Genomic DNA, 115343 nt, shown 5'->3' on the forward strand with positions numbered 1-115343 from the left:
AGGCGAGGCTAGCGGGTGAGATGACCATACTTAATGGTATGGATGCACGATGGCGACTGTCAATACTCAATCGTATGGACGCGACGCCCCCCCGATTTTGAGTAGCACCTCAGTTTGGAGTCCAATTCCCTAACTCGAGGAGATTGGACGTGAAGAAGCGTTTTTCTGAAGAACAGATCATCGGCTTCCTGCGCGAAGCTGATGCCGGTGTGGCGATCAAGGACCTGTGCCGGCGGCATGGCTTCAGCGAGGCTTCCTATTATCTGTGGCGCAGCAAGTTCGGCGGGATGAGCGTGCCCGATGCCAAGCGGCTCAAGGACCTTGAGTCCGAGAACGCGCGGCTGAAGAAGTTGCTGGCCGAGCAGCTGTTCGAGAACGACCTGATCAAGGATGCACTGCGAAAAAAGTGGTGAGCGCACCGGCGCGTCGCATGCTGGTGCGCGAGTGGATCGGGCGTGGTGCCAGCGAGCGTCGTGCGTTGGCAGTGATCGGCATGAGCGCCAGTGCGCTGCGATATTGCCCGAGCGAAGATCGCAACGTCGAACTGCGCGAACGCATCTGTGCGTTGGCGCATCGCCATCGCCGTTATGGTGTGGGGATGATCTATCTCAAATTACGACAGGAAGGACGCATCGTGAACTACAAGCGTGTGGAGCGGTTGTACCGCGAGCAGCAGCTGCAGGTCCGGCGCCGCAAGCGCAAAAAGGTGCTGATAGGAGAGCGTCAGCCGCTGCTGCGGCCATCGCAGGCCAATCAGGTGTGGTCGATGGATTTCGTGTTCGACCGCAGCGCCGAAGGCCGAGTGATCAAGTGTCTGGTGATCGTGGACGATGCAACCCACGAAGCGATCGCCATCGAGGTGGAGCGCGCAATCTCGGGCCATGGCGTGACACGCGTGCTGGATCGGCTGGCGCACAGTCGCGGCTTGCCACAGGTGATCCGCACAGATAACGGCAAGGAGTTTTGCGGCAAAGCGATGGTGGCCTGGGCACATGCGCGTGGCGTGCAGTTACGGCTGATCCAGCCTGGCAAGCCAAACCAGAACGCCTACGTCGAATCGTTCAATGGCCGGCTGCGCGACGAATGCCTCAACGAGCACTGGTTCCCAACCCTGCTGCATGCGCGTACCGAGATCGAACGCTGGCGACGCGAATACAACGAGGAGCGACCCAAGAAGGCCATTGGCGGCATGACGCCATCTGCGTATGCCCAACAGCTGGCCAACACCGATATCATCAACTCCGGACTCTAAACCCGGCCGCTACTCAGAGCGGGGGGACGTCGAACGGTTAAGCCACTGAATCATGGCGCTGATATGTCAATTTCGTGATGCATACTGCAACTGACACAAGCGTATGGTTAAATCGCGGCATGAACGACACCATCGACTCCAGCCTCACCACGCCCCGCGCCAGCTCCGGTCGCGGCAATCGCCTCAGCGCGGACGATTGGGCACAGGCCGCGCTCGATCTGATCGCCGAACAAGGGGTGGGCGCGGTTGCAGTCGAGCCGCTGGCGCGCCGGCTCGGCGTCACCAAAGGCAGCTTCTACTGGCACTTCCCCTCGCGCGACGCTCTGCTGCAGGCGGCCCTTGAGCGCTGGGAAATCTTCGAGCAAAAAGAAGTGTTCGGCAGCCTGGAAGACGTGCCTGACCCCAGCGCTCGCCTGCGCGCGTTGTTTCAGCTGGTTGCCCACGAAGTCAAACCGCACGTCATCTATAGCGAACTGCTCAAGGCACTCGATCACCCGGCCGTGCGCCCGGTCATCGACCGCGTTTCGCAACGTCGCCTCGATTACCTGATCGCCTCGTTCCGCCAAGCCGGCCTGACCCGCACCGACGCCCAGCACCGCGCTCGCCTGGCCTACGCCGCCTATGTCGGCTTCCTGCAACTCTCGCTGCAATTGCAACAGCCCAAGCCGGCCCGGGAAGATTTCGAAGCCTACGTCGAGCATGTGATCCAGACGTTGATTCCGGGGTGAGCTAAAAGAGTCGGGTACTGAGCCCCATATCTCGGTAGCGCTCAGACATAAATAGCGTTGAAGCTCAGACACGATTACGGCCCCATTTGGGGCCGTAATCAATTGCACAACTGTTTAACGATCAGAAGCGCTGACGGTACTGCATGTACATGTAACGGCCAGGCAAATCGTACTGCGGATCGAAACGGTTGGCCGAGGTGCTGTATGCAACCGGCGGATCCTTGTCGAATGCATTGTTCAAGCCAACAGACACCGTCGCATTCCAGGGAGTGTTATAGCGAACCTGGATGTCGTGGTACGTCGTCGCGCCGATGTGATTGCGCGGCGATGCCCCGTCAGCCGTCACGCGGTTCGGGTCAGAGCAGTAAGCCTGCGCCAATGCGGCCGACAACGGGCAAGCTTCGGCCATGCCAGACTTGTAGCGCAGACCCCAGTTGATACCGAAATCGCCAAGCGACCAGTCGACATACAGGTTGGAGCGGATGCGCCAGTACGGGTCCTGGTTCAAGTAACGCCCCTGAAACTGCTCCGGTTCCGAATCGGCAGTTGCCTTGGTTTCCCAGCTGGAGAGGTATGTGGAATCCCAGCTGATGGTGAACTGGCCGAACGCCGTTTCCGGCAGACGGTAGTTGATAGCCAGGTCCCAACCCTCCACCTTGTACGACGCCAGGTTCAGCAGCGGCATATTGATGTTAGTGACGGTGTAAGCGCCATCGGAATAGTTCGGGTCGCGTGTAACCAGGGCGCAGTACTCAGCCTGCTCGCCCGCGCTTCCGCCGTAGCACTTGTCCAGGATGAACTGAGCTTCCGGGCGTGTGATCGCATTTTCGATCTCGATCTGCCACCAATCCAGGCTGACATTCAGGCCTTGCGCAAAACTTGGGCTAAACACCATGCCCAGTGTACGGCTGGTCGACGTTTCAGGCTGCAACTGAGCGTTCGATGTCCAGGTAAAAGGCTCAAGTGTCTGCTTGGCGCCGTTGCCTGCACCCGGCTGCACGAAGTTCGCGGGCACACCTGCGGCTGCACAGTTTCGCGCTACAACAGAGTTGCTCAGCTGGCCGGATTGGCTCGAGCAAGGATCCGCATACGTTTCGAACGAATCGGTATTGCCTGCGAACAGATTATTGATGCTCGGAGCGCGGAAGCCTTCGCTGTAGTTGCCGCGAATCATCAAATCCTGGATCGGCTTCCAACGGAAGCCGAACTTGTTGTTTACGGTATTGCCGAAATTGCTGTAGTCCGAGTAACGGGTTGCCAAGCTGAAGTCCAGCAATTGAGCGCCGGGCAGATCGGCCAAGACCGGTACTGACAGTTCCAGGAAGAACTCATTCAGGTTGTACGAGCCTGCGGTCGGGCGTGCGCCGTTGCCGGTGCTTAAACCTGCTGCAATGAATGCATCGGGATCGAACTGACCAGTTTCCTTACGGTATTCATAGCCGGCAGCAAAGGCCAGCGGGCCAGCTGGCAGGTCGACGATATCGCCACTGAGGTTCGCGGTGTAGCCCTTGGACTCAACCGAGGACGAATCATGTGCAGTGAAGCTGGTGTAATCCAGCGCCGCTTGGCTGATGGAGCCGCGCGGTCCTAGTGGATTGACCGGGACGCAACCTGGGATCACATCGCCACCAGGAGCAGAAACGCAAACCGGCACGCCGCCGCGCAGTTCCGAAGGGCCATAAGCGTTATTGAGGTTAGCGAGATTGAACAAGCCGTAGGTCAGAACGTTTTCATCGGACTTGTCGTAGCGGTAGCCAACATCCCAATCGAAGTTGCGTCCAGCAAATTCAAAGAAGCCTTCCAGGCCGCCATAGAAGTGCCAATTTTTTACGTTCTGATTGAACGAGCGGCCACCGGTCTCAATGAAGCGACGGTTGACGCTGGTCAGGTCCTGGCCAAACGGGTTGTAAAGGCTATCTGCGCTGAGCGTCAGGCCGGTGACCGGCATTGCGGCCAGCAACTGCTCGGACTTGCGCTCGTTGTACATTGCCTCGGTGCGGAACGTCACGTTGTCAGTGAAGTTGAAGCTACCTTGGGTAAAGAGCGAGGTACGTTCCTGCGGAGTCAGCAGGTAGTTGTCCGGTGCCGTGTTGTAGCCATGGACATTGGCGACGTACGGCGTTTCGACGCCGTTGATAAGGATGCGGCGCGAGCCATTGCGAATGTACGAACCCGGGAAACCCGTGCCGCTCTGGCCGCTGAAGAACGGAGGGCCGCCCGCAGAGATCTGGCGATCACCAGCCATTACGGAATCTTCTTTCACGTAAGAAGCGCCGACCATCAACGTTGCACGGTCAGTGGTGGTGCCGATTGTGAAATCGTAAGCCTGACGCTGGCCGTCGCCCTGACTGTATTGCCCAACATTAACACCGGCTTCGGCGCCGTCGAAGTTCTTGCGGGTAATGATATTGACTACACCGGCAATGGCATCCGAACCGTAAATCGTCGACGCGCCATCCTTCAGGATGTCGATGCGCTCGACCATTGCGGTCGGGATGGTGTTGAGGTCCACGCTGCCGTCCAGGCCGGTCGTCCAACGACGACCATTCACCAGCACCAGAGTGCGGGCACTGCCCAGGTTACGCAGTGCAATGCCGGAGCTGCCGTCGCCGCCGTTATTGAATGTGCGATTCAAAGCCGCGCCATTGGCCGCGACGCGTTGCAGCACATCTGCCACGGAGGTGACGCCCTGCTTATCGATGTCCTGGCGAGTCAGCGTCAGAACGGGCTGCGACGTTTCCACGTCCGCGCTCTTAATGCGCGAACCCGTCACTTCGATCTTGTCGAGGTTGGTGGTGCCGGCTTCCTGGGCGATGGCGGTGCCGGTACCGCCCACACCCACGACGAGCGCGAGGACAACTGCATCGCGCAGCTTGTTGGACTTGCAATTCATTAGCTCTCTCTCCAAGTGATCTTGGGTACTGCCAAGGGTTGTTTGCCTGCCGGGGGTTCCGAAAAAAGCGGATCCAAAACGTCAGGGTGAACCGATGGTATATGCGTTGCGAGAGAAATTAAAGTCCCGTTAACGAAAAAGAAGAAGGTTGTGAAAGTGGCAGCCGGGCGCGTGATCCGCAACGAAAAACGCCACCGGCTGCGGGCCGATGGCGTTATGAGAATTGCTATGGAATCAGTGGGTTACAGGTCCTGCTCGTATCTGACGTACGGAACCGTACCGTCGCTGTTGCTCTCGTTACTCGGTGCGAACGGGTTCTTGCCGCGGGAAATGACGTTCTCGGCGCCAACGGTGAGTTGGCCGCTCCAGGGGGTGCGCCACGTCAGGCCCAGGCCCAGGCCTTCCCACTTTTCGGGCTGGCCCGGGACATCGACGACGCGACCAATGACATTTGCGCTAAAGGCACCGTAGCCGCCGCCAACGCTCAGGGTCTTGCTGTCCCACTGGTCGGCAATGGCCGGGGACACGTCGGCCAGCGGGACCAGGCGTGCGCGAGCATACGTGCCGCCGATCGAAACAAAGCCTTCGCGGCCGATGTTCTTCTGCCCGAAGACGGTTAGGTCGTTTTGCTCGACACGCGTCAGCGGGGCCTTGCCTGCACCGATCAGCCAGGCGGGCAGGGTGTCGCGGCCAGTGCCGGCAGTGACGCCCACCCGGCCAGTGCCGCGATTGAAGCCCAGCGTGCCGGACACGCGGCGCGAGGCAGCCGCGCTGTCTTCTTCGTCATCGCCGATGCCTGCGAGCAGGCAATGGCTGGCAAGACCGCTGATGTTGGTGCCGCGGCTGCTGTTGCAGAGCAGGCCAAGCGAGTCGCCGGAGCTCAGGCCAAACGCCGCATCGAGCGAGTTGCGGCCGAAATGCCAGCGTGCACCGGCTTTCTGCTCGCCGGTCGGCTCCAGGTACAGAAAGGCTTCCACCTTGCCGCTGCCCTTGTTCCACACCGGCAGGATCGTGCTTTCGCGCAACTGTTGCGCCGACTGCGCATGCACGCCAGTGGCCGCCGCGAGGGCAACCATCAAAGCTAGCGGGAGGCGCAGGAGGTATCGCATACCAGAGGTCAGACCCAGGGGCAGTTGTTAAGTTCCCGAGAGCGGGCAAGTAGGATGCTAGGGTGTTTATGATTATTTAACAAGTGGTCGCGTGCCCCCGGAACGCAACCGTCATCCTATCTATTGCAGCCTTTCCGGCGCTTCCTGCGAGGGCTGCGCCTCGTTGAAAAGTACGTCCAGCGCGGTCAACGGAAAGTGATACTCACGACCGCAGAATTCGCAGCGCACCTCGACTTCGCCAGTGGCCTCGGCGGCCGCACGCGCCTCCTCTTCGCCCAGCGATTGCAGCATCGAGGCAACCCGCTCGCGCGAACAGGAGCAGCCGAAGCTGAGTGGCTTGCTGCCGAGCAACTGCGGCGCTTCTTCGTGGAACAGGCGATGCAGCAGGTCCTGGCCGGCGACCGAGAGCAGCTCCGGTGCGCCCAGGGTGTCGAACAGGGCCCCGATGCGGGTCCAGCCATCGTTATCGCCTTCATCGCCGGGGAGCTTCTGCAGCAGCAGGCCGGCGGCCTGATCCGGGCCAGCGGCCAGCAGCAAGCGCGTCGGCAACTGTTCGGACTGCTGGAAATAGGTTTCGAAGGCTTCGGCCAGATCCGGTGCCTGCATGCCGACCAGACTCTGGTAGCGCTGCGGCTCGCGCGGGTCCAGGCCGGGGTTCTCGATGGTGATCGCCAGCAGCGCGGCCTCGCCCAGTTCGCGCAGGTCGGTCGGCGCATCCGCACCCTCGGCCAGCTGCACGATGCCGCGCAAGGTGCCGGCGGCGGTGCATTCGGCAAACAGGGTGCGCAAGGTGTCGTTGCCACGCAGTTGCACCGACAGGCGCCCGTCGACCTTGGTGTGGCCGGTGAACAGTGCAGCGGCCACCGCAGCTTCGCCGAGCAGTTGGCGCGCGGCGGGCGGGTAGGCGGCGGCACCCTGGATGTCGTGCCAGGCCTTGGTCAGGCGCACATGGACGCCGCGCACGCCGGCGGCGGGCAGCAGGAAACGGGAAAGCTGATCGTGATCGGTCATGGAAACATCGGGCGTAAGGGACGCGGGTTGCCGGATAATGCGGCAGGCATCGGGATTGAAGGTCGTAGCGAACAATGGGGACGGATGCATGGGATGGCAAGCAGGCGGCGCCACCGCGGCGCGCGCGGCGCTGGTTGCGCTGGCTGATGGCGGCACCGCTGCTGTTTGCAGCGGCGAGCGTGCTGCAGGTGCTGATCTTGCGGGTGGTCGATCCGCCGATCAGCAGCATGATGGTGGGGCGTTACCTGGAAGCCTGGGGCGAGGGCGACTGGCGTTTTTCTCTGCATCAGCAGTGGCGTGATTACGACAAGATCGCCGCAAGCCTGCCGATTTCGGTGGTGGCTGCGGAGGATCAGCAGTTTCCGATGCACCACGGTTTTGACTTGCAGGCGATCGAGAAGGCGCGCGATCACAATGCCCGCGGTGGACGCGTGCGCGGCGCCAGCACCATCAGTCAGCAGGTCGCCAAGAATGTGTTCCTGTGGCAGGGCCGCAGCTGGGTGCGCAAGGGTCTGGAAGCCTGGTACACGGTGTTGATCGAGCTGTTCTGGCCGAAGCAACGCATCCTGGAGATGTATCTCAACGTGGCCGAGTTCGGCGACGGGGTGTATGGCGCGCAGGCGGCTGCACAGCAGTTCTGGAGCAAGGATGCGGCAGGCTTGTCGCCAAGCGAATCGGCACGCCTGGCAGCGGTGTTGCCATCGCCACGGCGCTATGACGCGCGTCGTCCTGGTGCATTCGTGCAGCGACGTGCGACGTGGATCCAGCGGCAGGCGCGCCAGTTGGGCGGCCCTGCCTATCTGCAGGGGCCATCACGGTGAGCACGATCGAGACTGCGCAACTGCCGCCGGCACCCGAACGCCTGACGGTGCTCATCGCGGCCTTCAATGAAGAAACCAGCATTCCGCTGCTGCATCCGCGCCTGTGCGCGGTGTTGGCGCAGCTGCCCGGACTTCAGACGCACGTGCTGTATGTCGACGACGGCAGCACCGATGGCACCTGGGAGGTGTTGCATGCGCTGACCGAAGCGGATGCGCAGGTGAGTGCGGTGCGGTTGTCGCGCAATTTCGGCAAGGAAGTGGCGATTTCTGCCGGACTGGACCACGTGCTCCCGGGTGCGGTGGTGTTGCTCGATGCCGATGGCCAGGATCCGCCGGAGCTGATCCCGGAATTCGTTGCGCTATGGCGTGGCGGCTACGACAACATCTTCGGTACGCGGGTCATTCGCGAGGGCGAGAGTTGGCTCAAGCGTAGCGCTGCGCACGCGTTTTATCGGGTGATCCGGCGCTTGTCGCGTACCCCGATTCCTGCCGATACCGGCGATTTCCGCTTGCTGTCGCCGCGTGTCGTGCAAGCCTTGCAGCAGCTGCGCGAGCGCCACCGTTTCATGAAGGGGCTCTTCGGCTGGGTCGGGTTTCGCCAGGTAGCGCTGCCGTATCGGCGTGAGCCGCGTCTGTCTGGGCACAGCAAGTTCACGGTATGGCGGCTGTGGAATTTCGCGCTCGATGGCATTACCAGTTTTTCCACGGTGCCGCTGCGCGCGGCAACATATCTGGGCCTGCTGACCGCGGTGCTGGCGTTCCTGTTCGGCGCGTGGGTCGTCATCAAGGCTGCGCTGATGGGCGACCCAGTGGCCGGGTGGCCGACGCTGATGTCGGTGATCCTGTTTCTGGGGGGCGTTCAGCTGATTGCCCTGGGCCTGATTGGCGAATACCTGGGCCGCCTGTACGACGAGGCCAAGCAGCGCCCGCTGTATCTGGTCGATACCCACCGCGGCGCGGTGGGAGTAGTCTGCGATCACCAGACCAAGCGCGGAGCGGGCCATGCAGACCGTACGACAGCTGTTGGGGACCAAGCAGGTTGAGGTATTTGCGGTTGCCGCCGATGCCGCGGTGATCGAGGCGATTCGCCTGATGGCCGAGAAGGCCATCGGCGCAGTCCTGGTGATGGAAGGGGCGCGCTTGGTCGGTATCGTTTCCGAGCGCGATTACGCACGCAAGGTGGTACTGCGCGATCGCGCGTCTTCCACGACCAGCGTCGCCGAGATCATGAGCGCCGAGGTGGTGACAGTGACGCCGTCGGACACGGTGGAGCGCTGCATGCAACTCATGACCGACGGACGCTTTCGCCATCTGCCGGTGGTCGAAAACGGCCGCGTGCAAGGCGTGATTTCGATCGGCGACCTGGTCAAGGCGGTGATCGAAGCGCAGCGGCAGGATATCGACCAGCTGCAGCGTTACATCGCCAGCTGACGCGGCGTTGCCTTACTGCGCGTACTTGCCGCCGCAATCGCTGTCCTTGCCAGGGCCTGGTTCGAAGGTCGCAAGCAGGGCCGCCGGCGGTGCGATGCTGCCGAGCGCGACCGCGATCGCGCCGCGCACGCCTAGCGCCTTGAAGTCGGGGCGGAAGCTTGGGTCCTTGAAGGTGCCGCCGATCCGCAGCGGCGAGCGCAGGCTGAGGATGCTGCGATCTTTCGGGCGCGGGCGCAGCAGCAGATCGAGCGTTTCGTTCTTGAGGCTGATGTTGCCTTCGCCGACGATGATGGTGTCGGTGCTATCGAAGGCCAGTGCCCGCGACTGCATCAGCCCGTCCTGCACGCCGAAGTCGCCGAAGATGCAGCGCACGGGGATCTGCCGGTCCTTGGTGAGCAGGTATTTCAGCGATTCTGCGATGTCCAGGCCAGCCAGCTCCATGATCAGGTTGCCGACATGGCCGCGGCCCATGCCGACGCCGATGCTGCCATCGGCGCTGCCGAGCATCGCGGCGATGGAGTTGCCGCGGCCACGCAGATCCAGCTCGCCGCCGATCGCACCCGAGGCCTGCTTGGCGAGCGCGGCATCGGGAAACAGCTGATCCAGACGAATGCCGCGAATGCTGGCCTTCAGTTGGGTGGTGATGACTGCATTGCGCGCATCCATGCCGATGGTGGAGCGGATGTCGCCGCCGGCAACGCCGAAGTTCAATGGGTCCAACCGCAGCAAGCCGTCTTTCAAAGTCAGCGCGGCATCCATGTCGTCCAGTGGCCAGGACGGCGCGTTGATGCGCTGCGCACGCCAACGGACCTGGGCATCCATCGCACGTAACTTGGACAAGTCGTAAGGCGTTGCCGGTAGAACGCGAGGGCTGGCGGCAAGCTGCGCGGCCTGCCTTTTCTGCTCGGCGTTTGCCGATTCGTTGGTTCCGGTCTTTGGGGGCGCGCCGACGAACCCGGCCAGATCGTCGAAATCCAGCCGCTTGGACGCCAGGTCTGCGCGCAGGAACGGGCGCTTGTTGCGCAGGTCGATCTCTGCAGTGCCGGAAAGATCGCTGTCACCGGCAGTGCCGGTGAACTTTTCATAGCGCCAGACATCGCCGTCGCGGCGCAGGCGGCCGTCCAGCTTGTAAGGCGGCGTGGAGGGCATCGCGACGCCGATCAGCGGGTACAGGTCTTCCATATCCTGCCCGCTGAGCGCCATCTGCAGGTCGAACACCCGGAACTGAAACGGATTGGTCAAGGTGCCGCGCACGTGCGTCCGCGTGGCGCCGGCGCTGCCGCGCAGATCGATGCGGAAGGGGTGTTCGGTCTGGCTCAATTCCAGTGGCGAGGCGGTATTGCCCTTGAGCGAGAACGGGTAGCCTTTCCAGCGACCCTTGCCATCGATGCCGATCGGCGCAGCGCGCTGGTCGCTGCTGGGCGGCGCCAGGCTGTTGATCGCCACATCCACGTCCGAGCGGCTGGCATCGTCGATATATTGCAGCCGCCCGTTGTTCACCAACAGGCGGCCCAGGCGCGGCATGCTGCCGTCGCCATCGCTCTGGTCGAAGACCCAGTTACCCGGATGGCTGTCGTTGCCGGCTTCCAGCAACAGGGTGGGGTGCTCCAGCCGGATCTCCGGCAGCCGCAGACTGCCGCGCAGCAATGGCCAGAATTCGACATCGATCTCGGCCGCGTTCATTTCTGCCATCGCGCCGCGCTTGGACCAAGGCGCATTGCCCAAGCTCAATCGCTCGCCGCGCACCGTGGTGATACGGCCCAGATCGACATCCAGATTGCCCAGATGAAATTCGCGCCCGGTCTTCGCGCTGACCGCGCGTTCGACCGGCCCGCGTAACCAGTTCCAGTCGAACAGCAGGACGAAGATCGCTATGAGGACAGCAACGATGCCGAGCCCGATCCACCAGCGGCGACGGCGCGAGACGCGGGCGGGCGAATGAGCGGGAGAGGAGGGCACGTTGTTCACGTGCGCAATGGTTGGCGATGGCTCGTGCACGGCGCGCGAACGCGCTGTCGGTCACAGATCACATCACCTGCGCGGTCACCGCAACGAAGTGGCAAGCGCTACCGGCGAGCACGAACAGATGCCAGATGGCATGGAAGTAACGCTGGGTGTCGCGCTGATAGAAATACGTGCCCAAGGTGTAGAAGAGCCCGCCAGCCAGCAGCCAGCACAGCGACCAGGTGTCGACAGAGCGCAGCAGCGGCTCGATGGCCACGATGATCAGCCAGCCCATCGCCAGATACAGCACCGTCGAGAGCAATCGAAAGCGACCGGTAAAAAACAGTTTGAAGATCACCCCGGCGGCGGCGATCGTCCAGATGGCGGCGAATAATCCCCAGCCCCAGGGGCCGCGCAGATTGATCAACGTAAACGGTGTGTAGGTGCCGGCGATCAGCAGATAGATCGCGCAATGATCGAGCACCTGCAGGCGCGCCTTGGCGCCCGGATGCGGAATGGCATGGAACAGCGTGGAGGCGACGTAGAGCAATACCAGCGTGGCACTGAACACGATGGCAGTGGCCAGTTGCCAGCCATCGCCATAGATGGCGGCCAGCGTGATCAGCACCGAACCACCAGCCAGTGCGGCAACCGCACCCAGGCCGTGCGTGACGGCACTGGCGATTTCGTCGCGCAGGTCGGTCGAGGGGGAGGCGTCTGCGTTCATGCCAAAAAGGTACCGCAATTGCGAGCAATTCGCATCGCCAGCGGTACCGCACGCTTGCCGCAGGTCATGTGCAGGTCAATCGATCGCCTTGACATGCGCATGTTCGCGGGTGGCCGAAAAGCGCACATCCGGCGCGCGTTCCTGTGCCAGCTGCAGATTCACGCGAGTCGGTGCCAGGTACACCAGCTGGCCGGCCGCGTCGATGCCCAGGTTGCCGGCATTTTTTTCGCGAAATTCTTCCAGCTTCTTGGGATTGTCGCAGTGCACCCAGCGTGCAGTGGTGACGCTCACCGGCTCGAAGATCGCATCCACGCCGTATTCGTCCTTGAGCCGGTACGCGACCACATCGAACTGCAGTACACCGACCGCGCCCAGGATCAGGTCGTTGCTCATCAACGGGCGGAAGAATTGCGTGGCGCCTTCTTCGGACAGCTGCGCCAGGCCCTTCTGCAATTGCTTGAGCTTGAGCGGATCGCGCAGGCGCGCGCGGCGGAACAGTTCCGGCGCGAAGTTGGGAATGCCGGTGAACGACAGCGATTCGCCTTCGGTAAAGGTGTCGCCGATGGAAATGGTGCCGTGGTTATGGATGCCGATGACATCGCCCGGCCACGCTTCTGCGGCGATCTCGCGATCGGACGCCATGAAGGTCAGTGCATTGGCCAATTTGACGTCCTTGCCGCTGCGCACATGCAGCGTCTTCATGCCGGCAGTGAACTTGCCAGAGCACACGCGCATGAAGGCCACGCGGTCGCGATGCTGCGGATCCATGTTGGCCTGAATCTTGAACACGAAGCCGCTCAATTTGGCTTCGGTCGGCTCCACGCGGCGGCCGGTGGTTTCGCGCGCCTGCGGCGGCGGTGCGTGTTCGACGAAGAAATCCAGCAACGGTTGCACGCCGAAATTGTTGACGCCCGAACCGAAGAACACCGGGGTCTGCTGGCCGGCGCGGTACGCGTCAAGATCGAACGGGTTGCTGGCACCTTGCACCAGTTCCAGCTCCTCGCGCAGCTCGGCCAGCATCTGCTCGCCGATCTTTTCGACCAGGCCGGGCGCCTCCAGCGAGGGGAAGATGGTGGAATCCTGACGGGTGAAATTGCGCCCCTGTTCGTACAGATGCACTTCGCCGGAGATCAGGTGCACCACGCCCTTGAGGCGCTGGCCCATGCCGATCGGCCAGGTGACCGGTGCGCACTGGATGCCGAGCACGGTTTCCACTTCATCCAGCAGATCGATCGGGTTCTTGCCCTCGCGATCGAGCTTGTTGATGAAGGTCATGATGGGCGTGTCGCGCAGCCGGCAGACTTCCATCAGTTTGATGGTGCGTTCTTCCACGCCCTTGGCCACGTCGATGACCATCAGCGCCGAGTCCACCGCGGTGAGCACGCGGTAGGTATCCTCGCCGAAGTCGGCGTGGCCGGGCGTGTCGAGTAGGTTGACGATCTTGCCCTCGTACGGGAACTGCATCACCGAGGAGGTCACCGAGATGCCGCGCTCTTTTTCCAGCGCCATCCAGTCCGAGGTGGCATGGCGTGCGGCCTTGCGGCCCTTCACCGAGCCGGCCATCTGGATCGCGCCGCCGAACAGCAACAGCTTTTCGGTCAGCGTGGTCTTGCCGGCATCTGGATGGGAAATGATGGCGAAGGTGCGCCGGCGCGCGGCTTCGTTGGAGACTTCGGACATGGGCGGGGCGCGCGCCCGGTCGGACGCCTGCGGAAACTGAGGAAGCCGACGATTATAGCGGCTTCGCTGCGACACGCTTTTGCGGCAGGGGTTGGGCTCGGCGATTTGGGCGGCGGACGTCGGTCAAGCCTGTGGCGGTCAGGGCGCCGGCGAGGGAAACCGCAGCTCGCCCTGCGGGCCGAGCATGCGGAACGGCAACGAGAGCAACTGCATGTCGGCATTGCGCTGGATTGCAAAATGCAGATGCGGCGCGGTGCTGAAGCCGGTATTGCCTGAGGCACCAAGCCGTTCGCCGGTGCGCACCGCCTGGCCAGGTCGCACCGCCACGCCGTCGGGCGCCAAGTGGGCGTACAGGGCCATGCTGCCGTCGGCATGCAGGACGCGCACCAGGTTGCCGCCGCCAGCGGCGGGGTCGCTTGGGGTGCTGTCGAGGACATCGCGCTGCACTTCCATGACCACGCCCTCGCGCGCTGCCAGCACCGGCGTGCCCTGCGGCATGGCGAAGTCCACCGCATACCAGTTGGGCGGATCGGCGTGGCTGAACTGCCCGCCAAAGCCCTGCGCCACCTGCACCGGCACGTTGTGGAATGGCAATTGATAGCGCACAGGCTGCGGGGCGGCCCTCGGATCGCCCGGCACCACCTCGAGCGTGAGGCCGAAACCGCCCAGGGTGCGCTGATTGCTGGCTGGATACAGCCGGGTCACGAGGCGGCGCTCGTGTGCGGCCAACTCGAGCGTCAGCGGTAATTGCGGCACGGCGCGGTAATCCTCGCTGGGCGGTGCGCTCAGGCGTAGTTGCGCAGGCCCGGCCAGTGGATTGGTGACCCAGGCCAGATACACCGGTGCCTGCCATTCCAGTTGCAGCGAGGCGCCAGTGCCTGTGGCTGCCGTCGCGGGTGGTGTGTCAGGTGCCTGGGGCGAGTGGTTTGCAGCGCCGGGCCAATGCCAAGGCTGTTGTGCGGGTGCCGCAGGTGCCCAGGCCGGCAGCAGGACGCATGCCGCGATCAGGGCGGGCAGGGCAGTACGAGACACGTGGTAGGGCACGCCATCGACTCGAGCAAGGGGGCGCAAGTATGCGGCCCAGCATCGACCCGAGTGGTAACGGATGAAAATATATCTTTCCATCCGTATGAAGAGATTGACATCGCAAAATTCCGGTGGCATCTTAGGCTCACCATCGAGACCGGCGGAGGGACAGGCCCTTTGATGCCGGGGCAGCCAGCGGAGCGCGCAAGCGTCCGCGTTTGGTGCCAAATCCTGCGGGGACCTCCGCGTCCGCCGAAAGATGGTTCGAATCGTGCCTTGCGCACGTCGAACGCGAGCTCCGCGAAGCTCGATGGCCGATCCACCTGGATACCGCCATGAGCCTCGTGAACACAGCATCGCCGTCTACCAACGATTTCGTTGACACCCCCGCCAGCAGCGACGACGGCATCACTGCCGTGCGCGGCGAACGCGTCATCGCCCTGCCGATGCGCCATGCCGGCATGCGCGAGCTGCGGCTGCGCTATGAACTGATCGGCGTGGCCAATGCGCCGGTGGTGTTCGTGGCCGGCGGCATTTCCGCGCACCGCCATCTGGCCGCCAGCGACCTGTTCCCCGAAAAGGGCTGGGTGGATGGGCTGGTCGGCGATGGCCGCGCACTGGATCCTGCCGCGCGTCGCCTGCTGGCATTCGACTTTCTCGGTGCCGATGGCAACCTGGACGCGCCGATCGATACCGCCGATCAGGCCGATGCGATTGCCGCCTTGCTGGACGCGCTGGGCATCGGACGCTTGCATGGCTTTGTCGGCTATTCCTACGGTGCGCTGGTGGGATTGCAATTTGCAATTCGCCATGCGGCCCGTGTCGGCACCCTGGTCGCGGTGAGCGGCGCGCACCGCGCGCATCCGTATGCGGCGGCCTGGCGTGCCCTGCAGCGCCGCGCGGTGGCGCTGGGCCAGCTGCAGTGCGCGGAGCAGCATGGCCTGGCGCTGGCGCGTCAGTTCGCCATGCTCAGCTACCGCACGCCGGAAGAATTCAGCGAGCGCTTCGATGCGCCGCCGGAGGTCATCAACGGCCGCGTGCGTGTGGCCGCCGAGGACTATCTGGACGCCGCCGGTGCGCAGTACGTAGCGCGCACGCCGGTGAACGCGTATCTGCGCCTGTCCGAATCGATCGACCTGCATCGCATCGACCCCGCGCAAGTGCGCGTGCCCACCGTGGTGGTGGCGGTGGAGGGCGACCGCCTGGTACCGCTGGCCGACATGGTCAGCCTGGTCGAAGGCCTCGGCCCGCGCGGCAGCCTGCGCGTGTTGCGCTCGCCGTATGGGCACGACGCCTTCCTGAAAGAAATCGATCGCATCGACGCAATCCTCACTACCGCCCTTCGCAGCACCGGAGAAACCGCATGAGCTTTCGTGACCCCACCGACGCCCCCTGTACTGCTGCCACCGCCGCCGTGCGTGCCGGTATCGATCGCGACACCGCCTACGGGGCAGTGACCCCGCCGATCGTGCTGTCGTCGAATTTCTCGTTCGATGGTTTTGGCAACAAGCGCCAGTACGACTACACCCGCAGCGGCAATCCGACCCGCGACCTGTTAGGCGAAGCGCTGGCCGAACTGGAAGGCGGCGCGGGCGGCGTGATCACCTCCACCGGCATGGGCGCGATCAATCTGGTGCTCAACGCGGTGCTGCAACCCGGCGATACGCTGGTGGTGCCGCATGATGCGTACGGCGGCAGCTGGCGCCTGTTCAATGCGTTGGCCAAGAAAGGCCACTTCGCGCTGATCACCGCGGATCTGACCGATCCGCGTTCGCTGGCCGACGCATTGGCGCAGTCGCCCAAGCTGGTGCTGATCGAAACCCCGTCCAACCCGCTGCTGCGCATCACCGATCTGCGCTTTGTCATCGAAGCTGCAAGGAAGGTCGGCGCATTGACGGTGGTGGACAACACCTTCCTGTCGCCGGCGCTGCAGAAGCCGCTGGATTTCGGTGCCGATCTGGTCCTGCACTCCACCACCAAATACATCAACGGCCATAGCGATGTGGTGGGCGGTGCGGTGGTGGCACGCGATGCCCAACTGCATCAGCAACTGGTGTGGTGGGCCAATGCGTTGGGCCTGACCGGCTCGCCGTTCGATGCTTTCCTTACCTTGCGCGGTCTGCGCACGCTGGATGCCCGGCTGCGCGTGCATCAGGAAAACGCCGATGCGATCGCTGCGTTGCTGGACGGGCATGCGGCGGTGAATCGGGTGTATTTCCCGGGGCTGGCCTCGCATCCGGGCCATGCAATGGCCGCGCGTCAGCAGAAGGGCTTCGGGGCGATGATGAGTTTCGAACTGGAAGGCGGCGAAGCGGCCGTGCGTGCGTTCGTCGATGGCTTGCGTTACTTCACCCTGGCCGAATCGTTGGGCGGAGTGGAAAGCCTGATCGCGCATCCTGCCTCGATGACGCACGCGGCAATGACCGCCGAAGCGCGTGCGGCAGCCGGTATTTCCGATGGCTTGCTGCGCCTGTCGATCGGGATCGAATCGGCCGACGATCTGCTGATCGATCTGCGCGCCGGCCTGGCCCGTGCCGAAGCGACCCTGACCACCGCCAGCCGCAAACAGGTCGACGCGTGAGCAATGTCCTGCCCGTTTCGCGCCGCGCTCCGGTCGCAGCAGTGACGCCCACACCGCGCCTGGCCTTGCTGGGGACCGGCACCGTGGGGCGCGCGTTCGTGACGCGCTACACCGCGCTGCAGCAGCGCCAACTGCGCTTGCCGCGCTTCGATTGGCTGGCCAATTCGCGTGTTGCGCAGGATTGTGGCGTCAGCGCCGAGCAGGCCCTGCAGCACGCCAATGCGGCGCCGCGCGGGCAAACGCTCTTGCAGCCCTGGGCAGAAACCACCGCACTGCGTGCCGGCGATGTACTGGTGGATGCGACTGCCAGCGATGTCGTGGCCGATTGGCATGTCGAGTGGTTGCAGCGCGGTGTGCATGTGGTCACCGCCAACAAACTGGGCCAGGGCACCGCGTTGTCGCGTGCGCAGGCGCTGCATGCGGCCCGCCATGCCAGCGGCGCGTATTACGGCGACAGCGCCACTGTGGGCGCCGGGCTACCGGTGTTGAGCAGCGTGCGCGCCTTGGTTGCCGGTGGGGATCGCATTCATTCGATCGAAGGCGTGTTGTCCGGATCGTTGGCGTGGCTGTTTCATCGCTACGACGGCAGTGGCGCGTTTTCCGCCTGCGTGCGCGAAGCGATGGCGGCTGGTTATACCGAGCCGGATCCACGCATCGATCTCTCTGGCGAGGATGTGCGGCGCAAGCTGCTGATCCTGGCGCGTGCCGCGGGGTGGCAACTGGAGGCCGAGCAGGTGCATGTGGAATCGCTGGTGCCTGCCGTCATTGCCAAGGCGCCGCTTGCTGAACTGGATGCGCAGTTGGGCGCGCTGGATGCGGTGGTGGGCGCGCGGTGGCAACAGGCGCGTGCGGCAGGGCGTTGCCTGCGCTTTGTCGGCCGTGTGGACGCGCATGGTGCAAGCGTGGGATTGCGTGAGCTGGCGCTGGACCACCCCCTGGCCGGCGGTGCCGGGACCGACAACCGCGTGGCGATCAGCAGTGACCGCTATCGCGCGCAGCCGCTGCTGATCCAGGGCCCGGGCGCGGGCGCCGAGGTGACTGCAGCGGCGTTGCTGGATGACGTGTTGCGGATCGTGGCCGGCTGATGGCGCGACCGAGCTGACGCCGGTGCGTTGCCGTGCGCCTTGCGGCGCTGCGGTGCGCGCGCGATCGATGCTGCGCGTGCCGACACCCCTGGAGCCTCGAATGTGCGGGTTACAGGCGACCGCTCGTTCGATCTGGGCGTGGTCGCAAGATGATCGGATGCCGGAGATGGATGCGTGATGGATGAAAGTTGGCGCGTGCGTGTTTACAACTGCCGGCACGCCAACTGCCGTGCCGGCGCGATCTGCCCATCGGTGCTGGCTGCAGCCGGTTTCGACCGGCTGCGGTGAAGATGCGAGGGCGACCGACCGTTGCCCTCGCATAGACCCACAGCATTACTGCGCGATCGCCTTCAACAGCGCAGCATTGAAGCGGGCCGGGTCCTGCACCTGTGGCGAATGGCCCAGATCGGCGAACTCGATCAGTTTCGCATTCGGAATCGCGGCTGCCGCGCGCTTGCCCAGCTTGGTGTAATCGCCCACACGTGCCTTGACCTCGGGCGGTGCGGTGTCCTTGCCGATGGCGGTGCGGTCCTTGAGGCCGATGAACAGCGTGGTCGGCACCGCAAGTCTGGGCAGCTCGTAGACCACCGGTTGGTTGAAGACCATGTCGTAGGTCAGCGCCTGATTCCACGCCACGGCCTGCTTGCCCTTGCCCAGCGACATACCGGCCTGCATGCGCGCCCAGCGTTCGAATGCCGGCTTCCATTGACCGGCGTAGTACACATCCATCTGGTACTTCTTGATCCGTTCGAAGCTGGTCTTCAGCTCGTTGTCGTACCACGCATCCACGCTGCGCCAGGGGACGCCTTCGGCCTTCCAGTCTTCCAGCCCGATGGGGTCCACCAGCGCCAGATGCTCGGTGGCTTGCGGGTACATCAGCGCATAGCGAATGGCCAGCATGCCGCCCATCGAATGGCCGACCACCACCGCACGTTCGATGCCGAGCGTCTTCAATAACGCATGCGTATTGTCTGCCAGTTGCGCGAACGAAAACTGATAGGCGGCCGGCTTGCTGGACTTGCAGAAACCGATCTGGTCTGGCGCGATGACGCGGTAGCCGGCCTTGCTTAGCGCGGCGATGCTGTCTTCCCAGGTGGCGGCGCAGAAGTTCTTGCCATGCAACAGCACCGCAGTGTGGCCATTGGGCGTGCCGGTTGGCGCAACATCCAGATAGGCCATTTCCAGCGGCTGCCGTTGCGAGGTGAATGTATAAGTCTTGACTGGATGTGGGTAGTCGAAGCCTTCCAGCCGCGGGCCATAACTGGCTTCCTGCGCCAGGAGCGGACTACTGGCCAGGGCGAGCATGAGGGGGCAAACACGCTTTCGCATCGTGATCTCCATCCAAATCCAGGCCCTGACGGTACAGCGGCGAATGTGGTGGGAACGTACAGCCGGGTGACGGTTGTCGGGCGCTGCAGGCGCGTTGCTGACGATGGCTGGCGACCCGGCTCCGATGCGTGCGCCGACCTCTATTGCCCTCATCCACGCTTCGCGCACCTTCTCCCCCGTGCGGGGAGAAGGGCAGCGCGTTCCCCGCGGCTGGTGCGTCCCCTCATCTGCATTTCGCGCATCTTCTTCCTGCGTGCACGAGAACGGCAATGCAAGGGCATGCATCCGTGGAGCGGGTTTTTTCGTCGCTGCGCGCGCTGGGTTGAGCAGCACTCCGCCTACGATTGGCTCAGCATTCGATGACGTTCACCGCCAGCCCGCCGCGGCTGGTTTCCTTGTACTTGTCCTGCATGTCGCGGCCGGTGTCGCGCATGGTCTTGATGACCTTGTCCAGCGAGACCTTGTGCTTGCCGTCGCCACGCATGGCCATGCGGCTGGCGTTGATGGCCTTCACCGCGCCCATGGCGTTGCGTTCGATGCACGGAATCTGCACCAGCCCGCCGATCGGGTCGCAGGTCAGGCCCAGGTTGTGTTCCATGCCGATTTCCGCGGCGTTTTCGATCTGCCCGGGGTTGCCGCCGAGTGCGGCAACCAGGCCGCCGGCGGCCATCGAGCAGGCCACGCCCACTTCGCCCTGGCAGCCGACTTCGGCACCGGAAATCGAGGCGTTTTCCTTGTAGAGAATGCCGATGGCCGCTGCGGTGAGCAGGAAATCGAAGATGCGTTGTTCAGATGCGCCTGCGCAGAAGCGGTCGAAATAATGCAGCACCGCCGGAATGATGCCGGCCGCGCCGTTGGTCGGCGCGGTGACCACGCGGCCGCCGGCGGCGTTTTCTTCGTTGACGGCCAGTGCGTACAGGTTGACCCAATCCAGCGTGGTCAACGGGTCGCGCATGGCCGCCTCCGGCTTGGAGGACAGTTCGCGGTACAGCGCTGGTGCGCGGCGGGAGACATTCAGGCCGCCCGGTAGCGTGCCTTCTTCGCGGATGCCGCGCGTCACGCAGGACTGCATTGCATTCCACAGTTCGCGCAGGCCCGTACGGATCTCCTCTTCGCTGCGCCAGCTCTTTTCGTTCTCGAACATCAGCGCGGCAATGCTCAGGCCGCTGCGCGCGCACTGCGCCAGCAGTTCGTCGCCGCTGAGGAACGGGTAGGGCAGCGGCGTTTCGTCGGCCACGATGCGGTCGTCTGCGGCGTCGTCCTGATTGACCACGAAGCCGCCGCCGACCGAATAGTAATCGCGTGTGGCGATGACGGCTTCATCGGCATCGTAGGCGGTAAAGCGCATGCCGTTGGTGTGGTACGGCAGCTTCTGCCGCTTGTTCATCGGAAGGTCGCGCTTTTCGTCGAAGACGATGGCGTGCTGGCCCATCAAGGTGATGCGCTTGCTGGTACGAATGCGCTCCAGCGTGGCGGGGATGATGTCCGGGTCGATCAGGTTGGGGCGGTGGCCCTCCAGCCCGAGCAGCACCGCCTTGTCGGTGCCATGGCCGCGGCCGGTCAGGGCGAGCGAGCCGAACACTTCGGCGCGGATGCGCACCACGTCCTGCAGGCGCCCGGCATCGAGCAGCCAGCGATGCACGAAGCGCTCGGCGGCGCGCATCGGCCCCACGGTGTGGGAGGAACTTGGGCCGATACCGATCTTGAACAGGTCGAACGTGCTGACAGCCATGCGTGCCGGAGAGGTGAGCGTAAAGGCAGCTATTCTAGTCGTTTGGCGCTTGCGGCACGGCTGCAGCGCAGCATGAGAGCCCGGCCGATGCCCCTGACCCTGTACCAGCGCGACAATTGCCACCTGTGCGACCAGGCCGTGGAAGTGCTGGCGCAGGCGCGTGCAGGCGATTTCGACAGCGTGTTCATCGACGACGACGCGGCGCTTGAGGTCGTTTACGGCGCGCGCGTGCCGGTGCTGCGCGATGCGCGTGGACGCGAGCTGGATTGGCCGTTCGATCGCGTGCGCTTGCGCGCATGGCTGGACGACGACGTCGCCAAGCGGTAGGAGCGGCACGACAACGCGCCGGCTCCGCAATCTATAGCAGCCGGTGAGCACCGGCTCGCTGTCCCACGCCATGTGGGCACAAAAAAGCGGCGGACCCGACGAGTAGTCCGCCGCTCAGTGGCTGCGTCCGGTTGCAGCCTGTGGCGTTACTTCGCCTTCAACACGACCTTGGTGCTGATCGCGGTTTCGTTGGGAATGGTCTTGGTGTCGGCCCAGTCGCCGCCGCCCACGCCAAAGTCCAGCCGCTTGACGACGGCCTTGCCGGACAGCACCGGCTGCGCGCCGGGCGTCCAGGTAAAGGTCAGCATCACCGGCTTGCTGACACCGCGCAGTTCCAAGGTGCCGTCGGCAGCGTACTGGTTGCCGCCCAGGGCGCGGAACTTGTCGGCGCGGTAGCGCGCAGTGGCGAACTTGGCGACATTGAAGAAATCCGGACCCTGCAGGGTGGAATCGCGATCGTTGTTGCCGCTGACCGCGCTGGCCAGCGGGATACGCACATCGAGCTTGGCCCCGGCAAGATTGGCCGGATCGAAACTCAGCGTGGTGTCGAAGCCGGGGAACTTGCCGGTGAACACTTCACCGTCGTACTTGCTGGCAAATACCAGGCTGGAGCCGGGCGCCTGCACGTAATCGGCGGCCAGCACCGGCGCGGCGGCGAACGTGGCCACCAGCGAGGCCGCGACCAGCATCGGAGAGACAAACAACTTGGACGACATGGGAAATCCTTATGGTTTGGGAGCCAGCCAGCCACGCGGCAACATCCGCGCCAGGGTGGCGTCGCGCTGGAACAGGTGGTGGTAAAACGCAGCGCCGGCATGCGCCAATACCACGGCAATCAGCAACCAGAAACCCCATTCGTGGACGAAGTGCGCAATGGCGCGCAATTGTTCGTCCGGGGGGCTGAGCTTGGGCACATTGAACAGGCCGAACCAGCGAAACGGCCGCAGGCCGCTGGTGGAGTCGTACAACCAGCCCGACAGCGGCATGGCGAAGATCATGGCGTACAGCAGCCAGTGGGTGAACCCGGCGATGCGCTCCTGCCAGCGCGGCGTACCGGCCACCGGCGGCGGTGCGCCGGCGTAGATGCGCCACCCAAGCCGCACGATCACCAAGGCCAGGACAGTCAGCCCCACCGATTTGTGCGCCGTGTACACCCAGAAGTATTTCGGGGTCTTGGGCAGCTCGCCCATGGTCAGGCCGACGATGCCCAGCACCAGGATCAGCAGTGCGATCAACCAGTGCAGGGTCTGGCTCACACCGCCCCAGCGCTCGAGGTTCTTCATGCTCATGTGCCCGATTCCTGGGTGGCGGCGGCGTCCGCAGGCGTGGGTGCGGCTTGCGGCTCGGGGGTCTCGTCGTCGGCGCGCCCTTCGCGCACGGCTTCGGCTTCGATGCGCAACTCCACGCTGTCGCCGATCATCGATTTCCAGGCATCAATCCCGAACTCGGAACGGCTCAGCGTGGCGGTGGCGGAGAAACCGGCCGTACGGCGGAACGGCGGGAGCGGATGGCGCTTGAGCGCGTTGAGGGTGACGTCCAGGGTGACCGGGCGGGTGACCCCGTGCAGGGTCAGGTTACCGCTGACCTTGGCGTGGTTTTCGCCGCTGGCCTCGACGTGCGTGGAGACGAAATGCGCGTCGGGAAAGCGCTCGGCGTCGAGTAGGTTGCGTGCCAGGGTGGCCTGGTTCCACTTGGCATCGCCCAGGTCTGCGCGGTGCAGCGGCACGGTGACATCCAGCCGGGCGGCGGCCCAGTCGTCCGGGTCGAAGACCAAGGTGCCGCTACTTCCGGAAACGGTGCCCAATGCCTTGGAAAAGCCGGCATGTTCCACCGCGAACAACACGCGGGTATGCACCGGATCCAGCGCATACCGCACAGGCGCAGCGGTGGCGGCGAGGCTGGTTGTAACCAGGGCAGAGGACACCAATAGGCGGGCGAGGATTGTCATGGGCGGATTCTAGACATATCCCGGCAACGCGCGCTCGGCTTGCGCTCGCAACGATCCGTTGCGAGCATGCCGGCTGGACGAGGAAAGGATTCCCCCATGCGTGTACTCATCGTGGTGCTGGCCGTGCTGTTGGCGATCTGGCCGTGCGCGGCAAAGATTCCGGAAGTGCCACGCTTTCGGATCGTGGGACCCAGCGAAGGATTGCCTTCGACGATGGTGGTTGCCATCAGCCAGGATCGCGCCGGCTATCTATGGCTTGGAACGCTCGACGGTCTGGTGCGGTACGACGGCGCGGGCTTCAGGACCTGGCGGCACGATCCGGCCGACCCTGAATCGTTGCCCTGCAACGCGGTGCAGGCATTGCATATCGATGCGCTGGACCGGGTCTGGGTGGGCTGCGGCAAGACGCTAAGCGTGCTGGATGCCGGCCGCAGGCGCTTTGTTCACTATCGCGCTGCAGACTATCCATTGCTGAAGGACGGCGAGATCTTCAGCATCGCCGCATTCGATGGCGGCATCTGGGCCGGCACCACCACCGGTGCGCTGGTGCGCATCGGTGCCGACGGAGGGATGTCGTCGGTGAACCTGGGCGGGATCGAAGGCGCGCTGGATCACGCCATGGTCATGAACCTGGCGGTGGACAACCAGCACCGCCTGTGGATCGGCACCAGCAATGGCCTGGCCTATTACGACGGCACGCAACTGCACCGCCAATACGTCGCGGACGAGCCAAACCGGGAAGCGGCCATCTTCGGTTTGCAGTGGGCCGGGGACCGTTTGTGGCTGGGAAGCGAGTCGGGATTGCACGTGCTGCGCGCCGACGGTCGCTGGCAGCCGCTTGCCTGGTCAACGATGTTCGGCAACGGTAATGAGTTCTGGGGCGCAGTCGCGACGCCGGATGGCGAATTCTGGCTGGGCAGCGGACGTGGTCTTTGGCGCACGCGCGGAGAGCGTCCACCGGTGCCCGCCCTGAGCGGGGAGGGGCCGCTGTCGCGTCGTAACGTGATCGGCTTGATGGGGGCGGCCGATGGCGGCCTGTGGGTGCCCATGCATGGCACCGGGCTCGGGTATCTGCCAGCCGACTGGAAACGCAGTGCCGTGCTCAAGCCCGCGGTGCCGATGGGCGATGCGATCTATTGCAACCTGGCGCCTGCCAAGCGCTCAGGGGGCTTATGGCAGGTCGATGCGCAGGGGCGTCTGTTGCGCGTGGATCCGAGCACCGGCGATTCGTTCCAGACAGGCCTGCAGTCGCCGCAGCTCAAAGGGATGGAGTTGGTGTCGGCATTGGAAGATCGCCTGCAACGGGTGTGGCTGGGGAATTTGACCTTTGGCCTTTCGCGGATGGACCTGCGTACCGGTGACTTCGTGCACTGGCCGTCCGATGGGCCCGAGCCGTCATCGGCGTTGTCGGCGCCGGAATGGATCATGGAGCATGGCGACACCGTCTGGATGGCCTTCATCGACATGGTGCAGCAGCGCGATCTACGCACCGGCAAGGTCTTGCAGCGGATGACCCAACAAGACCTGCATGGCCTACGCGCGATCGACATCCAACAACTGGACCAGGGCCCCGACGGACGCGTCTGGGTGGCCGGCGAGGGCGGCATGTTCGCATGGGACGACGCGACAGGCCGCTTCGTGCCGGTGGCAGGGCTTGAGGGGACGCCGATCCAGGCATTCGCCAGCCAGTCTGCGGACACACTTTGGGTATATCGCGCCTCCGGTGCAGAGCAGTGGCAAAAGCGCGCCGCCGGCTGGAAGCGCGTGCGTCAGGTAGGCGAAGCGGATGGACTGAGTGGGTTCGATGCCTCTGCCATGCAGATCGACCCGCGTGGGCGTGTCTGGATTTCCAGTCTGCGCGGGCTTTGGCGGATCGATCCCTCGGTGAATCCGGCACGGGTCCGCAATATCGGCACGCGCGATGGCCTCACCAGTCAGGAGTTCATCCAGCATTGCCTGTTGACTTCGGGCGACACCTTGATCGGGGCAACCAGCGATGGCTCTACCGTGCTGCTGGATACCGCAATGCCGGATGTTGCCCCGTTCGTGCCGGCACTGCAGCTGGAACACGTCAGCGTGCTGCGCAATGGCGCACGCATCGCCTTGCCGATGGACCGCCCGTTCCAGCTGGGCCCGGAGGACCGCCAGCTGCAGATCGTCAGCCGCTTGCTGTCGTACAGCGACCCGCTGTCCAATCGGTATCGCAGCTTCCTGAAAGGCTTCGATACTGACTGGCAGACCATAGGCAACACCGGCATCCGCGAATTCGCCAGCCTGCCTGCCGGCAACTACACGCTTGCGCTGCAGGGCATCGACCCGCTGGGCAATCGCTCGCAGGTACGTTCGCTGCAATTTTCGGTCAGGCCCCCCTGGTGGCGTAGCGAGATCGGGATTGCGGCGATTGGGTTTTCCGGATTGCTGTTGAGCGCCTTGCTGGCCGCCGCATATCGGCGACGTATTCGCATGCGCGCGCAATGGCAGCTGGCGCAACACAAGCGCGAGTTGGCCGAGCAGGCATCGCTGGCCAAAACGCGCTTTCTGGCAACGTTGGGTCACGAGGTGCGCACGCCGATGACCGGTGTGCTGGGCATGAGCGAGTTGCTGCTGCAGACCCCATTGGATGGCCGTCAGCAAGGCTATGCAAGCGCGATCCAGCTGGCCGGCAAGCACCTGCTGCGTCTGGTCAACGATGCACTGGATCTGGCCCGGATCGAAGCGGGCAAATTGCCGCTGGATTACCGCGATTTCGATCTGCGCCAGTTGGTCGGCCAGGTGGTGGAACTGGTGCGCCCGAGTGCCGAGCAGAAGCAGCTGGCCTTCCAGTGCGAGCTCGACGAGGCATTGCCACCGGCATTGCATGGCGATGCCAGTCGCGTGCAGCAGATCCTGCTGAATCTGCTGTTCAATGCGGTCAAGTTCACCGAGCGCGGTAGCGTGCACCTGCGCCTTACCACGTTGCCGCAGTACACCCGGCAGGGTCTGCGCGTGGAAGTGCGCGACACCGGGCCGGGCATGAGCGCCGAGCAGCGCGGACGGCTGTTCCAGCGGTTTGAACAGGCCGAAGGCGCGCTCACGCTGGCACGGCACGGCGGCAGTGGGCTGGGGCTGGCGATCTGCCGCGAACTTGCCGCGGCGATGGGCGGCGCGGTGACGGTCACCAGTGAATTGGGGCAGGGTGCGTGTTTTGTGGTCGAGCTGCCGTTGCACTGGGTGTCCACCTTGCCTGCGGTCACGCTGCCTGCAGTGCGCGCTCCGTCGCTGCGTGAGCAAGCGCCGTTGCAGCTGCTGCTGGTCGAGGACGATGCGACCGTGGCGCAGGTGATCGTGGGCCTGCTGCAGACGCGTGGGCATCACGTCACGCATGTGCTGCATGGTCTTGCCGCGCTGGCAGAGGTGAGCACGCGCAGTTTCGATGCGGGATTGTGCGATCTGGATCTTCCCGGCCTCGATGGTGCGGCGCTGGTGGCGCAGTTGCGCGCGCGCGGTGTGCGCTTCCCGATCGTGGCCGTGACCGCACGTGCCGACACGGATGCCGAACCGCAGGCGATGGCCGCCGGCTGCAATGGCTTTCTGCGCAAACCGGTCACGGGCGATTTGCTGGCGCAGGCCTTGGCGCGGGTGCTTGCCGATGTCGATGATGGCCAGCGCGATCGCGAGGCCGGCGACGCGTAGGTCCAGGTGCAAGCCAGGCGAGGACGCGACAGCAGCCTCGCGCCGGCGCTGTCTTGGTTCCATGGCAGACAGCAAACCGGCAGTGCGTTCGCCACGACCAGTGCCATGCGCAGCAGATACCTGCTGCACTGGCCGGCCAAGCATTTGGTCGCATGCCGGGTCAGTCGCAGCGGGCAGCAGAACGGCAACTCGGCCAGGGAGCCAGCCAGTTCCTGGGACCAAGAACTGCGGCGTAGCGGGTAAAGTGCAGTCCCAACAAGGAGCGCCGGGCGCACACGCGGCGATGGGGACACGGATGACGATGAAGAACGTGCTGTTGTCGGTGCTGGCCGTGCTCTTGCTGTTGAGCGGGCTGGATGCGGCGGCGGTGAATCAGATCGAGACCCCGCGCATGCGCCGCTTCGGTGGTGCCGAAGGCCTGCCTTCGCGCATGGTGCTGGCCTTGGCGCAGGATAGGCAAGGCTATGTCTGGGCGGCGACCAGCGATGGCCTGGCGCGCTATGACGGCATCGGTTTGCAGGTATGGCAGCACGATCCGCATGTCGCCAGTTCGATTCCGGGCAACGAAGTGGAAACGCTGTTCGTCGATGATCGCGACCGGATATGGGTTGGCATCAACGGCTCGCCACCGAGCATGCTGGATGCGGCGCGCTCGGCGTTTACGACATTTCCCGACGTTGGCAGCGCATGCGATGGGCAGGTCTGGGCACTGGCCCAGGCACAAGATGCGATCTGGGTAGGAACCAGCAGTGCCGGGCTGTGCCGGCGCGAAGAAAATGGTCGGGTGACGGCGTTCCGTGCCACACCGGATGCGGCGGATGGACTGCCCAGCAACACCATCATGAGCCTGCTGACCGATGCGCGCGGCCGGCTATGGATCGGCACCGACAGCGGGTTGGTGATGCGCGACGGCGAGCGCTTCGTGCGCATCGCGCCAGACCGACTGAGCACGACGGTTTTCAAGCTCAGCAAGGATGCCGACGGTACGGTGTGGGTCGGGACCAGCAATGGCGTGTACAGGGTGACGCCTGCTGGTGCGCTGGAACGCGCGCCCTGGAGCGGGGCCGATGCCCTGCGTGCCGCGACCGTGGTACACGATGTGCACGGTGGCTACTGGATTGGTGCAGCCGACGGATTTTTCCGGGTGGCGCCGGGAGAAACCGCGCTGCGCCTGATGGAAGGCGATCGCGGCAGCGGCTTCCTCACCGCACATAGCGGCGTGCTCGATGTGATGCAGGACCGGCAGGGCGGGCTATGGCTCGGACTGATTTCGCAGGGCGTGGCGTATTTGCCGCCGGACTGGCGGCGGTTCTCCACCATTTTCCAGACCCAGGGCAAGCCGCTGGAGAGCCTGTATCTGGTCAACGCTGCGGCCGATGGCGACAGCTTTCTGGTGACGACCGGCGAAGGCGTCTACCGGCTCGGCAATGACGGTGAGCTGGTGCCGGTCCTGCATAGCGACGCATTCGGCGGCGGCACCGTGCAGTCGGTGCTGCCGGCCGGCGGCGGCAGTTTGTGGATCGCGCTGCGCGATGGCGTGACGCGCTATACCCCGGAGACCGGCCAGCAGCAGAAGCTCGCAATGCAGATCGGTGTTTCCGCAACGCATCGGGTGGAACTGATGACACCCGGCATCGATGGCGAATTCTGGGTTTCGATCGTGGAAGGTGGCGTACAGCGACGTGCCGCGGATGGACGGCTGCTGGCCACGTTCCGCTTCGGCACCGATCTCAGTGAAGTCGGCGGCATGGTGCAGCAACTGACGGTGCGGCCGGATGGCACCGCCTGGGTCGCAGCCGGGGATGGTGTGTGGGTCTGGCAGGGCGAACGCTTTCGCGCAGTGATCGAGGACGCCAATCATGAAGTCTATGCGCTGGCCTTCGTGTCGCCGCGCGAGTTCTGGGTTGGGCGTTCCGGTGCGCTGGAACGTTACGGCTGGGACGGGCGGCAGGCGCGCCTGCTGGAGCGGGTCGGGCACGAACACGGCCTGCCTCCTACCGAGATACGCGGCCTGGCGCTGGGCGGCGACGACACGGTCTGGGCCACCACCTCGCGGGGCCTGTTCGCTTACAAGCGCGGCCAGCCGCAGGTCCGCCGGTTCGGTCCACGCGACGGCCTGCCAGATAGCGAGTTTTCGATGCGTCCGCCGGCGATTGGTCCTAACGGCCAGGTGCTGGCGCTGACGACCAGCGGCATCGTGTTGTTCGATCCGTCGCGGCCATTTGCGCCTGCGCCGCTGGCCCGCCTGGTGATCGAATCGGTGCAGGTGCGGCGCAACGATGCCGAGCGCCCGCAGACGGTTGCCCACAACGCGCCGGTGATCCTGCAGGCGCGCGATCGCGATCTGCGCATCAGCGCACGGCTGTTGTCGTTTGTCGATCCGGCCTCCGCGCATTACCGCTACCGTGTCAATGGCTACGACGAACGCTGGGTGGAGCAGGGTGCCAGCGGCGAGCGCGTGATCTCGCGATTGCCGCCTGGCGACTACCGCATCGAGGTCCAGGCGCGTGCCGGCGATGGCGATTGGGTCGCTGCGCCGGTGTTGCAACTGGAGGTGCGGCCGCCGTGGTGGTTGAGCACGGCCGCGCAATTGGCGGCGGCAGCGCTCTGCATGCTGCTGCTGTACTTAAGTGTTTGGGCCTGGCGAAAGCGCGTGCGGCGGCAGCAGGAGTGGGTGCTGACACAGCAGCGGCAACAGCTGGCCGAGCAGGCATCGATCGCCAAATCGCATTTCCTGGCGACGCTTGGCCACGAAGTGCGTACACCCATGACTGGCGTGCTGGGCATGAGCGAGTTGCTGCTGGCCACGCCGCTGAATGCCAAGCAGCGCGGGTATGTCGATGCGATCCGCAAGGCCGGCACGCATCTGCTGCGCTTGGTCAACGATGCACTGGATCTGGCACGCATCGAGGCCGGCAAACTGGAGCTGGTACAGCAGCCCTTCGATCCCGCGCAGCTCACCCAGGAACTGGCTGATTTCATGCATCCCATCGCTGACGCGCGCGGCCTGCGCTTGGAGTACCGCAATCAGCTTCCCACGGATGTGGTGGTCGTGGGCGATGCAACGCGGGTGCGTCAGATCCTGATCAACCTGCTGGGCAATGCGATCAAGTTTGCCGAACGCGGCGAGGTGTCGCTCACCGTCAGCCAGCACGGCGATGCCCTGCGCTTCAAGGTGCGCGATACGGGTCCTGGCATCGGGTCGGAACAGCAGAAGCGACTGTTCCAGCGCTTCGAACAAGGCGAGGGTGCGCGCACCAGTTCGCGCTACGGCGGCAGCGGGCTTGGGCTGGCGATCTGCCAGGAACTCACCGTGGCGATGAAGGGCCGAATCCGCGTGCGCAGCCGGCTTGGCGTCGGCACCCAGTTCACCGTGGATCTGCCCTTGCCGATCGACCGCTCCGGCACACGTATCGCCACCGGCCAGGTGCAGGCGCCTGCAGGCGAGCCGCTGCGCATCCTGCTGGTGGAAGACGACCCGACCGTGGCGGAGGTAATCAGCGGCTTGTTGACCAATCGAGGTCACCGCGTGGTGCATGCCGCGCATGGGCTGGCTGCATTGTCGGAAACGGTGGATGGCGGGTTCGACATCGCGCTGCTGGATCTGGATCTCCCCGGGCTGGACGGCTTTGCCCTGGCATCGCAGCTGCGCCAACTTGGCCATCGCTTCCCGCTGCTGGCAGTCACGGCACGCGCTGACAGCGCCGCGCAGACCCAGGCCAAGGCCGCAGGTTTCGACGGATTCCTGCGCAAACCGGTCACTGCCGATCTGCTGGTGGAAGCGATGACGGCTGCGCGCGCAGCCGCCGGCATGCAGGCCACGACCTAGCGTGGGTGCACGGCCCCGATGCGTTGACGATGCCGGTGCTCATCGGGCATCGCATCGCGTAAAGACGGCCGTACGATGCCTGCCTGCTGTAACGATCACCGTTGGCGCGCTTCTGTGTGTTGCCAGCATCAGGCAAGGTCCGCACTATGCGTGCAAAGGACACGCGAGCGCATGCTGCTACCACCACAACACCCCAGTCGTCGCATGCCGCTGAAAGCCTTGATGACGCGGGCTCTATTACTGCTTTGCCTGGCCGTCGTGTCAGGCTGGCCGAGTCTTACGCTGGCCGGCGTGCCGGTACTGCCGCAGCCGCGGCAGCTGACCGTGGCCGACGGGCTGCCATCCAACGTGGTGTACGGCTTCGATGAGGATGCCAATGGATATTTGTGGCTGGCCAGCAGCGATGGGTTAGCGCGTTACGACGGGCGAAACTTCCGTATCTGGCGCATCGAAGACGGTTTGCGCGACAACCAGATCTGGGCGGTTCACGTCGACAAGCGCAACCGGGTCTGGATCGGGACCGGCATGGCAGGCCTTGCGATGCTGGACCCCGCACGCCATCAATTCACTTTCTATGATGGTGCGCGCTATCCGGAACTTCGCGGCGCTGCGATCTGGAACATCAAGTCCACCGACGACGGCAGCATATGGTTCGGCACTGAAATGAGTGGGCTATACCGGCTGCGGCCGGATGGTTCGCTGGAGCATTTCGCACATCGTGCCGACGATCCGCGCAGCTTGCCCGACAACGCGATCTATCGGCTCGATGTCGATACCCGCGGCACACTATGGATCGGGACCGCCGATGGTGCTGCGCATTGGACGGGTAATCACTTCGAGCGGCAGGCATTTCCGGATGGCACCGCACAGATCATCACCCGGCTAACTGCCGATGCCGATGGCAGCATCTGGATCGGGACCAGCGACGACAAGCTGTTTCGGCGCGATCCAAGTGGTCATCTCAGTCCGCACCGTTGGCAGGCACCTGCAGAATATCCGGTATTGGGCGTGTTGTTGCGCGACCAGGACGGCAGCTATTGGCTGGACACCCTGGCCGGCCTAGGCCATACGACTGGTGCGGAGGTGCGCAATGTCCCCCTGTACAGTCTGTCTGCGCACGGGCGCATCCGTCCCAACTGGGAATCGGCATATCAGGATCGCGAGGGCGGTGTATGGTTTGCCAGCCCCAACGGCGGGCTCTGGCATCTCCCCTCGAATTGGCATCGTTTCGCGGTTGTTTTCAACTACATGGACGACGGTGGCCAAGGTGGCAACCTGGCGATCCAGGGCACTGCAAAATCGCGCGATGGTCGGATGTGGTTGGTGGGCACCTCGGGCGTGCTCGAACGCGTAGATCCTGCCACCGGCAAAATCGAGCGTGTATTGCCCACCCTGGGGTCTGCCAGCTGGTCCAATAGCGTGCTGGAGGATCGCAAGGGTAACGTCTGGGTCGGGCAGTTTGCCGAGCTGGTGCGCTTTGATCCCGCTACTGGCCAGGTGCAGCACTGGAAGGCTGCAGCAAGCGGCTCGGACGCGGCTGCACAGGACGCGACACTGGACGCTTCCTTGGAAGCGCTGCAGCAGACCGCCGATGGTCACATCTGGGTCCATGCCACGCTTGGGCTACAAGAGCGGGACGAACAAGGTCGCTTGCTGCGCACCATGTTGCGCGGGACCCACGGCCTTGCAGCAGATCTGGTGGTTTACGACCTGCAGGCTGGGCCGGACGGAGCGCTCTGGCTGGCCAGTAATCGTGGTCTGCAGCGCTGGAACGCGTCGGTTGCGCGCTTCGAGCGCATTGCCGGCGCGCCCGACGAACCTATCTTCACTTTTCGCTTCAGCGACAACCAGATCGCCTGGTTTGCCGGGCTAGGGAAGCTCCATCGCTATTTGTGGAAGAACGGCACCCTGCAACATCTAGATACAGTGGGGCCCGAGCAGAACTTCCCTGCGCTTGCGCCACAGGGACTGGTGGTCGACCACGACGGTGTTGCCTGGATGTCCAGTATGCGTGGCCTGATTCGCGTTGACCCGGCCACGCGGGGCGTGCGCGTGTTCGGGGTTCATGACGGCCTGCCCAATCCGCAATTCGTTGCGCGTTCTTTGGTGCAATCGTCAAAGGGCATGATCGTCGGCGCGACGCCGGATGGGCTGGTGATCTTCGATCCTGCCGAACTCAAGCCGAATGATCATCGGGTGCCGTTGGTGATCGAACGTGTGGGTCTACGTCGCGGCGAGAGCGGGCTGGATCTGAGTCATGTCACGCCTTTGGTCATGCAGGACGGCGACCGCGACTTGCATATCGTCGCCCGCCTGCTCAGCTTCGCCGACTCCGAATCCAACAGCTACCGCTTCCGCCTGAGCGGCTACGACCCGGACTGGATCGATGTCGGGCCCAGTGGCGAGCGCCTGTTTTCGCGTCTGCCTTCGGGCCGTTACACGCTGGAAGTGCAGGGGCGCACTGCAGACGGGATCTGGTCGGCGAGCCAGACCTTGCGTTTTCAGGTGTTGCCGCCATGGTGGCTGTCGCCGTGGGGCTTGAGCCTGCTGGCCCTGCTGACCGTATGCGTGATTGCTGCAGCCATCTTGTTGTACCGCCGTCGGTTGCGTCGCTTGAATGCCTGGCAGCTTGCGGTGCACAAACAGGAAGTGGCCGAGCAGGCGTCCCTGGCCAAGACGCGTTTTCTGGCGACCCTGGGCCACGAAGTACGTACGCCGATGACGGGCGTCTTGGGCATGAGTGAACTGCTGCTCAAGACTTCGCTGGATCTCAAACAGCGCAGTTACACCGAGTCGATCCGCCGCGCAGGCGCGCATCTGTTGCGGCTGGTCAACGATGCGCTGGATCTTGCGCGCATCGAATCCGGGCGGCTGGAGCTGGATGTGGAGCCGTTTTCGTTGCGTCAGCTGGTGGCCGAAGTGGAGGCGTTGATGGCGCCGCTGGCGCAGGAGCGTGGCCTGCGCTTCAGCCTAGAGATCGGGCTGCTCGGCGATATCACTGCCAGTGGCGATTGCACCCGCATCCGGCAGATCCTGCTCAACCTGCTCAATAACGCGATCAAATTCACCGAGCGCGGCGTGGTCGGTTTGAAGTTGACCACGCTCGGTTCCTATCAAGGCCTGCGCTTTGAAGTGGCCGACACGGGGCCGGGCATCAACGCCGAACAGAAGGCGCGGCTGTTCCAGCGCTTCGAGCAGGGCGATGGTGCCAGAACCACCTCGCGCTACGGCGGCAGTGGTCTCGGCTTGGCGATCTGCCAGGAGCTGGCAATCGCCATGGGCGGGCAGATCGAGGTGATCAGCCGGCTCGGTGCGGGGACGCGCTTTGTGGTGGATCTGCCGCTGCGCTGGGTGGCTTCCAACGCCGCGCTCGGTGGCGAGACCGCGCATGCCGAGACGGCTATCGAACCGCAGCGCATCCTGCTGGTGGAAGACGACCCGACCATCGCCGAGGTCATCGTCGGCCTGCTGCAAGCGCAGGGGCATTCGGTCGTGCATGCCCCGCATGGCCTGGCGGCGCTGACCGAAGCGGCCGACAACACGTTCGATCTGGCATTGCTGGATCTGGACCTGCCCGGGCTGGATGGTTTTGCGCTGGCGCGGCAGTTGCGCGTCTTCGGCTACGACATGCCGTTGATCGCCGTGACTGCACGCGCCGACGAGGTCGCCGAACCAAGCGCGCAGGAAGCCGGCTTCGACAGCTTCCTACGCAAGCCGCTCACTGGCGACATGCTGGCGGCCACCATTGCCGAAGCGTTACGCAGCAAGCGCTGACAAGCGCTGCGGATGCTCTGTCACCGGAGCAGGCATCCAAGTATCAGGCGGCGTGTTCGTCCGCTCCTGGGCCGCTCGAACAGCGATGCGGGTCGCGATGGTCTGGCCAGGCGGAAGGGCGCTGCAGGTGCCCTGCCACCCGGGGCGCGGCGAGCGGTTGCGTGGCAAGCAAGTGTCGGCGGAAAGAATTGTCGGGCCCGCTTTTCGCAAGCCCTGCAACGTGCAACGGACTGACCAATGACGCTGCCGCGCGGGCGCCTTGCAGCCTGAGCGCGTGCGCGCAACGGGCAGAGCGCGCTTGCCCGCACCGCGCGTGGCCCGCACTATGCGCCGACTTGTCGTGAAGTTGATCCGGTGCGCTTTCTATCCTGCTTGCCCCATCGGCTGCTCGCTGTGCTCTGGGTATGCCTGTGTCTGGCAGTGTTTCCGGTGCAGGCGCGGACGCCTGCAACACCGGTGCCTATCCAGCTGACGATCGCCGACGGGCTGCCGTCGGACACGATCAATCAGTTGGCCGAGGACAGACAGGGATATCTGTGGCTTGCCAGCGATGACGGCCTGGCCAGATTCGATGGCCGCAACTACCGGATCTGGCGGATGGAAGATGGCCTGACCAGCAACGTGGTCTGGACCATCTGTGTCGATGCCAACGATCGGGTGTGGATGGGCTTCGAGGACGGCGGCGTCGGCTATCTGGAAGCGAACACGCGCACGTTCAAACGACTGGAAGATCCGCGGTTCCCGGAATTGCGCGATGCCACCCTGTGGTCGTTGGCACAAACGCTGGACGGGGATATCTGGATCGGCACCGCCAAGCAGGGCCTCTATCGTTATCGCCCCGACGGGCGCATGCAGCACTTTTCTGCCAAGGCGGGCGATGCCGCTAGCTTGCCGTCCGACAATATCGTCGGTCTGGAAGTCGCGCCCGACGGCGGCCTGTGGATCGGCACCTGGGGCGGGCTTGCGCACTGGGATGGTCGGCGCCTGGAGCGCGTGCCGCTTCCGGGCCCGTCCCAGTCGGTCAACCGAATGTACAAGGAGCCCGACGGCAAGGTGCTCTGGGTTGCCGATTTCGACGGCAACCCCGTCCAGTTCAACACGGTCGGGCGGCCCGTGGCCCGCCGCTGGCAAAGCGGTAAGGACACCGCGCAGGTCCGGGGCGTCCTGCTCCGTGACCGGCTCGGGCGCTACTGGCTGGATACCGCCACCGGCCTGGGCATGAGTTCCAGCGACGGTGGCGTCGAACGCGTGCCGGTCTACAGTTTTTCAGCGCACGGTCTGGTCAACCGGAACTGGATCACCGCCTACCAGGACCGCGAAGGAGGTCTGTGGTTCGCCAGCCTGGAGGGCGGGTTGTGGCACCTGCCTCCGCGCTGGGACACCTTCGCGTTGTTTTCGCATCGCGCAGATGATCCGCACTCGCTCGCCAATCCCTCGGTCGTTGCCACAGCGCCTTCGGTCACCGGCGGCATCTGGCTGGTCGGCACGCGTGGAACGCTTGAGCATTTCGATCCCGTCACCGGCCGCGTGGAGCCACGCCTGGCTCCGGTCGATCCGGAACGCATTCCCGATACGGTCATCGAAAGCAGGCAGGGAATGGTCTGGATCGGCGTGCAGGAACGGCTGGTTCGGTACAACCCGAAGACGGGCGAGGCCAGGCGTTGGCCACTGCTCGGGCACCAGGATTCCGCAGCCGATCTCGAAGATGTCGGCAGGCCTGGCAGGATGGCCGAAGATGCACAGGGGCGCATCTGGGTGGCGCTGCTGACGCACGGGGTGCAGCTGTGGAGCAGCGAGGGCCAGCTGCTCAGGACGCTCGACTACGGAAGCCACGGGCTGAAGGCGCTGACGGTCCTGGACATGCGGATCGGGCCGGATGGGCAGATCTGGCTGAGCAACAATGCCGGGCTGTGGCGATGGGATCCGCTTGCCGACCAGTTCGTTCCGGTACGCGGCGCGCCGTCCCTGCCAACCTATGTGTTTCGCCAGGGAGATGGCGGCATCGTCTGGATCGGATTGGCCGGACAATTGCGGCGCTATCTCTGGGACGGCAAGCAGCTCACGCATCTGGATACGGTGGGAAAGGACCAGGAATTTCCGATGGTCTCGCCGACCGGCCTGGTGATCGACGCCGGTGGCGTGGCCTGGGTCTCCAGTCATCGTGGGCTGATCCGGGTCGACCCCGGCAGCAAGCTGGTGCGCGTGTACGACGTGCACGACGGACTTCCCAGTTCGCCCATGCAGGTGGCCACGCTGGTGCAGGCAAGCACGGGGCAGATCCTGGGCGGCACATCCGATGGCATCGTGGTGTTCGATCCGGCCACGATGCGTCCGAATCTGCGCCGACCGCAGCTGTTGATCGAACGTGTCAGCCTGCGACGCGGCGAGCGCGAACTGGATGTCACCGGCAAGGCGCCGCTGCAGGTGCAAGACGGCGATCGCGACCTGCATATCGTGGCGCGGATGCCCACGTTCACCAATCCCGAATCCACCAGTTACCGCTTCCGCCTCAGTGGCTACGATCCGGACTGGGTCGACGTGGGCTCCACCGGCGAACGCCTATTTTCGCGCCTGCCCTCCGGGCATTACACGCTGGAAGTGCAGGGGCGCACGGCAGATGGCATCTGGTCGGCCAGCCAGATCGTCCGTTTCCAGGTATTGCCGCCGTGGTGGCTGTCACCGTGGGGTCTGGGCCTGTTGGCGGTGCTGAGCGTGTGCGTGATCGCCGCGGCCATCTTGTTGTATCGCCGTCGGCTGCGGCGCCTGAATGCCTGGCAGCTGGCGGTGCACAAACAGGAGCTGGCCGAACAGGCGTCCTTGGCCAAGACGCGGTTTCTGGCGACGCTGGGTCATGAAGTGCGCACGCCGATGACGGGCGTGTTGGGCATGAGCGAATTGCTGCTCAAGACCACGCAGGACGCCACGCAGCGCAGCTACACCGAGTCGATCCGTCGTGCGGGTGCGCATCTGTTGCGGCTGGTCAACGATGCGCTGGATCTGGCGCGCATCGAATCGGGCCGGCTTGAACTGGATTTCCAGCCATTTTCGGTGCGTCAGCTCGTGGCCGAAGTCGAAGCGCTGATGGCGCCATTGGCGCAAGAGCGCGGGTTGCGCTTCAGCCTGGAGATCGGGCTGCTGGGCGACATCACCGCCAGCGGTGATTCCACCCGTATCCGGCAGATCCTGCTCAACCTGCTCAATAACGCGATCAAATTCACCGAGCGCGGCGTGGTCGCGCTGAAGCTGACCACGCTCGGTTCCTATCAAGGCCTGCGCTTCGAAGTGGCCGACACGGGCCCGGGCATCAATGCCGAACAGAAGGCGCGCTTGTTCCAGCGCTTCGAGCAGGGCGACGGTGCCAAGACCACCTCACGTTATGGCGGCAGTGGCCTGGGCCTGGCCATCTGTCAGGAGCTGGCGATGGCGATGGGTGGGCATATCGAGGTGATCAGCCGGCTCGGCGCCGGGACGCGCTTTGTGGTGGATCTGCCGCTGCGCTGGGTGGCGTCGGATGCAACGCTGGACGGCGAGGTGGCACATGCCGCCAGCCCCGTCGAGCCGCAGCGCATCCTGCTGGTGGAAGACGACCCGACCATCGCCGAGGTCATCATCGGCCTGCTGCGCGCGCAGGGGCACTCGGTGGTGCATGCGCCGCACGGGCTGGCGGCGTTGACCGAAGCGGCCGACAACACGTTCGATCTGGCATTGCTGGATCTGGACCTGCCCGGGCTGGATGGTTTTGCGTTGGCGCGGCAGTTGCGCGTCTTCGGCTACGAGATGCCGTTGATCGCAGTGACCGCACGCTCCGATGAAGCCGCCGAACCGAACGCGCAGGAAGCGGGCTTCGACCGTTTCCTGCGCAAGCCGCTCACCGGCGAGATGTTGGCCAATACCATCGCCGAAGCGTTGCGGCATGCCCGCGCGCGCGATGGGGCGTAGCCGCGGCGGAAGTGACAGTGCGCCAGTGCGGCACCTACTCGGCAACCGCTTCCACTTCCTTGGGGTGGGGGCGCGTCTCGGCCAGCTGCCAGAAGATCAACGTCGACGACAAGGTGATGCCGCCCACACACAGGAAGGTGGCATGCAAGGCGGCGGTAGCGCCATGCATATCGCCCAGATGGGTATTGAATGCCGCCAACAGGCTGCCCGCTGCCGCAGCGCCGAAACCGGTGGCCAGCATCATCACCATCGACAGCAGACTGTTGCCGGGGCTGGCCTGGTCGCGGTCCAGATCGCGCAGGGTCACGGTGTTCATGACCGTAAATTGCAGTGAGTTCACCGCGCCGAAGCAGGCCAGTTGCACCAGGCGCAGCCACAGCGGCTGGCCGATATCGATGAGCGCAAAGCTGGCCATGGCCACGCCGACCAACACGGTGTTGAGCATCAGTACGCGCCGGTAGCCGAAGCGCCCCACCAGCTTGACCGCCGCGCGTTTGGCGGCCATGCCGGCCAGTGCCACCGGCACCATCATCAGCCCGGCATTCATCGGGCTCATGCCCAGGCCCACCTGCAACAGCAACGGGATCAAGAATGGCATCGAGCCGCTGCCCACGCGCGCGAACAAGTTGCCCAAAATGCCGATGCGGTAGCTCGCCACCTTGAACAGCGCCAGCGGAAACAGCGCGTTGGCGGTGTTGCCCGCATGCAGCCAGTAGCCGGCCAGTGCAGCCAGTCCGCCGATGGCCAGCAACATCACGAACGCATGGCGCAGGCCGAGTTCCGAGATGCCATCCAGCGCCAGCGACAAGGCCACCATGCCGAACGCCAGCATCAGGTAGCCGACCAAATCGAAGCGCCTGCGTGCATCGCCATAATGGTCGGGCATGATCTTCAGCGCGGCAATAAACCCGAGCACCCCGATCGGCAGGTTGATCAGGAACACCCAGTGCCACGAGGCGACTTCGACCAGCCAGCCGCCCAGGGTCGGGCCGATCAGCGGGCCGATCAGGGCGGGAATGGCGATAAAGCTCATCGCGCGCAGGAAGTCTGCGCGTGCCACCGTCTTGAGCACCGCCAGCCGCCCGACCGGCAGCAGCATCGCGCCGCCGATGCCTTGCACCACGCGTGCGGCCACCAACTGCGGCAGGTGCTGGGCTGCCGCGCACAGCAGCGAGCCCAAGGTGAACACGATGATCGCGGCGAGGAAGGTGCGCCGCGTACCGAAGCGGTCCGCGATCCAGCCCGAGGCAGGGATGAACATCGCCACTGCCAGCGCATAACTGAAGACCACTGACTGCATCTGCAGCGGGCTTTCGCGCAGGCTGCGCGCCATCGACGGCAACGCCGTGTTGACGATGGTCGCATCCAGCATCTGCATGAAGATGGCCAGCGACACCAGCCACAGCAGCGGCTTGATGGTGGCGTAGGCGCGCAAGGTGGGGACGGGCTGAGACATGGGGGCTTGGCCGGGGGAACGCTGCATTATCGTCTCCCTGCTGTGCACGGCACGGAACGCTGTGTGCGACGCCCGGGAATGCCTGCGTTGGCAGCCTGCGCCGCGTGCGGGCGCAAGGCCGACGCTGCACGCTCAGGCAGATCGCGTCATCGCATTGGCGGCTTGGGTGCGGTGTGAATCGCGCGACGCGTTTCATGACACAACGCGTCCGGCACATATATATATCTGGCGGCGGGGTGAACGCGCAGAGCCAGTGGGTCGGTTCAGTTGCGAAATAGCTGGCTCGGCAGTGCCTACATGCACGCGGGAACTGGCACTGGCACGGGCCGGGTCCGTGCGACCCGGCCCGCTCGCCGCGGCGGCTTAGCGCTTGCTCAGGCTCTGCACCGCGTCCACCAGCACACCCACGTGCTCGGGATTCATATCCGGCGACATGCCATGGCCGAGGTTGAAGACGTGCCCTTCGCGTGAGCCGCCATTGCCTTGGGCGTAGCTGTCCAGGGTCTTGGCGACTTCGCTACGGATCGCGTCGGGCGAGCCGTACAGCGTGGCCGGGTCGAGATTGCCCTGCAGGGCAACGCGGCCGCCCGCCCGTTGAGCGGCGTCAGCCAGCGAGATGGTCCAGTCCACGCCCACGGCTTCGGCGCCGCTGGCGGCCAGATCCGCCACGTAGGCGCCGTTGCCCTTGCCGAACAGCACCAGCGGGGTGCGCTCGGCCCCGGTGCCGCGCTCCAGTTCACGCGCGATGCGGGTCAGGTAGGGCAGCGAGAATTCGCGGTACATCGCCGGCGAGAGCACGCCGCCCCAGGTGTCGAATACCTGCAGCGCCTGCGCGCCTGCCGCGCGCTGGGCGGCCAGGTAGGCGATCACCGCGTCGGTGACGGTGCCGAGCAGGTGATGCAGCAGCTCTGGCGCGTTGAAGGCCATGGCCTTGATGCGTGCGTATTCCTTGCTGCCGCCGCCTTCGATCATGTAGCAGGCCAGCGTCCACGGGCTGCCGGAGAAACCGATCAAGGGTACCGAACCATCCAGTTCGCGGCGGATCACCCGCACCGCATCCATCACGTAGCGCAGCTCGGTTTCCATGTCCGGCACGCCCAGGCGGTGGATTGCGGCGGCATCGCGCACCGGGTGGCGGAACTTGGGGCCTTCGCCTTCGACAAAGTACAGCTCCAGGCCCATCGCATCGGGGATGGTGAGGATGTCGGAGAACAGGATTGCCGCATCAAGCGGGAAGCGCTGCAGCGGCTGTAGGGTCACTTCGCAGGCGATGTCCGGATTCTTGGCCATGCCCAGGAAACTGCCGGCACGCGCGCGGGTGGCGCGGTACTCCGGCAAATAGCGGCCGGCCTGGCGCATCAACCACACAGGGGTGCGGTCCACGGGCTGACGGTTGAGCGCGCGCAGCAGGCGATCGTTCTTGAGCATGGGAAAGTATGTCCTCAGCGCGGCGCGTCGTCGGCGCCGCCGGTGATGAGTTGGAAACCGCGTTTAAGTTGGGTGTCGCGCGCCTTGTCGAAGGCGCGGTCCGCTTCCTCCTGTTGCAGGTACTGGTCGCGTCGCAGTTGCGTGCGTCCGCCGATCTCGCCGGTTTCGCGCAGCAGTTCCCAGCCACCGAACAGATCCGGTTGCAAGGTCAGCTGGACGTAGCGGAGCGGCGCGTTACCGCCGGGATCGTGTTGTAGAAGGATGCGCATGCGGCCGATTGTAGCCGGGCGCTGCTGAAGGCTGAGAGCAGTGGCGCGTCCGGGTGTTCTGGTTGCGCCGGGAGCGTCGTTGGGCGTCCACGCTTGCCGGTGCGCTCCTGCGCGAGGTTCCGACCGCCGTGCAGACGGCGGCAGGCAGTGCGTAGGAGCGCACCTGGGCGCGATAGGGATTGTCGGGAAGGCCCCATCGCGCCGGGGACGCTCCTACAAAGAGTGAGCGTCGTGGCGATCGACGGCAGCTGGGTGCCGGCGTCCAGCGTTCCGTGCCTTCGGCCGGCTGGCCTTATCCCGCCAGTATCTCCAGCACCGCTGCCTCTTCCACATCCGGCACGATCTCGGCCTTGCCGATGCCGCGCCACAACACCAGGCGCAGGCGGCCGGCGATGTTTTTCTTGTCCAGGCGCATGCGTGCGAGCAGGGCCTGAGGGGTCAGGCCGGGCGGGATCTCGGTGGGCAGATCGAAGTCGTGCAGCAGCGTGCGCAAGGCCTCGGTGTCCTGTGTATCGCTCATGCCCAGCGCGGCCGACAGGCGCGCCGCCAGCACCATGCCCACTGCGACGGCCTCGCCATGGTTGAGGTTGTCGTTGCCGGGCGCGCCGTAGCCTTGCTCGGTTTCGATGGCGTGACCGAAGGTGTGGCCCAGGTTGAGCAGGGCGCGCTCGCCTTTTTCCAGCGGGTCGCGCGCCACGATCTCGGCCTTGTGCTCGCAGCTGCGGGCGATGGCCTGCGCCAGCGCCGCTGCATCGCCATCGAGCAGGGCGCGGCGCTCGGCGTGCAGCCACTGGAAGAACAGCGGGTCGCGGATGGCGCCGTACTTGATCACCTCGGCCAGGCCGGCGCGCAGTTCGCGCGGCGGTAGCGTGCGCAAGGTGTCGGTGTCGGCGATCACCGCACGCGGCGGATGGAAGGCGCCGACCAGGTTCTTGCCCTGCGGGATGTCCACTGCGGTCTTGCCGCCGACCGATGAATCCACCATCGCCAGCAGGCTGGTGGGCAGCTGCACGCAGTCCACGCCGCGCATCCAGCACGCTGCCGCAAAGCCGGCCAGGTCGCCGACCACGCCGCCGCCCAGCGCGAACACGCAGGCGTCGCGGGTGGCGCCGAGTTCGGCCAGCGCGGTGATTGCAGAGCCAAAGGTCTCCAAGGTTTTGGAGGCTTCGCCGGCGGCAATGACCAACTCGCCGACCTGCAGGTCCGGCCGCGCGTTCAACAAGGCGGTGCGTACGCCGGCCGCGTAATGCGGAGCCACCTGCGAGTCGCTGAGCAGCAGCGCGTGGCGGCCACGCACGTGGCCGGCCAGGCGCGCGCCGTCGGCCAGCAGGCCCGGGGCGATGGTGATGGTGTAAGGCTGCACACCGTCGACATCGACGCTGCGCGAGGAACGGGGAAGTGTCATGCGGGGTTACTCGACATGCGCCATTGCGCGGCCAGGCGCAGCACCAGCTGCGCGGTGGCCTCGGCGGGGGAAAGATGATCGGTTTCCAGGCTGAGATCGGCGACCTGGCGGTAGAGCGGCGTGCGGTGCGCGGCCATCGCATGCAGCACCTGCTCGCGGTCGGCGCGTTGCAGCAGCGGGCGATTGCGATCGCGCGCCAGTCGCGTCAGTTGCGCCGGCACGCTGACATGCAGGTACACCACGAAGCCACGCGCGCAGATGCGCTCGCGGTTGCGCGGATCCAGCACGGCGCCGCCGCCGGTGGAAATCAGTTTGTTGTCCTGTTCCAGCAGCGCCTGCAGGGTCTGGGCCTCGTACTGCCGAAACCTGGCTTCGCCATGCTGCTCGAAGATGGCCGGGATGCTGCTGCCCACCTGGTCGACGATCGCCTGGTCCACATCGACGAATTCCAGCCCGAAGCGCTCGGCCAGGCGACGGCCGATGCAGCTTTTTCCGGCGCCCATCGGGCCGACCATCACGAGATTGGGTGCGGGGTTCATGCGCAGGGATCGTAGCATTCACGCCATCGGGCCGGGCCGATGGCACGGCGCAATTGCCGTCTCCAATCCCGCCAACCCCGCGTCGTTTCGGCGATTGGATCGCGGTGCATAGGCGAAGCGCGGGCGATGCGCCCACAATAGGCGTCCATCTGGCTGCCACGCACCGTCATGACCGATCTGTACGCAGAAGCTCTTGCCACCTTCGCCGCGCTGTATGCCGAGGCGCAGAACAGCGCCGAACCCGAAGCCAGCGCGATGACCGTGGCCACCGCCAACGTGGATGGCCGGCCGAGCGCGCGCACCGTGTTGCTCAAGGCCTTCGACGCGCGCGGGTTCGTGTTCTACACCCATCTGGACAGCGCAAAGGGCCGCGACCTGCAGACCCACCCGCAGGCGGCGCTGCTGTTCCTGTGGCGCAGCCTGCGCGAGGCCGGCATCCAGGTGCGCATCGAAGGCGGCGTGCAGCTGGTGAGCGCGGACGAATCCGATGCGTACTTCGCCTCGCGCCCGCGCATGAGCCAGATCGGCGCGTGGGCCTCGCGGCAGTCGCAGACGCTGGGTTCGCGCGAAGAGTTCGATGCGGCCATTGCCAAGGTCGAAGCGACGTTCGAAGGGCGCGAGGTGCCGCGCCCGGATGGTTGGGGCGGGTTCCGGGTGGTGCCGCAGGCGTTCGAGTTCTGGTACGGCGCCAAGTTCCGCCTGCACGAGCGCTGGCGCTACGAGGCCGACGCGGCCAGCCATTGGAGCAAGCGGATGCTGTATCCGTGAGGCAGCCGCCCGGCAGGGGGCGACAAGCCAGCTGAACGGGCGGTTTGCTCGCCTGCCGCGCGCCTGACCAGCTGACTTCCGGCCCTTTCTGCCGGTCACGGGCAGTCTGTAGTATGTCCGGTTGCTGCAGGACATTCGCTGCATCACCACCACGGCATGACCAAAGGACAGGACATCGTATGACGCAGTACACCACCGTCGAATTGCACGGCCTGCTGGCCGAGCGCTACCGTGGCCAGCCAATCCAGGTCGAACTGATCGACGGCCTGGAGCCGGCCATCAATCTCACCCTGGCCGACCACGGCGACATGCAGATCCAGGTTGCCGCTTCCGGCTCGCAGGTTTTTGTGTCCACGCTGCTGGCCCATGCCGAGCACGTCAACGACCGCGCCGCCTTCAACGACGCCTGCCTGCGCCTGAATCCGCTCAACCCCTTGTCCAACCTGGGCCTGGTCCAGGTCGACGGCAAGGACCGTTACGTGGTGTTTGGCGAACTGTCGGCCTCCTCGACGCTCGACCAGATCGACGAAGAAATCCAGACCCTGGCGGCCAATACGTTGGATGCCGCCGAATCTCTCAAGCCGTTCTTTTCCTAAAGGCGTGTTGTCATGAGTATCTTTTCCAAGCTGATCACGCTGCTGCGTGGTACCGCACACGAAACCGGCCAGAAGGCCGTCGACGCCAATGCGCTGCGCATCCTGGATCAGGAAATGCGCGATGCCGGCGCCCAGCTCACGCGCTCGCGCGAAGAGCTCACCAAGCTGATGGCGCAGAGCAAGCTGGCCCAGCAGAAGATCGACGCACGCGCCGGCAAGATGGCCGAATACACGCGCTACATCGAAGGCGCGCTGGCCAAGAACGATGAAGCGCTGGCACACGATGTGGCGGTCAAGCTGGCCGCCCTGGAAAGCGAGGATGCCGGCGACAAGGCCTCCAAGACCGCGCTGGACCAGTCGGTGGTGACGCTCAAGGCCACCATCCAGAAGACCGAGAACCAGCTGCGCGGCATGCGCCAGCAGATCGATACGGTCAAGGCCACCGACGCGGTGCAGAAGGCGCAGGCCGCCATTGCCGCGCGCCACTCCGGCGCCAGCAGCAAGATGGGCTCGGCGCTGGAATCGCTGGAGCGCATCAAGGCGCGCCAGGCCGAAACCTCGGCGCGCATCGAATCGGCCGAAGAACTCGAAGCGTCCACCGGCGATGGCGATCTCAATCGGCGCCTGGCGGCGGCCGGCCTGATGGAAGGCGAATCCAACGCCGCTGCGGTGCTGGCACGCTTCAAGAAGCCGGCCGCGCAGCTGGGTCACGAGAACGCCGGCGGCACCGCGCCGCTGATTGGCCAGGTGCGCGACGTGCAGCAGGTTCCGCGCAGCGACAGCTGATCCATCGCACGGCACAGGATGCGCCATGATCATCGTTGGACGGCTGTTGCGGGTCCTGCGGCGCCACGTGCGCCGCGTCAGCTGGGGCATGGTGGCGCTGGCACTGCTGGCGCACATGGGGCTGAGCTGGTTGCTGCTGCTGTGGGCCGGCGAGCACAAGCTCGTCGGCCTGGACGCATTTCCGTACTACTACATGACCACTGCCACCACCATCGGCTACGGCGACCTGTCGCCGGGTTCGGTGGCCGGGCGCTATATCGCCGCGTTCGTGTTGATGCCGGGCGCGGTGGCGTTGTTCGCCACGGTGCTGGCCAAGACCAGCGGCGTGCTCATCACTTTCTGGAGGCGCCACCACATGGGCAAGATGGCCTATGCAGACCTGCGCGGGCACACCATTCTGATCGGCTGGCAGGGCGCCGCCTCCACGCGCCTGCTGGAATTGCTGCTGTCCGACACCGCCACCGATGACGAAGGCGTGGTGCTGATCGCCGAGGGCGTGGCGGAAAACCCGATGCCCGACCACATGCGCTTCATCGCCGCCGAGTCGTACACGCACACCGAGGTGTACCTGCGTGCCGGCATTGCCGGCGCGGCGCGGGTGATCGTCAACCCGCCCTCCGACGACCAGACCCTGGCGGCGGTGTTCGCGTTGATGGCGCATGCGCCTGCCGCGCATGTCGTGGCGCACTTCGATTCGGCCAGCGCGGCGCGATTGGTCAACTGCCATTACCCGGCCATCGAGTGCACGCGGCCGATGACCGCCGAGATCCTGGCACGTGCGGCGCAGGATCCGGGCAGTGCGGCGCTCACCGCCGAGCTGCTGTCGGTGGACGATGGTCCCACCCAGTTCAGTCTTGTTGTGCCTGCGAATGTGCAACCGCTGGATTACAGCCGGCTTGCGGCCGATTTCGGCCAGCGTGGCGCGTTGCTGCTGGGCCTGCGCGCGCCCGACGGCGCGTTGCGCTTGAACCCGCCAGCACGCACCGCTGTCGCCGCCGGTGCCATGCTGTATTACCTGGCCGAGCAGCGCGTGCCGGCGCACGCCATCGCGTGGCCGGCCATGCGCAGCGAGGCGTCCCCCATTTCTACATCGCCACAAGGTGTCTGACGATGAGTTTTTTCAACAAGTTGTTCGGTCAACCGCAACCGCCGCCGCTGCCCACTTCCGGAAGTGGCGCGATCGGTCACGCGCTGCCCCTGGGGCTGCGTGTCGGTGGTCAGGTGGAGATCGACACCACCCTGTACCGCATGGCGCCGGAGGCCATGACCGCCGAGTTGCCGGGCGGGCACCAGGGCATTCCCTGCTACGGTCACGTCAATCTGGGCGATGGCTATGCGCTGCATCGCTTCTACCTGGACGACGATGCGTTCCTGCAGGTCACCACCGTGGGGGGCGATCTGGAAGCGATGAAGGCCTTCGTGTATTGCGAAACGGTGAACCCGCCCAGCAAGCAGGCGTTTCAGGAGTTCGTCATGCAGCATCCGCACCTGGGCGCGGCGCAGATCGAGTACGCCGGCAAACAGTGGCAGCGCGCAACGCAATCCACCGATGACGCGTCACGGATTCCGCCGATCGCCTACGACGAAGTGCTGTACCGCTACCAGCCGCCGCGCCGCGATGGCGATCTGACCCATTACGCCATGCTCTACAGCCGCGATGTGCCGGAGCTGCAGCGCGAAGAATTCCTGCTGGTGACCGGCGAAGATTCCGGCCCCAACGAATTCTGCGTCACCTATGCGGTCGGTATCGATGTCACCGTTGCCGATCTGGATATCACCTGAGCGCGCCCGCGCGTCTTCCACCCACCTTGGTCCTGTCATGAATCCGATCAATCTGCAGAGTTTTCTCGCGTTTCTTTCCTATTTCGGTACCGGCCTGGGTGTGCTGATCGTCTCGGTGGTGCTGGTGACCCTGGTCACCCCGCATAAGGATTTCACCTTGCTGCGGCAGGGCAATGTGGCAGCGGCCACCGCGCTGGCCGGCAACCTGATCGGCGTGGCGCTGCCGCTGCATTCGGCCATCACCCATTCGGTGAGCCTGATCGACGCCCTGATCTGGGGCCTGGTGGCCTGCGGCATCCAGGTGGTGGCCTACCTGCTGGCCAACCTGGTGGCTGGGCGCATCTCGCGGCAGATCACCGACAACATCACCGCCGCCGGTATCTTTTCGGCCGGCGTGTCGATCGCGGTGGGGCTGATCAATGCCGCCGCGATCACGCCGTAACGGAGCGCGGGCATGAAGCGATCACGCAATCTCAAACTCACCTTGATGGCTGCGCTGCCGGCCGCCTTCGTCACCGGCTGCGGCTCGGAGCCGGAGACCGGTGTGGTGCTGCAATCGGCGTCGGACTGTTACCAGATCAAGCAGGAACAGTCCGATATCCAGCAATGCCTCAAGGCCTACGACGAGGCGGTGGCCAAGCATCAGCAGGCCGCGCCGCGCTTCACCACGCGCTACGAGTGCGATGAACAGTTCGGCAGCTGCACGGCGATCACCAATCCGCAGGGGCAGCAGAGCTGGATCCCGCCGATGGGCGGTTTTTTGCTGGGTTATGCGCTGGGCAACATGAGCGGCGGCGGTTACCGCTATGGCGGCTCGATTCCGCTGTACCGCGATTACCGCAGCGGCGGTTACTACAAGCCCAATGGCGATCTGGCCAGCAACCGCATTGGCACGGTGCGTGGGCGCAGCGGCGCCATCGACATGCCCACGCGCGCCATCACCGTGTCGCGTTCGGGCTTCGGTTCCAGCGCGGCGGCGCGCAGTTCGTTCGGCAGCGGCGGGCGCAGCTCGGGCTTCGGCGGCTGACATGCAACGCATCCTGATCCCCGAACGCGCGGACTGGCGCACGCAGGCCGAATCGCTGGGCTTTCACTTCCACACCATCGACGGCGAACCGTATTGGGACGAAAGCGCCTACTACGCGTTTTCGCTGCGTCAGATCGAAGATGACATCGAAGCGCCCACGCAAGAGTTGCACGACATGGCGATGCAGCTGGTGGACGAGGTGGTGGGCTCGGAAGCGCTGATGACCCAGCTGGCCATCCCGCCGTTCTACTGGGACTGGATCGCCAACTCCTGGAAAGGGCGCGACCCGCATCTGTATGGCCGCATGGACCTGGCGTATTCGGGCGATGGCCCGGCCAAGCTGTACGAACTCAATTACGACACGCCAACATCGCTTTACGAATCGGCCTACTTCCAGTGGCTGTGGCTGGAACAGCAGATCGCCAGCGGTGCGCTGCCCAAGGGAACCGATCAGTACAACCTGATCCAGGACCTGCTGTGCGAAACCCTGGGCGCGCTGGCCGTGGATGGCGCGATCGGCGCGCAGATGCATTTTGCGGCGGTGCGCGATTCGCTGGAGGATCGCGCCACCGTGCGTTACCTGCGCGACTGTGCGCACCAGGTGGGCATCAGCACCGAGGAAGTGGCCATCGAAGACATCGGCCTGAGTGCCGAGGGCTGGTTCACCGACGAACAGGACCGGGTGATCCACACGCTGTTCAAGCTGTATCCGCTGGAATTCATGATGGAAGAACGCTTCGGGCCGGCATTGATCGCCGACCGGGTGCGCCTGATCGAGCCGGCATGGAAATCGGTGTTGAGCAACAAGGGCATCCTGCCGCTGCTGTGGGACCGCCATCAGGGTCATCCGAATCTGCTGCCTGCCCGCTTTGCGCAGGCCGGTGAGGCACCAACCGCAGGCTGGGTGCGCAAGCCGCTGCTGTCGCGCGAGGGCGCCAACATCGCGCTGGTGACGGCGCAAGGCGAGGCCGCGCACACCGATGGCCCGTACGTGGACGGCCCGGCGATTCTGCAGGCGCATCACCCGCTGCCGGTGTTCGACGGGCGCCATGCGTTGGTGGGCAGCTGGGTTGTGGCGGATCGTCCTGCCGGATTGGGCATGCGCGACGACGCTGGCCCGATCACCCGCGACACCTCGCGCTTCGTGCCGCACGTCATCACCGATTGATGTGTATCGGCGGGTGCATCGCCAGTGCGAAGTGGCGGTGTCGCTAATTGGAGCAGGCCGTCCTTTGCGGCACACCTGCAGACGGGTGTGGGGAGGCATGCCCAGGGGGGGGGGGCGGCGGCGACAACGCCACCGCGTTGGCTCCGCCGGTCGCGCATGACAGATGCGCCAGCGCCGCGCAAGGCCTCAGGCGCATGCAAGGCGACGCATCTTTTCCACATCCCCTGTGGATGGAAGTTGCACAAGGCTGTGGACAAGTGCGTGCAGGCCCCGGCCTGCAACGCTGTCAAGATGGGTGGCGAAAAAATGACCAGCGGTTCGAGGGGGGCTTTTTTCGTGTGCGGGTCCATGCGATCCCGGCAGGATCGGCAAAGTGGTCGGCGCTGCTAACGCTGTGGTCTCGGGCCGGCATCAAGCGACCCTCTCCATGTGGTGAACCTGGAGATCACCTCGGTCGTTGCGACCCGCCAAGCCTTGGGGCTCATTCGCGTGCTGCCATCGACCGGCCACGTTGCCTCGGCAATGTGGTATGGCGTTACGTCGATGCCGCGTAGTCGCCGCGGACGCCATCACACCCGCCGCGCCACAAAAAAGCTCGCCACCGCCAGCAACCACGCCAACGCGAACACGCTCAGGTAGGCGGCGCGCGTGGCCGATGTCAGCAGCGCGGCGAACACTGCGCCCGCCAGCGCCAGCATGGCCGCCACCGCGATGGCTTCGCTCAGTTGCAAGGCAGAGCTGTTGGCGCCTTGCTGGGCCGGTGGCGACAGCGACAGCATCACCACCGACAGGCTGGGATACAGCAGGCCCATGCCCAGGCCGGTCAGCGCCCAGCCGGCAATTGCCAACGGCACAGGAATCGGCGGCCACACCGCACCCGCGCTGATCGCAATGCCCAGCGTCATCAACAGCGCGCCGCTCTTGAGCAGGCGAGGGCGCGACCAACCGGCGCGGCTGTGGCCCTGGTACCACGATCCGCCAAACCAGCCCAACGCACCCACGCTCAGTGCCACGCCGGCCAGCAGCGGCGAAAGCCCGCGTTCGCGCGACAGCAGCAGCGGCAAAAAGGCTTCAAAGCCGAAGAAGGCGGCCGCCGCAATGCCACGCAGCGCGATCACGCTCGGCAAGCCGCGCGCAAGCCGCAACGTACCAGCCGGCAGCAGGCGCCAGGCGCAATACGCGGTGAGCAACACGGCCGGCAGCATTGCGCCCGGCGCCAGCATGCCGTGCAGTTGTCCGCCCAGGTACACGCCAAGCACGCCCATTGCCGCTCCGATAGCCCACCCCATCGAGGCGGTTGGCGCCTCGGACCCGTCGCGTGTCCAGGCCTGTCCGCGCAGCGCCGGCCACAGCAGTAATCCAGCCGGAATCGCCAACAGCGGCACCGACAAAAATACCCAGCGCCAGCCCAGGTGCTGCACGATCAATCCGCTGATGCCCGGCCCGATCAACGAGGGCACCACCCACCCGGCCGAAAACGCGGCAAACACGCGTGGGCGCAAGACCTCCGGGTACAGCCGCCCCACGATGACGTATAGGGCCACCGAATAGGCGCCGGCCCCCAGCCCCTGCAGCAAGCGCCCGGCGATCAACATCGGCATGCTCGGTGCCAGGCCGGCGACCAGCAGGCCGACCACAAAGCACAACAGGCCGGCAGCCAATGCACCGCCAGGACCGGCCCGGTCGCTCCAGCGTCCGGCCGCCGTCATCCCGATCACGCTGGTGGCCAGCGCGCCGCCGAACGCCAATGCATACAGCGGCAGCCCGTTCAACTCGCGCGCCACCGTCGGCATGGCGGCGGCAACCGCCAGCGACTCGAACGCGTTGAGCGACACCAGTGCCACCATGCCCAGCGTCGCCGCGCGGTAAGGCGCGGCCAGGATGGAGGTGGGCTGCGTTTGGATGGACAGCACTGCGGCAGTGATCGGTCTTTCGGTAGGCATCGAAGATCCAGGAAGGAAACGTGTATCGAGCCTTCACCGCTACTTGCACCGGTGAAGGCCGCGCAGCATCCTGCCTCAACCTAAGTTGAGGTCAAGGCAATGCAACGTGAGTTGTCCGTGGGCGAGGTCGCCAAGCGCAGTGGTGTTGCGGTGTCGGCGCTGCACTTCTACGAGCGCAAAGGCTTGATCAGCAGCCTGCGCACCGCCGGCAATCAGCGTCGTTATGCGCGCGATGTGCTGCGGCGCATCGCGGTGATCCGCGTGGCGCAACGCCTGGGTGTGCCGTTGCAGCAGGTGCTCGATGCCTTCTCGGTGTTGCCGGATCAACGCACACCGACGCGTGCGGAGTGGGCGCGCATGTCGGCGCGTTGGCGGAGCCAGCTGGACGCGCGCATCAATGAACTGCAGGCCTTGCGCGACCAGCTCACCGACTGCATCGGCTGCGGCTGCCTGTCGCTGCGCCGCTGCCGCCTGAGCAATCCGGACGATGCCATGGGCCGCAGTGGTGAGGGGGCGTTGCGATTGGGTGGCCTGATGGCGGAGTAAGTCGGCCTGGCCAGCCGGCCCGGCGCACCGGGCCGAGCGGGGAGGGCCGAGCGGGGAGGGCCGGCGTCGCGCGGGCGCTCTGCGCGTGCGGTGCGTGACTGGGCCTCCACCAGAGCAGCCATCGGCGGCCACCTCCCAAACCTCAGGCAGCCGCAACCGGGACCAATGGCATTCCCGCGCGCGGCAAACTGCGCCGTAGGATGGGAATTCCCTCCGCCGCAGGATTTCGCATGACCCCCACCGTGCGCCGATCACTCACCGTTGCATTGTCGCTGGCCTGCGTCGCTGCGCCGGCGCTTGCCGCTGCCGCGCCAGCCCGCGCCGCTCTCGCTGCCACGCCTGCGCCGGCAAGCGTGTTCGATCCGCTGGCCCTGTTCGCGCCCCTGCAATTGCCCGACGCTCCGAATAGCTACCGCAGCGGCAGCGGCGTACCTGGCCCGGCGTTCTGGCAGAACCGCGCCGATTACGACCTCAACGCGAGCATCGACCCGGCAACGCATTCCCTCAGCGGCGAGGCCGCCATCACCTACACCAACCACAGCCCCGACACGCTGGACGTGCTGTGGCTGCAACTGGACCAGAACATCTACCGCGCCGATGCGCGCGCTGCCGCCAGCCGGCCGCTCAAGCGCAAGGAGTTCACCGATGGCATGCAGATCGCCAGCGTCGAGATCGATCAAGGCGGGCGCCGCCAGCCGGCGCGCTTCATCGTCGACGACACCCGCATGCGGGTGGATCTGCCGCAACCGCTGGCCGGGCAGGGCAAGGCGCTCACCGTGCACATCCGTTACCGCTACACGATTCCCGGCACCTGGGGCGGGCGCACGGCCGTCAGTGCCAGCAAGCAAGGCGAGATCTACGAGATTGCGCAGTGGTATCCGCGCATGGCGGTGTACGACGATCTGCGTGGCTGGGACACGCAACCGTATCTGGGATCGGAGTTCTACCTGGAGTACGGCAATTTCGACTATGCCGTGACCGTGCCGGTGGGCTTTCTGGTCGCCGGCTCCGGCGCGCTGACCAATCCGCAGGACGTACTCAGCCGCACCGAACAGCAACGCCTGGAACACGCCCGCAGCAGCGACCGCACCGTGCTGATCCGCACGCCTGCCGAGGTAACCGCAGGTACGGCCAAACCGGCGGGCAAGGGCACGCAAACCTGGCGCTTCCACATGGATCACACCCGCGACGTCGCATTTGCCGCATCGCCGGCGTTCGTCTGGGATGCGGCGCGCATCAATTTGCCGGGCGGCAAGCACGCGCTTGCGATGTCGGTGTACCCGCTGGAAGGCGTGGGCGCAGACAAGTGGAACCGCTCTACCGAATACGTCAAAGGCGCCATCGAGCATTTTTCGCAGTGGTATCCGTATCCGTGGCCGGCAGCGATCAACCTGGGCGGCTATGGGGCCGGCATGGAATATCCGGGCATCGTCTTCGATGGTTTCGAAGACGGCGGCAAGGACCTGTTCTGGATCACCGCACACGAAATCGGCCACACCTGGTTCCCGATGATCGTCGGCTCCAACGAGCGCCGGCATGCGTTCATGGATGAAGGTTTCAATACCTTCATCGACGTGTATGCATCGGATGCGTTCAACAAGGGCGAATACGCGCCCAAGCGCGATTCGGAATATGCGCCCAAAGGCGGCAACCCGGTCGACGAAATCCTGCCGTTACTGGCCGACACCCACGCGCCGACGTTGATGGACAACGCAGATTCCACCAGCGAGACCTATCGCCATCCGCTGACCTACTTCAAGGGTGCTCTCGGCCTGGTGCTGTTGCGCGAGCAGATCCTGGGACCGGCGCGTTTCGATCCTGCATTTCGCAAATACATCGCCACCTGGGCTTACAAGCATCCCACGCCCTCGGACTTCTTCCGGCTGATGGAAAGCGAAAGCGGTGAGGACCTGTCCTGGTGGTGGCGCGGCTGGTATCTCAACAATTGGCAGCTGGACATGGGCATCGCCGACGCGCATTACGTCGACCACGACCCGGCCAAGGGAGTGCAAGTCACATTGCGCAGCCGGCAGAAGTTGGTGATGCCGGCGACCCTGCGTGCGGACCTGGCCGATGGCAGCCACCTGGACCGACGCATTCCGGTGGAAACATGGCTGCAGACCACTACCCCCACAGTCACCGTGCCGACCACCCAGAGAGTGCTGCACGTCACCTTGGACCCGGACCATGTGCTGCCAGATGCCGACCGCAGCGACGCGCGCGCGGACGTGAGCGGCTGAGCACTGCGCGAGGCGTGGGTGCCGACGTGGCCGCAGCGCGGTCGGGTCGGTGGCTGCGTGCGGCAACCGCCGACGAAAACGGAAACAAGCGCCTGCGTTGATCACCGGGCGAGCGCAGCAGTTGCCCGGCATCGATCGGCAGCAGACGACGTGGCTCCTGTGCGATGAGGATGGGTTCGCCCGACGACAAATTAGTGCGCCCGTTGTCTGCCCGGACGCGGCGCAATCGATTGCGAAGCGTGTACCGTCTTCTTCGCGCGCAATGCATGTCGCTGCACTGACACACAGGCGACATGCAATCGGCAGGCGCATGCAGTGCGTTGCCGCGTCCTGTGCAGCGCCGACTTTTACATGCGCAATCCGGACGCGCGGCACTGGTCGTGATCCCAGGTTTGCGCAATCGCCGCATTCGACTCCATTGCGACACGTTCATTATGCAAATTTCACCGTTCGACCCGACGGTTTTTGCGTAATGCCGTGATAACGCTTACAGCCCCGCCAGCATTGAAAACTGCATGCGGGCTCAAGCGACTGCGGTATCGGCTGTAACAGTGCACAGCCATCACTATGCTGCAACGCACGGTGACAAGCCCTTTATGCCCTGACTAGGCTGCGCGGCATGTTAGCGCTATCACTGGCTGACACGTCGTGCAAAGAACCTGCAACAAACGCAACAATGGCGTGGCAACGCCGTTGCTGCGGCGGGTAGACGTGCATGCACATCGCAGGTCGACGGTCGAAGGGGCGATCGGCAGCCTGCGTGCTAGGGGACAGATCGAGGGCAACTGAGACAACGTCAAGCAGTTGTTGCGTGGTGCGTGTGGCGCGGTGCAAGGAGCGAGATGCCATCAGGGCTTCTCCGATCCAGGCGCCGGCTGCGCCCGCACGACAAATGCATGGCGTTGGATTGGTGGCTCCAGCAGTTGCAGCAGCGTTGGCCACGGCCTGTCGGGCAGTGGCCGCGATTCCGCCGTATCGCATGCCGCGATACCGGCCGTTGGCGGTTGGACTCCACTCCCGAGGACACATCGATGCGTCGTACGTTGAACAGCTTCAAGTCGAAGGCCATGTTCACCTTCGTTGGTGGCCTGTTGGTCATCAATCCCGCTTTTGCGCAGGATGTCGCTCCGCCGCCTGCACCGGCGCCGCAATCCAGCAGTGATTCCGCCACCACCCTGGATGCCGTCAACGTGACCGGTATCCGCAACAGTCTCAACCAATCGATGGGCATCAAGCGCGATGCCGCCGGCGTGGTGGATGCGATCAGCGCCGAAGACATCGGCAAGTTTCCGGACACCAACCTGGCCGAATCGCTCCAGCGCATCACTGGCATTTCCATCGAGCGCCGTGATGGCGAGGGCGCGCAGGTCACCGCACGCGGCTTCGGCCCGCAGTTCAACACCGTCACCCTCAACGGCCGCCTGATTCCCGGTGCCGATGCGTTCGGTGCGCCCGGCCAGACGCCGATCGGCGGCGTGGATGTCGGCACGCGCGCGTTCAACTTCGCCCAGCTCGCCTCCGAAGCCATTACCGGCATCGAGGTGTTCAAGACCAGCCGCGCAACGGCGCCCAGCGGCGGTATCGGTGCGACGATCAATATCCAGACCGACAAGCCGTTCAATCACGATGGCGTGGTGGCCAACGCCGGTGCCAAGATGGTGTCCGACCGCTCCGAGCCCTTCGGCGATTCGCTCACCCCGGAAGTGTCGGGCATCTTCAGCTATACCAACCCGGACAAGACCTTCGGTATCGGCCTGAGCGCCAGCTACCAGAAGCGCCATGGCGGTTCGGTCCAAGCCACCGAAAACACCTGGAACATCCAGCGTTGGACCGGTACCGACCCGGCACTGCGCCCGGACGCGGTGGTGACCAATGCCCCGGCGATCGGCCAGTTGTATGGCATGCCCAACGATCTGCGCTACGCATTCGCCGATTTCCAGCGCGAACGCATGAACGGCCAGGCGGTGATGCAGTTCGCACCGACCGACAGCCTGACCCTGACCCTGGATTACACCTACTCGGCCAACGAAATTCGCGAAGAGCGCGGCGAGCAGGGCATCTGGCTGCAGCGCGCCAACAGCTTTACCGATCTGACCTTCGATACCGGCCAGGCTGTGGCCACGCCGGTCTATCTGCGCGATGTGCCCAATGGCGCGAAGGACTTCGGCATGGAACAACAGCGCAACGAGCAGAAGTACACGCTCGGCTCGCTGGGCTTCAATGCCGACTGGCAAGTGAGCGACCGCTTCCAGTTGAGCTTCGATGCGCATAACTCCAAGACGCAAAGCTTGCCCAACGACCCGACCACGGGCGGCAGCGCGACCTACTTCAGTTTCGCCGGCACCAACAACTGCACCAATGGGCCGTACTGCGGCGGCCAATGGGGGCAGGAATTGTGGTTCAACAATTCCTTGCCGATCGGCGCACGCACCTGGTATCCCACTGCGGCCGATTCGCTGGCAAACACCAATGGCGTGGTCAATCCCGCATTCACGCCCGCCGAGCTCGGCTCGCAGGTGCTGCGCATTTTCTATCAGAAGCAGGTGACCGAAACCAAGGAAGGACGCCTGGACGGCAAGTTCGACTTCGACGACGGGCGCTTCCAGTTTGGCGTGAGTTCGACCAACACCACCATGCAACGCCGGGTCAGCGAGACCAACTCGCCGCTGGGCGATTGGGGCGTGGCCAATGCAGGCAACGAGCCGGGCATGGTCGCATTGCTGCAACCGGTGAGCATCACCGGCATGTTCAAGGACTTCAATCCCAGCGGCGCGGCGTCCAGTGCATGGCGTGGCGATGCCGATCAGCTGGCGCTGTGGGGCGGAAGCCAGTACGGCGCAACCACGCGCTACAACCCGCAATACACCGCAGACAACCGGGTGGAAGAAAAGACCCGTGCGGCCTACGTGCAGTTGGAAATTGCCGGTGCCATCGCCGGGATGACCACCAATACGCGGCTGGGTCTGCGCTACGAGCGCACCGACGTGGAGTCCACCTCGCAGGTGGCCACGCCCACCGCGCTGCTGTGGCTGTCCAACAACGACTTCCAGTTGATCCGGTCTACCGACCAGCAGCCTTTCAGCGAGAAGACCAGCTACAACTACGTCCTCCCCAACATGGACTTCAGCATCGATTTCACCGATTCGCTGAAAGGCCGTGCCTCGTTCGGCCAGACCATCGCGCGCGCACCGTACAACAATCTCATCGCCGGACCCACGCCCAATACGCCCAACGGCTCGATCCTGATCAACCCGTCCAACCGCGCCGGCGGCGACTCGCAGACGCCCACGCTCGATCCGTTGGAATCGGACAACCTCGATCTGGCACTGGAGTGGTATTTCGCCGACGCCAGCTATGTGTCGGCGACGTTTTGGAACAAGCGCGTGAGCAATTTCATCGGCAATACCGTCACGCGTGAATCGCTGTACGGACTGACCGACCCCACTTCGGGGCCGGATGCCCAGGCCGCGCTGGCGTTCCTGCAAAGCGGTGCCTGCGCCGCACAGGTGGGCGCGGCCGGCAACGATGTCGCGGGCGCGTGTTCGGCCAACGACACCTCGCTGTTTGCGGCCATGGCACTGCTGCGCAATGCTGCTGCCACCGGCGGGCTGAGCGCCTACAACGGCAGTTCGGCGCAAAGCCTTGCGTTGGAGAATGCCTACGATATCGCCGGCAATGCCTCCGACCCGCTGTATCAGTTCGATGTGTCGCGGCCGATCAACCAGAACAAGGCCAACATCCACGGCTGGGAACTCGGCGGCCAGTATTTCTTCGGTAGCACCGGCTTCGGCATCTACGCCAACTACACCATTGTGGAAGGGGATGTGGCGTTCGATAACACCGTGATCGATCGCGATCAGTTTGCCTTGCTCGGTCTGAGCGACACCGCCAACGTCATGCTGATGTACGAAAAGTATGGCTGGAGCGCACGCCTGGCCTGGAACTGGCGTGACGAATACCTGATCGCTGCCAACCAGGACAATGCCAACCGCAACCCGTACTACGTCGAGCCGTATCAGCAGTTCGACCTCAGCGTCAGCTACGCCTTCAACAAGCAGCTGTCGGTGGGCTTCGAGGCGATCAACCTGACCGGTGAAGACGTACGTTGGCACGGCCGCTCGGAGAAGCAGATCATTCGCCTGATCGACCAGCAACCGCGTTACACGCTGGGCGTGCGGTACGCGTTCTGATCCACCACGCGTTGTTAGCCGTCAATCCTGCGGCCGCCATCGTGTGATGGCGGCCGCAACCGGTTATTGCGCCGTTGCGCGCGTACGGTCTGCAGCCGCGTTTGCCGCAGTGCTCGCGCCGTCGGTGTGTGGGCGAACAGCCTTGCAATGCGCACGCATGCGCCACGCGCCGGTCTTCGGCGCCATGCAGTGCGTTGCTGCCCTGCGGCTTGCCGGCGCACGCATTTTTGGCAATGCTCAGCATCGATAAGCACGCGGGGAATGCGTGCGCCCGAATTCCCTCATGACTGCAGCGCTCCGCGATGGACGGCTGCTGGAGTTTCAGATGACGCGATACGCAGTGCTCAACAACGTGGCGCATCACGACCTGCGCGTGATCCTGCGCTTTGGTGCGCAATTCGGCGACGCGGTCGGCGTGGTGCCGGCCTTCGTCACCGAATATGCCGAGCTGCAGCGCGAGTACCCGCTGTTCTTCCGCAAGGATCCGGCCGGGAGTGGTTACCAGCCGGTGGCGCTGCTGGGCTTCGCACAGGATGAAAACCTGTTCCTGCAGGACGGGCGCTGGAATGCCAGCTATCTGCCGGGCATCGTTGCCAAGGGGCCGTTCCTGATCGGCTTCCAGGAGCAACACGTCGATGGGGCCCTGGTGCAGGAGCCGGTGATCCATGTCGACCTGGAACATCCGCGTATCAGCCGCAGCGAGGGCGAGGCGGTGTTCCTGCCGCAAGGCGGCCATAGCCCGTATCTGGAACACATCATCGGCGTGTTGCGCGGCATCCGCGATGGCGTGGACGCGGGACAGGCGATGGCGGCCGCCTTCGACGCGCTCGGCCTGATCCAGCCGGTGCGGCTGGACGTTGCGCTGGATGCCAGCCATGCCACGCAGTTGCAGGGCTTGTTCGCGATCGACCGCGAGCGGCTGGCCGCCCTGGATGCACAAGCGCTGCAGCAGTTGCATCAGGCCGGCTATCTGGAAGGTGCCTTCCTGATGCTGGCATCGCTGCACAACGTGCGCCGGCTGATGGCCGAGAAGCAGCGCCGCCTGCAGCAGTCGCACAGCGCCCCCGTTGCCGCGTACGCCTGAGCGTATGGCCGCACGTGGCACCGATCTGTCCGTCGCTGCAGGCGCCGCCATCGCCATTGCCGAGCGCGGAGACTGTGGCCCGGATGCGTTGTCGCTGCCCGCACTTTGCCAGGCCGCCGAGCCGGTGGTGCTGCGTGGCGTTGCGCGGCACTGGTCGCTGGTGCAGGCCGGGCTGCGCGGCGCCGATGAGGCCATGGCGCTGTTGCGCGCGCACGATACCGGCCGCCCCCTGCAGTATTCCTATGGCGGCCCGGAGATCGGCAGCCGCCCGTTCTATCGCGACGATTGCAGCGCGCTCAACTTCCAGGTGCAGCGCGGCAGCGTGAGTACCTTGCTGGATGCCATTGCGGCACATCGTGACGACCCGCAGCCGCCCACCTATTACCTGGCCTCGTTGCCGGTGGACGCCAATCTGCCAGGGTTGCGCGCCCACAACGATCTGGATGTGGCTGCCAACGGCAGCCCCGTGCAGCCCAGCATCTGGATCGGTAACCGGGTGATCGCTTCGTGCCACTACGATGCGCTGGACAACCTGGCGTGCTGCGCGGTCGGGCAACGGCGCTTTACGCTGTTTCCGCCGGAGCAGGTCGCCAATCTGTATCCGGGTCCGCTCGATCCCACGCCGGGCGGGCAGGTGGTGAGCATGGTCGATTTCGCCGATCCGGACCTGCAACGCTTTCCGCGTTTTGCCGATGCCTTGCCGCATGCGCGCAGCGTGGTGCTGGAGCCGGGCGATGCGTTGTTCATTCCCAGCATGTGGTGGCACCACGTCCAATCGCTGCAGCCGTTCAACGTGCTGATCAATTACTGGTGGAGCAGTGCGCCAGCGCACTTGCCCGCCGCGATGCCGGCGCTGTATCACGCGCTGTGGGCAATTCGCGACCGTCCGGCAGCCGAAAAACAGGCATGGCGCGCGTTGTTCGATCACTACGTGTTCGGCCCTGCCGAGCAGGCCGGCGAGCATCTGCCCGAACCGGCGCGCCATGCGCTCGGCCCCATCGATCCCATGCTGTCGCGGCAGCTGCGCGCCATGCTGATCGGCAAGTTGAACCGCTGATGTGCAGCACCGCCCTCAACCCATGCCACAGGAGTGCGCAGTGACTCAGGCTCAGATTCGCAAGGTGGTGATCGCCGGTGGTGGAACGGCCGGCTGGATCGCTGCCTGTGCGCTTTCGCATCAATTCCGCAATTTGCTTGACATCACCCTGGTCGAGTCCGAGCAGATCGGCACCGTCGGCGTGGGCGAATCCACGGTGCCGCCCATCCGCACCTTCCACCGGTTCCTGCAGATCGACGAGCAGGAATTCCTGCGTGCGGTGGCAGGTACCTTCAAGCTGTCGATCTCGTTCGAGCATTGGCGCCGCCAGGGCGAGCGCTACATCCATCCATTCGGCATCACCGGGCAGAGCACCCTGGTGTGCGCGTTTCATCACCTGTGGCTGGAAAGCCAGCGCCGCGGCATGGCGGGCAGCTTCGGCGATTACTGCCTGGAAACGGTGGCCTCGCGCGTGGACCGCTTTGCGCTGCATGGCGAGCCGGCGGTCAATTACGCCTATCACCTGGATGCGGCGCTGTATGCCAAGTTCCTGCGCGCGCGCAGCGAGGCGTGCGGCGTCAAGCGTGTCGAAGGCAGGATTCAGCAGGTGACCGTGCAGCCGCACAGCGGCGATGTCGCCAGCCTGGTGCTGGAAGACGGGCACGTGATCGAAGGCGATTTGTTCATCGATTGCAGCGGCTTCCGCGGTCTGCTGATCGAGCAGACCCTGCACACCGGCTACGAAGACTGGAGCCATTGGTTGCCGTGCGACCGTGCGGTGGCGGTGCAGACCGAAGCCCTCGGCCCACCGGTGCCCTACACCCGCGCCATCGCGCACGAAGCCGGCTGGCGCTGGCATATTCCGTTGCAGCATCGCGTCGGCAACGGCCTGGTGTTTTCGAGCAAGCACCTGTCCGATGACGAAGCGCACGCCAAGCTGCTGCGCGATGTGGCTGCGCCTGCCGTCAAGGAGCCGTGGATGGTGCCGTTTCGCACCGGCCGCCGGCTCAAGGCCTGGAACAAGAATGTGGTCTCGCTCGGTCTGGCCAGCGGCTTTATCGAGCCGCTGGAATCCACCAGCATCCATCTCACCATCTCTGCAGTGGTGCGGCTGCTGGCGCTGTTTCCGGCCGAAGGCATTGCGCCCTCGCAGGTGCAACTGTTCAACGACGTCAGCCGCGCTGAAATGGAGCACGTGCGCGACTTCGTCACCTTGCACTACCACGCCACCCAGCGCGACGAACCGCTATGGCAGCAGTGCCGGCAGATGGAACTGCCCGAGTCGCTCGCGCTGCGCCTGCGTGCCTGGCGCGAACGCGCGCACGCCTGGCAGGGTGCCGATGAACTGTTTCGTGTCGATTCCTGGACGCACGTGCTGATGGGGCAGGGCATTGCGCCCGAGCAGCATCACCCGTTGACGCGCGCATTTTCCGACCACGACCTGCGCCGCCTGCTCGACGGTATCGCCCAGCCGATCCAGCACGCCGTGCAGCAGATGCCCTCGCAGCAGGACTTCATCGAGCGCTACTGCAAGGCAGGCGAACAGGTGTGGGGGATGCGTAGCCCGGTGCCTGCCTAGAGCGGGTCATGCACCTTGAGATGAGGTGCATTGCCCATCAGCGGAGGCGTGCGGCGTCGCGGTGCTTGGCGGCTTGGCTGTGGCGTCAAGGCAAGCCGCGCGGTGCGCACTCCGTGCTGCTGGCGGCCAATCCTCCGGGAAGCGCCCTGTGGCGCACCGAGACCGCGTTGCACGCCTTGCCCAGGCGGCCAGCCTGGACAAGGCGCACGCCTTACTCGACGCGCTACACGACGCCTCGCACTCCCTCAACGTACATAACACGCTCTGGGGCCGGCATTGGATCGCGGCGGGCGGGCGCAGTGCTACAGCCGCATCAGATCCTTGCCCACCACGATCGGCCCGGTGTAATGCTTGCGCGCGCCTTCGCTCCACATCGCATCGGTGATGGACGCATCGCCGCCGGGGACGAAGTGATTGAGCACGAGCATCTTCGCGTTGGCCGCAGCCGCAATCATGCCGACCTCTTCGCTGGTGGAGTGGCTCTTGAGCAGATGGTCGAGCAATGTGGGTGCGTTGTCGTTGGCCTTCAGCATCGTCTGCAACGCCGGCAGATACATCACCTCGTGCACCAGGACGTCGGTGTTCTTGGCGAACTCGGCCAGCGCGGGCAGGTAGCGCGTATCGCCGGAAAACACCACGCTGCGGTCGGGCGCCTCGAACCGATAGGCGAAGGCCGGCTTGAGCGTGTAATGGTCCACCAAGGTGGCGGTGACGGTGACCTGATCGTTCTTCAGAACGGTGCCGGGCTGGTCGAACTCATGCACATGGATGAGTGCTTCGAACGGCGGGCGGCCTTCCTCACGGATGCGTGCCTGGATGTCGATGGCATTCATGGCGACAAACGCGTCCACCATCCTGGCGATGCCGGGTGGGCCATACAGATGCACCGGCGTCTGCAGGCCGCTGGCCCAGGCCAGCCACACCACGTTGAGCAGATCGGCGTTGTGGTCGGAATGGTGGTGGGTCAGAAAGATATCGCGCAGCATGGGCAGTCGCATGCCGGCCTTGACCAGTTGCTGCGCCACGCCGTTGCCGCAATCGATGAGATACGGTTGCCCGTCGATGACCAGGGCATTTGCGGCCGCGGCCCGCAATGGCGAAGGTGTCGGGCCACCCTTGGTGCCCAGCAGCACCAGCACGCTGCCCTTGGCCGGAAAGGGTGCAGGCGGCGCGGAGTCGGGCTTGGCGGATGTTCGTCGTGCCGGCGGACGCACAGCAGCACCGAGCTGCCCCACCGCAGTCAGCGAACTCGCAGCTAATGCAGTGCGTAGCAGCGTGCGGCGGGAGCGGAAGGGATGGGATGCGGTCATTGCGGCTCGTGCCGATGTGCGTGGGTTGGGTGTCGATGCAAGTTTGCGTGCTGTACACACCATACGGCAGGCGTCGCTGGCAGCAATCCGCAACAGCGGTTGGGGCGCTATTTTTTCGCTGCGCCTGCTGCCATTCTCAAAATTCGCGTGCAATGAATTCATCCAAGGCCGGCGAACGATAGAACGCCATGCATTGGGCGAAGATGCGATTGAACGGGCCGCGGCGCGCTTCGTCCTTCATCGGGACTTCGCGCTTGTCAAACCCCGCCGTGCTGGCGTCGACAAAGCGATGCAGGCGGTCGGTCGCGCCGACCTTGGCGTTGTCCATCGCATATGTGGTGAGCAGATACGAGCGGTCGCGTAGCTGATCGGGTGCGTACTTGCTGCTACGCGTGTAGTTGTTATCCAGGCACCGCTGCAGCGCATAGGCCTTGATGTCCTCGCGATCGGCCCGCTTGCCGGCCGCCAGGGCGGAGGCTTGCAGCGCCAAGGCAACAAGGATGAGGACCAGCAGTGGGGCACGTGCGCGAACCATGGGCGACCGTTGTGAAGGAACAGGCCCCATCAGTCTGCATCATTGCGCCGCTCGCCGCCGCTAGTGCGCCGTTGGTGCAGTCGACGTCAATCAGGCATTGCCCGATTGGCCGAAGTGGATCTGGTACACCCATCGCGCCGGCAACCGCACACCGATCAATGTGTTGAGCGAGGCTGCAAAAAACAGCCGTGGAGCGATGTCTCGCGCGAGCACGTCACGCCGTTGCCTTGAGTGCGTAGCAAGAAGATGGTGGTGGCATTGGACAGCCTGCGGACACTTCAGTGCACGGATCAACGCATGCACGGTCGCTGAGTCGAAGACGCATCGCCCGGCAAACGGATTGCCCGGCGATGCGCGATCAAGCGTGGCAGGCACAAGGTCGCCTGCCACGCGGCTTACCGCTTACTGGCCGAAGTAGGTGGAAATGGTGGAATACACGTCCGAGAAACGCGAGTAGTAATCCGGATCGGTCTGCGCGCTACAGAACGAATAGCCGCCATACAGGCCGCCACGCAGCTGGTAGGCGCCACCGCTGGCAACGGTGAACAGGCCCGAGCCGGACGAGCCGCCTTCGGTCACACCGTCGCTCCACACCACGCGATAGAGCGGGCTCTTGCCATCGATGGAGCTGCTCAGTGCATTCACCGTGCCCAGCGAATACTTCTTGACGTCGCCCGATGGGTGATGGATGCCGACAATCGAGGTGCCGGTGGAACCGATCGCCGCGCTATTCCACGCTGCATAGAACGCGCCGCTTGGCGGTGCGGTCTTCAGCTCCAGCAATGCGGTGTCGCGCGTGGTGTTGGCATGCCGCAGGAACGCGCCGCCCGTCAATGTGGTTGCCTGCGAGCTGACCGTACTGCCATTGCAGCTGGCCGCATCGTAGAACCAGTAGGTCTGCAGCGTGTTGGCCACCGTCTGCGTGCTGATGCAATGCGCCGCGGTCCAGAACAGGTTGCGCTTGGGCGAATTGGTATTGTTGAGCAGCGTGCCGGTGCACAGGAACGAGCCCTGGCTGGTGGTGAACACCATGCGTGCCACCGCCTTTGCGGCGCTGGTGAAGCCGGTCGTGGGGTTGGCACGGCAGACGATGTCGTTCTGACAGGAATCGCTTTCGCCGATGGCAATGGTCATCATGTCGCGCGGGCTGGCAGTGGGGCTGATATCCAGATGCGACAGCTGCGGAATGCTGAGGCTGAAGTTTTCCGGATACAACCCGGCCGGCAGCGACAGCTCGACCAGCAGATCCTCGCCACTCACCGCCGGCGACCAACCGATGTCGTTGCCGCTGGCAGCAAAGCTGGCGCCGGATTGCTCGAACACGCGACCATCGTTGCCGGCAAAGCGCAGCGTCACCTTGGATGGGTCGCCAGGCCTTGCACCGGCGCCACGCAGTACCAGCGATGCACGCAGCGACGCCGCCTGTGCGGAGCTGACTTTGAGACTGGCCACGCGCGAGCCATCGGGAGCCATTTGCCAATCCAGCTTGGACAGGTTCACCGTCGGCTGTGCAACCGCACGCGAAAAACCGATCTGCAACGGCTGCCCATGCTTGACCTGTGCAATACGACGTTCGCGCACACGACCCATTTCGGCGCTGGTAGGTGCGGTGAGCTGCACCACGCGCGTGGGCAGAACGCCGCCGCGTAAACTTGCCGACTGCAACGTGGCCGCACCAAGCTTGGCCGCCTGCGGCGCGGTGGTGACCGGCGCTGCATCCATCTCGGTCGGCGGGGCGGCCGCTGCGGTGCCGGAAACAGCGGAAAACAACGCCAGATACATCGCGTTCTTGCGATTCATGGGTAGTCCTTCTCGTCAGGGATCGTCAGGCTGCAGCGGGGGCTGCAACAAGCGGGCGCCATCGTTGGCGCCGAACGAGCCTAGCGAAACTTTAAAGCTGAATATGTGCTGAAAATCTCGTTCGGGAATGAAAGGTCGTGATCGATATAGTGCCCGCACGCGTCTGTCATCCACTGGGCCGTCATGCCGTCGGCCCCGGGCGGTGCATAGGCTCCCAGGGCGGCCATGTTGGTTCTAGTCAGCAGGTGCAAGTCCAGCATCCAGCTGCGCAGTGGCAGCTTGGTGTGTTCAATCCACGTCATAGTCGTGGTGGCGATCAGCCCTCCTAGGGCCTCGGGCGACCTCAACCCGGCCTTGAGGGATGCACAGCGATGGTGGAGCCAGTGAATCCTTTGTTCGTTTTCACGGCGGTGGACGACATCTCTGGCTGCGTGCCAGGTGGGGATATAAACAGAATCTCTGCGCACTCACCTGAAACATGTCGCATGCGACCCACCTCAACTTCTTTTCCAAGGCTGCCGCACGCGCAATCGCGCGACGGCGATAGCGACGTGCCTGCCTCCGCGACCGCTTTCCCCTGGCACGCGCGCGACAGCGCCAGTGCGTTTCCAGGTCTCAGTGCTGCGCCGGTCAAACGCGGACGTAACGCGACACGATCGATCACGGCAGGTGCCTGGCGGTCATCTGGCATGCGTCTGCCGCAGGTAGATACCCAGGCATGCGATCTCGTCAGCGCGATTGCCCAAGTGGATCGTGCATCGGCGCAGCCGCACGGACAGGATCCGCAATGGGAAATACGCTGCCGCACTGTGCTCGAAAGCATGCGCGCATGCGCAGGCGAATCGTACAAGGGCGATCCGGCGACGGTGGCTGAGATCGGTGGGTTGCATCTGAATGTGCCGATGTCCACGCGGCGGTTGAAACTCTGGGAGCGAGAGACCGACGATGTGATTGTGGCGGTGCTGGGTTTTTCCGGCACATGCCTGAATGCGACCGACGATCTGTTATGCGATATGAAAAGCCAGATCGCACAGGTACACGTCAACGTATTTGACGAGCGCCTTCCGACCTTGGGCAAGGTTGGAGCAGGCTGGCAGGAATGGTGGCAGTCCGAAGCTCAGTTGCCGCGCGCCGACGGAACCGTCATGAAGGACGTGTTGAAACGCTACACGAATCGCGCGCGGGAGAGCGGCAAGGCGTTGTCGATGTCGTTGACGGGACACAGTCTGGGCGCAGCAGCGGCCACGCTCGCCGGCTTCGACATCACGCACTTTCTGCGCGCGGCCGGAGCCCCGGGCAAGATCAGCATTTATTCATTCAATCCACCGCGCCTCGGGCCAGCGGGCGCCGACACACACTATATGCAAAGCTTAAGATCGAACGACAGCGAACTGCGATTCACGCTGCGCCAGTTTACGCGCGCCCTGGATCCGATCCAGTCGGTGCCCTTTTTCATGCATCACCCGCACTGGGATCACCCCGGGGCTGCTGACGAGCGCGCCGGCAGCACCAGCGGTGATCGCTTCGCTCAGTTCATCACCGTGACGGACGGCCCGGCCAGCACTGTCAACCTGGCGGACAATCACGAATTGACGTTGTGGCGCTCTTATTTCCTGTCCAAGATCGAGCCGGGCGATCTGCAGCGCATCTTTTCTCCCATGGAAGTGTCGCAGGGAACATCCGAAGACCGGCGTCTTCCCCGCAGGCAATTGTTCACCTCGTGGCTGCCGTACCGCCAGCCGCCGGCCACTCGCCGGCCGGATTAGATAGCCGGCAATAAATTGCAAATGAGTTTTCCAGGCCAAGAGAGAGTTTCTAAATTTTTGATTGATCCTGACTCCTGGCCACGAAGATCGCTCGCTGCACGTCAAACCGGCTCCAGGCACTGCTTGGACTGCAACATGCCCGTGGCAAGTCGTGGCAGCGCATCGTGAAGCGGATCGACGGTGAGCGATCGTCCATCTCTGCAAGTCAAGCCCTGCGTATTTGCGCTGATGGCGTGATGCATCACCTTGATGACGTGTTTGAGGTTGCCCAGCACGGGATTGATCCGTCGCACAACGCAGCACGGGTGGGCCAGGAGCACGCCGGCACAACAGACGGTGCTGCTGTTGAGGCTATTCCAGCGCGTCGCTGGCGCGCAATTCGGTGGAGCGTCCGCTGAGTTTCAGAAACGCCAGTACCGTCAGCCCCACCGCCATCCACGCAGCGCCGCCCAGTTGTGCATGCAGGTCGGCATTGAGCAGGACGTAGGCCAGGATGACGATCCCGATCAGGGGCACCACGCCATGCAGCACACGCCGGCCGTGGGTGCGGAAGTGCCACAGCACTGCGATATGCAGCAACACGAAGGCGGTCAGTGCGCCGACGTTGCACAGCGACGACAGCAGCGCGATCTGCCCGACGAAGACTTCGCCCAGTACCAGGCTCAGGCCCGCCACCAGCAGGATCGCACGCTGCGGTACGCCGGTACGCGGGTGGATGTAACGCAGAAAGCCCGGTAATTGCCGGTCGCGCGCCATGGCGAACAACAGTCGCGACGTGGCCGCCTGTGCAACCAATGAATTGGCGATTGCCGCGCTGATCGCCACCGTGAGCGCAATGACAATTTGCAGCCATGGCCCGGCGATCAACCGCCCGATCTCGAAGAACGCATCGTTGGATGCCTGCGCGCTTGGGTAGCGCTGCAGGGTAGGCTGCAGCAATGCCGCCAGCCAGGTTTGCAGGATGAACAACCCTGCCACGATCAGCAAGGCCAGCAAGGTCGCGCGCCCCACCACGCGGTTGCCGCCGCGCGCTTCCTCGGACATGGTGGAGATTGCATCGAAGCCGAGGAACGACACCACCGCCACCGACAACGCGCTGAAGATCAGCTGCGGAGAAAACGTCTGCGGGTTATACAGGGGGCGCCAGCTCCAGTGCGCGCCATTGACGCCGCGCTGGATCGCCAGCGTCGCCAGCACCACGAACACCGCCAGGACCAGCAACTGCGCAAGCAGGAAAAAGCGATTGGCGCGTGCGGTGGTTTCGATGCCACGCAGGTTCACCACCGTGTTGAGCACCACGAAGAACCCAATCCACGCCGGCTGCGGTATCGCCGGCAATACGGTCTGCATCGCATTGGCGCCGACCACGTACAACAGGGTCGGCACCAGCAGGTAGTCGAGCAGAATCGCCCAGCCAGCCAGAAATCCCATGCCGCTGCTCAGCCCGCGCCCGACATAGGCATATACCGAACCGGCCACCGGAAATGCCTGCGACATCTGCTGGTAGCTCAGTGCGGTGAACAGCATTGCCACGAAGCCGACCAGGTAGGTCAGCGGCACCATTCCGGCACTGATGTCGAAGACGCCGCCGAAGATCGAGAACGGCGCCGTGGGCACCATGCACACCAGCCCGTAGATCAACAGATCCTTCAGCGTGAGCTGCCGCTTGAGCTCCTGTGCGTAGCCGAAGCGTTGCAGCGTGGCCGCATCGTCGCGGCGGGGCGTATCGGTCATGCAGGTGTCCGTTGCAAGGAATGCCGGTACGCAGCGCAAGCGCCCGGACGAGCTGAACGCCCGTCGCGTGCTGCCGCCATGTGACCGGCATTGTGACGATAATGTGGCCGACAAGCCCATCCATTGGTAAAAGTGCTAGGTTTTCCATGCTGGATGTCATCTGCTGGCAACCACCGGTACCGAAGGAGCACCATGTTCGACATTCTGGCCAGCCTGGGCTGCGATCTGCAGGCGTTGCAGACGCTCGATAGCTGCCTGGACCGGGTATTTCGCGATGTCTGCGCGCTCGGTTTCCAGTCGCTGGTGTACGACTATGCGCCGGTGCCCCTGAGTCTGGAGGGAGCGCTGATCACGCCAACGGTGTTCATGCAGCGCAATGCACCGGGCGATATGCAGCATGTGTGGTGCGAGCACGGCTACTACCAACATGACCCTGTTCAGCAGCGCGCAACGCGGCGTACCACGCCATTCGTATGGTCGTACCGCACCGACGGCCACTGCGCGGGCGTGGAATATGTGGGGGGCCAGCACCGGCAAGTGACGCGCTATCTCTGCGATAGCGGCATGGGCACCGGTGTCACCGTGCCGCTGCATTTGCCTGGTGGCGCATTTGCCACCTTCAGCGGCGCGATCGATGCCGCCGCTGCACAAGCGCCGCGGTTGGCCGAAGCGCAGGTGCTGCCGTTCCTGTTGCTGGCGCACGCCTTCCAGGCGCGCGCGCAGGAGTTGCTGGAACCGCAGGAACGCCGCTGCCACCACATCGCGCTGACCCGTCGCGAGCGCGAATGCCTGCAGTATTCGGCAAAAGGCCTGACGTCCAAACGGATTGCCGCGGCACTCAACCGTTCAACCGCCACGGTGAACCTGCATCTGAATTCAGCCGCGCGCAAGCTGGGCGCCCGCAACCGCGTGGAAGCGGTGGTGCGTGGTATGCACTATCGGTTGCTGGAGCCATAATTTTTTTCGAGCGTGCCTGCGCGCTGCGGTACGCGCGGCTTCGCGGGTGTCGGAGCGGCAGAGCGCATATGCCATGTCGTTTCCTTGGCGCGACCCACCTGTGTTCTGAACGCTGATCTGTTGTCGGTCCGAATGGAGTCCAGTGGCGCTGACAGATGCGATAGATGTGCTGATTCGAACTAGCTATTTCGATCCAGGAGCGATGTCGAGTCGCGCGATACCCAGCGCATTCGGCGATGCGAGGCGTTCGATCGAACCGGCTATCGGCCAGCGCCAACCGCGCATCCGGGCGCGTTCAAACCTGTGAAATTTGCCAGTTAACGCCGCTCGGCGTGCTCGCTAGGCTCGGGGCTCATCATTGCCGTAGGCAGGCGCAGGTCATGCAGTGCACCGAGGGTTACGTCGAATTCCGCGGCTACCGTACCTGGTACCGCATTACCGGCGACCTGTGCGCAGATGCCTGCCCGCTGTTGGTGCTGCACGGCGGCCCCGGATGCACGCACGACTACGTGGACAGCTTCAAGGATCTGGCGGCCAACGGCCGCGCGGTGATCCACTACGACCAGCTGGGCAACGGCAACTCCACCCATCTGCGCAATGCCGAGCCAGGCTTCTGGACAGTGGGGCTGTTTCTGGACGAGCTGCAGACGCTGATCGCGCATCTGGGGCTGTCGCAGTACGCATTGCTGGGCCAGTCCTGGGGCGGAATGCTGGCCGCCGAGCACGCCGTGCGCCGGCCGGCCGGCCTGCGAGCGCTGGTCATCGCCAATTCGCCCGCCTCGATGGGGTTGTGGCGCGCGGCTGCGCTGCGTCTGCGCGCGCGCCTGCCTGACGATATCCAGGCCGCATTGGACGAGCACGAAGCCGCCGGTACGCTGGACCATCCGGCCTACCGCGCAGCCAGTCAGGTGTTCTATGCGCAGCACGTATGTCGCGTGCTGCCGTGGCCTGCCGAGGTCGCGCGGACGTTTGCCGCCATCGACGCCGACCCCACCGTGTATCACGCCATGAACGGACCGACCGAATTCCACGTGGTGGGCAGCTTGCGCAACTGGAGCATCATCGAGCGCCTGCATCGCATCACCGCGCCTACGCTGGTGCTCTCTGGCAAGTACGACGAAGCCACGCCGGAAACCGTCGAGCCCTATGCGCGGTTGATCCCGGATGCGCGCTGGCACGTGTTCGCCAACTCCAGCCACATGCCGCACGTGGAAGAACGCGCGGCGTGCATGCGCCTGGTCGGCAATTTCCTGGACGATCAGACACCGTGGCCCGGTGGACAAATGCTGCGCTCCTCAGCACTGGCCAATCGCGCTGTCTGAGCGTGCAGTGTGGTGTGGCGATAGCCAGCGGGCCGATCAACTGCACTGCGTTTAGCTGCCTGCCTGCCGCGATGATGTCGCTGTGGTGCACACCATCAATTCGTGCCTGCGATAGCGGCCCTGCAGCGCTTGCGTGCTTCCATCGCTGCACGCGTGGCGCTGCGCGCGTTGTTCCGGGTAGCTGTGTCGATGGAGGTTCGCGCTTTGACGCAAGCCCGTTTCGGGCTGCCGGCGCACGATGATGCGCGAGCGTCGCAGGGCACACGCCGCAGCGTGGGCAGGCACGTCAACGCTCTGATGCGCCGCGACGGCGCTGGCGCGACAGCTTGCGTTTGCATCTTCGTGCCGATGTAGATGCAGTGTTGCAATGCATGACTGCATTGCAGTTGGCCAGCTGCCATCACCAGGCATGCACTGGGTGCGCCCATGCCTGTCGCTGCGTCGGCACGTGGATCGTCACGGTTACAGGCGCAATCGCTCTGCACGCCCGAACGCCTGCGCATCGCCGGCGTCTGCAGCACATGCAAACATGCGTCGATCAACACAGGGCTATCGCATGGCATTGGCGTGTCCTGTCCCGGCTGTCCTTCGCTGTCCCTTTTGCATGTCCCGGAAAGAGAACACCGCGGTGTGTCTAAGTTTCGAAGATGAATAATTGTTTTATGTTTTAAATCGCGCGAAGAATGCAGCCCCCCACGCATCGCCTTGCCGTTGTCGTCGCCGCTGCGCAGACGGCCGGCATTGCTTGTCGACTTCATTGGGAGAGGCTCCATGATCATCAAGACGCTACAGGGCGCACTCGCGCTTGCACTGTCCGCTTGCGCCGCGGGCGCGATTGCCGGCCCGGTCGGTTACGGTGCGGCCACTACCGGCGGCGGCAACAAGACGCCAGTCAACGTGGCGACGTTCGAAGCAGTGCAGGCCGCCATCGACAACTATTCCGGCAGCGGCGGGCTGGTGCTCAACTACACCGGCCAGTTCGACTTCGGCACCATCAAGGACGTGTGCGCGCAATGGAAGCTGCCGGCCAAGACCGTACAGATCAAGAACAAGAGCGATGTCACCATCAAGGGCGCCAATGGTTCGTCGGCGAACTTCGGCGTGCGTGTGGTAGGCAATGCGCACAACGTGATCATCCAGAACATGACCATCGGTTTGCTGCAAGGCGGCGAAGATGCCGATTCGATTTCGCTGGAAGGCAACTCCAGCGGCGAGCCGTCCAAGATCTGGATCGACCACAACACCATCTTCGCCTCGCTCACCAAGTGCTCCGGTGCAGGCGATGCCTCCTTCGATGGCGGCATCGACATGAAGAAGGGCGTGCACCACGTCACCGTGTCCTACAACTATGTCTACAACTATCAAAAGGTCGCGCTCAATGGCTACAGCGACAGCGACACCAAGAACTCGGCTGCGCGCACCACGTATCACCACAACCGCTTCGAGAACGTGGAATCGCGCTTGCCATTGCAGCGCCGCGGCTTGAGCCACATCTACAACAACTACTTCAGCAATGTGTTTACCTCGGGCATCAACGTGCGCATGGGGGGGGTGGCCAAGATCGAGTCCAACTACTTCGAGAACATCAAGAACCCGGTGACTTCGCGCGACAGCAGCGAGATCGGCTACTGGGACCTGATCAACAACTACGTTGGCAGCGGCATCACCTGGAGCACGCCGGACGGCAGCAAGCCCTACGCCAATGCCACCAACTGGGTGAGCTCCAAGGTGTTCCCGGAGTCGCTGGGCTACATCTACACCGTGACGCCGGCAGCACAGGTCAAGGCCAAGGTGATCGCCACCGCGGGTGCGGGCAAGAACCTGGCGGAGTGACCGGTAGCGCCCGGAAGCGCGAATGAGCTGTAGCGAGCGCTGGTCAGGAGGGCCTGGGCGGCGCACAGCAATCGTAGCGTGTCCGGGGACAAGCCGATGACGAGTAGCGGCCGTCCATCCGGAAGCTGCGCACATGATGGCTCTTGGCTCTTGGAGGCATCGAGGCACGTCCCCGGCTTGTTCGGGGATGTGCTTTGCCCGGCTCTTGGAGACGACAGGTGACAGGCGCACGCTGCATCGGCCGTCAGGTGGCGGCGCGCACCGGCAGGTTGCCGGGCGTGGCTGCTGCAAACCCGCGCGCAAGGCGCGATCGCGCGAGGTCGCCACTCCTTCCCCGGGCTGGCGTCAAGAGGCGCGGCAGGCGCTGCGACGCGGTATCGTGTCGCGATTCCATCCATGCAAGCCTGTCCATGCCGCTTCCGACCGATTCCGTTGCTGAGACCGCTGCGCCCGCCGCGCCTGCATTGCGCCATGCGCTGAAGCCGCGGCAATTGATGATGATGGGCCTGGGCACGGCGATCGGCGCCGGGCTGTTTCTGGGTTCCGGTGTGGGCATCCACGCGGCCGGGCCGGCGGTACTGATCTCGTATCTGATTGCCGGGGCGTTGGTCATCATCGTGATGAACGCGCTGGGCGAAATGGCCGCCGCCAAGCCGGCCAGCGGGGCATTCTCGGTGTACGCCGCCGATGCGATGGGCCCGACGGCCGGCGCCACCGTGGGCTGGCTGTGGTGGTTTCAGGTGGTGGTGGTGATTGCGGCCGAAGCGGTAGGTGCCGCCGGGCTGCTGGCCACGGTCTGGCCGGCGTTGCCGGTGCCGTTGCTGGCGTTGCTGTTCATGGCCACGTTCACTGCGATCAATCTGCTCGGCGTGCGCAACTTTGGCGAGTTCGAATTCTGGTTCGCCATTCTGAAAGTGCTGGCGATCGTGGTGTTCCTGCTGATCGGCGTGGCGTTGCTGGCGGGCTGGTTGCCCGGAGTGGCATCGCCCGGGCTGTCCAACTTCACCCAGAACGGCGGCTTTGCGCCCAAGGGCCTGGCCGGTATCGGCTCGGCGTTGCTGGTGGTGGTGTTTGCCTTCGGCGGCACCGAAATCGTGGCGGTGGCCGCCGCGGAAACCGCCGACCCCGGACGTAGCCTGGCGCGCACCATTCGCACTGTCGCCTGGCGCATCCTGGTGTTCTATATCGGGTCGATCAGCGTGATCGTGGCGGTGGTGCCGTGGACCAGCGCCGCGCTCAGCTCGCCGTTCGCGGCCGTGCTGGAAGTGGCACGCATTCCCGGTGCCGCCACGGCGATCACCCTGGTGGCGGTGGTCGCGCTGCTGTCGGCGCTCAACGCCAATCTGTACGGCGCCTCGCGGATGATCTTCTCGCTGGCCCAGCGCGGCGAAGCGCCGCGGCTGCTGGCCAGGACCAGCGGCGAGCAAGTGCCGCTGGTGGCGGTGATCGCCAGCGTGTTGTTCGGCTTCGCCGCCGCAGCGCTGGAGTTGCTGTATCCGAACAAGGTGTTGCCAATGCTGCTCAACATCGTCGGCGCCACTTGCCTGCTGGTGTGGACGATCTCGCTGGTATCGCAACTGATCTTGCGCGCCCGCGCGGACCGTGCCGGCCTTGCGTTGCCGTTCCGCATGCGCGGCTATCCGTTTCTGACCGTGCTGGCGCTGGTCATCCTGTGCGTGATCTTCGTGTTGTTGGCCTCTTCGGCCGATACGCGCGCGCAATTCCTCTCGATGGTCGCGCTGACCGCAGTCATCGCAGCGGTCAGCGAAGTTGCGCGGCGCCTGCGTGCGCGGATGTGAGGGATTGGAAGCGTGGCAGTACGCGGTGCGTTGTGTGCGCTGGCGGGCATGTCAGCTGTAACCGGCGGCCAGCGCTCATGACGCGAGTGCAACCGGCAATTGCCCCCGTCGTTGCTGGCGACATTGATGTGTTCAGGCGTCGGCCTGGCCACGGACCACGGCATCAGCGCAGTGCGTCCGCAATCTCGCACGCACACTAACCCACCTGTCCAGGAGCCGCTGCGGTTGCGCAGCAGTTCTGTCAGCTGCTCTTAGCCGATATCGGCGGGCTCCCCATCCCGGCATGCGGCATCGTCGCCAAAAGCCTCCGGGCCCCGTCGATTCCTGGTGAGACAACGGCCGGTCCAATAACGAAAAAACCCCCGCACCGACGCGGTGCGCTGCGAAACGAGAAACGCGTCAGCAGTCCTGCGTTTTTCTCTCGGGCCGGGCACTCGCCCCGGGGATCTGACGGTCCAGTTCGGTTATTCTCCTTTGGACGCACATGCTCCACCCACCAGGGCGCTCGAAGAATAGCGACCGGATCTTCAACGCGGAACACGCGCTTTTATTGGCGACGTCGTCAGACGTCATTGCCGGGGTTCGCCCATGCATGCAGTTTCCTCCGACAATCTGGCCGACGTGGCCCCGCCGCTCACGCTGGAAGCAGTGCATGCGTTGGCGTGTCCGGTCGATACGCATCTGGATTCGCTGTATCTGTCGCGGCTAGGCGGCTTCGATTTCTGGAAGGGCGATTGGAAAGCACATCGGCGTTCTCCGATCCTCTGGTTGATGTCCAAGACCTCGCCGCGAGGTCGCAACCAACCGCTGATGTACCACGTGAGCGGCCCGGACTTTCTCGCGGGCGGCTATGGCGGTGCGTGTTTCAGCGCCCATGCACTCTGGGAAAACCTCATCGGCGTGCCTTTTCTCGACCCCTGGAAACACTGGGTGGAGCATCGGCGCTATGTCCAGGAGATGGTGGCGGCCAGCGGCGGGCGAATGCGGCTGGCACGCAGCGCCGCCGAGCTCCGCGCGATTCGCGCAGCGGGTCTGTGCAGCGCCATCCTGTCGTTGGAGGGGGCGCACATGCTTGGGCCACGCGGGCACCGCAGCCAGGCGCTGCGGCTGGCGCGTCTGGACAGTGCGGCCAAGGACGGCGCCGCCTATCTGACGCTCAATCATTTCAGCCATACCGACATCTCCCAGGCCGGCTATGCATCGCTCAATCCGTGGCGCGAGAAGAAGGGCGCGGGGCTGACGGCGTTTGGCCGGCAGGTGGTGGAGCGCTGCATCGATGCCGGGCTTCTGGTGGATCTTTCGCATACCTCGAGCCAGGGGATCCTTGACGCTTGCGGCATCTGCATCCGTCGCGACGTGCCGGCCTTCGTCTCGCATGGCGCATCGCGCAGCGTCACGCGTGGTGTGGAAACGCGGCCCTCACGTCACTTGGACCGGGCGCTCGACGATGCGGCGATCCGTGCCATCGTGCAGACCGGTGGCTGCATCAGCGTCATCCTGGCGCCGTACTTTTTGCAACACGCCTATCTGGCCGATGGCACGCCGGACATGGATGCCGATCTTGCCTTTGTCGTTGGGTATTACGAAGCGTTCGCCCGGCAGATTGCCGCCATGGGGATCGTCGAAGATCCATGGAAACACCTGAGTTTCGGCAGCGATTTCGATGGCGGCATTTCCAGCCTGCCGACCGGGATGCGCAGCGGGGCGGATCTGCCCAAGCTCACGCAGGCGATGCTGGATGCCGGCTGGCCCACGCAACGCATCGTGGATGTGTATAGCGGCAATTTTCTGCGGATCTGGGAGCGGGTGCGGCCATAGCGTTGCCACGGCCTGGCTCTGGGACGCTCGGCATGGCCGGTCTTGCACCGCCTGTCGACGCGCACTGCCCAGCAGAGGCGGGCGGTGTGGCGTACCGCAGTACAAGGGCGGCAATTTGTCGCAGATGCGACGCCGTGTCGCATCGGGAACGGGCGCGACCGTCCCTATCATGATCGCGTAGCGCAGCAGCGCGCGCGCGATCGCTCGATGCAATGCATTCCGGCGATCGCGCTGCGACCTGCACGCCGACGATCACTTTTTTCCTGGAGGGTTCTCCATGGACGCACTGCTGTTATCGCGGATCCAGTTCGGATTCGTCATTGCGTTCCACGTGTTGTTTCCGGCATTCACCATCGGGCTTTCCAGCCTGCTGGCGTTTCTGGAATGGCGCTGGTTGCGCACGCGTCTGCCGGTCTGGCGCGAGCTGTATTTTTTCTGGCAGAAGATCTTTGCCGTGTCCTTCGGCATGGGCGTGGTCAGCGGCATCGTGATGGCCTTCCAGTTCGGGGCCAACTGGCCGGAATTGAGCCGCGTGGCCGGTGGCGTGATCGGGCCACTGCTGAGCTATGAAGTGCTCACCGCGTTCTTTCTGGAAGCCAGTTTCCTGGGCGTGATGATGTTCGGCTGGGGTCGAATTTCCGAGCGCCTGCATTTCCTGGCCACCTGCATGGTGGCGCTGGGCACGCTGTTTTCCACGTTCTGGATTCTTTCGTCCAATAGCTGGTTGCAGACCCCGGCCGGCTACGAGGTCATCGGCGGCATCGTGCATCCGGTGGACTGGTTGCAGATCATCTTCAATCCCTCGTTCCCGTACCGGCTTGCGCACATGGCGCTTGGCTCGTTCATCACCACCTGCTTCGTGGTGGGTGCAGTGGGCGCGTGGTATCTGCATCGTGGCGTACATCGCCAGGCAGGGCTGCGCATGCTGAAGCTGGCCGTGGTGTTTGCCGCGATCGCCGTACCGCTGCAGATCGTCGTCGGCGACATGCATGGCTTGAACACGCTCAAGCATCAGCCGATGAAGATCGCCGCGATGGAAGCGCACTGGCATGCCGAACAGCCGGGCGAGGGATTCCCGCTGGTGGTGTTTGCGTTACCCAACGCACAGGCCGAGCGCAACGACTATGAGGTGGCGATTCCGCGCCTGGGCAGCCTGATCCTGACCCATCGCCCGGATGGCAGCATCGCGCCACTGACGTCGGTGCCGGCAAGCGAGCGCCCGCCGGTGACGCCGGTGTTCTTCGCCTTCCGCATCATGGTGGGCATCGGCTCATTGATGCTGCTGGTGGCCTGGGTGTCTGCGTTCGCGTTATGGCGCGGCAAGCTGGTGCAATGGCGCTGGTTGCTGGCGGTCTGGCGCTGGATGTTGCCGAGCGGCTTCATCGCGCTGATTTCCGGCTGGTTCGTCACCGAAATCGGCCGGCAGCCCTATGTGGTCTACGGCTTGTTGCGCACCGCCGATGCGGTGGGCCCGCAGTCTGCGCTGATGACCGCCATCTCGCTGGCGGTGTATGTGGCCGGCTACGCGTTCGTGTTCGGCTGGGGCATCTGGTACCTGGTCAAGATCGGCAAGCAAGGCCCCACCCCACATGCCGACGCGCCGCATCTGGACCATGGCGAACACACGCCCGCACGCCCGCTGTCGGCAGCGGATGCACCGATCGACGGAGCTGCATGATGGAGATGAACAGCGTATTGCCGGTGGCGTGGTTTGCGGTGATCGGCTTCGGGGTGCTGATGTACGTGGTGCTGGACGGCTTCGTGCTCGGCATCGGCATCCTGGCGCCGTTCCGCAAGGACGAAGCGCAGCTGGATCTGATGATGAACACCGCCGCGCCGATCTGGGACGGCAACGAAACCTGGCTGGTGCTCGGCGGGGCAGGGCTGCTGGCCGCATTTCCCAAGGCATATGCGGTGATCTTGTCGGCGCTGTATCTGCCGGTGCTGTTGATGGTGATGGCCTTGGTGTTCCGCGGCGTTGCATTCGAATTCCGTTTCAAGGCGCATCGCTCGCGGCGCTTGTGGAGTAATGCGTTTGCTGCGGGTTCGATCCTGGCCACCTTCGCGCAGGGCGTGATCCTGGGGGCGCTGGTGCAGGGCCTGCCGATCGACAACGACCGCTATGTCGGCGGCATCTGGGGCTGGTTCAGCCCGTTCGCGATGCTGACGGGCGCCGCCTTGGTGTTCGGCTATGCGCTGCTCGGCAGTACTTGGCTGATTCTCAAGACAGAAGGCCACGTGCAGCAGTTGGCGCGGCAGTTGAGCCGACCGTTGACCATCAGCGTGTTGATCTTCATCGGCCTGGTCAGCGCCTGGTTGCCGTCGCTGCAGTCGCATGTGATGGAGCGCTGGTTTAGTGGCACGCACTATCTGTGGCTGATGCCGGTGCCGCTGCTGGTCGCCATCGCGGGGGGGGCGCTATGGCGTGCGAGCGAGGCCGCGCGCTCGGATGCGCTGCCATTCCTGCTGGCGATGGGCCTGTTCGTGCTGGGCTTTTTGGGTCTGGTGCTGGGCATGTGGCCGTATCTGGTGCCGCCGGTCTACACCATCTGGCAGGCTGCCGCGCCGCCGTCTTCGCAACTGTTCGCGATGGTGGGACTGATCATGCTGCTGCCGCTGATCCTGGGCTACACGGTATGGTCGTACCGCGTATTCCGCGGCAAGATCACCGCTGACACCGGGTATCACCACTGAGGCGCACCGGCCATGTCATGCCGCCATGCCGGCGCAGGGCCGGCGTGGCGCTGCACAACATCAGCGCAGGCGCTGCTTGAACATCCATTCCCACATCGCCGGGTCCGCATAGGTTGCGTCCCAGGCGTTGTGGTTGCCTTGCGGATATTCGCTGTAGCGCACATTGGCCCCGACGCCCTTGGCGGCGCGGTACAGCGCGCGGTCGTCGTGCGGCGGCACCGAATCGTCCTTGGCGCCATGGAACATCCAGATCGGCACGTGCTTGAGTTGCGTCACTGCCGCGGTGTACGGGTCCGCTTCCTTCGCCACCAGGCTCACGTACAAGGTGCGGCGCTCATCGCGCGGTGCCTTGAGTGCACCGCAGATCGGCACGATCGCCGCAAACCGTTGCGGCTGCATCAGCCCGATTTCCCAGGCGCCATAGCCGCCCATCGAAATGCCGGTGAGGTAGGTGCGCTGCGGGTCGGCAGCGAACTCGGCGCTGGCCGCATCCAGCGCCGCGATTGCCATGCGCGCATTGACGCCCATCCACTCTTCGTCATTGGGCACTTGCGGCAATACGACAAGCGCGGGGAAATCGGCAGTGTGTTCGCTCAAGTAAGGGCCCAGGCCGACTTCGGCCTGATCGCGCCCGTTATCGCCGCGCTCGCCCGAGCCATGCAGGAACAGCACGATGGGCCGCGGCTGCGGCACCTTGGACGCGGGCACGAACACTTGATAGCGGTACAGGCGCCCTTCCAGTTTCAGCGTACGGGTGACGAAGTGGCCGCGGCGTTCGTCGTGGTGGCGCTCAGCCATGCTGGAACAGCCGGCCAGCAGTAGCGCAAAGGCAATGACAACAAGACAACGACGAATCACGCAGCTCTCCCGACCGATCACATGGGTGCAGTATTACCGCATGCCGGTGCGCTGGCGTGTCGAGGCGAGGCGATTCCTGTCGAATATTCATCTGCTTGTCGTCATCGCGTGCATGACACGCTCCAGGCCAGGCACCGCAGGTCAGGGCAGCAGGATCAGCGTGGCCAGGCCCAGGAAGCTCAAAAAGCCCATCACGTCGGTCAAGGTGGTCAGGATCACGCCACCGGCCAACGCCGGATCGAAGCCCAACCGTTTCAGCGTCACCGGCACCAGCACTCCGCCGAAGGCGGCAGTGAGCATGTTCACCGTCAATGCAGTGCCGATCACCAGCGATAGCATCGGTTGCCGGAACCAGGCCAGCACGATCAAGCCAAGCCCGATGCCCAGGCACAGCCCGTTGATCAGCGCGACGGTGAGCTCTTTCTTGAGCAAGGTCATCACGTTGGACGAGCCGATCTGGCCCAGCGCCAGGCCGCGCACCATCAGGGCCAGCACCTGGGTGCCGGCATTGCCGCCCATGCCGGCAACGATCGGCATCAGCGCCGCAAGCGCCACCAGTTTCTCGATAGTGCCCTCGAACCTGCTGACCACGCTGGACGCCAGAAACGCGGTGCACAGATTGATGCTCAGCCAGATCAGGCGGCGCCGGAATGCGCGCCGTGCCGGGCTGAACATGTCTTCGTCTTCGTCCAGACCGGCCGCGCTCATGGCCTGGTGCTCGGCCTGCTCGCGGATGATGTCGACCACGTCGTCGATGGTGATGCGGCCCAGCAGGATGTTGTTGTCGTCCACCACCGGCGCGGAGATCCAGTCGTGGTCGGAGAAGCGCCGCGCCACTTCGTCCGAACCGTCGCCGACATCGATGGCCGGTTGCTCGTCGTCGATCAGCCGGTTGACCGGCGTGCTGTCTTCGTGGGTGACCAGCGCCGCCAGCGGCACGCGGCCCAGGTATTGGTGGCGCCGGCTCACCACGTACAGATGATCGGTGTGGTCGGGCAGTTCGCCGCGCAGGCGCAGATAGCGCAGCACCACGTCCACATTGACGTCGGCGCGCACGGTGACCACGTCCGGGTTCATCAGACGCCCGGCGGTGTCTTCCGGATACGACAGCACCTGCTCGAGCCGCTCGCGGTTTTCGCGGTCCATCGACTTGAGCACTTCATCGATGACGGTGTCGGGCAGGTCTTCGACCAGGTTGGCCAGATCGTCGATGTCCAGGTCTTCGACCGCCGCCACGATCTCGTCCGGGTCCATGTCGGCCAGCAGGCTTTCGCGCACTTCGTCGCCGACATGCAGCAGCACCTCGCCATCGTCTTCCGGATCGACCAGCCCCCACACCACTTCGCGCTTGCCCGGTGGCAGCGATTCGAGCAGGTTGCCGATTTCCGCCGGCGCCAGCGTATTGACCAACCGGCGTACCGGCCCCAGGCGTCCGCTATCCAGCGCGTCGGACAGCAGGCGTAGCTGGCGCGCGGTTTTGTCGTGGCGAACGGCTTCGGCCATGCGCGGCTTCCCGGAAGAGTGGACGCGCCATCAGTAAAGGACGCGGTGCTGGGCCAGCAAGGCATTATCGCTTGCGCATGGTGACGAAACATACAGGGCCGCTGCGGCGCGTTTGCGCAGGACGTGCGCCGTGGACGCAGCCAAGCCGAGAGAGCTGCTCAAGGTGCATGGAGCGGGACGCGATTGACGATGCAGGCGGCATCTTCGGCGCTTTTCGACAAGGAGGCGATCAACGCGGTGCGAGCGGGCGTGACTGGTGCGCGCAGCAATCGCACTGCCCAAGCGGTGCATGCCGATTCGCGCCACCGTCTGGGCCTGCCTCAGGACTGCGAGCGTGTCGAACGCCGTGCTGAAGGAAACCCAGGTCTTCAAGCATCGGCCGCGCGGCCGGGCGCTGCGTGCCGCAATTACCGCAGCAGCCCCTGCGCATGGCCAGCCAGCCATTTTTCGATGCCCTTGCGATCGCGGGCGCGCAGCAATTTTTCGCCGTGCACGCGCAACTCGCCCAGATGGGTGTCGCGTACCGCGCGGCGCACTTCCAGCAATGTGGCCGGATGCAGGCTGAACTCGGTGAGCCCCAGCGCCAGCAGCATCGGTACGAAACGCGGATCGCCGGCGATTTCACCGCACACCGCGACCGGCTTGCCGTAGGTGCGCCCGGTGGCGATGACCTGCGCGATCAGCCTGAGGACGGCCGGATGCAGGGGCGAGTACAGCTCGCCCAACGCCTCGTTGTTGCGATCCACCGCCAGCAGGTATTGCACCAGGTCGTTGGTGCCGATGGACAGGAAATCGATATCGTCGATGAAGCAGTCCAGCGCCAATGCCGCAGCCGGCACTTCGATCATCGCACCCAGCGGGATGTGCTCGGCGATCTCGTGGCCTTCGGCGCGCAGCTGTGCGGTGAGCTTCTTCAACTGCTTGCGCAGCTGCAGGATTTCTTCGCGGCCGCTGACCATCGGCACCAGGATGCGCACCGGCCCGTAGCCGGACGCACGCAGGATCGCGCGCAATTGCGCCTGCGCCACCGCCGGCCGCGCCAGCGACAGGCGCACGCCGCGCAGACCCAGCGCCGGGTTGTCCTCATCGCTGAGTGTCAGGCCGGTGCGGTCGGCCTTGTCGGCGCCAAGATCCAGGGTGCGGATGGTGACCGGGCGGCCGCTCATGCCCAGCACGGTGTCGCGGTAGGTGTGGAACTGTTCGTCTTCGTCCGGCAGTTCGTTGCGCTGCAGGAACAGGAATTCGGTGCGGTACAAGCCCAGGCCGCTGGCCCCGAGCGCATGCGCGTTGGCCACGTCTTCCAGCGATTCGGCGTTGGCCAGCAGAGTGATATCGACGTTGTCGCGCGTACGCGTGGGCTTGGAGCGTAGCCGGCCCAGCTCGCGCTGTTCCTTGGCAAGCGCACGCAGGCGCTCGCGATAGTCGCGCAGATGTTCGGGCTTGGGGTCGACGATCACCTGGCCCGAGCCGGCATCGACAATCAGCACATCGCCATCTTCGATGCGCTGCAGTGCGTCGCTGACGCCCACCACCAACGGCAGGTGCAGGCTGCGCGCCAGGATCGCGCTGTGCGACAGCGTGCTGCCGGCGGTGGTGACGATGCCGACCACGCCTTGCGCCTGCAGCTGCGCCAGCTCGGAAGGTGCCACGTTGTCGCACACCAGGATTTCGCCGGCCACACCCTTGAGGTCGGGAGCGCGCTTGTGCAAGAACGCATGGATGCGGCCGATCACGTGATCCAGATCGTCCATGCGGCTCTTGAGATACGCATCCTCCATCCCGTCGAACACCGCCGCCAGGCGGTCGCGCTGTACGCGCAAGGCATAGTCGGCGCTGTAACGGTGGGTGCGGATCAGTTCATCCAGGCCTTGCAGCAGCTCGGGGTCATCGAGCAGCAATGCATGCAGCTCGAGAAATTCGCCGACTTCGCGCGCCAGTGCGCCGTGCAGGCGGTCGCGCAGCTGCTGCATCTCGACCCGTGCCGACGCGATGGCGGCATGCAGGCGCTGCAGCTGCGTTTCCACCTGATTGGCGGGCACGCGTTGTTCGGCCACTTCCAGGGTATGGCTCTGGCGCACGCGTGCGCGGCCAAGCGCGTTGCCGCGTGCAGCGCCATGTCCGCGCAGGCGCAGGCTCATGCGCGGCCCTGGCGCAGCGGCGCCGTGTCGGTCGCAACGGCACCGACGCCGCACATGCTCAGCTGTCCTCGTCGAAACGACGCTCGAACAGGTCCACCAGCGCCTGCAAGGCCTCGGCTTCGTCTTCGCCATCCAGCCGCACCACCACGCTGGTGCCCTGGCCTGCGGCCAGCAGCATCACGCCCATGATGCTCTTGGCATTCACCTCGCGCCCCTTGGCCGCCAAGGTGGCGTTGCTGCGATACGACGACAGCGTCTGCACCAGCTTGGCGGTGGCCTGCGCATGCAGTCCGAGTCGGTTGGAAACTATGAGTTCGCGTTCAAGCATCGTCGATGATCGCTCCGTTGCGGGTACCGGCCGCCGCAGTGGCGGGCAGCTCCTGCAATCCTTGTTCGGGGTAGTTCATCACGCGCAGCAGCATCGGCAGGCTCAGTGCGGACACCCGGCGAACCGGGGTGCCCAGCTTGGCCAGACGGTTGGCCAGATTGCTGGGGCTGGCGCCGTACAGGTCGGTCATGACCAGCACGCCGTCGCCGCTGTCGACCCGGCGCATCGCCGACGACGCCTGGGGCAGCAACGCGTCCAGGTCTGCATCGAACGGCACGTCGAATGCTTCGGTCTTCAACGGCAATTGCCGCAACAGCCCCGTCGCCACGTTCAACAACGCTGCGCCGATGCCGGGATGAGTAATGAGGAGAATGCCACAGGCCATGCCGAAACGTTAACAGGTCGGCATGACTGCGCGATAGCGTCTGCCTGCACAGATGCGTTGCGAACTGAATAGCCGTTTAGGACCGCTGCGGCGACGCGGCGGCAGCATGGGTCGCCATCGCGCGCTGCCGACGTGGCGCGATCCGTGGCTTGCGCAGCGTCAGCAGTGCGGCCTGCATGGCAAGCGGGCGCTGCCGTTTCCCTGCAGCGCGCGGGGGCATGTCGCCATGCGCGGCGGAATATCACCGACGCATTGGTGGTGACGGCGCCAGCGTGTTGATGGTGCAGCGTTGCATGGCGCGTCGAAGGAGAACGCCACGCGATTTTCGGGACGTCGGCGAGCCAGTCGCATCAGCGACAGCGTCGTCGGCCTGCGTAGCGTCCGCCCACGCCAGCCACCGCGCAAGCACTCCAACCTAAGAATAAGGCCAGCGAGCGTGTCGCCCTCAACGTAGGTACAGCACGCTCACCTCGCGGATGCCGCTGCAACGAATCCCGAATCCCGAATCCCAGCCCCTCAGTCCTGCTCGCGATGAAACGTCGCCACTTCCGGCCAGCCTTGTTCGCGCGCATGGCGGGCCATGCGCTCGGCCATGTAGACCGAGCGGTGTTTGCCGCCCGTGCAACCGAAGGCGATGGTCACGTAGCTGCGGGTGTCGTTGCGCAGTCGCGGCAGCCAGGTGTCGAGCAGGTCCACGATCTGCGCGCTGTAGCGCTGCACGTCCGCCTCGTTGTCCAGGTAGTCGCGCACGCCGGCATCGCGGCCGGTGAGTGGGCGCAGCTCCGGATCCCAATGCGGATTGGGCAGCACGCGCGCGTCGAACACGAAGTCGGCTTCGGCCGGCACGCCGCGCTTGTAGGCAAACGATTCGAACAGCAGCGACAGCCGGTCATGGGAACCAAGCGCGAACTCGGTGACCACGCGGCGGCGCAATTGATGCACGTTGAGCGTACTGGTGTCGATGACGGCATCGGCCTGCGTACGCAACGGTTCGGTCAACTGGCGCTCGCGGGTGATCGCTTCCGGCAATGCCAGGCCGAGATGGCTGAGCGGGTGGCGGCGGCGGGTATCGGCATACCGCTTGATCAACGCCTCGTCGCTGGCCTCGAAGAACAGCAATCGCGCTTCGATGCCGTATTCCTGCGCGGCCTGGCGCCACTGCGCCAGCTGGGTCAGGTCGCTGCGGCTGCGCACATCGATGCCCACCGCCAGGCGCTGGTCGCCGATCGGGTTGCCACGCAGACGGCTTTTGACGAAGTCCGGCAGCAGCTCGACCGGCAGATTGTCCGAGCAGTAGTAATCCAGGTCTTCGAAGGTCTTCAGCGCGACCGATTTGCCCGAGCCGGACAGCCCGCTCACGATCATCAGCGTGGAGGGCGCAACACTCATGGCGTACGTCGCTCCAGCAGGTTGCTGTGGCGAGCGATGAACATCGCTGCCGGGTCGATGCCTTTGGTGCGCAGGATGTGCAGCCGGGTCGCTGCTTCGGTCAGCACGGCCAGATTGCGGCCGGGCATCACCGGCAGGGTGATCAGCGGCACGTCCAGGTCCAGCACATGGCGGCTGCCCGAATCGCCGGTCAGACGCTCGTAGCCGGACGGCGTGGGCTCGGTCATCGGCCGGGTCAGGTGCACGATCAGGCGCAGGTACTTGTTTTTCTTCACCGCGGTGTCGCCGAACATGTCGCGCACGTTCAAGACGCCCAGGCCGCGTACTTCCAGCAAATCCTGGAGCAGTTCGGGGCAGGTGCCGTCGAGCACATCGGGCGCGATCTGGGTGAACTCGGGCGCATCGTCGGCCACCAATCGGTGGCCGCGGCTGAGCAGTTCCAGCGCCAGTTCGCTCTTGCCCGAGCCGGCTTCGCCGGTGATCAGCACGCCGATCGAGTAGATCTCCATGAACACGCCATGCAGCGTGACCCGCGGCGCCAACGTGCGTGCCAGATGGTAGGAGAGATGGTTGAGCAGCTCGTGGCCGCGCTTGGACGAGATCCACAGCGGCGTATTGGATTCGTCCGCCGCCGCACGCAGATCTTCCGGGCATGACTGGTTCTTGCTGATCGCCAGCGCCAGCGGTTGCACCTGGATGATCTTTTCGATGGTTTCCCAGCGCTGCCGCGCATCCAGCGAGTCCAGCCAGGCCAGTTCCTCGGTGCCCAGGATCTGCACCTTGTTGGGATAGATCACATTGAGGTACCCAGCCAGCGACGGGCGCCGTGCGTTGTTGCTGCCGGCCTGGATCTCGCGGTGCTCGCCCTTGGGGCCGGCGACCCAGCGCAGGGCCAGCTTGTCGCGCTGCTGGTCGAACAGTTCGCGTGCGGTGATGCTGGTATTCATGCCGCGCTCGCCTGCGCGGGCGGCATGTCGGCGAGCAGCGCCATCAGGGCATCGGCGTTGGGTGCGGCGCGCAAGTTCCGACGGAAGTCGGCATCGGAAAACCGTTCGGCCAGCTCGGACAGCAGCATCAGGTGCTGGTGGGTGTAGTGCGCCGGCACGGCCATGGCGAAGACCAGGTCCACCGGCTCGTCACCACCGAAGGACACCGGCGTGTCCAGCCGCAGCAAGGCCCCGCGTGGCTCGGTGAGGTTGGGGCAGCGCCCATGCGGAATGGCGATGCCATGGCCAATGGCGGTACTGCCCAGGGCCTCGCGCTCGCACAGGTTGGCGTAGAGCTCGTCGGCGCCGGCCTGACGACAGGAGAGCAGGTCGGCGGCGGCATGCAGGACGGTGTCGCGATCGGCGGCCGGCGACACCACGGTGCGCACGGCCGCCATCAGATCGGTTAAGGGCATGAGGGCATCAAGCGGGAAGCGTCATGCGGGATTGTCGCGCACCTCGCGGGCGTGGTGGTTACATTTCTTCTCTTTGTGCTTGAGGACCAGGCGGTCGAGCTTGTCGACCAGCAGGTCGATGGCCGCATACATGGTGGAGCCGCTGGCATCTGCGTGCAGGGTGCGACCGGGCAGGTTGACGGTGGCGACCACGTGGTGGTCCGGCTTGCGGACGGCCAGCTGCGTTCGGACTTCGCAGTGCTGGTCGAAATGGCGCTGCAGTCGCTGCAGCTTGCTTGCCACGTACTCCCTCAGGGCGGGGGTCACTTCAAGCTGGTGGCCATACGTCTCGATACGCATCGGATACCTCCATTGGTCGGTGGGCCAATGAACCGTTCCGGTGATCCGACAAGCCCGGCGCATGCCGGCGTTGCGGTGGTTGCAACGTCAGGCGATGCGCACGCGTTCGTGGGAGGCGGAAATGTTCATGGCCTCACGATACTTCGCAACGGTGCGCCGCGCCACTGGTACGCCGGATGTTTTCAGCAGATCGGCCAGCTTGGCGTCGGAGAGCGGTTTGCGCGGGTTTTCCGCATCGATCAGGCGCCGGATCATGGCCTGGATGGCGGTGCTGGAGGCCTCGCCGCCGCTGTCGGTGTCGATGCCGGAGGCGAAGAACGAACGCAGCGCGATGGTGCCGCGCGGGGTGCGCACGTATTTGCGGGCGATCGCGCGGGAAATGGTGGATTCGTGCAGCCCGAGCTCGCCCGCGATCTCGCGCAGCGTCAACGGGCGCAAGGCCTGCGCACCGAACTCCAGGAACCCGGCCTGGTGTTCCAGCAGGCAGCGCACCACCCGCAACAGGGTCTCGCCGCGCGCCTCCAGGCTCTTGAGCAGCCAGCGCGCCTCCTGCAACTGGCCACGCAGATAGCCGGCATCGGATTCGCCGCAGCTGCGGATCAGGTTTTCGTAGCCGCGGTGGATGGTGACCTTGGGCTGCGCGCGGCCGGCCAGTGCGGCCCGCCAGACCCCGCGCTGGCGCCAGATCACGCAGTCCGGCACGACATAGGTGTCCTGCGACAGGTCGCCGATCTGTTTGCCCGGGCGCGGGTCCAGCGAACGCACCAGCTGCACCGCCTGTTCCACGTCGGCAGTGGAACGCTTGAGCTCGTGCGCCAGCCCGGCCACACCGCTGCGCGGCAGCCGTTCCAGCGGGCCGGCAACGATCTGCAGCGCCAGCTCGCGGCCGGGGGTGTCCGCATCGAGCACCCCCAGCTGCAGCGCCAGGCATTCGCCCAGCGTGCGCGCGCCCACGCCCACCGGGTCGAAGCGCTGGATCTGATGCAGGACGGTGAGCACGTCGGCCTCGTCGACCGCGGCGCCCAGCGACAGGGTCTCGAGAATGGCCGACAGCGGTTCGCGCAGGTAGCCGTCTTCGTCGAGCGCGTCGATCAGCATCGCGCCGATCTGGCGGTCGCGCGGCGACAGCGGTGATAGATGCAGCTGCCACAAGAGGTGGTCGGCCAGTGTTTCGGATTCGGCCACGCGCTCTGCCGCGTCGCCGGACTCGTCGTCGTCGAAGCTGCCGCCGCTGCCCGAGCCGGTCCACTGCAGTTCGTCCTGCGACCAATCCTCGTCGCGCTCGGCAGGCGCGACTTCTTCGCGCTGGGGGTGTTCGGTGGACGCGGACGGCGAGGAGTCCACCGCGATGTCGCTGGCCGCATGCGCAGCTTCGTCGGCCCATTCCAGCAGCGGATTGGTTTCCACCGCCTCGGCGATTTCCACTTCCAGCTCGGTGGTGGACATCTGCAATAGCTTGATCGCCTGACGCAATTGCGGCGTCATGACCAACTGCTGTCCTAGCGATGTCTGGAGCCGGGCTTTCATGCGGGCACTGACTGGAAAAAGCGTTGGCGCGGCGACGCGCTCAAAGGCGGAAAGTTTCCCCCAGATACACGCGACGGACGTCGGGATTGGCTAGCAACGTGTCTGGTGCCCCCTGCGCCAGCACGCCTCCCTCGGCGAGGATATACGCGCGGTCGCAGATTCCCAAGGTTTCGCGCACGTTGTGGTCGGTGATCAGCACACCGATGCCGCGCTCCTTGAGGTGGATGATGATGCGCTGGATCTCGCCGACCGAAATCGGGTCCACGCCGGCGAAGGGTTCGTCCAGCAGCATCATGCGCGGCTTGGCCGCCAGCGCGCGTGCGATCTCGCAACGGCGCCGCTCGCCGCCGGAGAGGCTGGCGCCGAGCTGATCGGCCACATGGGTGATCTGCAGTTCTTCCAGCAGCGAGACCAGTTCCTTCTCACGGCCGGCGTTGTCCAGTTCCTCGCGCAGCTCCAGCACCAGGCGGATGTTGTCGGCCACGGTGAGCTTGCGGAAGATCGAGGGCTCCTGCGGCAGGTAGCCGACGCCCAGCTTGGCGCGTGCGTACATCGGCTCGGCAGTGAGGTCGCGGCCATCCAATTCGATACGGCCGGCATCGGCTTCGACCAGGCCCACGATCATGTAGAAGCAGGTGGTCTTGCCGGCGCCGTTGGGGCCGAGCAGGCCCACCACCTCGCCGGCCTCCAGCGTGAGGCCGAACTCCTTGACCACTTCGCGTTGCTTGTACTTCTTGCGCAGACCGGTGGCGACCAGCATTACTTCTTCCCCTGCGGCTTGGCAGCGGGCTTGGCGGCCGGTGTCGGAGCGGGCGTTGCCGCGGCAGGCGCCGGGGTCTTCGGCTGGATGATGGTGCGCACGCGGCTGCCATCGCCGCCGCTCTGCATGTTGCCGGTCTTGGTGTTGTAGACCATGCGCTGGCCGGCGTTGGTGCCCTTGGGCGAATCCACCTTGTAATTGCCGGTCAGGATGATGATCTCATCGGCGACCTTGTATTCGATGTTGTCGGCCTGGCCGTGCATCATGGCGCCGTCGTCCATCTCCTGCTTGAGCGTGGCCTGCTTGCCGTTGAGCACCACGCGATCGGTCTGGCCGTTCTTCTGGAAGATATCGGCGGTGTCGGCGTGGATTTCCAGCGTACCCTGCGTGATCACCACATTGCCGCTGAAACGGCACTTGCCGCTGTCGTCGAGCATGTTGCAATCGTTGGCATTGGAGTCGATCGCCATCGGCTGGTTGCGATCGCTGGTCTTGGCCATTGCCAACGCAGGCAGCAGCAGTGCGGCAAACGCCAGTTTAGCGGGCAGCATTCGGTTCATAGCGGGTCTTGACCTGAGAGAGGAGCTTGTACTGGCGTGATTTGAGGTCGGCTTCGAAGCCGACGCCGCTCTGCATGATACCCGGGCGGGTCATGGTCACTGGCGCGTCGGTCTTGGCGATATTCTGTTGCGGGAACACGTCCAGGCTTTGGGTGCGGAACGTGGTGGGCGGCGTGGCGCCGCCAGTCGGGCTGTCGCCCTCGACATCGCCGCGCAGGCGCAGCTGGGTGCCGTCCGGATTGACCCAGCCGGTCTTGGCGCGCAGGGTCCACGGCAGATTGGCGTTGTCGGGCATCAGGAACACCGGCGTGGTGATGTCAGCGGTCTGGTCGGCCCGGTTGCGATGCATCTCCGGCGCGCGCAGCGTCATCGACTCCTTGCCGCTCTGCTTGTCCAGGGCAATCAGCTCGAAGTCGCGCAGGATGTAGTCGGCGCCGGACTCCTGCACGGCCGCGGCGGCTGGGCGCGCGCGCTGTTTCCAGGCCGACCAGCCGGAAATCACGGCGGCGACGAACAGCACCACGCCCAGGGTGGTGCGCCAGTTCCAATTCATGCCGAAAACCCTTCGATGATGCGTTCGACCTGGCCTTGTGCGGCCAGCACCACATCGCAGACTTCGCGCGCGGCGCCTTCGCCGCCACGGGCGCGGGTCTGCCACTGCACGCGCTCGGCAATCCATGGATGCGCGTTGGCCGGCGCCACCGGCAGGCCGACCGCGAGCAGGGCGGGCAGGTCGGGGAGGTCATCGCCCATGAACAGCACCTGGTCCAGCGACAGGCCGTGCTCCTGGCACAGCGCCAGCACTGCCAGGCGCTTGTTCTTCACCCCGATCTGCACATGCAGGCCCAGATCCTGGCCGCGCTTTTCCGCCGACAGGCTGGCGCGCGCGGTGATCAGCGCGACCTGGATGCCGGCGTGGTCGAGCTGCTTCAGACCCTGGCCGTCGAGCACGTTGAAGGCTTTGCTCTCGTTGCCGGCATGGTCGTAGTACAGGCGACCGTCGGTCAGGGTGCCGTCGACGTCGAAACAGGCAAGGCGGACGCGCGCGGCGCGCTCGATCAGCTCGGCGGGAAGGTGCTGCAAAGGGGAATAGGGCATCGGCACGAATCGGTGAGAACGGGGTCCGGCGGTTGAAAACTGAACCTGTTAAACCACCTTGGCGCGCAACAGGTCGTGAATGTTCAATGCGCCCACCGCGCGGTGCTGCGCATCGACCACGATCAGGCCGTTGATCTTGTAGTCCTCCATGAGCCGCGCGGCCTCGGCGGCCAGCTGGTCGGCGGCGATGGTGCGCGGGTTGCGCGTCATCACCTGCGCGATGCCGGCGCTGCGCACGTCGATGTCGCTGTCCAGCGCGCGGCGCAGGTCGCCGTCGGTGAACAGGCCGATCAGACGGTCGTCGGCGTCCACCACGGCAGTCATGCCCAGCCGCTTGCGGCTCATTTCCATCAACGCCTCGCTCAGGCTGGCGTCTTCGCGCACACGCGGCAGGTCCTCGCCGGCGTGCATCACATCGGTAATGTGCAGCAGCAGGCGCCGTCCCAGGCTGCCGGCAGGATGCGAGCGCGCGAAGTCGTCGGCGGTGAAGCCGCGCGCATCCAGCAGCGCGACTGCCAGCGCATCGCCCATCGCCAACGAGGCGGTGGTGCTGGAGGTGGGGGCCAGATGCAGCGGGCAGGCTTCGGCCGACACGCTGACGTCCAGGTGCACGTCGGCGGCTTGGGCCAGGGTGGAACCGGTGCGGCCGGTCATGGCGATGATCGGGTTGCCCTGGCGCTTGAGCACCGGCAGCAGCATGCGCACCTCGTCCGATTCCCCGGAGTACGACAGCGCCAGCACGATGTCGGCCTCGGTGATCATGCCCAGGTCGCCGTGTCCGGCTTCGCCCGGGTGCACGAAGAATGCCGGCGTGCCGGTCGAGGCGAGGGTGGCGGCGATCTTGCGCGCCACATGGCCGGACTTGCCCATTCCGGTGGCGACCACCCGTCCGCGCGAGGCCAGCACCAGCCGGCAGGCCGCGGCGAACTCGCTGCCGATGCGTGCGCCCACGCTGGCCAGCGCCTCGCGCTCGATCTGCAGCACGCGCTGGCCGCTGGCGACCAGGCTGGCGTCGCTGACGGTGGCGGAGGGCAGGGGCGAGACAGCCATGCAGGACTCGGGTGAAGAGTAGAATGTGTGCTCATTTTATGAGGAAACGCCCTTTGGACGCCGAAACCATCCGTAAACTCATCGAATCCGGCTTGCCCGAAGCCCGCGTCGACGTGCACGGCGACGACGGCGTGCACTTCGAGGCCACCGTGGTCAGCCCTGCATTCGTCGGCAAGCCACCACTGGCGCGGCACCGCATGGTCTATGCGACCCTGGGCGAGCTGATGGGCGGGGCGATCCACGCGCTGCAGCTGAAGACGCTGACGCCCGAAGAAGGCTGAACGCAGCCGCCGAGCGGGCTGGGCCGGAGCGGTGCGCAGCACGGGGTCGGAAGCAGGATGCCCCTGCATCGCCTCGGCTGGCGTCGTCCTCGCCCACGCAGTGATTGCGTCCAGCGCGTCCCGGGCCATATCCGGCGCGGCTCGATCCCCCGGTTCCACCGCGCGCCGCGTGCACCACGATCGATACGCGCCTTATTTCATTCCCGACATCCCTTCTACTTTCGGATTTCTCAGATTCCCATGGCAAAAATCGTAGTGACCGGCGGCCAAGCGCTGCATGGCGAAGTCAATATTTCCGGCGCCAAGAACGCAGTGCTGCCGATCCTGTGCGCGACCCTGCTGGCCGACGCGCCGGTGGAAATCAGCAACGTGCCGCACCTGCACGACGTGATCACCACGGTGAAGCTGCTCAGCGAGCTTGGCGCGGAGGTCACCATCGACGAAGGCACGCTGGCCAAGGGCCGTTCGATCCTGGTCGACCCGCGCTCGGTCACCCATCAGGTTGCGCCGTACGAGCTGGTCAAGACCATGCGTGCCTCGATCCTGGTGTTGGGCCCACTGCTGGCGCGCTACGGCACTGCCGAAGTGTCGCTGCCCGGCGGTTGCGCGATCGGTTCGCGCCCGGTGGACCAGCACATCAAGGGCCTGCAGGCACTGGGTGCCGACATCAGCGTGGAAAATGGCTACATCAAGGCCACCAGCCACGGGCGCCTGAAGGGCGCGCGCTATGTGTTCGATATGGTCAGCGTCACCGGCACCGAGAACGTGCTGATGGCCGCGGTGCTCGCCGAAGGCACCACGGTGCTGGAAAACGCGGCGATGGAGCCGGAAGTCACCGACCTGGCCGACTGTCTGATCGCACTCGGTGCGCAGATTGAAGGCGCCGGCACGCCGCGCATCGTGGTGCAGGGCGTCGAGCGGCTGGGCGGCGGGCACCATGCGGTGCTGCCGGACCGCATCGAAACCGGCACCTTCCTGGTCGCCGCGGCGATGACCGGCGGCAGCGTCACCGTGCGCCGCGCGCGCCCGGAAACGCTGGATGCAGTGCTGGACAAGCTGACCGAGGCCGGCGCCACCATCACCACCACCGCCGACAGCATCACGCTGGACATGCAGGGCAAGCGTCCGCGCGCAGTCAGCCTGACCACTGCGCCGTACCCGGCGTTTCCCACCGACATGCAGGCGCAATTCATGGCGCTCAACTGCGTGGCCGATGGGGTGGGCGTGATCAACGAAACCATCTTCGAAAACCGCTTCATGCACGTCAACGAGCTGCTGCGCCTGGGCGCGGATATCCAGGTCGAAGGCCACACTGCCATCGTGCGCGGTTCCGAACGCCTGAGCGGCGCGCCAGTGATGGCGACCGACCTGCGCGCATCGGCGTCGCTGATCCTGGCAGGCCTGGTCGCCGATGGCGACACCACCATCGATCGCATCTACCACCTGGACCGTGGCTACGAAAACATCGAGGAGAAGCTGGGGGCGCTGGGCGCGACCATCCAGCGCACCGCATGATCCTGCGCGGCCGTTTCACCACCCGGCGCAAGATCCTGCTCGGCGTGATCGTGCTGATCCTGGCGTGGCTGGCCTATGCCTGGAGCGTGGGCATGGCCATCACCCAGGGCGTGGAGTTCAAGGACATGGACTGGAACAACGACGGCACTGCCAGCCGCGAAGAGATCGCGCAGTCGTTCTACGCGGTGGCGGTAAAGAAGACTGTCGAAGGCAAGCGCCATTGCGACCTGTTCTATTGGCGCAGCACCGGCGAGCAGATCCGCGTGGACTGCCGCACGGTGTTCAGCACCGGCGATGGCAAGGCCGCGGGTAAGCCCTGAGAGGTCGCAGCTCGGCCTGGCTCCGACCGGTGCATGAAGAGCGGCTGAGCTGCGGCTTGGCTGCAGGGTCCTCGCCCGCCCACCATCGCGGGACACGCCGCAAGTACGTCCGTGTAGGCTCTTATGCGGCATCCATGCCGCATAAGGTCCCGCGACGGTAGGCGGGCAAGGACCAGTCACGATGGTCGGGGTGCGCAGTCTCAACCAAACAACACTCAGCGCGCTGGCGTGGCGTCTTGGTTCTTCAATCGAGGCGCACGCAAGAGGTTTGAGGCGGTGTCCTCACCGTGCCTTCAACCGGCCGTTGCTGCTCTCGCTTTCAACAGAGCAGCCCGCGAACTGCCTGGTGCGGTGTCCTCGCCGCTTGCGGGACCGTGTGGCGGCATGGATGCCGCCACCGAGCCTCCACGGACGGATTCACGGCGTGTCCCGCGAGCGGTGAGGGCACCGCGCATTCGGTTCACCACGCTTCAGAATGGCTATTGGCGGGTTGCCGGCTCAATAGTGGCTCCCAGTAGCGCACCGCAGCGCATTCCTGGGCACGCTCGATCAGGCACAAACGCTCAGCGCAGCGACTTGATGGTCAGGTCCAGCGCATCCTGGCCCTTTTCCTTCTGCAGCAGGCGCGCCGGTACCGGCAGGTCCTTGACCACCCACGCAATCAATTCCTTGTCGCCGTCCACGCGCGAGACCTTGGTGGCCTGCTCCTGCTTGCCGTTGACGGTGATGGTTTCCTTGCCGACCACCTTATAGCTCATCGGCTTGATGCGGCCTTCGTCCACCATGCGGTAGTTCAGTGGTTTGCCGGCGGCCAGATCGCGCGTGATGGCCAGGTTGATCAGCAGCGCGTCCATGTCGCCGGGCTGCAGTTTCACCGGCCCGCGGCGGTCCGGCTTGATGTCGCCGCCCCAGGTCGCCTGACTGGTCTTCCAGTCGTAGTTGGCGGTGACATTACGGCGCTTGACCATCATCGACGAGGTGTCGTTGCTGCTGACCGGGCGCAGTTGGCCATTTGCTTCTTCGAACACCGTGCTCTGGGTCAGGTTGGCCAGCTGGTTCTGGATGGTCAGCGTGTAGCGCCACTGGTTGGCGCCGGCAGCGGCCAGGGTCATGGTGCCATTGGCTTGCATGCCCATGTAGTTGGCCGAGTAGTCGGCCTGGAATGGCTGCATGGCCAAGGCAGGCAGACTGGCCAAGGCCAATGCGGCGGCGGCAACGATGGCGCTGGGACGGGGGAGGGTTTTCATCGATCAGGCTCCTTGGTATTCGACCAGGCGTAGATCGACCTGATCCTCACCTTTGTCACGTTGGAGGATGCGCACCGGGGTGGGGACCCCGTTGGCGATCCAGAGGATGGTTTCGTTGTCGCCACCGTTGACGCGGTACACGCGCAACGCGTCGTAGCTCAGATCGCCCACCTGCACCACCTCGGTGGCGTCGGCTGCGCGGTAGTCGTATTTGCGCACCTTGCCGACGTCGACATAGCGATAGCTGAGGTTGCGCCCGGGTTGCGCGTCGCGCATCAGCGACAGGTTCAGCGACAACGCGCTTTGGTCGCCGTGCTGCAAGGGGATCGGCTGCTGGCGATCTTCCTTCAGATCACCGTTCCACTGCGCTGTGCCGGCCTGCCAGTTGTAGACGCCGGTGACCTTCTTGCCGAAGAACACTGCCTTGCGCACCGTGCTCTGGCTTAGCGGCACATATGTGTCGCCGTCCACGCGGAACACCGTGCTCTGCTCCAGGTTCAGGCCCAGGATGCTGGCGAAGCCCTTGCGGCCACGCACCGACATGTCGATGCGCCACTGGCTACCCTCGCCGTGGCTGACCTGCATGGTGGCATCGCCTGCTTCCTTGCCACGGTAGAACGCCTGGTAGGTCGCCACGAACGGTTCCAGTGGCGGCGGTGTCCAGGTGCTGGCGGGCAGGGCTGCGGGCGGTGTCGGCGCGGCGCCTGGAGTTGTGACCGGAACGGGCGCCGCTGGCACAGGCGCGGCGGGCGCCTGCTGCGCACGGCCGGGGCCGGCCTCGGTCAGCAAGGCGACAGTTAACAGCGCGGCGGCGATCGGGATGACGTTCATGCGCTGGTGGCGGGCACGGAGGCCGCAAGGATGTCCGAGACGGGATGAGGGGGATGTCTTCCGCATTCAGGCGAGTGCGGTGTTTGCGGACTCTAGTCGCAGTGGCGTAAACAGGCACTGACCGTCGATAAGTACGGTGTCGCCGTGCACCGCGACGCGGCCACTGGCAAGCAGCTCCAGCGTGGCCAGGAGCAGCGGGTGCTCGCGCGCCAGCACCCGCGTGGCCAGTTGTTCGGCACTGTCTCCGGGCAGGACCGGCACGCGTGCCTGCGCGATCACCGCGCCGGCATCCAGCTCCGGCACCACCAGATGCACGCTGGCGCCATGCTCTGCATCGCCGGCTTCCAGCGCGCGCGCGTGCGTGTGCAGGCCGCGGTATTTGGGTAGCAGCGAGGGGTGGATGTTGAGCATGCGCCCGGCGAAACGGCGCACCAACGGCTCACCCAGGATGCGCATATAGCCGGCGCAGATCACCCAGTCCGGCTGCGTGGCGGCGATGGCATCGCCCAGCGCGGCATCGAAGGCGGCGCGGTCGGCGAAATCGCGCGGGCTGGCGCTCCAGCGACGCGCCGGCTCGACTTTCTGCAAGGCCGGCGCCTGCGGGCGATCGGAAAATACGCCGACCACCTCGGCATGCAGGCGTCCGCTGGCGATCGCATCCAGGATGGCCTGCAGGTTGCTGCCGCGGCCGGAGGCCAGCACGGCCAGGCGCAATGGGGCCTCAGGTGCGGGCATTGGAGAGTAGGCTCACAAACGTCTCAAACCGCAGCGTTGCCGGCACCGAACAGAGCCTTCACCTGCGGACGCAGCAGCACCACCAGCGTAAACACACCGACGACGGTGCCGAACGGCATGAACGAGCAGGAGATGCCGGCCACGATCAGGCACAACAGATGCCGCCTGCGCTGGGCGATGCAACGGCCGGTATAGGCGATGAACCCTGCTAGCGTCAGGCCGCAGCAGATGAACGCTGCCGCGAACACCACGAAAAACCAGCCGAACCAGCGCGGGTCCATTGGCGGCGCGTCCGGGCTGGTGCTCTCCATGGGCAGATGGCCAGTCACGATGGCAAGGCCCATGAACAGATGGATCAACGGAAACAACGAAAACAACCCGGTGATGCCGGCCAGCACGTAGTGGAAGATCGACAGCAACTTGAGCTGCTGCAGATCTTCAGCGCTGGCAGTGGCAGTGGCAGGGCTGGCGATCGGGGACGCGTCCATGCAGGTCTTCTCTCAGCCGATCCGCACGCGCTCGTCGCCATGCGCCGTCACCACCTGGCCGATGCGCCAATGCGCCAGCGACTGCGCATCCAGCGCCTGCTCCAGCGTGGCGGCCTGCTCGGGCGAGGCGATCAGCACGAAGCCGATGCCGCAGTTGAAGGTGCGCCACATTTCGGCATCGGCCACCGAACCTTCGCGCTGCAGCCAGGCAAAGACCGGCGGCAGGGTCCAGGCAGTGGCGTCGATGTCCAGACCCAGCCCTTGGGGTATCACGCGGATGATGTTCTCGGTCAACCCGCCGCCGGTAATATGCGCCATGGCGTGGATCGCCTCGCCATGCGCCTTGAGCAGGGCCAGCACCGGCTTGACGTATAGCGCGGTCGGCGCCATCAGCGCATCGATCAGCTTGGTGCCATCGTCCAGCACGTGTTCGGCCGGCGCACCGGCGCGCTCGTAGATCTTGCGGATCAGCGAATAGCCGTTGGAATGCGGGCCGGAGGAGGCGAGGCCGATCAGCACGTCGCCGTCGCGCACCTGCGCGCCATCCAGCAGCTGCGATTTTTCCACCGCGCCCACGGTGAAACCGGCCAGGTCGTATTCGCCCGGCGGGTACATGTCGGGCATTTCGGCAGTTTCGCCGCCGATCAGCGCGCAACCGGAGAGCTCGCAGCCACGCGCGATGCCGCCCACCACCGCCGCGGCGGTGTCCACATCCAGCTTGCCGGTGGCGAAGTAATCCAGGAAGAACAGCGGCTCGGCGCCCTGCACCAGCACGTCGTTGACGCACATGCCGACCAGGTCGATGCCGATGGTGTCGTGCCGTCCCAATTGCTGAGCCAGCTTGAGCTTGGTGCCCACGCCGTCGGTGCCAGAGACCAGCACCGGCTCCTTGTACTTGCCGGACAGGTCGAACAGCGCGCCGAAGCCACCCAGGCCGCCCATGACCTCGGGCCGGAAGCTGCGCTTGACCAGCGGCTTGATGCGTTCGACCAATGCGTTGCCGGCATCGATGTCGACCCCCGCGTCGCGGTAGGTCATGGGCGAGGGGCTGGAAGGCGTCTGGCTGGTCACGGGCGGGGGTGGCTCGGCGGTAAAGGCGGCGATTTTAGCAGCCACGTTGGCGCTAGCGCCCCATTCGGGCAACAATTCACCCGGATACGCTTATGTCATGGAACCGTCGATGCGCCGCAGTCTCGCTTTCTTTCTCGCCCTCGTGGTCGCCATGCCCGTCGCTCCGGCCTTTGCGCAAGCAGATCTGCGCACCGAAGGCGACGTTGCCAAGGCGCAAAGTGCCTACGACGCCGAAGTGCCGGTCAACAGCCAGAGCGAATCCGATCGCCCCGGCGCACTGGCACGTGCGCTCGGCGCCGTGCTGGGCAAGGTCTCCGGCGACCGCGCCGTGATGAGCCGCCCCGGCGTGCCGCAGGCGCTGCGCAACGCGCCGAACTACGTCGAGCACTACGACTACCGCCAGGATCAGGGCACCTCGCGCACTGGCGCGCCGACCTTCCGTACGACCCTGGTGGCACGTTTCCGGCAATCGGATGTGGATGGCCTGATCGCCGCGCTGGGCTTGCCGGTGTGGCCCTTGCCGCGGCCCAAGCCGGTGCTGTGGTTGGCCATCGACGACGGCAGCGGCCCACGCCTGGTTGGCGTGGCCCAGGCCAATGCCGCGCGCAGCGTGCTGGACCGTGCGATCGAACGTGGCTACCGCCTCGGGCTGCCGAGCGGCGCCGCCGCCGAGCAGGCGCTGGCTGGCGCGATCTGGCGCAAGGACACCGCCGCGGTGTCGCGCGCCTCGGCCAAGTACAGCCCACCGATGCAGTTGATCGGCAAGCTCTACCGCAACGCCGCCGGCTGGACTGCCGATTGGGTCTTCGTGGACAACGGCAATGTGCTGTCCAGCTGGACCAGCAGCGACGGCGATGCACGCCGCGCCATGGCGGCCGGCGCCGACGGCGCCGCCGATGCGCTGGTCAAGCGCTACGCCAAGCGGGTGGATTCGGGCGTGCCCGGTGTCTACCGCGTGGTGATCACCGGCATCAGCAGCGCCGACGACTACCTGCGCGTGTCGGCCGCGCTGCAGGGCGTCTCGGTGGTACGCAGCATCCGCCCGGTCAGCGCCAATGGCGACCGGATGGAATTGGACCTGGAATTGCTCACGGGTATTTCCGGCCTCAACCGTATGCTCGGCGACAACAGCCCGCTGGTCTCGGTCTCGGTACCGACCGAAGGCCCGATCATTCTCGAAAACGAGCACGCCGAGTACCGTCTGAAATGACTTTGACTCCCGAAGCCGAAATTGCCCTGTTCCTGCGTCGCCTCAAGTGGGCGGCGGTGATTGTCGGTGTGTTGTGGGTGGTCTCGCTGCTGGCGCCGATCCTGACCCCGTTCGTGCTGGCGCTGTTGCTGGCCTGGCTGGGCGACCCGCTGGTGGATCGCATCGAACGTGCCGGACGCTCGCGGAATGTCGCGGTGATGCTGGTCTTCGTGCTGGCGACGCTGCTGTTCGTGCTGGCGCTGATGATTCTGGTGCCGATGATCGAGCGCCAGATCATGACCTTGATCGATGCGCTGCCGCAGATGCGCAACTGGGCGATTGGCACGGCCATCCCGTGGCTGGAAGCCAAGACCGGCATGCAGCTGATGGCCTGGCTGGATCCGGAGCGCTTGATCGACTGGATCCGCAGCCATTGGGAACAGGCCGGTGGCGCCGCCAAGACGCTCTTCGGCTACGTGTCGCGCTCGGGCTTTGCGATGGTGACCTGGGTGATCAACCTGGCGCTGCTGCCGATCCTGGCGTTCTACTTCCTGCGCGACTGGGATCGCCTGGTCGAACGCGTGGCTGCCGTCATCCCGCGCGCCTACATTGGTACCGTGAGTCGCCTGGCACAGGAATCCAACGACGTGCTCGGTGGCTTCATCCGTGGCCAGTTCCTGGTGATGCTGGCGCTGGGTGCGATTTACGCCACCGGTATGTCCATCATCGGGCTCAACCTGGGCCTGTTGATCGGCATCATCGCGGGCTTGATCAGCTTCATTCCGTACCTGGGCGCGACCACAGGCATCGTGCTGGCGCTACTGGCAGCCATCGTGCAGGCGCAAGGGCTGGATCTGAAATTGCTGGTCGGCGTGGGTGTCGTGTTCACGGTGGGCCAGCTGCTGGAAAGCTACGTGCTCACGCCGCGTATCGTCGGCGACAAGATCGGCCTGCACCCGGTGGCGGTGATCTTCGCGGTGATGGCCGGCGGCCAGTTGTTCGGCTTTCTCGGCATGTTGCTGGCATTGCCGGTCGCGGCAGTGGCCAACGTGCTGTTGCGCTATGCGCATGAGCAGTACACGCGCAGCGACCTGTATGCGGGCGAGCGCGCCGGCATCGTGCTGCAGTCCACGCCCGAGCGCAGCGTGATCATCGACCCCAGCAAGGACCCGGACCGGTCGTGAGTGTTCCGCAGTTGCCGCTGGCGTTGCGCGCGCCACCCGATCAGCGTTTCGACAGTTACATCGCCGCGCCCGACGGCCTGCTTGCGCAGTTGCAGGCGCTGGCTGCGGGGCATGTGAGCGATTGGTTGTATCTCTCCGGCCCCGCCGGCACCGGCAAGACGCATCTGGCGCTGTCGCTGTGCGCCGCCGCCGAGCAGGCCGGGCGCACTCCCGCGTATCTGCCGCTGCAGGCGGCCGCCGGCCGCTTGCGCGATGCGCTCGAAGCGCTGGAAGGCCGCGGCGTGGTCGCCCTGGATGGCGTGGAAAGCATCGCCGGCCGACGCGACGACGAAGTGGCGTTGTTCGATTTCCACAATCGCGCGCGCGCGGCCGGCATCACGCTGTTGTACACCGCGCGACAGATGCCCGATGGGCTGGCGTTGGTGTTGCCGGACCTGCGTTCGCGGCTGTCGCAATGCATTCGGATCGGGTTGCCCGTGCTCGACGATGCGGCACGCGCGGCAGTACTGCGCGACCGCGCGCAGCGTCGCGGCCTGGCGCTGGACGAAGCGGCGATCGACTGGCTGCTGACCCACAGCGAGCGCGAACTGGCGGGGCTGGTGGCCTTGCTGGATCGTCTGGATCGCGAATCGTTGGCCGCAAAACGCCGCATCACCGTGCCATTTCTGCGGCGTGTGGTAGCGGGGATGCCGGGACCCGGATAGCGCAGAAGCGAAGCGGATCGCGCTGCAGTTGTGCCGTGTGTTGGATACGCTGCGGTGGATCGGCGGCAGGTAATGCCCACGCCCTGGCGCGTCAGCTTTTCTCCGGTCCCGCTAGTTCCCCCTGCAGCGCGGCCAGCCGCTGCGGCGTGCCGACATCGGTCCAGCGTCCGGGGTGGTGGATGCCATCGATCAGGCCCTCCGCCATCTTTGCGCGCAAGATCGGCGCCAGCGCAAAGCGCGGCGCAGTACCAGTCTGTTCCGGCAACTGGCCAATGACCGATTGCCAATCGCGCAGCAGCGCTGGTCGATACATGCCAATGCCGGAATAGGTGAGCGTCGCGGGCAGATCTGCGCGCACCTTGCCATCCGCATCCAGCGCGAAGTCGGCGCGCGCTGCGTAGCTGGGGCGGTCGACCAGTACCAGCTGTGCAAGTCCTGCGGGTGCCTGCGGCAAACGGGAAAAATCGAAATCCGTCCAGATGTCGCCGTTGATCAGCAAAAAGGGCGCATCGCCTAACAGCGGCAGCGCATGCAACATGCCGCCGCCGGTTTCCAGTGGCGTGGTCCCTTCGTAGGAATAGGTCAGCCGTAGACCGTAGGCGCTGCCGTCTCCCAACAGCTGCGGAAACTGCTCGGCCAGCCACGAGGTATTGATCACCGCCTCGTCCACGCCCAGCGCCGCCAACTTGCGCAGATGCCACACGATCAACGGCGCACCACCGACGGACAGCAGTGGCTTGGGCGTGTGCTCTGTCAGCGGGCGCATGCGCTCGCCGAATCCTGCCGCAAAGATCAGCGCCTTCATGCCGTGGCCTGCTGGGCACGCGCAGCCAGCGCGGGCTTGATCACCTCGTCAAGCAGGCCGATTAACGGCGCAAGCTCGGCGTAGCGCGGCAGCACTTCGTCCAGATACGCCATGAAACGCGGCACATTGTCCAGATACCAATGCTTGCCATCGCGATGACTCAGGCGCGAGAAAATCCCCAGGTTTTTCAGGTGGCGCTGCACGCCCATCCAGTCCGCATCGCGCAGGAACTGCGCCAACGGCGGTACCGGTAATCCAGCCGTTGCGGCACGTGCGTGATAGTGCTGCAGCCAGCTGTCTACGCGAGCGATCGGCCAGCTCACCGAAGTGTCCTTGAACAGGCTGATCGGGTCGTAGGCAATCGGGCCGATCACGCAATCCTGGAAGTCCAGCACCGCCGGGCCATCGGGCACCGGCATCAGATTGCGCGGCATGAAATCGCGGTGGGTGAACACGCGCGGCTGGGCCAGCGCGTTGTCCATCAGACGGCGCTGCACCAATTGCAACTGCTCGGCATGGGCGCAGTCCAGCTGCACGCCCAGGTGGCGGCCTAAAAACCATTCTTCGAACAAGCCGGCATCGCGTTGGAGCAGCGCCTCGCCAAACACGCCACTATCGGCAGGTGGGGGAATTCTTTGCAGCAGCAGCAGCTGGGCAATCGCGCCATCCAGCAAGTCGTCGGCGTTGGCGTCGGTGAGCACCTGTGCCAGCGTCGGAACGCCCAGATCCTCTAGCAGTAAAAAGCCCGTTTCCAGATCCTGCGCAAGCACCTGAGGCACGCGTACCCCATGGGCGCCCAGAAGTGCATGCATGCGCAGCCAGGGCGCCACGTTTTCCAGCTGTGGCGGCGCATCCATCAAGATGCGATCCACGCCACGCCCGCGCGTGCGCCAGTAGCTGCGAAACCCCGCATCGACCGATGCGCGCTGCAGCGAAGCGTGTGGATCGTCGAGCGCTTGTTGTGCCCAATGCAGGCGAAGCGCGTCGCGCGCAGGATCCGGATGAAGTGACGTCATGAAGAGAGAAGGCGTAGTGGAGTGATGGATAGACGCGGAAGAGACGCGTTGAAACGCTCAGCGCTTGCTGCCACTGAACAACCGCAACAACGCCAGGATGGCAATCGCGCCGAGCAGCGCGCCAAGGAAACCGGCCGGCTCGCCCGCGCGGTACCACCCCATGTAGCGGCCAAACCAGCTGGCGACCACGGCACCGGCAATGCCCAGCACGATCGTCAGCAGGCAGCCCAGACGTTGGGTACCCGGCGTAATGAAACGCGCCAGCAGCCCAACCACAAAACCGACCAGCAGAATGTAGAGCCAGCTGTCGCTACCAAACAGATGATTCATCGCAGCACCGAAGGTGGACGGGATCGGCAGACTAGCATTTCGGATGTCGCTGCCTCACGCAGCGAGCATTGGAGCGCGCGGGCCGATGCACTGCCTTCAGCATGACATGGTCATCGGCTCCTGCTACCAAGCGCTCATGGTTCGGGCAGTGACTCCCGGGAAGTTGTCTTCCCGCGCAAAGAAGTCTTCTTTCGATAAACAAACCCCTGCGGGAACCCTTGCCGACTTGGGTGTGCAAAGAACGCCAGTTCTGCGCTGGGCAATGCGCGCCAGGCACGTCCCGAAGAAGAGCAACCGATCTCCCCTCTGCCAGCGGCAGAGGGGATCGGGTAAGGATGCGGTCCAGGCAGTACGTGGAGCCCGGCGGCCAGGTTGCGCCAGCAAGCCTGAGCGCCAAAGCGGGTCAGCCCGACGACCACGGCGCACCCGCTCATCCCCACTTAAAGCGCAGCCCCACCTTTCACGAAATCGATGCGCGCCAACCGCACGCATCGATGAAGCCACAACTCAACAGCAACCATGCCCACCATGACGGGTGCCGCTATCGGCCGCCACCGGCGAGCCGCTGGTTTCGCCGCGCAGGCAGGCGGCGTGATGGTCGGCAATCACCTTCGAGACGCAGGCAGTCACGCGCTTGCCCATCGGGATGTGCAGGAACTCGTTGGGGCCATGCGCATTGGAATGCGGGCCGAGCACGCCGGTGATCATGAACTGCGCGCCGGGAAACTTCTCGCCAAGCATGCCCATGAACGGGATCGAGCCGCCTTCGCCCATGTACATCGCCGGCTTGTCGAAAAAAGCCTGGCTGGCGTCGTTGATCGCCTTCTCCAGCCATGGTGCCATCGCCGGTGCATTCCAGCCGGACGAGGCCTTTTCCAGCTCTAGCGTCACCTGCGCACCATTGGGCGGGTCGCGCAGTAGCGCGGCCTTGAGCAACTCGCCGCAGGCCTTGCCATCGGCCGTTGGCGGCAGTCGCAGCGACAGTTTCACCGCGGTCTGCGGACGCAGCACGTTGCCGGCCGACGCCAGCGGCGGCATGCCATCCACACCGGTGATCGACAGCGCCGGGCGCCAGGTGCGGTTCAACACCAATTCGGTGAGGTCCTCGTGCATCGGCACCAGGCCATCGACCATCGGGAACTTGTCGAAAATCGCGGTATCCAATGTGGCAGCGGCGGCCTTCGCTTGGGTCAGCCGCTCGGCGGGCACCTCCACATGCAGGCCATCGAGCAGGATGCGGCCGGTGGTTTCGTCTTCGATGCGGGACAGAAGCTGGCGCAGCAGGCGGAAGCTGGACGGCACCACGCCCGAAGCATCGCCCGAGTGCACGCCTTCTTCCAGCACCTTGACCGTCAGGTTGCCGCCGGTCAGCCCGCGCAACGAAGTCGTGCACCACAGCTGTTCGTAATTGCCGCAGCCCGAGTCCAGGCACACCACCAGCGACGGCTTGCCGATGCGCTCGGCCAGATGGTCTACATAGGCCGGTAGATCGTAGCTGCCCGATTCCTCGCAGGCCTCGATCAACACCACGCAGCGCGCATGCGGCAGGCCCTGGTTGCGCAGTGCCAGAATCGCGGCCAGCGACCCGAAGATGGCATAGCCGTCGTCGGCGCCACCACGCCCGTACAACTTGTCGTCGCGCAACACCGGCTCCCAGGGGCCCAGGTCCGGGTCCCAGCCGGTCATCTCCGGCTGCTTATCCAGATGACCGTACAGCAGCACGGTGTCCTCGCCCGATTCGGGGCCGGTGGCCGGAATCTCGATGAAGATCAATGGTGTGCGGCCTTCCAGGCGCACCACCTCGACTTGCATGCCGTCGATGGCCTGCGCACGCGCCCAGGTCTCCATCAACACGACCGCCTGCTCCATGTAGCCGTGGGCCACCCAATCGGCATCGAACATCGGCGACTTGTTGGGAATACGGATGTAATCGACCAGTTGCGGGACGATCTCGCGGTCCCAGGTGTCGCTGATGAATTGGTCGATCTTGGCGCTGTCCATGGAGGCTCCGAATGCGTGACGTAGCCGCACATTCTACGCCCGCCTCGGGGGGTAGGTATTTCCCTACAAGGCGGCGCGCAGTTCACCGGCTGTGTGAAAAGTTCGTTGGCGATAGGATTGCTGCATGTGGCGCGGGACACTGGCTCCGCCGGCAGGAATGCTGGCTAGGACCATCACCCAAGCCACAAGGAGCGTTGCAATGAAGTCATTTACCGTAGTCCTGAAGTCCCTGCTACTGGCGTTGTTGTTGTCCTCGAATGCGTATGCGCTCGACAAGGTCGATATCAACACCGCGTCTGCTGAGGAATTGGACAAGGTGCTGATGAATGTCGGGCGATCAAAAGCCGAGGCAATCGTCGAGCACCGTCAGGCAAACGGTCCCTTCAAAAGTGCCGAGGAACTGGCACTGGTCAAGGGCATCGGACTCAAGACGGTCGAACGGAATCGCGACCTGATCGAAGTTGGAGCCACGATGGCTCCAGCCAAGAAGGCTGCCAAGGGGGCGGCGGTGAAACCGGTGGGACGGCGTTAAGGGGAAGGGATCCGAGATACGGTTCGACGCGAGGATGCGTGGCCGCAACCTAACTGGACAGGATGTCTGGGGGATGGCTGGAAGCCGACAAGGACGTGGAATCGCCCGGTGTTGCACTTGGATGTGCAGCCGGGCGTTTTTCGTTTTGGCCTGTGAAGATCTTGGGATCGCGCATCGCCAAGGTGTTTTGAAGTGGACAGCAAAACTTGGTGGGCAGTCTTCAGGCAGAGTGGACTGCTTCAAAGCCTCCAAGTGTTCGAGTGACTCATGCGTACCAAGTATTGGTAGAGCCCGCCTTGCGATGGGTCGTGGCGTCAGCCCGCCGCTTGATGTTCAGGTCACTGGCTATGCGTCTTGCCGATAAAGACAGACGAAGCGGCAAGATACAGCCTGATCTCGGGGCGTGAGCTTGAGGCACAATGCGCCGATGCAGCTGACAGACCTGAGCAGCCGGGTGATTCCGGCCCACGAGTACCGCCGTGAGCGGTGGCGCAATCAGTTGGGTTGGACGCGGGAGATCCTGCGTGTGGGCGATACAGCGCAATGGGCATTGCGGCTGTCGATTGCCGAAATCGAGCAGGATGCCGCGTTCTCGGCATTCCCGGGCATCGATCGTGAGTTGGTGCTGCTTCGGGGTCATGGCATGCGTTTGACGTTCGGCGGTGGCGATACTGATGTCCAAGCCGCAACCAAAGCCAAACCCAAAGCCGAAACCCATATCCATACCGGTGCTAGTGACATTGCCAGCGCTCGTGTGACCGTCAGCGCCGAGAATGCCGGAGCCGAAACCGAAACCGCTGCGGGTGCCTGGAAGGGTGTTGGTTCAGACGCGAGTGGCGCAGAGAGTGTTGGCGAGCATGCTGCTGTCGATGGATCGTTGAGCGCTGGTGAGCGCCTTGCTGCAAATGCTTCGGGCAGCAGGCGATGGGTGGACTTAGTACCGCCCTATCAACGCGTGCGATTTGCCGGCGAAGAGGCGGTTGAGGCAGTGCTGCTGGACGGTCCTACCCAGGATTTCAACCTGATGTGGCGGCGCGATGTGCTGCAGACCGAGCTGCTGCATCGTCCTCTGGTCGGCACCATGTTGTTCTTTGCCGACCCAGGTAGCGCCTGGGCGATTCATCTGCTTGCCGGCCAGGCCAGTTTCGGGCGCGACAGCGGTTTGCCGCCGTTGGCGGCTGGCGATACCGCGTGGTTGAGTGCAGCGACGCGCACCCGTTACGTACTCGACGGTGGCGGCGAATTGCTGGCGATTCGGGTGAGTCCGGTCTAGGGCCTTCTTCACGTATCTGCGAGCAGGGCGCGCCTCCTGGCACGCGCCCGGATGCATTCGTGTCAACGCAGACAAGCGACGGCATCGCTGTGCCACCTGGCTAGGGAACAGTGCAGGCGCCGCGAGTGGTTCCGGCAATTCCAGGGGGAAACCAATGAGTACCATCAGCTCGGTCGGAGCCGGCTACGCCGCCTACACGTCCTATGCAAGCCGCAGTGCGACCACCGGCAACGCCGCATCCGCCGCACAGGCGGAAAAAACCAATCCGCTGACGCAGTTGTTCAAATCCATCGATAGTGACAGCGATGGCAGCCTGACCGCGTCCGAGCTGTCGACCGCGCTGTCGTCCAATAGCAATGACGACAGCAAGATCGACATCGACGGGCTGCTGAGCATGCTCGATCAGGATGGTGGCGGCACCGTCAGCGAGAGCGAACTGGCGCAGGCCTTGCCGCCGCCTCCGCCACCGCCGGGTGAGCAAGGACAGGATGTGCAGTCGTTGTTTGCCGGCCTGGACAGCGATGGCGACGACAGTGTCAGCAGCGGTGAATTGAGCACGCTGGTCAATGGCGACAGTGCGTCGAGCACGCAGCTGCTGGACCTGCTCGACAGCGACAAGAGCGGGGCGCTGAGTCTGCAGGAACTGCAGGAAGCGATGCAGCCACGCGATCCGCCGCCGCGACCGCCGTCATCGGCCGATGCATCCAGCAGCGACGGCACACAGCAGGCCTATGCAGCGTTGATGCAGATGGCCGTGGGGCAGTACCGCAGCATTGGCGGCAGCGCGACAACGAGCAATCTGGTCGATCTGGCAGCGTAATGCGGTGATCGAGAGAGAATGGGGAAGCCGGAGCGCGGTCCTGGATCAGCCGGTGCGTCTAGCGCGCAGCCACCGCAAGCAGGGATGTTGCGGATTTCAGCAGCAGACGCGCTGCGGGTATCTGCGTAATCGCTTTGTTGAGCGCTTTTGGCGGTGCCGCGTGCGGTGGTTCAGTACACGTCGCGGCGATAGCGCCCGCTGCCCAGCAGTTCCTGGCTGACATCGGCTCCGAGGATGCAATCCAACGTGCGGTCGAGTTCGGGTGCCATGCCGCGCAGGCTGCCGCAGACGTAGATACAGGCATCTTGATCGATCCAATGACGCAGGCGGTCGGCGGCTGCGGCAAGTGCGTGTTGGACGTAATGCGGTGGCTGCGGTTGATCGCGCGAGTAGACAAGCTCCAGGCGTTCGATCCAGCCGTCCTGGTGCCACTGCTGCAACTCGTCGGCATACAGCGCGTCGTGCGCGGCATTGCGTTCGCCGAACAGCAGCCAGTTGCGCCGCGCGCCGGCTGCGATGCGTGCACGTAGATGCGCGCGCAGACCGGCGATGCCGGTGCCGTTGCCGATCAGCAGCATCGGCTGGTCGGGTGCGGGCGGGTGGAAGCCGGGGTTGCTGCGCAAGCGCAGCGCGATGGGCGCGCCTATCTGTGCATGGACGCAGAGCCAGCCGCTACCCAGCCCCAGGCTGCCGTCGGCGTGCCGATGCTCGCGCACCAGCAGTTCGGCATGGCCTTCCTCGGGGATGGAGGCAAGCGAATAGTCGCGATGGGGCAGGGTGACCAAACTGCGCACCAACGCATCTGCGTCCAGTGGTGAAGTTGTGCCTGTGGCTGTTCCCGTAGCTGTATCAGTGCCTTTACCTGTGCCCGTAGTTGGGTCGATTCTGACTTCGGCATCGGCATCGGCGCCAGCCCTAGTACTAGCACTAGCTCTGAGGCTGGCACCGGCATCCACATCGATACCGAGAGCGGCATCGGTATCGACGGGAAGTTGCGCGCCGCCGAGCCAGTCGCGCAGGGGGCGGCCGTCGATCTGCTGCGCGCCATCGTAGTGGTTACGCCGCAGCCAGGACTCGACCGCATCCGGGGTGTGACGCGGTGCGATCTCCGCGATATCGCCTGCGCTCCACTGCGGCAACGCGCCATCGCATGGCGTCAGGCGCAGTCGGTAAATCGGCGCACCCACACTGCCGGGATTGACGTGGACACGTTCGCGTAGCTGCCAGGTGGTGTAGGTGGGCAGGCTCCAGTCGGGTTGCGTCGCCATTGCGGGCGCCAGTTCCGCCAGACGGCGTTGCCAGTGCTGCAGGGCGTTCGGGTCAGCGTTATCGACCTCGATGCGTTCGAACAGGCGAGTGGCGCCGCGCGCCTGCAGGCGACCGTCGAGGCGTCGGCCGAACGCGCAGTAGTGCGCGTAACCACGGTCGCCAAGCGCCAGCACTGCGTACTGCACCGCCGTCAGATCCTGCGCGTGGTCGGCACGCCAGGCGCGCTCGGCGGCCTGCGCATGGTCGGGCGCATCGCCTTCGCCGGTGGTGCTGACGATGCACAGCAGCCGCGGCACGCGTGCGAGTTGATCGCTATCGACGGCTTCGATCGGCAGCGCATGCGCGCCGACGCCAGCCGATTGCAGCGCGGCAACGCTGCGTTGCGCCAGCTCACGCGCGAAACCGGTCTGGCTTGCCCAGACGATCAACACGCCGCTGGCGTCTGCGCGTTGTGCGCCGACGCGCTTGCGGGCACGCAGCAGCACGACCGCACACAGGCCCAGATACAGCGCCAGGCCGAGTGTGGCCAGTTGCCAACGATGCGGCGTGGGTGGGCTCCACCATGCGCCCTCATGCAGGCCGGCCAGCCAGCCGACGATGACCGCAAGCGCCAGCAGAACCAGCCCGTTGCCCAGCCACACGCGTGAGGTGGCGCTGCTCATGACGCGGACAGGTGGCGTTCGAATGCCGGGCTCATGGATTCGAGCAGGATGCCGTCTTTGCGTGCCAGGAATCGCACGGCCAGTTCCGCCTTGCGTGCATGGGCAAGACCGGCATCGACGCCAAGCACGGTCATCGCGGTGGCCCAGGCATCGGCCTGCATCGCATCGGGCGCGAGTACGGTGACCGCCGCAGGGGCATGCGGAACGGGCGCGCCGGTGCGTGGGTCGAAGGTGTGCGTATAGCGTGTGCCGTCGGCATCGAAGCGGTGCCAGCGATCGCCGGAGGTGGCGACCGCCAGGCCGTCCAGCGCCAGCACGCGTGGTGGTAGTGCGCTGCCGGCGTCTTCGTCGGGGGCGGATTCGACCAGCACGCGCCACACGCTGGTATCGGGCTTGCGTCCGTAGCCGAACAATTCGCCGCCGACCTCGATCAATGCACTGTCGATACCCGACTGCAGCAATGCGCGATGCACACAGTCCACACCGAAGCCCTTGGCGATGCCGGACAGATCCAGTGCCACTGCGCCTGGCTGCAGCACACGCTTGCCATCCAGCTGCAGGCGTTGCCAGCCGCAACGCAGGCTCGCCAATGCGATCGCCTGCGCTTCCGGCACACGCCGGCGCGCGCCGGCGGCGCCGAAGCCCCACAGCTCGACCATCGGACCGACGGTGGGGTCGAAGGCACCCTCGCTGGCCTGTGCGATCTCCAATGCTGCGCTCAGCACTGCGTGGAATTCGTCGGGTAGGTGATGCCAGCTGCCCGCCGGTGCGCGGTTGTAACGGCTGATATCCGAATCGACCTCCCAGGTACTCATCTGCGCGACCACGCGATCCAGCGCGGCCTGGATGCACGCATGCAAGGGGTGCAGATCGCGTCCGCGCGGTGCCACCAGCTTCACGCTCCAGGTGGTGCCCATGCTGCGGCCGCCGAGCGTGGCAATGGCGTGGTCGGCGGAAGACGATGCGGGCATGGACGGGTCTTATGAAGATGGGGCGGCAGGATGCACGTTGCGTGCGCTCCTGCCGCGTGCCGGCAGATTACTGCGGCAGCACTTCCAGCGTGGCGACATAGCCCAGGCGACGTTGCTTGGCCTGCGGCAGCGAGGTCGTTGTGTCTTCGCTGGTGGTTTCCAGCCAATACATGCCGGCTTCCGGCCAGGTCACGCTGAAGCCACCCTTGGCATCGGTCTTGAGCTTGATCTCGTTTTGCGCATTCCGGTAACGGGTGCCGCCGCGCACGATGTCGATCTCCAGCCCGGCGGCCGGTTTGCCGTCCAGCTGCAGGGTGAACTGCGCGGGTTCGCCGGCAACCAGATCGTTGGGATGGGTCACCGGAATCAACTCGATGCCCTTGCCGGCGGGCTTGAAGACCGTGGTGGTCGGCGCACCGCGGGTGACGAAGGTCTCCACCCGATTGAAGGACTGCGAGACCTGTAAATCCTGCGCGTTCTTCGGCACCTCGGTGGCGAAGCGGGTTTCGTCGCCACGCCAGCGCTTGGGCTTGCCGTCTTCCTTCCAGCTGGCGAACAGGCCTGCATTGACGATGGCCAGCTTGTAGGTGCCGGGCTGGGTGAGCTGCAGGTCGAACACGCTGCGGTACTTGCCGATCGCCGGGTTCTCCGGCGTGAGCGCACTGCCATCGGGGGCGGTGATGCTCAGGTTATCCAGTCGCAGCGGCACGTGGTTGAAGTAGAACAGATCGTTGGACACTGCAGCATCCACGGTGATCCACGGCGCATCGCCAGCGATGACGGTCTGCGACGGCAGCAACCAGGCCTTATGAGCAAGTGCGCTGAGTGGCAGGCTGGCAAGCAGGCTAATCAGGACGAGCGAGCGTTTCATGACGACTCCTTGAAAGACGATGACAACGATGGGACGCACGTGGAATCAGCGCGAGACTGCAGCGCTGTCTGCATGCGTGGAAAGCGCCGGGTGTGAAGCAACACGCCTTGCCGCCATGCGGCAGGTGTGACCTGCGGAAACAGCGACGTGCTGGAGAGCACCGCCAACGCCAGCGCAGCGTTCAGGGCTTTGCAACCAGGCTGATCGCACCGAGCTCGCTGCTGCCGCTGGCTTTGGCTGTCTGCGCGGAGGTCGCCGGCCAGGTGAAAGGCACCTTGACCAGCTCGCGGCCGCCAACTTCGCGTGCGGCTTCCACCACCAGCGTGTATTGCCCAGCCGGCAGCGACTTCAATGCACCCTTGGTGTCGGAGAACGACAGCGCATGCGCGCCGGCCGGCCGGGTGGGGCCGGTGACGCCGTCGACCGGCACGCTCAGGGTGCGTCCGCTCTTGCGCCACCACTGGCGCAGATCCGGCAGCCATTTGGTGCCGTGGCCTTCGGCGGTGTCCCTGTATTGATACCAGACCGCCAGATTGGCGGCGACCTTCTGATCTGCGCCTTCCAGCCAGATCGCGACATACGGGCGGTGGTATTCGGCGACGTTGAGCTTGGGGATTTCGACGTTGATGTCGAGCGTGGCCGCATATGCCGGCACGGCGAGCAGGCCGCTCAGGGCGATGGTCAATGTGGCGCGCATGATCGTCTCCGGTAGAAGGATTCAGTGGACCAACAGCAGGGCAAGCAACAGCGGAATCAGCAGGCCCAGGCCGACCAGCGGCCAGGTCATGTGCCGCTGCCGTGCATGCAGGTGAAGAAGAAACAGGCCGGTGATGCAGAACACCAGGCAGGCGATCGCAAAGACATCGATAAACCAGCCCCAGGCCGGCCCGGCGTTGCGGCCTTTATGCAGATCGTTGAGATAGGCCACCCAGCCCCGCGATGTGCGCTCGTATTCGATTGCACCCGTCGTACGGTCCAGGCTCAGCCACGCGTCGCCGCCTGGGCGGGGCAGTGCGACATACACCTCGTCGGCCGACCATTCTCCATTGCGCGCGCCGATGCTGATGTCGAGCTGGCGCCCTAACCATTGCGCCACACGGGGCGGCAGCGGTGCATTGCCGTCCTGCCGCTTGCCCAGCGTGTGCAGCAGGGCAGGCGGCAGCGTCAGCGTGCGTTGCTCGGTCGATGGGCTGGCTTCGATGCGCGCGGCGTGATTCAAGGTCAGCCCGGTGACCGTAAACAGCAGCATGCCGATCAGGCACAGCGCCGAGCTGATCCAGTGCCACTGATGCAGCATGCGCAGCCAGAAACCGCGACGTTGCTGCGCGCTGGCGAGGTGAGCGTGGTCTGAGCTGGACATGCTGCGCTCAGGCCATAGCGTCAGAAACGCGAGGCTGCAACTGCCGCTGCCGTGCAGCCACCTCGTGCAGCAAGGCGCGCAGGCGCGGATGGCGCGCGCCGGCCAGCAGCGGGGCGAGCTGTTGCAGAAAACCGGCGTGGCCACCTGCGATGGCGCGGCGCATCCACTGTTCTGCGTCATCGAACTCGCCGCTGTCGGCAAGCAGGGTGGCGTAGCTGGCCTGACCGCGGAAATCGCCCGCTTCGGCAGAGCGCCGGTACCACACGCATGCGGCCAGGGGATC

The 115343-nt window shown here is 65.0% G+C and carries 98 protein-coding genes and 1 riboswitch (2 of these 99 only partly in view); of the genes, 44 read left to right on the forward strand and 54 right to left on the reverse strand.

Going from position 1 to position 115343, the window contains the following annotated elements; translation table 11 throughout:
• A protein-coding gene (locus tag AC1POX_RS06860) for an alpha/beta fold hydrolase (protein ID WP_065627447.1) crosses the window boundary here: on the reverse strand, positions 1-28 show its 5' end (the start). Its footprint begins 896 nt before the window's first position; the window shows 28 of its 924 coding nt (coding positions 1-28); the start codon lies at positions 26-28; its stop codon lies beyond the left edge, outside the window.
• A 121-nt stretch (positions 29-149) separates the two neighbouring features.
• On the opposite strand from AC1POX_RS06860, the gene AC1POX_RS06865 reads away from it, so the two are divergent.
• Positions 150-1252, forward strand: a protein-coding gene (locus tag AC1POX_RS06865; protein WP_372356259.1) for an IS3 family transposase whose coding sequence is annotated in 2 segments (ribosomal slippage) — positions 150-408 and positions 408-1252 — 1104 coding nt in all. Because the reading frame shifts where the segments join, the coding sequence is not laid out codon by codon here.
• Positions 1253-1371: 119 nt separating this feature from the next.
• Positions 1372-1980 (forward strand): TetR/AcrR family transcriptional regulator, encoded by a 609-nt coding sequence (locus tag AC1POX_RS06870; RefSeq protein WP_003482399.1) that lies wholly within the window; start codon positions 1372-1374, stop codon positions 1978-1980.
• Positions 1981-2101: 121 nt separating this feature from the next.
• Here AC1POX_RS06870 and AC1POX_RS06875 read toward each other — a convergent pair whose 3' ends face one another.
• The 3 genes from AC1POX_RS06875 to hslO all read right to left on the reverse strand — a co-directional run bounded on the left by AC1POX_RS06875 (position 2102) and on the right by hslO (position 6993).
• Entirely contained in the window at positions 2102-4873 is a 2772-nt protein-coding gene (locus AC1POX_RS06875) for a TonB-dependent receptor (RefSeq protein ID WP_014090744.1), read from the reverse strand.
• 242 nt (positions 4874-5115) lie between these two features.
• Positions 5116-5949, reverse strand: coding sequence for an XOO1806 family protein (locus AC1POX_RS06880; protein ID WP_029819951.1), 834 nt, complete (start codon positions 5947-5949; stop codon positions 5116-5118).
• A 153-nt stretch (positions 5950-6102) separates the two neighbouring features.
• Entirely contained in the window at positions 6103-6993 is an 891-nt protein-coding gene (gene hslO, locus AC1POX_RS06885) for an Hsp33 family molecular chaperone HslO (RefSeq protein WP_008572080.1), read from the reverse strand.
• Positions 6994-7067: 74 nt separating this feature from the next.
• On the opposite strand from hslO, the gene mtgA reads away from it, so the two are divergent.
• The 3 genes from mtgA to AC1POX_RS06900 are packed head-to-tail and all read left to right on the forward strand — an operon-like array spanning position 7068 to position 9245.
• Positions 7068-7814, forward strand: coding sequence for a monofunctional biosynthetic peptidoglycan transglycosylase (mtgA, locus tag AC1POX_RS06890; protein ID WP_008572081.1), 747 nt, complete (start codon positions 7068-7070; stop codon positions 7812-7814).
• Positions 7811-8857: a glycosyltransferase family 2 protein gene (locus tag AC1POX_RS06895; protein ID WP_008572082.1), complete on the forward strand. Its 1047-nt coding sequence runs from the start codon at positions 7811-7813 to the stop codon at positions 8855-8857. Before mtgA ends, AC1POX_RS06895 begins: the two co-directional genes overlap by 4 nt.
• A complete protein-coding gene (locus AC1POX_RS06900; protein ID WP_338339060.1) occupies positions 8817-9245 on the forward strand; it encodes a CBS domain-containing protein in 429 nt (142 codons plus the stop codon). Before AC1POX_RS06895 ends, AC1POX_RS06900 begins: the two co-directional genes overlap by 41 nt.
• A 12-nt stretch (positions 9246-9257) precedes the next feature.
• Here the strand turns inward: AC1POX_RS06900 and AC1POX_RS06905 are convergent, their stop codons facing one another.
• From AC1POX_RS06905 to AC1POX_RS06920, 4 genes are all read right to left on the reverse strand, one after another.
• Positions 9258-11213 carry an AsmA family protein gene (locus AC1POX_RS06905; RefSeq protein ID WP_372356897.1) on the reverse strand — a complete coding sequence of 652 codons (1956 nt, stop codon included), beginning with the start codon at positions 11211-11213 and terminating at the stop codon, positions 9258-9260.
• Positions 11214-11271: 58 nt separating this feature from the next.
• Entirely contained in the window at positions 11272-11916 is a 645-nt protein-coding gene (gene trhA / locus AC1POX_RS06910) for a PAQR family membrane homeostasis protein TrhA (RefSeq protein ID WP_008572085.1), read from the reverse strand.
• 75 nt (positions 11917-11991) lie between these two features.
• Positions 11992-13596 carry a peptide chain release factor 3 gene (locus tag AC1POX_RS06915; RefSeq protein WP_008572087.1) on the reverse strand — a complete coding sequence of 535 codons (1605 nt, stop codon included), beginning with the start codon at positions 13594-13596 and terminating at the stop codon, positions 11992-11994.
• 138 nt (positions 13597-13734) lie between these two features.
• A complete protein-coding gene (locus tag AC1POX_RS06920; protein WP_209261285.1) occupies positions 13735-14640 on the reverse strand; it encodes a M23 family metallopeptidase in 906 nt (301 codons plus the stop codon).
• A 127-nt stretch (positions 14641-14767) separates the two neighbouring features.
• A riboswitch (SAM riboswitch) is annotated at positions 14768-14888 on the forward strand.
• 69 nt (positions 14889-14957) lie between these two features.
• Between AC1POX_RS06920 and metX the strand changes: the two genes are divergently transcribed.
• From metX to AC1POX_RS06935, 3 genes are read left to right on the forward strand one after another with little or no spacing between them, the layout of a single operon-like run.
• Positions 14958-15989 (forward strand): homoserine O-succinyltransferase MetX, encoded by a 1032-nt coding sequence (metX, locus tag AC1POX_RS06925; protein ID WP_014090739.1) that lies wholly within the window; start codon positions 14958-14960, stop codon positions 15987-15989.
• Positions 15986-17203, forward strand: coding sequence for an O-succinylhomoserine (thiol)-lyase (locus AC1POX_RS06930; RefSeq protein ID WP_372356898.1), 1218 nt, complete (start codon positions 15986-15988; stop codon positions 17201-17203). Before metX ends, AC1POX_RS06930 begins: the two co-directional genes overlap by 4 nt.
• Positions 17200-18288 (forward strand): homoserine dehydrogenase family protein, encoded by a 1089-nt coding sequence (locus AC1POX_RS06935; RefSeq protein ID WP_055026784.1) that lies wholly within the window; start codon positions 17200-17202, stop codon positions 18286-18288. Before AC1POX_RS06930 ends, AC1POX_RS06935 begins: the two co-directional genes overlap by 4 nt.
• A 333-nt stretch (positions 18289-18621) precedes the next feature.
• Here the strand turns inward: AC1POX_RS06935 and AC1POX_RS06940 are convergent, their stop codons facing one another.
• Together AC1POX_RS06940 and AC1POX_RS06945 are read right to left on the reverse strand one after the other, a co-directional pair.
• Positions 18622-19629 carry an alpha/beta fold hydrolase gene (locus tag AC1POX_RS06940; RefSeq protein ID WP_372356899.1) on the reverse strand — a complete coding sequence of 336 codons (1008 nt, stop codon included), beginning with the start codon at positions 19627-19629 and terminating at the stop codon, positions 18622-18624.
• 337 nt (positions 19630-19966) lie between these two features.
• Positions 19967-21349 (reverse strand): L-serine ammonia-lyase, encoded by a 1383-nt coding sequence (locus AC1POX_RS06945; RefSeq protein WP_008575300.1) that lies wholly within the window; start codon positions 21347-21349, stop codon positions 19967-19969.
• An 87-nt stretch (positions 21350-21436) separates the two neighbouring features.
• Between AC1POX_RS06945 and AC1POX_RS06950 the strand changes: the two genes are divergently transcribed.
• Positions 21437-21676 carry a glutaredoxin family protein gene (locus AC1POX_RS06950; RefSeq protein ID WP_218557217.1) on the forward strand — a complete coding sequence of 80 codons (240 nt, stop codon included), beginning with the start codon at positions 21437-21439 and terminating at the stop codon, positions 21674-21676.
• A gap of 146 nt (positions 21677-21822) precedes the next feature.
• On the opposite strand, the gene AC1POX_RS06955 is transcribed toward AC1POX_RS06950, so the two are convergent.
• The 3 genes from AC1POX_RS06955 to AC1POX_RS06965 are packed head-to-tail and all read right to left on the reverse strand — an operon-like array spanning position 21823 to position 23624.
• Positions 21823-22392, reverse strand: a complete 570-nt coding sequence (locus AC1POX_RS06955) for a YceI family protein (protein ID WP_008575303.1) — start codon at positions 22390-22392, stop codon at positions 21823-21825.
• Between the two features lie 9 nt (positions 22393-22401).
• Complete coding sequence (locus AC1POX_RS06960) at positions 22402-22965, reverse strand: cytochrome b (protein WP_008575305.1); 564 nt, start codon at positions 22963-22965, stop codon at positions 22402-22404.
• Positions 22962-23624: a YceI family protein gene (locus tag AC1POX_RS06965; RefSeq protein WP_372356900.1), complete on the reverse strand. Its 663-nt coding sequence runs from the start codon at positions 23622-23624 to the stop codon at positions 22962-22964. Before AC1POX_RS06965 ends, AC1POX_RS06960 begins: the two co-directional genes overlap by 4 nt.
• Before the next feature lie 96 nt (positions 23625-23720).
• Here AC1POX_RS06965 and AC1POX_RS06970 point away from each other — a divergent pair, with 96 nt between their 5' ends.
• The 4 genes from AC1POX_RS06970 to AC1POX_RS06985 all read left to right on the forward strand — a co-directional run bounded on the left by AC1POX_RS06970 (position 23721) and on the right by AC1POX_RS06985 (position 38838).
• Complete coding sequence (locus AC1POX_RS06970) at positions 23721-27296, forward strand: hybrid sensor histidine kinase/response regulator (protein ID WP_372356901.1); 3576 nt, start codon at positions 23721-23723, stop codon at positions 27294-27296.
• Positions 27297-27597: 301 nt separating this feature from the next.
• Positions 27598-31125, forward strand: a complete 3528-nt coding sequence (locus AC1POX_RS06975) for a sensor histidine kinase (protein ID WP_372357144.1) — start codon at positions 27598-27600, stop codon at positions 31123-31125.
• 204 nt (positions 31126-31329) lie between these two features.
• Positions 31330-34899, forward strand: a complete 3570-nt coding sequence (locus tag AC1POX_RS06980) for a sensor histidine kinase (RefSeq protein WP_372356902.1) — start codon at positions 31330-31332, stop codon at positions 34897-34899.
• Positions 34900-35292: 393 nt separating this feature from the next.
• Positions 35293-38838, forward strand: coding sequence for a hybrid sensor histidine kinase/response regulator (locus AC1POX_RS06985; protein WP_372164121.1), 3546 nt, complete (start codon positions 35293-35295; stop codon positions 38836-38838).
• Between the two features lie 34 nt (positions 38839-38872).
• Here AC1POX_RS06985 and mdtD read toward each other — a convergent pair whose 3' ends face one another.
• The 5 genes from mdtD to AC1POX_RS07010 all read right to left on the reverse strand — a co-directional run bounded on the left by mdtD (position 38873) and on the right by AC1POX_RS07010 (position 43935).
• Positions 38873-40294 (reverse strand): multidrug transporter subunit MdtD, encoded by a 1422-nt coding sequence (mdtD, locus tag AC1POX_RS06990; RefSeq protein ID WP_372356903.1) that lies wholly within the window; start codon positions 40292-40294, stop codon positions 38873-38875.
• Between the two features lie 363 nt (positions 40295-40657).
• Positions 40658-41722, reverse strand: coding sequence for a uroporphyrinogen decarboxylase (gene hemE / locus AC1POX_RS06995; RefSeq protein ID WP_008571718.1), 1065 nt, complete (start codon positions 41720-41722; stop codon positions 40658-40660).
• A 14-nt stretch (positions 41723-41736) separates the two neighbouring features.
• Complete coding sequence (locus AC1POX_RS07000; RefSeq protein WP_014090725.1) at positions 41737-41991, reverse strand: WGR domain-containing protein; 255 nt, start codon at positions 41989-41991, stop codon at positions 41737-41739.
• Between the two features lie 292 nt (positions 41992-42283).
• Complete coding sequence (gene aroB / locus AC1POX_RS07005) at positions 42284-43396, reverse strand: 3-dehydroquinate synthase (protein WP_209261278.1); 1113 nt, start codon at positions 43394-43396, stop codon at positions 42284-42286.
• Entirely contained in the window at positions 43393-43935 is a 543-nt protein-coding gene (locus AC1POX_RS07010) for a shikimate kinase (RefSeq protein WP_014090723.1), read from the reverse strand. Before AC1POX_RS07010 ends, aroB begins: the two co-directional genes overlap by 4 nt.
• A 168-nt stretch (positions 43936-44103) precedes the next feature.
• Between AC1POX_RS07010 and pdxH the strand changes: the two genes are divergently transcribed.
• From pdxH to AC1POX_RS07050, 8 genes are all read left to right on the forward strand, one after another.
• Positions 44104-44703, forward strand: coding sequence for a pyridoxamine 5'-phosphate oxidase (gene pdxH / locus AC1POX_RS07015; protein ID WP_008571714.1), 600 nt, complete (start codon positions 44104-44106; stop codon positions 44701-44703).
• A gap of 179 nt (positions 44704-44882) precedes the next feature.
• Positions 44883-45299: a YjfI family protein gene (locus tag AC1POX_RS07020; RefSeq protein WP_007965635.1), complete on the forward strand. Its 417-nt coding sequence runs from the start codon at positions 44883-44885 to the stop codon at positions 45297-45299.
• A gap of 12 nt (positions 45300-45311) precedes the next feature.
• Entirely contained in the window at positions 45312-46085 is a 774-nt protein-coding gene (locus AC1POX_RS07025) for a PspA/IM30 family protein (RefSeq protein ID WP_011348181.1), read from the forward strand.
• Positions 46086-46110: 25 nt separating this feature from the next.
• Positions 46111-47193: a potassium channel family protein gene (locus AC1POX_RS07030; protein ID WP_011348180.1), complete on the forward strand. Its 1083-nt coding sequence runs from the start codon at positions 46111-46113 to the stop codon at positions 47191-47193.
• A complete protein-coding gene (locus AC1POX_RS07035; protein WP_029819938.1) occupies positions 47190-47867 on the forward strand; it encodes a YjfK family protein in 678 nt (225 codons plus the stop codon). The genes AC1POX_RS07030 and AC1POX_RS07035 overlap by 4 nt, the downstream gene beginning before the upstream one ends.
• Before the next feature lie 37 nt (positions 47868-47904).
• Positions 47905-48309: a DUF350 domain-containing protein gene (locus AC1POX_RS07040; RefSeq protein ID WP_003489536.1), complete on the forward strand. Its 405-nt coding sequence runs from the start codon at positions 47905-47907 to the stop codon at positions 48307-48309.
• Between the two features lie 12 nt (positions 48310-48321).
• On the forward strand, positions 48322-48894 hold the full coding sequence (locus tag AC1POX_RS07045) for a DUF1190 domain-containing protein (protein WP_008573065.1): 573 nt from the start codon (positions 48322-48324) through the stop codon (positions 48892-48894).
• Position 48895: 1 nt separating this feature from the next.
• A complete protein-coding gene (locus AC1POX_RS07050; RefSeq protein ID WP_011348178.1) occupies positions 48896-50062 on the forward strand; it encodes a glutathionylspermidine synthase family protein in 1167 nt (388 codons plus the stop codon).
• A gap of 569 nt (positions 50063-50631) precedes the next feature.
• On the opposite strand, the gene AC1POX_RS07055 is transcribed toward AC1POX_RS07050, so the two are convergent.
• Complete coding sequence (locus tag AC1POX_RS07055) at positions 50632-52005, reverse strand: MFS transporter (protein WP_372356904.1); 1374 nt, start codon at positions 52003-52005, stop codon at positions 50632-50634.
• 99 nt (positions 52006-52104) lie between these two features.
• On the opposite strand from AC1POX_RS07055, the gene soxR reads away from it, so the two are divergent.
• The 6 genes from soxR to AC1POX_RS07085 all read left to right on the forward strand — a co-directional run bounded on the left by soxR (position 52105) and on the right by AC1POX_RS07085 (position 62680).
• On the forward strand, positions 52105-52551 hold the full coding sequence (gene soxR / locus AC1POX_RS07060; protein ID WP_031423642.1) for a redox-sensitive transcriptional activator SoxR: 447 nt from the start codon (positions 52105-52107) through the stop codon (positions 52549-52551).
• A 230-nt stretch (positions 52552-52781) separates the two neighbouring features.
• A complete protein-coding gene (locus AC1POX_RS07065; RefSeq protein WP_218504430.1) occupies positions 52782-54791 on the forward strand; it encodes a M1 family metallopeptidase in 2010 nt (669 codons plus the stop codon).
• A 1031-nt stretch (positions 54792-55822) separates the two neighbouring features.
• Entirely contained in the window at positions 55823-58981 is a 3159-nt protein-coding gene (locus AC1POX_RS07070; RefSeq protein ID WP_039417391.1) for a TonB-dependent receptor, read from the forward strand.
• Positions 58982-59306: 325 nt separating this feature from the next.
• Positions 59307-60065: a SapC family protein gene (locus AC1POX_RS07075; RefSeq protein ID WP_011348172.1), complete on the forward strand. Its 759-nt coding sequence runs from the start codon at positions 59307-59309 to the stop codon at positions 60063-60065.
• Between the two features lie 4 nt (positions 60066-60069).
• The gene (locus AC1POX_RS07080; protein WP_372356905.1) at positions 60070-61122 is read left to right on the forward strand and encodes a cupin-like domain-containing protein; all 1053 of its coding nucleotides are present in this window, start codon (positions 60070-60072) and stop codon (positions 61120-61122) included.
• A gap of 40 nt (positions 61123-61162) precedes the next feature.
• Complete coding sequence (locus AC1POX_RS07085; RefSeq protein ID WP_039417383.1) at positions 61163-62680, forward strand: tryptophan halogenase family protein; 1518 nt, start codon at positions 61163-61165, stop codon at positions 62678-62680.
• A gap of 302 nt (positions 62681-62982) precedes the next feature.
• Here AC1POX_RS07085 and AC1POX_RS07090 read toward each other — a convergent pair whose 3' ends face one another.
• The 3 genes from AC1POX_RS07090 to AC1POX_RS07100 all read right to left on the reverse strand — a co-directional run bounded on the left by AC1POX_RS07090 (position 62983) and on the right by AC1POX_RS07100 (position 66325).
• Positions 62983-63990 (reverse strand): MBL fold metallo-hydrolase, encoded by a 1008-nt coding sequence (locus AC1POX_RS07090; protein WP_033478686.1) that lies wholly within the window; start codon positions 63988-63990, stop codon positions 62983-62985.
• Between the two features lie 136 nt (positions 63991-64126).
• Complete coding sequence (locus AC1POX_RS07095) at positions 64127-64525, reverse strand: hypothetical protein (protein WP_372356906.1); 399 nt, start codon at positions 64523-64525, stop codon at positions 64127-64129.
• Positions 64526-64927: 402 nt separating this feature from the next.
• A complete protein-coding gene (locus tag AC1POX_RS07100) occupies positions 64928-66325 on the reverse strand; it encodes a trypsin-like serine peptidase (RefSeq protein WP_277573583.1) in 1398 nt (465 codons plus the stop codon).
• A 485-nt stretch (positions 66326-66810) separates the two neighbouring features.
• On the opposite strand from AC1POX_RS07100, the gene xopAP reads away from it, so the two are divergent.
• Positions 66811-68091 carry a XopAP family type III secretion system effector gene (xopAP, locus tag AC1POX_RS07105; protein WP_372356907.1) on the forward strand — a complete coding sequence of 427 codons (1281 nt, stop codon included), beginning with the start codon at positions 66811-66813 and terminating at the stop codon, positions 68089-68091.
• A 101-nt stretch (positions 68092-68192) separates the two neighbouring features.
• Here xopAP and AC1POX_RS07110 read toward each other — a convergent pair whose 3' ends face one another.
• Positions 68193-68366, reverse strand: a complete 174-nt coding sequence (locus AC1POX_RS07110) for a hypothetical protein (protein WP_228735157.1) — start codon at positions 68364-68366, stop codon at positions 68193-68195.
• A 76-nt stretch (positions 68367-68442) separates the two neighbouring features.
• On the reverse strand, positions 68443-69825 hold the full coding sequence (locus tag AC1POX_RS07115; RefSeq protein ID WP_218491332.1) for an APC family permease: 1383 nt from the start codon (positions 69823-69825) through the stop codon (positions 68443-68445).
• A 192-nt stretch (positions 69826-70017) separates the two neighbouring features.
• Here AC1POX_RS07115 and AC1POX_RS07120 point away from each other — a divergent pair, with 192 nt between their 5' ends.
• The 7 genes from AC1POX_RS07120 to cydB all read left to right on the forward strand — a co-directional run bounded on the left by AC1POX_RS07120 (position 70018) and on the right by cydB (position 80248).
• Entirely contained in the window at positions 70018-70782 is a 765-nt protein-coding gene (locus tag AC1POX_RS07120; protein WP_008573033.1) for a LuxR family transcriptional regulator, read from the forward strand.
• A 380-nt stretch (positions 70783-71162) separates the two neighbouring features.
• The gene (locus AC1POX_RS07125; RefSeq protein ID WP_008573030.1) at positions 71163-72104 is read left to right on the forward strand and encodes a proline iminopeptidase-family hydrolase; all 942 of its coding nucleotides are present in this window, start codon (positions 71163-71165) and stop codon (positions 72102-72104) included.
• Between the two features lie 771 nt (positions 72105-72875).
• Positions 72876-73937 carry a pectate lyase family protein gene (locus tag AC1POX_RS07130; protein WP_218504427.1) on the forward strand — a complete coding sequence of 354 codons (1062 nt, stop codon included), beginning with the start codon at positions 72876-72878 and terminating at the stop codon, positions 73935-73937.
• A 410-nt stretch (positions 73938-74347) separates the two neighbouring features.
• Complete coding sequence (locus AC1POX_RS07135; protein ID WP_057680702.1) at positions 74348-75736, forward strand: amino acid permease; 1389 nt, start codon at positions 74348-74350, stop codon at positions 75734-75736.
• A gap of 588 nt (positions 75737-76324) precedes the next feature.
• Complete coding sequence (locus AC1POX_RS07140; RefSeq protein ID WP_122272504.1) at positions 76325-77554, forward strand: dipeptidase; 1230 nt, start codon at positions 76325-76327, stop codon at positions 77552-77554.
• 277 nt (positions 77555-77831) lie between these two features.
• Entirely contained in the window at positions 77832-79232 is a 1401-nt protein-coding gene (locus AC1POX_RS07145) for a cytochrome ubiquinol oxidase subunit I (protein WP_011348156.1), read from the forward strand.
• Positions 79232-80248 (forward strand): cytochrome d ubiquinol oxidase subunit II, encoded by a 1017-nt coding sequence (gene cydB, locus AC1POX_RS07150; RefSeq protein ID WP_218196386.1) that lies wholly within the window; start codon positions 79232-79234, stop codon positions 80246-80248. The genes AC1POX_RS07145 and cydB overlap by 1 nt, the downstream gene beginning before the upstream one ends.
• Before the next feature lie 60 nt (positions 80249-80308).
• Here cydB and AC1POX_RS07155 read toward each other — a convergent pair whose 3' ends face one another.
• The 15 genes from AC1POX_RS07155 to AC1POX_RS07225 form a co-directional block, all read right to left on the reverse strand.
• A complete protein-coding gene (locus AC1POX_RS07155; RefSeq protein ID WP_008571972.1) occupies positions 80309-81046 on the reverse strand; it encodes a carboxylesterase family protein in 738 nt (245 codons plus the stop codon).
• 201 nt (positions 81047-81247) lie between these two features.
• On the reverse strand, positions 81248-82609 hold the full coding sequence (gene mgtE, locus AC1POX_RS07160) for a magnesium transporter (protein ID WP_003487859.1): 1362 nt from the start codon (positions 82607-82609) through the stop codon (positions 81248-81250).
• 407 nt (positions 82610-83016) lie between these two features.
• Positions 83017-84747, reverse strand: coding sequence for a phosphoenolpyruvate--protein phosphotransferase (gene ptsP, locus AC1POX_RS07165; RefSeq protein WP_014090700.1), 1731 nt, complete (start codon positions 84745-84747; stop codon positions 83017-83019).
• A gap of 58 nt (positions 84748-84805) precedes the next feature.
• On the reverse strand, positions 84806-85075 hold the full coding sequence (locus AC1POX_RS07170) for an HPr family phosphocarrier protein (RefSeq protein ID WP_481108598.1): 270 nt from the start codon (positions 85073-85075) through the stop codon (positions 84806-84808).
• Complete coding sequence (locus AC1POX_RS07175) at positions 85068-85460, reverse strand: PTS sugar transporter subunit IIA (protein ID WP_003487850.1); 393 nt, start codon at positions 85458-85460, stop codon at positions 85068-85070. Before AC1POX_RS07175 ends, AC1POX_RS07170 begins: the two co-directional genes overlap by 8 nt.
• Before the next feature lie 516 nt (positions 85461-85976).
• Complete coding sequence (gene rapZ / locus AC1POX_RS07180; protein ID WP_008572674.1) at positions 85977-86849, reverse strand: RNase adapter RapZ; 873 nt, start codon at positions 86847-86849, stop codon at positions 85977-85979.
• A complete protein-coding gene (gene hprK, locus AC1POX_RS07185; protein WP_003487845.1) occupies positions 86846-87796 on the reverse strand; it encodes an HPr(Ser) kinase/phosphatase in 951 nt (316 codons plus the stop codon). The genes rapZ and hprK overlap by 4 nt, the downstream gene beginning before the upstream one ends.
• The gene (locus AC1POX_RS07190) at positions 87793-88251 is read right to left on the reverse strand and encodes a PTS sugar transporter subunit IIA (protein WP_122272508.1); all 459 of its coding nucleotides are present in this window, start codon (positions 88249-88251) and stop codon (positions 87793-87795) included. Before AC1POX_RS07190 ends, hprK begins: the two co-directional genes overlap by 4 nt.
• A 21-nt stretch (positions 88252-88272) precedes the next feature.
• On the reverse strand, positions 88273-88590 hold the full coding sequence (gene hpf / locus AC1POX_RS07195; protein ID WP_005913379.1) for a ribosome hibernation-promoting factor, HPF/YfiA family: 318 nt from the start codon (positions 88588-88590) through the stop codon (positions 88273-88275).
• 87 nt (positions 88591-88677) lie between these two features.
• Positions 88678-90117 carry an RNA polymerase factor sigma-54 gene (locus AC1POX_RS07200; protein WP_008572669.1) on the reverse strand — a complete coding sequence of 480 codons (1440 nt, stop codon included), beginning with the start codon at positions 90115-90117 and terminating at the stop codon, positions 88678-88680.
• Positions 90118-90157: 40 nt separating this feature from the next.
• A complete protein-coding gene (gene lptB, locus AC1POX_RS07205; RefSeq protein ID WP_008572666.1) occupies positions 90158-90877 on the reverse strand; it encodes an LPS export ABC transporter ATP-binding protein in 720 nt (239 codons plus the stop codon).
• Positions 90877-91437, reverse strand: coding sequence for a lipopolysaccharide transport periplasmic protein LptA (gene lptA / locus AC1POX_RS07210; protein ID WP_083348053.1), 561 nt, complete (start codon positions 91435-91437; stop codon positions 90877-90879). Before lptA ends, lptB begins: the two co-directional genes overlap by 1 nt.
• On the reverse strand, positions 91415-91990 hold the full coding sequence (gene lptC / locus AC1POX_RS07215) for an LPS export ABC transporter periplasmic protein LptC (RefSeq protein WP_008572662.1): 576 nt from the start codon (positions 91988-91990) through the stop codon (positions 91415-91417). The genes lptA and lptC overlap by 23 nt, the downstream gene beginning before the upstream one ends.
• Entirely contained in the window at positions 91987-92535 is a 549-nt protein-coding gene (locus AC1POX_RS07220; RefSeq protein ID WP_008572659.1) for a KdsC family phosphatase, read from the reverse strand. Before AC1POX_RS07220 ends, lptC begins: the two co-directional genes overlap by 4 nt.
• A 48-nt stretch (positions 92536-92583) precedes the next feature.
• Positions 92584-93585 (reverse strand): KpsF/GutQ family sugar-phosphate isomerase, encoded by a 1002-nt coding sequence (locus AC1POX_RS07225; protein ID WP_011348146.1) that lies wholly within the window; start codon positions 93583-93585, stop codon positions 92584-92586.
• Positions 93586-93638: 53 nt separating this feature from the next.
• On the opposite strand from AC1POX_RS07225, the gene AC1POX_RS07230 reads away from it, so the two are divergent.
• The 3 genes from AC1POX_RS07230 to AC1POX_RS07240 all read left to right on the forward strand — a co-directional run bounded on the left by AC1POX_RS07230 (position 93639) and on the right by AC1POX_RS07240 (position 95701).
• The gene (locus AC1POX_RS07230; protein WP_014090695.1) at positions 93639-93866 is read left to right on the forward strand and encodes a BolA family protein; all 228 of its coding nucleotides are present in this window, start codon (positions 93639-93641) and stop codon (positions 93864-93866) included.
• A 240-nt stretch (positions 93867-94106) separates the two neighbouring features.
• A complete protein-coding gene (murA, locus tag AC1POX_RS07235; protein WP_127167403.1) occupies positions 94107-95381 on the forward strand; it encodes a UDP-N-acetylglucosamine 1-carboxyvinyltransferase in 1275 nt (424 codons plus the stop codon).
• On the forward strand, positions 95378-95701 hold the full coding sequence (locus tag AC1POX_RS07240) for a hypothetical protein (protein WP_031423605.1): 324 nt from the start codon (positions 95378-95380) through the stop codon (positions 95699-95701). Before murA ends, AC1POX_RS07240 begins: the two co-directional genes overlap by 4 nt.
• Positions 95702-96264: 563 nt before the next feature.
• On the opposite strand, the gene AC1POX_RS07245 is transcribed toward AC1POX_RS07240, so the two are convergent.
• The 5 genes from AC1POX_RS07245 to purM form a co-directional block, all read right to left on the reverse strand.
• Complete coding sequence (locus tag AC1POX_RS07245) at positions 96265-96948, reverse strand: DUF3108 domain-containing protein (protein WP_008572650.1); 684 nt, start codon at positions 96946-96948, stop codon at positions 96265-96267.
• Between the two features lie 3 nt (positions 96949-96951).
• The gene (locus AC1POX_RS07250; protein ID WP_008572646.1) at positions 96952-97779 is read right to left on the reverse strand and encodes a DUF3108 domain-containing protein; all 828 of its coding nucleotides are present in this window, start codon (positions 97777-97779) and stop codon (positions 96952-96954) included.
• 66 nt (positions 97780-97845) lie between these two features.
• Positions 97846-98514, reverse strand: a complete 669-nt coding sequence (purN, locus tag AC1POX_RS07255; RefSeq protein WP_031423600.1) for a phosphoribosylglycinamide formyltransferase — start codon at positions 98512-98514, stop codon at positions 97846-97848.
• A gap of 23 nt (positions 98515-98537) precedes the next feature.
• Positions 98538-99002, reverse strand: coding sequence for a hypothetical protein (locus AC1POX_RS07260; protein WP_372356908.1), 465 nt, complete (start codon positions 99000-99002; stop codon positions 98538-98540).
• 12 nt (positions 99003-99014) lie between these two features.
• A complete protein-coding gene (purM, locus tag AC1POX_RS07265) occupies positions 99015-100148 on the reverse strand; it encodes a phosphoribosylformylglycinamidine cyclo-ligase (RefSeq protein ID WP_372356909.1) in 1134 nt (377 codons plus the stop codon).
• Between the two features lie 22 nt (positions 100149-100170).
• Here purM and AC1POX_RS07270 point away from each other — a divergent pair, with 22 nt between their 5' ends.
• The 3 genes from AC1POX_RS07270 to hda are packed head-to-tail and all read left to right on the forward strand — an operon-like array spanning position 100171 to position 103150.
• Complete coding sequence (locus AC1POX_RS07270; protein ID WP_029819911.1) at positions 100171-101283, forward strand: DUF2066 domain-containing protein; 1113 nt, start codon at positions 100171-100173, stop codon at positions 101281-101283.
• Complete coding sequence (locus tag AC1POX_RS07275) at positions 101280-102446, forward strand: AI-2E family transporter (RefSeq protein WP_008572638.1); 1167 nt, start codon at positions 101280-101282, stop codon at positions 102444-102446. Before AC1POX_RS07270 ends, AC1POX_RS07275 begins: the two co-directional genes overlap by 4 nt.
• Positions 102443-103150: a DnaA regulatory inactivator Hda gene (gene hda, locus AC1POX_RS07280; protein WP_005913349.1), complete on the forward strand. Its 708-nt coding sequence runs from the start codon at positions 102443-102445 to the stop codon at positions 103148-103150. Before AC1POX_RS07275 ends, hda begins: the two co-directional genes overlap by 4 nt.
• A 91-nt stretch (positions 103151-103241) precedes the next feature.
• Here the strand turns inward: hda and murU are convergent, their stop codons facing one another.
• The 4 genes from murU to AC1POX_RS07300 form a co-directional block, all read right to left on the reverse strand.
• Positions 103242-103955 carry an N-acetylmuramate alpha-1-phosphate uridylyltransferase MurU gene (gene murU, locus AC1POX_RS07285; RefSeq protein WP_031423594.1) on the reverse strand — a complete coding sequence of 238 codons (714 nt, stop codon included), beginning with the start codon at positions 103953-103955 and terminating at the stop codon, positions 103242-103244.
• Positions 103952-104971, reverse strand: coding sequence for an aminoglycoside phosphotransferase family protein (locus AC1POX_RS07290; RefSeq protein WP_011348134.1), 1020 nt, complete (start codon positions 104969-104971; stop codon positions 103952-103954). The genes murU and AC1POX_RS07290 overlap by 4 nt, the downstream gene beginning before the upstream one ends.
• Positions 104972-105028: 57 nt before the next feature.
• On the reverse strand, positions 105029-105301 hold the full coding sequence (locus AC1POX_RS07295) for a GlsB/YeaQ/YmgE family stress response membrane protein (RefSeq protein WP_005913344.1): 273 nt from the start codon (positions 105299-105301) through the stop codon (positions 105029-105031).
• Between the two features lie 507 nt (positions 105302-105808).
• Positions 105809-107302, reverse strand: a complete 1494-nt coding sequence (locus AC1POX_RS07300; protein ID WP_372356910.1) for a M20 family metallopeptidase — start codon at positions 107300-107302, stop codon at positions 105809-105811.
• Between the two features lie 157 nt (positions 107303-107459).
• Here AC1POX_RS07300 and AC1POX_RS07305 point away from each other — a divergent pair, with 157 nt between their 5' ends.
• The 3 genes from AC1POX_RS07305 (at position 107460) to xopAW (ending at position 109927) form a co-directional block, all read left to right on the forward strand.
• Entirely contained in the window at positions 107460-107834 is a 375-nt protein-coding gene (locus AC1POX_RS07305; RefSeq protein WP_008572623.1) for a ComEA family DNA-binding protein, read from the forward strand.
• Positions 107835-108261: 427 nt separating this feature from the next.
• Positions 108262-109107, forward strand: coding sequence for a HutD/Ves family protein (locus AC1POX_RS07310; protein ID WP_005913329.1), 846 nt, complete (start codon positions 108262-108264; stop codon positions 109105-109107).
• 154 nt (positions 109108-109261) lie between these two features.
• Positions 109262-109927 carry an EF-hand domain-containing protein gene (gene xopAW / locus AC1POX_RS07315; RefSeq protein ID WP_008572619.1) on the forward strand — a complete coding sequence of 222 codons (666 nt, stop codon included), beginning with the start codon at positions 109262-109264 and terminating at the stop codon, positions 109925-109927.
• Positions 109928-110097: 170 nt separating this feature from the next.
• On the opposite strand, the gene AC1POX_RS07320 is transcribed toward xopAW, so the two are convergent.
• The 6 genes from AC1POX_RS07320 to AC1POX_RS07345 form a co-directional block, all read right to left on the reverse strand.
• Complete coding sequence (locus AC1POX_RS07320; RefSeq protein ID WP_372356911.1) at positions 110098-111858, reverse strand: flavodoxin domain-containing protein; 1761 nt, start codon at positions 111856-111858, stop codon at positions 110098-110100.
• Entirely contained in the window at positions 111855-112829 is a 975-nt protein-coding gene (locus AC1POX_RS07325; RefSeq protein ID WP_005913324.1) for an FAD:protein FMN transferase, read from the reverse strand. The genes AC1POX_RS07320 and AC1POX_RS07325 overlap by 4 nt, the downstream gene beginning before the upstream one ends.
• Positions 112830-112896: 67 nt before the next feature.
• Positions 112897-113700: a DUF4198 domain-containing protein gene (locus tag AC1POX_RS07330; protein WP_071118570.1), complete on the reverse strand. Its 804-nt coding sequence runs from the start codon at positions 113698-113700 to the stop codon at positions 112897-112899.
• A 181-nt stretch (positions 113701-113881) separates the two neighbouring features.
• Entirely contained in the window at positions 113882-114397 is a 516-nt protein-coding gene (locus tag AC1POX_RS07335) for a DUF2271 domain-containing protein (protein ID WP_218502148.1), read from the reverse strand.
• A 21-nt stretch (positions 114398-114418) separates the two neighbouring features.
• The gene (locus tag AC1POX_RS07340; protein ID WP_136732789.1) at positions 114419-115060 is read right to left on the reverse strand and encodes a PepSY-associated TM helix domain-containing protein; all 642 of its coding nucleotides are present in this window, start codon (positions 115058-115060) and stop codon (positions 114419-114421) included.
• A 7-nt stretch (positions 115061-115067) separates the two neighbouring features.
• Positions 115068-115343: the 3' end of a tetratricopeptide repeat protein gene (locus tag AC1POX_RS07345; RefSeq protein ID WP_209261260.1), read on the reverse strand. It continues 483 nt past the right edge of the window; the window shows 276 of its 759 coding nt (coding positions 484-759); the start codon falls outside the window, past its right edge; it ends in the stop codon at positions 115068-115070.

The sequence above is a fragment of the Xanthomonas sp. NCPPB 3442 genome, assembly GCF_056725145.1.

Bases quoted from the DNA above. Each gene is read 5' to 3' on its own strand.
- AC1POX_RS06870 (WP_003482399.1), top strand. From the start codon at position 1,372: ATGAACGACACCATCGACTCCAGCCTCACCACGCCCCGCGCCAGCTCC.
- AC1POX_RS06875 (WP_014090744.1), bottom strand. From the start codon at position 4,873: ATGAATTGCAAGTCCAACAAGCTGCGCGATGCAGTTGTCCTCGCGCTC.
- AC1POX_RS06880 (WP_029819951.1), bottom strand. From the start codon at position 5,949: ATGGTTGCCCTCGCGGCGGCCACTGGCGTGCATGCGCAGTCGGCGCAA.
- hslO (WP_008572080.1), bottom strand. From the start codon at position 6,993: ATGACCGATCACGATCAGCTTTCCCGTTTCCTGCTGCCCGCCGCCGGC.
- mtgA (WP_008572081.1), top strand. From the start codon at position 7,068: ATGGGGACGGATGCATGGGATGGCAAGCAGGCGGCGCCACCGCGGCGC.
- AC1POX_RS06900 (WP_338339060.1), top strand. From the start codon at position 8,817: ATGCAGACCGTACGACAGCTGTTGGGGACCAAGCAGGTTGAGGTATTT.
- trhA (WP_008572085.1), bottom strand. From the start codon at position 11,916: ATGAACGCAGACGCCTCCCCCTCGACCGACCTGCGCGACGAAATCGCC.
- AC1POX_RS06915 (WP_008572087.1), bottom strand. From the start codon at position 13,596: ATGTCCGAAGTCTCCAACGAAGCCGCGCGCCGGCGCACCTTCGCCATC.
- metX (WP_014090739.1), top strand. From the start codon at position 14,958: ATGAGCCTCGTGAACACAGCATCGCCGTCTACCAACGATTTCGTTGAC.
- AC1POX_RS06930 (WP_372356898.1), top strand. From the start codon at position 15,986: ATGAGCTTTCGTGACCCCACCGACGCCCCCTGTACTGCTGCCACCGCC.
- AC1POX_RS06940 (WP_372356899.1), bottom strand. From the start codon at position 19,629: ATGGAGATCACGATGCGAAAGCGTGTTTGCCCCCTCATGCTCGCCCTG.
- AC1POX_RS06945 (WP_008575300.1), bottom strand. From the start codon at position 21,349: ATGGCTGTCAGCACGTTCGACCTGTTCAAGATCGGTATCGGCCCAAGT.
- AC1POX_RS06950 (WP_218557217.1), top strand. From the start codon at position 21,437: ATGCCCCTGACCCTGTACCAGCGCGACAATTGCCACCTGTGCGACCAG.
- AC1POX_RS06955 (WP_008575303.1), bottom strand. From the start codon at position 22,392: ATGTCGTCCAAGTTGTTTGTCTCTCCGATGCTGGTCGCGGCCTCGCTG.
- AC1POX_RS06960 (WP_008575305.1), bottom strand. From the start codon at position 22,965: ATGAGCATGAAGAACCTCGAGCGCTGGGGCGGTGTGAGCCAGACCCTG.
- AC1POX_RS06965 (WP_372356900.1), bottom strand. From the start codon at position 23,624: ATGACAATCCTCGCCCGCCTATTGGTGTCCTCTGCCCTGGTTACAACC.
- AC1POX_RS06970 (WP_372356901.1), top strand. From the start codon at position 23,721: ATGCGTGTACTCATCGTGGTGCTGGCCGTGCTGTTGGCGATCTGGCCG.
- AC1POX_RS06975 (WP_372357144.1), top strand. From the start codon at position 27,598: ATGAAGAACGTGCTGTTGTCGGTGCTGGCCGTGCTCTTGCTGTTGAGC.
- AC1POX_RS06980 (WP_372356902.1), top strand. From the start codon at position 31,330: ATGCCGCTGAAAGCCTTGATGACGCGGGCTCTATTACTGCTTTGCCTG.
- mdtD (WP_372356903.1), bottom strand. From the start codon at position 40,294: ATGTCTCAGCCCGTCCCCACCTTGCGCGCCTACGCCACCATCAAGCCG.
- hemE (WP_008571718.1), bottom strand. From the start codon at position 41,722: ATGCTCAAGAACGATCGCCTGCTGCGCGCGCTCAACCGTCAGCCCGTG.
- AC1POX_RS07000 (WP_014090725.1), bottom strand. From the start codon at position 41,991: ATGCGCATCCTTCTACAACACGATCCCGGCGGTAACGCGCCGCTCCGC.
- aroB (WP_209261278.1), bottom strand. From the start codon at position 43,396: ATGACACTTCCCCGTTCCTCGCGCAGCGTCGATGTCGACGGTGTGCAG.
- AC1POX_RS07010 (WP_014090723.1), bottom strand. From the start codon at position 43,935: ATGAACCCCGCACCCAATCTCGTGATGGTCGGCCCGATGGGCGCCGGA.
- pdxH (WP_008571714.1), top strand. From the start codon at position 44,104: ATGACCGATCTGTACGCAGAAGCTCTTGCCACCTTCGCCGCGCTGTAT.
- AC1POX_RS07020 (WP_007965635.1), top strand. From the start codon at position 44,883: ATGACGCAGTACACCACCGTCGAATTGCACGGCCTGCTGGCCGAGCGC.
- AC1POX_RS07025 (WP_011348181.1), top strand. From the start codon at position 45,312: ATGAGTATCTTTTCCAAGCTGATCACGCTGCTGCGTGGTACCGCACAC.
- AC1POX_RS07030 (WP_011348180.1), top strand. From the start codon at position 46,111: ATGATCATCGTTGGACGGCTGTTGCGGGTCCTGCGGCGCCACGTGCGC.
- AC1POX_RS07040 (WP_003489536.1), top strand. From the start codon at position 47,905: ATGAATCCGATCAATCTGCAGAGTTTTCTCGCGTTTCTTTCCTATTTC.
- AC1POX_RS07045 (WP_008573065.1), top strand. From the start codon at position 48,322: ATGAAGCGATCACGCAATCTCAAACTCACCTTGATGGCTGCGCTGCCG.
- AC1POX_RS07050 (WP_011348178.1), top strand. From the start codon at position 48,896: ATGCAACGCATCCTGATCCCCGAACGCGCGGACTGGCGCACGCAGGCC.
- AC1POX_RS07055 (WP_372356904.1), bottom strand. From the start codon at position 52,005: ATGCCTACCGAAAGACCGATCACTGCCGCAGTGCTGTCCATCCAAACG.
- soxR (WP_031423642.1), top strand. From the start codon at position 52,105: ATGCAACGTGAGTTGTCCGTGGGCGAGGTCGCCAAGCGCAGTGGTGTT.
- AC1POX_RS07065 (WP_218504430.1), top strand. From the start codon at position 52,782: ATGACCCCCACCGTGCGCCGATCACTCACCGTTGCATTGTCGCTGGCC.
- AC1POX_RS07070 (WP_039417391.1), top strand. From the start codon at position 55,823: ATGCGTCGTACGTTGAACAGCTTCAAGTCGAAGGCCATGTTCACCTTC.
- AC1POX_RS07075 (WP_011348172.1), top strand. From the start codon at position 59,307: ATGACGCGATACGCAGTGCTCAACAACGTGGCGCATCACGACCTGCGC.
- AC1POX_RS07080 (WP_372356905.1), top strand. From the start codon at position 60,070: ATGGCCGCACGTGGCACCGATCTGTCCGTCGCTGCAGGCGCCGCCATC.
- AC1POX_RS07090 (WP_033478686.1), bottom strand. From the start codon at position 63,990: ATGACCGCATCCCATCCCTTCCGCTCCCGCCGCACGCTGCTACGCACT.
- AC1POX_RS07095 (WP_372356906.1), bottom strand. From the start codon at position 64,525: ATGGTTCGCGCACGTGCCCCACTGCTGGTCCTCATCCTTGTTGCCTTG.
- AC1POX_RS07100 (WP_277573583.1), bottom strand. From the start codon at position 66,325: ATGAATCGCAAGAACGCGATGTATCTGGCGTTGTTTTCCGCTGTTTCC.
- xopAP (WP_372356907.1), top strand. From the start codon at position 66,811: ATGCGACCCACCTCAACTTCTTTTCCAAGGCTGCCGCACGCGCAATCG.
- AC1POX_RS07115 (WP_218491332.1), bottom strand. From the start codon at position 69,825: ATGACCGATACGCCCCGCCGCGACGATGCGGCCACGCTGCAACGCTTC.
- AC1POX_RS07120 (WP_008573033.1), top strand. From the start codon at position 70,018: ATGTTCGACATTCTGGCCAGCCTGGGCTGCGATCTGCAGGCGTTGCAG.
- AC1POX_RS07125 (WP_008573030.1), top strand. From the start codon at position 71,163: ATGCAGTGCACCGAGGGTTACGTCGAATTCCGCGGCTACCGTACCTGG.
- AC1POX_RS07130 (WP_218504427.1), top strand. From the start codon at position 72,876: ATGATCATCAAGACGCTACAGGGCGCACTCGCGCTTGCACTGTCCGCT.
- AC1POX_RS07135 (WP_057680702.1), top strand. From the start codon at position 74,348: ATGCCGCTTCCGACCGATTCCGTTGCTGAGACCGCTGCGCCCGCCGCG.
- AC1POX_RS07140 (WP_122272504.1), top strand. From the start codon at position 76,325: ATGCATGCAGTTTCCTCCGACAATCTGGCCGACGTGGCCCCGCCGCTC.
- AC1POX_RS07145 (WP_011348156.1), top strand. From the start codon at position 77,832: ATGGACGCACTGCTGTTATCGCGGATCCAGTTCGGATTCGTCATTGCG.
- cydB (WP_218196386.1), top strand. From the start codon at position 79,232: ATGGAGATGAACAGCGTATTGCCGGTGGCGTGGTTTGCGGTGATCGGC.
- AC1POX_RS07155 (WP_008571972.1), bottom strand. From the start codon at position 81,046: ATGGCTGAGCGCCACCACGACGAACGCCGCGGCCACTTCGTCACCCGT.
- mgtE (WP_003487859.1), bottom strand. From the start codon at position 82,609: ATGGCCGAAGCCGTTCGCCACGACAAAACCGCGCGCCAGCTACGCCTG.
- ptsP (WP_014090700.1), bottom strand. From the start codon at position 84,747: ATGAGCCTGCGCCTGCGCGGACATGGCGCTGCACGCGGCAACGCGCTT.
- AC1POX_RS07170 (WP_481108598.1), bottom strand. From the start codon at position 85,075: ATGCTTGAACGCGAACTCATAGTTTCCAACCGACTCGGACTGCATGCG.
- AC1POX_RS07175 (WP_003487850.1), bottom strand. From the start codon at position 85,460: ATGGCCTGTGGCATTCTCCTCATTACTCATCCCGGCATCGGCGCAGCG.
- rapZ (WP_008572674.1), bottom strand. From the start codon at position 86,849: ATGAGTGTTGCGCCCTCCACGCTGATGATCGTGAGCGGGCTGTCCGGC.
- hprK (WP_003487845.1), bottom strand. From the start codon at position 87,796: ATGAATACCAGCATCACCGCACGCGAACTGTTCGACCAGCAGCGCGAC.
- AC1POX_RS07190 (WP_122272508.1), bottom strand. From the start codon at position 88,251: ATGCCCTTAACCGATCTGATGGCGGCCGTGCGCACCGTGGTGTCGCCG.
- hpf (WP_005913379.1), bottom strand. From the start codon at position 88,590: ATGCGTATCGAGACGTATGGCCACCAGCTTGAAGTGACCCCCGCCCTG.
- AC1POX_RS07200 (WP_008572669.1), bottom strand. From the start codon at position 90,117: ATGAAAGCCCGGCTCCAGACATCGCTAGGACAGCAGTTGGTCATGACG.
- lptB (WP_008572666.1), bottom strand. From the start codon at position 90,877: ATGCTGGTCGCCACCGGTCTGCGCAAGAAGTACAAGCAACGCGAAGTG.
- lptA (WP_083348053.1), bottom strand. From the start codon at position 91,437: ATGAACCGAATGCTGCCCGCTAAACTGGCGTTTGCCGCACTGCTGCTG.
- lptC (WP_008572662.1), bottom strand. From the start codon at position 91,990: ATGAATTGGAACTGGCGCACCACCCTGGGCGTGGTGCTGTTCGTCGCC.
- AC1POX_RS07220 (WP_008572659.1), bottom strand. From the start codon at position 92,535: ATGCCCTATTCCCCTTTGCAGCACCTTCCCGCCGAGCTGATCGAGCGC.
- AC1POX_RS07225 (WP_011348146.1), bottom strand. From the start codon at position 93,585: ATGGCTGTCTCGCCCCTGCCCTCCGCCACCGTCAGCGACGCCAGCCTG.
- murA (WP_127167403.1), top strand. From the start codon at position 94,107: ATGGCAAAAATCGTAGTGACCGGCGGCCAAGCGCTGCATGGCGAAGTC.
- AC1POX_RS07240 (WP_031423605.1), top strand. From the start codon at position 95,378: ATGATCCTGCGCGGCCGTTTCACCACCCGGCGCAAGATCCTGCTCGGC.
- AC1POX_RS07245 (WP_008572650.1), bottom strand. From the start codon at position 96,948: ATGAAAACCCTCCCCCGTCCCAGCGCCATCGTTGCCGCCGCCGCATTG.
- AC1POX_RS07250 (WP_008572646.1), bottom strand. From the start codon at position 97,779: ATGAACGTCATCCCGATCGCCGCCGCGCTGTTAACTGTCGCCTTGCTG.
- purN (WP_031423600.1), bottom strand. From the start codon at position 98,514: ATGCCCGCACCTGAGGCCCCATTGCGCCTGGCCGTGCTGGCCTCCGGC.
- AC1POX_RS07260 (WP_372356908.1), bottom strand. From the start codon at position 99,002: ATGGACGCGTCCCCGATCGCCAGCCCTGCCACTGCCACTGCCAGCGCT.
- AC1POX_RS07270 (WP_029819911.1), top strand. From the start codon at position 100,171: ATGGAACCGTCGATGCGCCGCAGTCTCGCTTTCTTTCTCGCCCTCGTG.
- AC1POX_RS07275 (WP_008572638.1), top strand. From the start codon at position 101,280: ATGACTTTGACTCCCGAAGCCGAAATTGCCCTGTTCCTGCGTCGCCTC.
- murU (WP_031423594.1), bottom strand. From the start codon at position 103,955: ATGAAGGCGCTGATCTTTGCGGCAGGATTCGGCGAGCGCATGCGCCCG.
- AC1POX_RS07290 (WP_011348134.1), bottom strand. From the start codon at position 104,971: ATGACGTCACTTCATCCGGATCCTGCGCGCGACGCGCTTCGCCTGCAT.
- AC1POX_RS07295 (WP_005913344.1), bottom strand. From the start codon at position 105,301: ATGAATCATCTGTTTGGTAGCGACAGCTGGCTCTACATTCTGCTGGTC.
- AC1POX_RS07300 (WP_372356910.1), bottom strand. From the start codon at position 107,302: ATGGACAGCGCCAAGATCGACCAATTCATCAGCGACACCTGGGACCGC.
- AC1POX_RS07305 (WP_008572623.1), top strand. From the start codon at position 107,460: ATGCTGGCTAGGACCATCACCCAAGCCACAAGGAGCGTTGCAATGAAG.
- AC1POX_RS07310 (WP_005913329.1), top strand. From the start codon at position 108,262: ATGCAGCTGACAGACCTGAGCAGCCGGGTGATTCCGGCCCACGAGTAC.
- xopAW (WP_008572619.1), top strand. From the start codon at position 109,262: ATGAGTACCATCAGCTCGGTCGGAGCCGGCTACGCCGCCTACACGTCC.
- AC1POX_RS07320 (WP_372356911.1), bottom strand. From the start codon at position 111,858: ATGAGCAGCGCCACCTCACGCGTGTGGCTGGGCAACGGGCTGGTTCTG.
- AC1POX_RS07325 (WP_005913324.1), bottom strand. From the start codon at position 112,829: ATGCCCGCATCGTCTTCCGCCGACCACGCCATTGCCACGCTCGGCGGC.
- AC1POX_RS07330 (WP_071118570.1), bottom strand. From the start codon at position 113,700: ATGAAACGCTCGCTCGTCCTGATTAGCCTGCTTGCCAGCCTGCCACTC.
- AC1POX_RS07335 (WP_218502148.1), bottom strand. From the start codon at position 114,397: ATGCGCGCCACATTGACCATCGCCCTGAGCGGCCTGCTCGCCGTGCCG.
- AC1POX_RS07340 (WP_136732789.1), bottom strand. From the start codon at position 115,060: ATGTCCAGCTCAGACCACGCTCACCTCGCCAGCGCGCAGCAACGTCGC.